The sequence below is a fragment of the Pseudonocardia benzenivorans CB1190 genome, assembly GCF_000196675.2.
GTDB lineage: Bacteria > Actinomycetota > Actinomycetes > Mycobacteriales > Pseudonocardiaceae > Pseudonocardia > Pseudonocardia benzenivorans.
Genome location: NC_015312.1, coordinates 5,387,107 through 5,501,105, shown reverse-complemented (window position 1 = coordinate 5,501,105; position 113,999 = coordinate 5,387,107). Strand labels below are relative to the sequence as shown.

The 113,999-nt window shown below is 73.2% G+C and carries 103 protein-coding genes and 3 tRNA genes (2 of these 106 only partly in view); 48 read left to right on the top strand and 58 right to left on the bottom strand.

The features are described from left to right. The 7 genes from PSED_RS25810 to PSED_RS25780 all read left to right on the top strand — a co-directional run. Window positions 1-65 carry the 3' portion of an NAD(P)-dependent malic enzyme gene (locus PSED_RS25810; RefSeq protein WP_013677178.1) on the top strand. It extends 1,099 nt beyond the left edge of the window, so 65 of the gene's 1,164 nt are visible here — the last part of the coding sequence; the start codon falls outside the window, past its left edge; the stop codon is at window positions 63-65. Window positions 66-284: 219 nt separating this feature from the next. After that, on the top strand, window positions 285-3,062 hold the full coding sequence (locus PSED_RS25805; RefSeq protein WP_013677177.1) for an EAL domain-containing protein: 2,778 nt from the start codon (window positions 285-287) through the stop codon (window positions 3,060-3,062). 144 nt (window positions 3,063-3,206) lie between these two features. After that, on the top strand, window positions 3,207-4,289 hold the full coding sequence (locus PSED_RS25800; protein ID WP_013677176.1) for an ABC transporter ATP-binding protein: 1,083 nt from the start codon (window positions 3,207-3,209) through the stop codon (window positions 4,287-4,289). An 11-nt stretch (window positions 4,290-4,300) separates the two neighbouring features. Beyond that, window positions 4,301-4,963, top strand: a complete 663-nt coding sequence (locus PSED_RS25795; protein ID WP_013677175.1) for an ABC transporter permease — start codon at window positions 4,301-4,303, stop codon at window positions 4,961-4,963. Further along, on the top strand, window positions 4,960-5,676 hold the full coding sequence (locus tag PSED_RS25790; RefSeq protein WP_013677174.1) for an ABC transporter permease: 717 nt from the start codon (window positions 4,960-4,962) through the stop codon (window positions 5,674-5,676). The genes PSED_RS25795 and PSED_RS25790 overlap by 4 nt, the downstream gene beginning before the upstream one ends. Window positions 5,677-5,709: 33 nt before the next feature. Beyond that, window positions 5,710-6,630 carry an ABC transporter substrate-binding protein gene (locus tag PSED_RS25785; RefSeq protein WP_013677173.1) on the top strand — a complete coding sequence of 307 codons (921 nt, stop codon included), beginning with the start codon at window positions 5,710-5,712 and terminating at the stop codon, window positions 6,628-6,630. 146 nt (window positions 6,631-6,776) lie between these two features. Further along, a complete protein-coding gene (locus PSED_RS25780; RefSeq protein WP_013677172.1) occupies window positions 6,777-7,199 on the top strand; it encodes a PadR family transcriptional regulator in 423 nt (140 codons plus the stop codon). Here PSED_RS25780 and PSED_RS25775 read toward each other — a convergent pair. After that, entirely contained in the window at window positions 7,190-8,113 is a 924-nt protein-coding gene (locus PSED_RS25775) for an SDR family oxidoreductase (protein WP_013677171.1), read from the bottom strand. The two genes, PSED_RS25780 and PSED_RS25775, sit on opposite strands and share 10 nt — an antisense overlap. Before the next feature lie 175 nt (window positions 8,114-8,288). On the opposite strand from PSED_RS25775, the gene PSED_RS25770 reads away from it, so the two are divergent. Both PSED_RS25770 and PSED_RS25765 read left to right on the top strand, forming a co-directional pair. Then, complete coding sequence (locus tag PSED_RS25770) at window positions 8,289-9,359, top strand: helix-turn-helix domain-containing protein (RefSeq protein WP_013677170.1); 1,071 nt, start codon at window positions 8,289-8,291, stop codon at window positions 9,357-9,359. A gap of 29 nt (window positions 9,360-9,388) precedes the next feature. Continuing rightward, complete coding sequence (locus tag PSED_RS25765) at window positions 9,389-10,588, top strand: LLM class flavin-dependent oxidoreductase (protein ID WP_013677169.1); 1,200 nt, start codon at window positions 9,389-9,391, stop codon at window positions 10,586-10,588. Between the two features lie 49 nt (window positions 10,589-10,637). Here PSED_RS25765 and PSED_RS25760 read toward each other — a convergent pair whose 3' ends face one another. Together PSED_RS25760 and PSED_RS25755 are read right to left on the bottom strand one after the other, a co-directional pair. Next, on the bottom strand, window positions 10,638-11,300 hold the full coding sequence (locus PSED_RS25760; RefSeq protein WP_013677168.1) for a permease prefix domain 1-containing protein: 663 nt from the start codon (window positions 11,298-11,300) through the stop codon (window positions 10,638-10,640). Continuing rightward, window positions 11,282-11,620 carry a PadR family transcriptional regulator gene (locus tag PSED_RS25755; protein WP_013677167.1) on the bottom strand — a complete coding sequence of 113 codons (339 nt, stop codon included), beginning with the start codon at window positions 11,618-11,620 and terminating at the stop codon, window positions 11,282-11,284. The genes PSED_RS25760 and PSED_RS25755 overlap by 19 nt, the downstream gene beginning before the upstream one ends. A gap of 98 nt (window positions 11,621-11,718) precedes the next feature. Between PSED_RS25755 and PSED_RS25750 the strand changes: the two genes are divergently transcribed. The 7 genes from PSED_RS25750 (at window position 11,719) to PSED_RS25720 (ending at window position 18,608) form a co-directional block, all read left to right on the top strand. Beyond that, window positions 11,719-12,159 (top strand): hypothetical protein, encoded by a 441-nt coding sequence (locus PSED_RS25750; protein WP_049803507.1) that lies wholly within the window; start codon window positions 11,719-11,721, stop codon window positions 12,157-12,159. Further along, entirely contained in the window at window positions 12,156-13,724 is a 1,569-nt protein-coding gene (locus PSED_RS25745; RefSeq protein WP_013677165.1) for a multicopper oxidase family protein, read from the top strand. Before PSED_RS25750 ends, PSED_RS25745 begins: the two co-directional genes overlap by 4 nt. 174 nt (window positions 13,725-13,898) lie before the next feature. Further along, a complete protein-coding gene (locus PSED_RS25740; protein ID WP_013677164.1) occupies window positions 13,899-14,558 on the top strand; it encodes a DUF5134 domain-containing protein in 660 nt (219 codons plus the stop codon). Between the two features lie 210 nt (window positions 14,559-14,768). Then, window positions 14,769-15,029: a hypothetical protein gene (locus PSED_RS25735; RefSeq protein ID WP_013677163.1), complete on the top strand. Its 261-nt coding sequence runs from the start codon at window positions 14,769-14,771 to the stop codon at window positions 15,027-15,029. Between the two features lie 30 nt (window positions 15,030-15,059). After that, a complete protein-coding gene (locus tag PSED_RS25730) occupies window positions 15,060-15,308 on the top strand; it encodes a hypothetical protein (protein ID WP_013677162.1) in 249 nt (82 codons plus the stop codon). Between the two features lie 13 nt (window positions 15,309-15,321). After that, window positions 15,322-18,198, top strand: coding sequence for an FtsK/SpoIIIE domain-containing protein (locus tag PSED_RS25725; RefSeq protein ID WP_013677161.1), 2,877 nt, complete (start codon window positions 15,322-15,324; stop codon window positions 18,196-18,198). After that, a complete protein-coding gene (locus PSED_RS25720) occupies window positions 18,195-18,608 on the top strand; it encodes a hypothetical protein (RefSeq protein WP_013677160.1) in 414 nt (137 codons plus the stop codon). The genes PSED_RS25725 and PSED_RS25720 overlap by 4 nt, the downstream gene beginning before the upstream one ends. A 51-nt stretch (window positions 18,609-18,659) precedes the next feature. Here the strand turns inward: PSED_RS25720 and PSED_RS25715 are convergent, their stop codons facing one another. The 6 genes from PSED_RS25715 to PSED_RS25690 form a co-directional block, all read right to left on the bottom strand. Further along, window positions 18,660-18,830, bottom strand: coding sequence for a DUF6104 family protein (locus PSED_RS25715; RefSeq protein WP_013677159.1), 171 nt, complete (start codon window positions 18,828-18,830; stop codon window positions 18,660-18,662). Between the two features lie 101 nt (window positions 18,831-18,931). After that, window positions 18,932-22,723 (bottom strand): multifunctional oxoglutarate decarboxylase/oxoglutarate dehydrogenase thiamine pyrophosphate-binding subunit/dihydrolipoyllysine-residue succinyltransferase subunit, encoded by a 3,792-nt coding sequence (locus PSED_RS25710; protein WP_013677158.1) that lies wholly within the window; start codon window positions 22,721-22,723, stop codon window positions 18,932-18,934. 207 nt (window positions 22,724-22,930) lie between these two features. After that, on the bottom strand, window positions 22,931-23,548 hold the full coding sequence (locus tag PSED_RS25705; RefSeq protein ID WP_013677157.1) for a histidine phosphatase family protein: 618 nt from the start codon (window positions 23,546-23,548) through the stop codon (window positions 22,931-22,933). Between the two features lie 13 nt (window positions 23,549-23,561). Beyond that, window positions 23,562-24,593: an LLM class F420-dependent oxidoreductase gene (locus tag PSED_RS25700; protein ID WP_041762390.1), complete on the bottom strand. Its 1,032-nt coding sequence runs from the start codon at window positions 24,591-24,593 to the stop codon at window positions 23,562-23,564. Window positions 24,594-24,653: 60 nt separating this feature from the next. Beyond that, entirely contained in the window at window positions 24,654-25,478 is an 825-nt protein-coding gene (locus PSED_RS25695) for a DUF427 domain-containing protein (RefSeq protein WP_013677155.1), read from the bottom strand. 64 nt (window positions 25,479-25,542) lie between these two features. Further along, the gene (locus PSED_RS25690) at window positions 25,543-27,102 is read right to left on the bottom strand and encodes a long-chain-fatty-acid--CoA ligase (RefSeq protein WP_013677154.1); all 1,560 of its coding nucleotides are present in this window, start codon (window positions 27,100-27,102) and stop codon (window positions 25,543-25,545) included. Between the two features lie 243 nt (window positions 27,103-27,345). Between PSED_RS25690 and PSED_RS25685 the strand changes: the two genes are divergently transcribed. After that, entirely contained in the window at window positions 27,346-31,206 is a 3,861-nt protein-coding gene (locus PSED_RS25685) for an ABC transporter transmembrane domain-containing protein (protein ID WP_013677153.1), read from the top strand. Window positions 31,207-31,403: 197 nt separating this feature from the next. On the opposite strand, the gene PSED_RS25680 is transcribed toward PSED_RS25685, so the two are convergent. Continuing rightward, the gene (locus tag PSED_RS25680) at window positions 31,404-32,270 is read right to left on the bottom strand and encodes a DUF559 domain-containing protein (protein WP_013677152.1); all 867 of its coding nucleotides are present in this window, start codon (window positions 32,268-32,270) and stop codon (window positions 31,404-31,406) included. A 289-nt stretch (window positions 32,271-32,559) separates the two neighbouring features. Between PSED_RS25680 and PSED_RS25675 the strand changes: the two genes are divergently transcribed. Then, a complete protein-coding gene (locus PSED_RS25675; RefSeq protein WP_456107301.1) occupies window positions 32,560-32,934 on the top strand; it encodes a hypothetical protein in 375 nt (124 codons plus the stop codon). A 9-nt stretch (window positions 32,935-32,943) separates the two neighbouring features. Further along, window positions 32,944-34,779: a glutamine--fructose-6-phosphate transaminase (isomerizing) gene (gene glmS, locus PSED_RS25670; protein WP_013677150.1), complete on the top strand. Its 1,836-nt coding sequence runs from the start codon at window positions 32,944-32,946 to the stop codon at window positions 34,777-34,779. A 67-nt stretch (window positions 34,780-34,846) separates the two neighbouring features. Here the strand turns inward: glmS and PSED_RS25665 are convergent, their stop codons facing one another. Further along, the gene (locus PSED_RS25665; protein ID WP_013677149.1) at window positions 34,847-36,073 is read right to left on the bottom strand and encodes an MSMEG_0568 family radical SAM protein; all 1,227 of its coding nucleotides are present in this window, start codon (window positions 36,071-36,073) and stop codon (window positions 34,847-34,849) included. Between the two features lie 300 nt (window positions 36,074-36,373). Here PSED_RS25665 and PSED_RS25660 point away from each other — a divergent pair, with 300 nt between their 5' ends. Both PSED_RS25660 and PSED_RS25655 read left to right on the top strand, forming a co-directional pair. Beyond that, entirely contained in the window at window positions 36,374-37,486 is a 1,113-nt protein-coding gene (locus PSED_RS25660) for an LLM class flavin-dependent oxidoreductase (protein ID WP_013677148.1), read from the top strand. After that, window positions 37,464-37,931 (top strand): MarR family winged helix-turn-helix transcriptional regulator, encoded by a 468-nt coding sequence (locus tag PSED_RS25655; protein ID WP_013677147.1) that lies wholly within the window; start codon window positions 37,464-37,466, stop codon window positions 37,929-37,931. The genes PSED_RS25660 and PSED_RS25655 overlap by 23 nt, the downstream gene beginning before the upstream one ends. A gap of 252 nt (window positions 37,932-38,183) precedes the next feature. Here PSED_RS25655 and PSED_RS25650 read toward each other — a convergent pair whose 3' ends face one another. From PSED_RS25650 to PSED_RS25620, 7 genes are all read right to left on the bottom strand, one after another. After that, window positions 38,184-40,088 (bottom strand): anti-sigma-D factor RsdA, encoded by a 1,905-nt coding sequence (locus tag PSED_RS25650; protein ID WP_013677146.1) that lies wholly within the window; start codon window positions 40,086-40,088, stop codon window positions 38,184-38,186. A gap of 196 nt (window positions 40,089-40,284) precedes the next feature. Next, the gene (locus tag PSED_RS25645; protein ID WP_013677145.1) at window positions 40,285-41,697 is read right to left on the bottom strand and encodes a DUF11 domain-containing protein; all 1,413 of its coding nucleotides are present in this window, start codon (window positions 41,695-41,697) and stop codon (window positions 40,285-40,287) included. Between the two features lie 215 nt (window positions 41,698-41,912). Next, on the bottom strand, window positions 41,913-42,395 hold the full coding sequence (locus PSED_RS25640) for a SixA phosphatase family protein (protein WP_013677144.1): 483 nt from the start codon (window positions 42,393-42,395) through the stop codon (window positions 41,913-41,915). A 37-nt stretch (window positions 42,396-42,432) separates the two neighbouring features. After that, window positions 42,433-42,726 carry a hypothetical protein gene (locus PSED_RS25635; protein WP_013677143.1) on the bottom strand — a complete coding sequence of 98 codons (294 nt, stop codon included), beginning with the start codon at window positions 42,724-42,726 and terminating at the stop codon, window positions 42,433-42,435. A 52-nt stretch (window positions 42,727-42,778) separates the two neighbouring features. Then, window positions 42,779-43,030 carry a hypothetical protein gene (locus PSED_RS25630; protein WP_132975748.1) on the bottom strand — a complete coding sequence of 84 codons (252 nt, stop codon included), beginning with the start codon at window positions 43,028-43,030 and terminating at the stop codon, window positions 42,779-42,781. Window positions 43,031-43,148: 118 nt separating this feature from the next. Next, complete coding sequence (locus PSED_RS25625; RefSeq protein WP_041760009.1) at window positions 43,149-43,352, bottom strand: hypothetical protein; 204 nt, start codon at window positions 43,350-43,352, stop codon at window positions 43,149-43,151. A gap of 205 nt (window positions 43,353-43,557) precedes the next feature. Then, window positions 43,558-43,642, bottom strand: a tRNA-Leu gene (locus PSED_RS25620). An 88-nt stretch (window positions 43,643-43,730) separates the two neighbouring features. Between PSED_RS25620 and PSED_RS25615 the strand changes: the two genes are divergently transcribed. The 3 genes from PSED_RS25615 (at window position 43,731) to PSED_RS25605 (ending at window position 46,931) form a co-directional block, all read left to right on the top strand. Continuing rightward, a complete protein-coding gene (locus tag PSED_RS25615; protein WP_013677141.1) occupies window positions 43,731-45,047 on the top strand; it encodes a M20/M25/M40 family metallo-hydrolase in 1,317 nt (438 codons plus the stop codon). A gap of 16 nt (window positions 45,048-45,063) precedes the next feature. Beyond that, window positions 45,064-45,873, top strand: coding sequence for an SDR family oxidoreductase (locus tag PSED_RS25610; RefSeq protein ID WP_013677140.1), 810 nt, complete (start codon window positions 45,064-45,066; stop codon window positions 45,871-45,873). 74 nt (window positions 45,874-45,947) lie between these two features. Next, entirely contained in the window at window positions 45,948-46,931 is a 984-nt protein-coding gene (locus PSED_RS25605; protein WP_013677139.1) for an NADPH:quinone oxidoreductase family protein, read from the top strand. Between the two features lie 66 nt (window positions 46,932-46,997). On the opposite strand, the gene PSED_RS25600 is transcribed toward PSED_RS25605, so the two are convergent. From PSED_RS25600 to PSED_RS25590, 3 genes are all read right to left on the bottom strand, one after another. After that, window positions 46,998-48,440, bottom strand: coding sequence for an alkaline phosphatase family protein (locus PSED_RS25600; protein WP_013677138.1), 1,443 nt, complete (start codon window positions 48,438-48,440; stop codon window positions 46,998-47,000). A gap of 109 nt (window positions 48,441-48,549) precedes the next feature. After that, window positions 48,550-48,789 (bottom strand): DUF5703 family protein, encoded by a 240-nt coding sequence (locus tag PSED_RS25595; RefSeq protein ID WP_013677137.1) that lies wholly within the window; start codon window positions 48,787-48,789, stop codon window positions 48,550-48,552. Window positions 48,790-49,000: 211 nt separating this feature from the next. After that, window positions 49,001-49,945, bottom strand: a complete 945-nt coding sequence (locus PSED_RS25590) for an aldo/keto reductase (protein WP_013677136.1) — start codon at window positions 49,943-49,945, stop codon at window positions 49,001-49,003. An 81-nt stretch (window positions 49,946-50,026) separates the two neighbouring features. On the opposite strand from PSED_RS25590, the gene PSED_RS25585 reads away from it, so the two are divergent. The 4 genes from PSED_RS25585 to PSED_RS25570 all read left to right on the top strand — a co-directional run bounded on the left by PSED_RS25585 (window position 50,027) and on the right by PSED_RS25570 (window position 53,082). Beyond that, on the top strand, window positions 50,027-50,848 hold the full coding sequence (locus PSED_RS25585; RefSeq protein WP_013677135.1) for an undecaprenyl-diphosphate phosphatase: 822 nt from the start codon (window positions 50,027-50,029) through the stop codon (window positions 50,846-50,848). Between the two features lie 67 nt (window positions 50,849-50,915). Next, window positions 50,916-51,614: a histidine phosphatase family protein gene (locus PSED_RS25580; RefSeq protein ID WP_013677134.1), complete on the top strand. Its 699-nt coding sequence runs from the start codon at window positions 50,916-50,918 to the stop codon at window positions 51,612-51,614. Between the two features lie 90 nt (window positions 51,615-51,704). Continuing rightward, a complete protein-coding gene (locus PSED_RS25575; protein ID WP_013677133.1) occupies window positions 51,705-52,274 on the top strand; it encodes a DUF3090 domain-containing protein in 570 nt (189 codons plus the stop codon). Between the two features lie 10 nt (window positions 52,275-52,284). After that, the gene (locus PSED_RS25570; protein ID WP_013677132.1) at window positions 52,285-53,082 is read left to right on the top strand and encodes an SCO1664 family protein; all 798 of its coding nucleotides are present in this window, start codon (window positions 52,285-52,287) and stop codon (window positions 53,080-53,082) included. Between the two features lies 1 nt (window position 53,083). Here the strand turns inward: PSED_RS25570 and PSED_RS25565 are convergent, their stop codons facing one another. Continuing rightward, a complete protein-coding gene (locus tag PSED_RS25565; protein ID WP_013677131.1) occupies window positions 53,084-53,893 on the bottom strand; it encodes a histidine phosphatase family protein in 810 nt (269 codons plus the stop codon). Window positions 53,894-54,038: 145 nt separating this feature from the next. Between PSED_RS25565 and gndA the strand changes: the two genes are divergently transcribed. Next, window positions 54,039-55,475, top strand: coding sequence for an NADP-dependent phosphogluconate dehydrogenase (gene gndA / locus PSED_RS25560; protein WP_013677130.1), 1,437 nt, complete (start codon window positions 54,039-54,041; stop codon window positions 55,473-55,475). 80 nt (window positions 55,476-55,555) lie between these two features. Here the strand turns inward: gndA and PSED_RS25555 are convergent, their stop codons facing one another. Both PSED_RS25555 and PSED_RS25550 read right to left on the bottom strand, forming a co-directional pair. Next, window positions 55,556-56,713, bottom strand: coding sequence for an alpha/beta hydrolase (locus PSED_RS25555; protein ID WP_013677129.1), 1,158 nt, complete (start codon window positions 56,711-56,713; stop codon window positions 55,556-55,558). Window positions 56,714-56,725: 12 nt separating this feature from the next. Then, the gene (locus PSED_RS25550) at window positions 56,726-58,432 is read right to left on the bottom strand and encodes an MFS transporter (protein WP_013677128.1); all 1,707 of its coding nucleotides are present in this window, start codon (window positions 58,430-58,432) and stop codon (window positions 56,726-56,728) included. Between the two features lie 288 nt (window positions 58,433-58,720). Between PSED_RS25550 and PSED_RS25545 the strand changes: the two genes are divergently transcribed. Both PSED_RS25545 and PSED_RS25540 read left to right on the top strand, forming a co-directional pair. Further along, a complete protein-coding gene (locus PSED_RS25545; RefSeq protein ID WP_013677127.1) occupies window positions 58,721-59,506 on the top strand; it encodes a polysaccharide deacetylase family protein in 786 nt (261 codons plus the stop codon). A gap of 10 nt (window positions 59,507-59,516) precedes the next feature. Beyond that, window positions 59,517-60,728 carry a YncE family protein gene (locus tag PSED_RS25540; protein WP_013677126.1) on the top strand — a complete coding sequence of 404 codons (1,212 nt, stop codon included), beginning with the start codon at window positions 59,517-59,519 and terminating at the stop codon, window positions 60,726-60,728. A 153-nt stretch (window positions 60,729-60,881) separates the two neighbouring features. On the opposite strand, the gene PSED_RS25535 is transcribed toward PSED_RS25540, so the two are convergent. Further along, window positions 60,882-61,310, bottom strand: a complete 429-nt coding sequence (locus PSED_RS25535; RefSeq protein ID WP_013677125.1) for a DoxX family membrane protein — start codon at window positions 61,308-61,310, stop codon at window positions 60,882-60,884. Between the two features lie 97 nt (window positions 61,311-61,407). Between PSED_RS25535 and PSED_RS25530 the strand changes: the two genes are divergently transcribed. From PSED_RS25530 to kynU, 3 genes are all read left to right on the top strand, one after another. Continuing rightward, complete coding sequence (locus PSED_RS25530; RefSeq protein WP_013677124.1) at window positions 61,408-62,133, top strand: helix-turn-helix transcriptional regulator; 726 nt, start codon at window positions 61,408-61,410, stop codon at window positions 62,131-62,133. A 74-nt stretch (window positions 62,134-62,207) separates the two neighbouring features. Further along, on the top strand, window positions 62,208-63,053 hold the full coding sequence (locus PSED_RS25525) for a tryptophan 2,3-dioxygenase (protein WP_013677123.1): 846 nt from the start codon (window positions 62,208-62,210) through the stop codon (window positions 63,051-63,053). Window positions 63,054-63,055: 2 nt separating this feature from the next. Next, window positions 63,056-64,273, top strand: coding sequence for a kynureninase (gene kynU / locus PSED_RS25520; RefSeq protein ID WP_013677122.1), 1,218 nt, complete (start codon window positions 63,056-63,058; stop codon window positions 64,271-64,273). Window positions 64,274-64,328: 55 nt separating this feature from the next. On the opposite strand, the gene PSED_RS25515 is transcribed toward kynU, so the two are convergent. The 3 genes from PSED_RS25515 to PSED_RS25505 are packed head-to-tail and all read right to left on the bottom strand — an operon-like array spanning window position 64,329 to window position 68,427. After that, a complete protein-coding gene (locus PSED_RS25515) occupies window positions 64,329-66,038 on the bottom strand; it encodes a glycerol-3-phosphate dehydrogenase/oxidase (RefSeq protein ID WP_013677121.1) in 1,710 nt (569 codons plus the stop codon). Between the two features lie 34 nt (window positions 66,039-66,072). Beyond that, window positions 66,073-67,590, bottom strand: a complete 1,518-nt coding sequence (gene glpK, locus PSED_RS25510; protein ID WP_013677120.1) for a glycerol kinase GlpK — start codon at window positions 67,588-67,590, stop codon at window positions 66,073-66,075. An 18-nt stretch (window positions 67,591-67,608) separates the two neighbouring features. Continuing rightward, entirely contained in the window at window positions 67,609-68,427 is an 819-nt protein-coding gene (locus tag PSED_RS25505) for an MIP/aquaporin family protein (RefSeq protein WP_013677119.1), read from the bottom strand. A 180-nt stretch (window positions 68,428-68,607) separates the two neighbouring features. On the opposite strand from PSED_RS25505, the gene PSED_RS25500 reads away from it, so the two are divergent. Both PSED_RS25500 and glpK (PSED_RS25495) read left to right on the top strand, forming a co-directional pair. Continuing rightward, window positions 68,608-69,369, top strand: coding sequence for an IclR family transcriptional regulator (locus PSED_RS25500; protein ID WP_013677118.1), 762 nt, complete (start codon window positions 68,608-68,610; stop codon window positions 69,367-69,369). Between the two features lie 97 nt (window positions 69,370-69,466). Then, window positions 69,467-70,972 carry a glycerol kinase GlpK gene (gene glpK / locus PSED_RS25495; protein WP_013677117.1) on the top strand — a complete coding sequence of 502 codons (1,506 nt, stop codon included), beginning with the start codon at window positions 69,467-69,469 and terminating at the stop codon, window positions 70,970-70,972. Window positions 70,973-70,987: 15 nt separating this feature from the next. Here glpK (PSED_RS25495) and PSED_RS25490 read toward each other — a convergent pair whose 3' ends face one another. Next, the gene (locus PSED_RS25490) at window positions 70,988-71,302 is read right to left on the bottom strand and encodes a putative quinol monooxygenase (protein ID WP_013677116.1); all 315 of its coding nucleotides are present in this window, start codon (window positions 71,300-71,302) and stop codon (window positions 70,988-70,990) included. A 67-nt stretch (window positions 71,303-71,369) separates the two neighbouring features. Further along, window positions 71,370-72,518 (bottom strand): PQQ-dependent sugar dehydrogenase, encoded by a 1,149-nt coding sequence (locus PSED_RS25485; protein ID WP_143770621.1) that lies wholly within the window; start codon window positions 72,516-72,518, stop codon window positions 71,370-71,372. 147 nt (window positions 72,519-72,665) lie between these two features. On the opposite strand from PSED_RS25485, the gene PSED_RS25480 reads away from it, so the two are divergent. The 8 genes from PSED_RS25480 (at window position 72,666) to PSED_RS25445 (ending at window position 82,527) form a co-directional block, all read left to right on the top strand. Continuing rightward, a complete protein-coding gene (locus PSED_RS25480) occupies window positions 72,666-73,301 on the top strand; it encodes a DedA family protein (protein ID WP_013677114.1) in 636 nt (211 codons plus the stop codon). Between the two features lie 36 nt (window positions 73,302-73,337). After that, complete coding sequence (locus PSED_RS25475) at window positions 73,338-74,303, top strand: PaaX family transcriptional regulator (RefSeq protein WP_233899153.1); 966 nt, start codon at window positions 73,338-73,340, stop codon at window positions 74,301-74,303. 361 nt (window positions 74,304-74,664) lie between these two features. After that, complete coding sequence (locus PSED_RS25470) at window positions 74,665-75,750, top strand: cupin domain-containing protein (RefSeq protein WP_013677112.1); 1,086 nt, start codon at window positions 74,665-74,667, stop codon at window positions 75,748-75,750. Further along, entirely contained in the window at window positions 75,747-76,559 is an 813-nt protein-coding gene (locus tag PSED_RS25465) for a fumarylacetoacetate hydrolase family protein (protein WP_013677111.1), read from the top strand. Before PSED_RS25470 ends, PSED_RS25465 begins: the two co-directional genes overlap by 4 nt. After that, window positions 76,559-78,124: an FAD-dependent monooxygenase gene (locus PSED_RS25460; protein ID WP_013677110.1), complete on the top strand. Its 1,566-nt coding sequence runs from the start codon at window positions 76,559-76,561 to the stop codon at window positions 78,122-78,124. The genes PSED_RS25465 and PSED_RS25460 overlap by 1 nt, the downstream gene beginning before the upstream one ends. Further along, entirely contained in the window at window positions 78,121-80,163 is a 2,043-nt protein-coding gene (locus tag PSED_RS25455; protein WP_013677109.1) for an acetate--CoA ligase family protein, read from the top strand. The genes PSED_RS25460 and PSED_RS25455 overlap by 4 nt, the downstream gene beginning before the upstream one ends. Further along, window positions 80,144-81,829, top strand: a complete 1,686-nt coding sequence (locus PSED_RS25450) for a (2,3-dihydroxybenzoyl)adenylate synthase (protein WP_013677108.1) — start codon at window positions 80,144-80,146, stop codon at window positions 81,827-81,829. The genes PSED_RS25455 and PSED_RS25450 overlap by 20 nt, the downstream gene beginning before the upstream one ends. Next, a complete protein-coding gene (locus tag PSED_RS25445) occupies window positions 81,826-82,527 on the top strand; it encodes a maleylpyruvate isomerase family mycothiol-dependent enzyme (protein WP_013677107.1) in 702 nt (233 codons plus the stop codon). The genes PSED_RS25450 and PSED_RS25445 overlap by 4 nt, the downstream gene beginning before the upstream one ends. Before the next feature lie 22 nt (window positions 82,528-82,549). Here PSED_RS25445 and PSED_RS25440 read toward each other — a convergent pair whose 3' ends face one another. The 18 genes from PSED_RS25440 to PSED_RS25355 all read right to left on the bottom strand — a co-directional run bounded on the left by PSED_RS25440 (window position 82,550) and on the right by PSED_RS25355 (window position 101,074). Beyond that, the gene (locus PSED_RS25440; RefSeq protein WP_158511341.1) at window positions 82,550-83,263 is read right to left on the bottom strand and encodes a Crp/Fnr family transcriptional regulator; all 714 of its coding nucleotides are present in this window, start codon (window positions 83,261-83,263) and stop codon (window positions 82,550-82,552) included. 177 nt (window positions 83,264-83,440) lie between these two features. Continuing rightward, entirely contained in the window at window positions 83,441-84,295 is an 855-nt protein-coding gene (locus PSED_RS25435; RefSeq protein WP_013677105.1) for an alpha/beta fold hydrolase, read from the bottom strand. Between the two features lie 33 nt (window positions 84,296-84,328). Next, a complete protein-coding gene (locus PSED_RS25430; RefSeq protein ID WP_013677104.1) occupies window positions 84,329-85,483 on the bottom strand; it encodes an LLM class flavin-dependent oxidoreductase in 1,155 nt (384 codons plus the stop codon). 30 nt (window positions 85,484-85,513) lie between these two features. Then, the gene (locus tag PSED_RS25425; protein ID WP_013677103.1) at window positions 85,514-86,314 is read right to left on the bottom strand and encodes an alpha/beta fold hydrolase; all 801 of its coding nucleotides are present in this window, start codon (window positions 86,312-86,314) and stop codon (window positions 85,514-85,516) included. Between the two features lie 103 nt (window positions 86,315-86,417). Next, window positions 86,418-87,419, bottom strand: a complete 1,002-nt coding sequence (locus PSED_RS25420) for an NAD-dependent epimerase/dehydratase family protein (protein WP_013677102.1) — start codon at window positions 87,417-87,419, stop codon at window positions 86,418-86,420. 447 nt (window positions 87,420-87,866) lie between these two features. Further along, a complete protein-coding gene (locus tag PSED_RS25415) occupies window positions 87,867-88,436 on the bottom strand; it encodes an SRPBCC family protein (protein ID WP_013677101.1) in 570 nt (189 codons plus the stop codon). Further along, entirely contained in the window at window positions 88,424-90,790 is a 2,367-nt protein-coding gene (locus tag PSED_RS25410; RefSeq protein WP_013677100.1) for a xanthine dehydrogenase family protein molybdopterin-binding subunit, read from the bottom strand. Before PSED_RS25410 ends, PSED_RS25415 begins: the two co-directional genes overlap by 13 nt. Beyond that, a complete protein-coding gene (locus tag PSED_RS25405) occupies window positions 90,777-91,268 on the bottom strand; it encodes a (2Fe-2S)-binding protein (protein ID WP_013677099.1) in 492 nt (163 codons plus the stop codon). Before PSED_RS25405 ends, PSED_RS25410 begins: the two co-directional genes overlap by 14 nt. Then, entirely contained in the window at window positions 91,261-92,148 is an 888-nt protein-coding gene (locus tag PSED_RS25400; protein WP_013677098.1) for an FAD binding domain-containing protein, read from the bottom strand. The genes PSED_RS25405 and PSED_RS25400 overlap by 8 nt, the downstream gene beginning before the upstream one ends. Further along, window positions 92,145-92,975 carry an alpha/beta fold hydrolase gene (locus tag PSED_RS25395; protein WP_013677097.1) on the bottom strand — a complete coding sequence of 277 codons (831 nt, stop codon included), beginning with the start codon at window positions 92,973-92,975 and terminating at the stop codon, window positions 92,145-92,147. The genes PSED_RS25400 and PSED_RS25395 overlap by 4 nt, the downstream gene beginning before the upstream one ends. Continuing rightward, window positions 92,972-93,988: an amidohydrolase family protein gene (locus PSED_RS25390; RefSeq protein WP_083845288.1), complete on the bottom strand. Its 1,017-nt coding sequence runs from the start codon at window positions 93,986-93,988 to the stop codon at window positions 92,972-92,974. Before PSED_RS25390 ends, PSED_RS25395 begins: the two co-directional genes overlap by 4 nt. Window positions 93,989-94,046: 58 nt before the next feature. Continuing rightward, the gene (locus tag PSED_RS25385) at window positions 94,047-94,949 is read right to left on the bottom strand and encodes a LysR family transcriptional regulator (protein WP_013677095.1); all 903 of its coding nucleotides are present in this window, start codon (window positions 94,947-94,949) and stop codon (window positions 94,047-94,049) included. 16 nt (window positions 94,950-94,965) lie between these two features. Continuing rightward, window positions 94,966-96,117 carry an MFS transporter gene (locus PSED_RS25380; RefSeq protein WP_013677094.1) on the bottom strand — a complete coding sequence of 384 codons (1,152 nt, stop codon included), beginning with the start codon at window positions 96,115-96,117 and terminating at the stop codon, window positions 94,966-94,968. A 7-nt stretch (window positions 96,118-96,124) separates the two neighbouring features. Then, window positions 96,125-96,856 carry a GntR family transcriptional regulator gene (locus PSED_RS25375; protein ID WP_013677093.1) on the bottom strand — a complete coding sequence of 244 codons (732 nt, stop codon included), beginning with the start codon at window positions 96,854-96,856 and terminating at the stop codon, window positions 96,125-96,127. A 25-nt stretch (window positions 96,857-96,881) separates the two neighbouring features. Beyond that, window positions 96,882-98,330 carry a UbiD family decarboxylase gene (locus tag PSED_RS25370; RefSeq protein WP_013677092.1) on the bottom strand — a complete coding sequence of 483 codons (1,449 nt, stop codon included), beginning with the start codon at window positions 98,328-98,330 and terminating at the stop codon, window positions 96,882-96,884. Between the two features lie 13 nt (window positions 98,331-98,343). Further along, window positions 98,344-99,366, bottom strand: a complete 1,023-nt coding sequence (locus PSED_RS25365; RefSeq protein WP_013677091.1) for an ABC transporter substrate-binding protein — start codon at window positions 99,364-99,366, stop codon at window positions 98,344-98,346. A gap of 48 nt (window positions 99,367-99,414) precedes the next feature. Next, window positions 99,415-100,245 (bottom strand): ABC transporter permease, encoded by an 831-nt coding sequence (locus PSED_RS25360; protein WP_013677090.1) that lies wholly within the window; start codon window positions 100,243-100,245, stop codon window positions 99,415-99,417. Further along, window positions 100,217-101,074, bottom strand: coding sequence for an ABC transporter ATP-binding protein (locus PSED_RS25355; RefSeq protein ID WP_013677089.1), 858 nt, complete (start codon window positions 101,072-101,074; stop codon window positions 100,217-100,219). Before PSED_RS25355 ends, PSED_RS25360 begins: the two co-directional genes overlap by 29 nt. A 270-nt stretch (window positions 101,075-101,344) precedes the next feature. Between PSED_RS25355 and PSED_RS25350 the strand changes: the two genes are divergently transcribed. Next, window positions 101,345-102,046, top strand: coding sequence for an isochorismatase family protein (locus PSED_RS25350; protein ID WP_013677088.1), 702 nt, complete (start codon window positions 101,345-101,347; stop codon window positions 102,044-102,046). Further along, on the top strand, window positions 102,043-102,612 hold the full coding sequence (locus PSED_RS25345; RefSeq protein WP_013677087.1) for a UbiX family flavin prenyltransferase: 570 nt from the start codon (window positions 102,043-102,045) through the stop codon (window positions 102,610-102,612). Before PSED_RS25350 ends, PSED_RS25345 begins: the two co-directional genes overlap by 4 nt. A gap of 212 nt (window positions 102,613-102,824) precedes the next feature. On the opposite strand, the gene PSED_RS25340 is transcribed toward PSED_RS25345, so the two are convergent. The 3 genes from PSED_RS25340 to orn form a co-directional block, all read right to left on the bottom strand. Next, window positions 102,825-102,900: transfer RNA gene (locus tag PSED_RS25340), tRNA-Lys, on the bottom strand. A 108-nt stretch (window positions 102,901-103,008) separates the two neighbouring features. Next, window positions 103,009-103,081: transfer RNA gene (locus PSED_RS25335), tRNA-His, on the bottom strand. Between the two features lie 48 nt (window positions 103,082-103,129). Next, window positions 103,130-103,744, bottom strand: coding sequence for an oligoribonuclease (gene orn / locus PSED_RS25330; RefSeq protein WP_013677086.1), 615 nt, complete (start codon window positions 103,742-103,744; stop codon window positions 103,130-103,132). Window positions 103,745-103,775: 31 nt separating this feature from the next. Here orn and PSED_RS25325 point away from each other — a divergent pair, with 31 nt between their 5' ends. Continuing rightward, complete coding sequence (locus PSED_RS25325; RefSeq protein WP_013677085.1) at window positions 103,776-105,338, top strand: helicase HerA-like domain-containing protein; 1,563 nt, start codon at window positions 103,776-103,778, stop codon at window positions 105,336-105,338. Here PSED_RS25325 and PSED_RS25320 read toward each other — a convergent pair. From PSED_RS25320 to PSED_RS25300, 5 genes are all read right to left on the bottom strand, one after another. Further along, on the bottom strand, window positions 105,249-106,904 hold the full coding sequence (locus tag PSED_RS25320) for a PH domain-containing protein (RefSeq protein WP_013677084.1): 1,656 nt from the start codon (window positions 106,902-106,904) through the stop codon (window positions 105,249-105,251). The genes PSED_RS25325 and PSED_RS25320 overlap by 90 nt on opposite strands. After that, window positions 106,901-107,410 carry a PH domain-containing protein gene (locus PSED_RS25315; RefSeq protein ID WP_013677083.1) on the bottom strand — a complete coding sequence of 170 codons (510 nt, stop codon included), beginning with the start codon at window positions 107,408-107,410 and terminating at the stop codon, window positions 106,901-106,903. The genes PSED_RS25320 and PSED_RS25315 overlap by 4 nt, the downstream gene beginning before the upstream one ends. A 68-nt stretch (window positions 107,411-107,478) precedes the next feature. Beyond that, window positions 107,479-108,642 (bottom strand): acyl-CoA dehydrogenase family protein, encoded by a 1,164-nt coding sequence (locus PSED_RS25310; RefSeq protein ID WP_013677082.1) that lies wholly within the window; start codon window positions 108,640-108,642, stop codon window positions 107,479-107,481. Between the two features lie 220 nt (window positions 108,643-108,862). Continuing rightward, window positions 108,863-110,482 carry an AMP-binding protein gene (locus PSED_RS25305; protein ID WP_143770618.1) on the bottom strand — a complete coding sequence of 540 codons (1,620 nt, stop codon included), beginning with the start codon at window positions 110,480-110,482 and terminating at the stop codon, window positions 108,863-108,865. Between the two features lie 73 nt (window positions 110,483-110,555). After that, window positions 110,556-111,002, bottom strand: a complete 447-nt coding sequence (locus tag PSED_RS25300; protein WP_013677080.1) for an SRPBCC family protein — start codon at window positions 111,000-111,002, stop codon at window positions 110,556-110,558. Window positions 111,003-111,041: 39 nt separating this feature from the next. Between PSED_RS25300 and PSED_RS25295 the strand changes: the two genes are divergently transcribed. Further along, on the top strand, window positions 111,042-111,620 hold the full coding sequence (locus PSED_RS25295; protein ID WP_013677079.1) for a TetR/AcrR family transcriptional regulator: 579 nt from the start codon (window positions 111,042-111,044) through the stop codon (window positions 111,618-111,620). A 57-nt stretch (window positions 111,621-111,677) separates the two neighbouring features. On the opposite strand, the gene PSED_RS25290 is transcribed toward PSED_RS25295, so the two are convergent. Further along, the gene (locus PSED_RS25290) at window positions 111,678-113,801 is read right to left on the bottom strand and encodes an ArnT family glycosyltransferase (protein ID WP_013677078.1); all 2,124 of its coding nucleotides are present in this window, start codon (window positions 113,799-113,801) and stop codon (window positions 111,678-111,680) included. Then, on the bottom strand, window positions 113,798-113,999 hold the 3' end of the coding sequence (locus PSED_RS25285) for a bifunctional glycosyltransferase family 2/GtrA family protein (protein WP_013677077.1). Its footprint extends 1,061 nt past the window's final position; 202 of the gene's 1,263 nt are visible here — the last part of the coding sequence; its start codon lies off the right edge, out of view; its stop codon occupies window positions 113,798-113,800. Before PSED_RS25285 ends, PSED_RS25290 begins: the two co-directional genes overlap by 4 nt.

The window sequence follows — 113,999 nt, the reverse complement described above, 5'->3', positions numbered from 1 at the left end:
CGTTCGACCCGCGGGTGGCGACGGCGGTCGCCACGGCCGTCGCGGCGGCGGCGGAGCGGGGCTGACGGTCCGGGCTCACTTCCGGTTGTCGACGGACAGTGAACCAGCTCACGTCCCTCACCAGGGGGTTTTCCACCGGTCGGCCCTGGCGATCACCGTCAGTGCGTGTTCTCCCGGTACCTCACTCGGGGCGGCGTAGTCCGTCCGAGTGAGATTCGCGCATCGAGTGGAGCAGTCACTCGTTGTTCCCGGTGCAGAGTCGACGCACTTCGGTGGGGGAAGCCGTGAGCGAGTTCGGACGTGGTCCCCGCGGCGAGCGGGACGGCGCGGGGGTCGACGCCCCCGCGACCGAGGCCGTCGCGCGGGCCGATCTGCGCCGCTCGAGGCAGGCCGCGGGCGGGCCCGTCGACCCGGAGGCCGCGCGTTTCGCCGGTCAGCTCGCCCGGGCCATCGACCGGACCCCCGGTACGCCGGACGACGGCGCGGACGGAACGGACGACGCCGTCGTCGCGGTCGCCGCGCCGGCCCCGGCCGCCGCCGACCCGGCGACCGACCCGCGCCGGGGCAGCCTGCTGGCGCCGCCGGGGACCGGGCCGGAGACCGTCCACACCGGTCACCCCGCGCCGCACCGGCCGGGTCCGGCACGGCCGGGCGCCGGTCCCGAGCTGCCGGTTCGCCCGGTGGGCCCGGGGGTCCGGGAGACCGCGTTCGGCCGCCCGCTGCCGGGCGGCGCCGACGCCCTCCCGCTGCCGGGCGCGCCGACGCTGGTGTGCGACCGGACCGGCCGGGTGCTGCGGGCCAACCCGGCGTTCACCCAGCTCGCCGGGCGGTCACCGGGCGACGCCGACAGCGGGCCGCTGGGGCTGCACCTGCGCCGGCTGGTCGTCGGGCCCGACGGCGACGCCCGGCTGATCCGCGCCGACGGGACGCTCGTCCGCGTGCGGGTCGTCCGCTGGGACGTGGGCGCCGACCTCCAGGTCGTGATGCTCGTCGAGCTGGGCTCGGGGTCCGACGCGCGACGCATCGCCGAGCTCGAGCGGATGGCCCGGGTCGGCACGTGGACCTACGAGCTGGCGTCGGCGACGTTGCGCCGCAGCGCGTCGCTGCAGGACCTCTACCGCGGCGCCGGCATCGACCCCGACGGACCGGACGGCCCGATCGAGGGCGAGCAGGTGGCGCTGCTGTGCCAGGGCCTGCGCAACGGGGTGCGCGGCGGCGACCACCACGTCGACCTCAAGCTGCCGGGCGACCGGCTGCTCGGCTGCCGCGCGAGCGTCGAGCGCGCCGACGACGGGACGCCGGTGCGGCTCGTCGGCACGGTGCGGGACCTGTCCGCGCAGCGGCTCGCCGAGAACCGGCACCGGGCCGCGGGTGCCCGGTTCGCCGACCTGGTCGCGCTGCTGCCCACCGGCGTGCTGCTGTTCGACGCCACCGGCCGGGTGATCGACGCCAACCCTGCGGTGTGCGAGATCCTCGACACCGTCCCGGAGGACCTGCGCGGCACCACCGCGGCGGCCCTGTCGGCCGAGCCGGAGCCGCTGAGCCCCGACGGCCTGCCCGACTGGCTGCGCCGCGTCCCGCCCGGCGTCGACAACGGCTACCGGCTCGACGCGCTGCCGTTGCTGCGCAGCGACGGCACCCGCGTCTGGTGCGGCGTCGGGGTCACCGTCACCCGCGCCGACGACGGCGCCCCGCTGTTCCTCGTCGTCTGCGAGGACGTGACCGACCGCCGCCGCGCGGCCGAGGTGCTGCGCAGCGCGGGCACCGTCGACGCGCTGACCCGGCTGCCCAACCGGGCCGCGGCGCTGCACCTCGTCGACGGGCTGCTCGCCGGCCCCGGCCGCGACGGCGTGGTGCTCGTCTGCGGCGACCTCGACGACTTCTCCCGCGTCAACTCCTCGCTCGGCCACGACGCCGGCGACGACCTGCTGGTCACGCTCGCGGGCAGGCTGCAGCGCGAGCTGCCCTTCGGCTGCACCGCGGCCCGGCTCTCCGGCGACGAGTTCGTCGTGATCTGCTCCGACCACACCGAGGCCGGTGGGCCGGAGGCGTTGGCGCACACCGTCGCCGCCCTGCTGCGGACGTCGATCACCGTCGGCGGCCGCCCGGTGGAGGTCACGGCGTCGGTCGGGTTGGCGACGCCCGCGCCCGACCCGGACCTGCGTGCCGCGGACCTGCTGCGGTTCGCCGAGGTCGCCATGTACGAGGCGAAGAAGCGCTCGCGCGGCGGGGTCGGTGTCGCCACCGACGTCGTCGTGCGCACCGCGACGAGCCAGCTGGGCCTCGAGGCCGAGCTGCGCGCCGCGATCGCCGACGACCGGCTCGTGCTGGAGTACCAGCCCGTGGTCACCGCCGACGGCCGGGTGCGCAGCGCCGAGGCGCTGATCCGGTGGCCGCACCCCGACCGTGGGCTGGTCCCGCCCGGTGAGTTCCTCCCGGTCGCCCAGCGCGGCGGGCTGATGCGCGAGCTCGATCTCTGGGTGCTGCGCACGGCCGCCCGCGAGGCCGCGGGCTGGCAGTCGGAGGGCGAGATCGCAGTCGCGGTCAACCTCGCGGGGCTGCTCCCCGGCGACCCCGAGTTCGCCGAGCTCGTGACCGGGACGCTGCAGGCGACCGGGCTCGACCACTCCCGGCTGATCCTCGAGCTCGTCGAGACGAGCCTCGTCGCGCTGCCGCCGCACGCGCTCGCGGCCATGGCCGATCTCGTCGGGCGCGGCGTCCGGTTCGCCGTCGACGACTTCGGCACCGGCTACTCCTCGCTCGCGCGGCTCAAGGAGCTCCCTGCCCAGACGGTCAAGGTCGACCGCGCGTTCGTCACCGGCATCGCGGAGGACCCCGTCGACCACGCGGTCGCGCGCGCGGTGGTGGACATGGCGCGGGCCATGGGGCGGAGCACGGTCGCCGAGGGGGTGGAGACCGCCGCGCAGTTCGAGGCCTTGCGCGGCATCGGTGTCGACGCCTTCCAGGGCTGGCTGTTCGCCCGCCCGCTGCCCGTCGAGCAGATGCGTGAGGTGCTGCGGTCGGGCCGGCTGCGGGTGCCGCCGTCGACCGACGTCGCCTGATCGGTCCGGCCCACCGGCCCGCCTGCCGAAGGGAGGCGCCGGGTCGCGGTCCGATCACATCGGTCGCGACCGTCGGTGCCGCGGGCTAGATTCGCGGAGCTGCGACGGCCCGCCCGAGACCGTCGGCGACGAGGGGGGACCCGGATGATCGAGTTCCGGGGCGTGACCAAACGCTTCCCGGACGGCACCGTCGCGGTCGACGCGCTCGACCTCGTCGTCGACTCCGGCCGCATCACCGTGTTCGTCGGGCCGTCGGGCTGCGGCAAGACCACGTCGCTGCGCATGATCAACCGCATGATCGAGCCGAGCTCGGGTTCGATCTCCGTCGAGGGCACCGACATCATGTCCCGCGACGCGGCCGAGCTGCGCCGGGGCATCGGCTACGTCATCCAGCAGGCCGGGTTGTTCCCGCACCGGACGATCCTCGACAACGTGGCGACGGTGCCGCTGCTGCTGGGGTGGAACAAGAAGCAGGCACGCGAGCGCGCCGCGGAGCTGATGGACACCGTCGGGCTCGCCCCCGAGATGGCCAAGCGGTACCCGGCGCAGCTCTCCGGCGGCCAGCAGCAACGGGTCGGCGTCGCCAGGGCGCTCGCCGCCGATCCGCCCGTGCTGCTGATGGACGAGCCGTTCAGCGCCGTCGACCCGATCGTCCGCGAGACGCTGCAGGACGAGCTGCTGCGGCTGCAGTCCGAGCTGGGCAAGACCATCGTGTTCGTCACCCACGACATCGACGAGGCGATCAAGCTGGGCGACAAGGTCGCGGTGTTCCGCACCGGCGGCAGGCTCGCCCAGTACGACGAGCCGGGCGTGCTGCTGTCCCGCCCGGCCGACGACTTCGTCGACTCCTTCGTCGGGCGCGACCGCGGCTACCGCGGACTGGGCTTCCTGTCCTCTGCCGGGCTGCCCATCGGCGACCTGCCGACGGTCGCGCTCGGCGACCGGCTGCCGTCGGAGGGCTGGGCGCTGGTGGTCGACGGGGAGCATCGCCCGCTCGGCTGGGTCGACCGCGGCAGCGGTCCGGTCGACGAGGCCGCGCTCGTCCCCGGTGGCTCGTTGTACGACGCGGGCTCCGGCTCCCTGCGCGCCGCGCTCGACGCGGCGCTCTCGTCGCCCGCGGGCCGCGGCGTGGCCGTCGACGGCGACGGTCGGGTCCTCGGCTCGATCGGCGCCGACGACGTGCTGCGTGCGCTGGCCGACGCCCGCAGCGACGAGAACGTGGCCTGAGGCGGGCCGTCGTGAACTGGGTCTCCCAGAACCTCGGGTTCATCGCGGGGCTGCTGTCCGACCACATCGTGTTCTCGCTCGTGCCCGTCGTGATCGGGCTGGTGCTGGCGATCCCGCTCGGCTGGCTCGCCAACCGCGCGGGCGTCGGGCGCACGGTCGTCGTCAACCTCGCGGGCCTGCTCTACACGATCCCGTCGCTCGCGTTGTTCGTGTTCCTGCCCGTGGTGCTGGGCACGGGCATCCTCGACCCGGTCAACGTGATCGTGGCGCTGACCGTGTACAGCCTCGCGCTGCTGGTGCGGACGGTCGCCGACGCGCTGGAGGCGGTGCCGCCCGTGCTGGTCGACGCGGCCACGGCGATGGGGTACGCGCCGGTCCGCCGGTTCCTCGCCGTCGAGCTGCCCGTCTCGGTCCCGGTGATCCTCGCGGGGGTGCGGGTGGCGGCGGTGTCGTCGATCAGCCTGGTGACGGTCGGCTCGGTCATCGGCTTCGGCGGGCTCGGCCAGATGTTCACCGACGGTTTCCAGCGCGACATCACCGCCGAGGTCGTCGCCGGGATCGTGCTGGTCGTGGCGTTGGCGCTGGTGGTCGACGGGCTGCTGCTGCTCGTCGGCCGGCTGCTCACACCCTGGGACCGCGCGGCGCGGGCCACCCGTCAGGGAGCGACGGCGTGAACTTCCTCGGCTGGCTCGTCGATCCCGCGCACTGGTCGGGACCGGGCTCGATCCCGCAGCGGCTCGTCGAGCACCTGGGCTACACCGCGCTGGTCATGATCATCGCGATCGCGATCGCCGTCCCCCTCGGCGCGTGGATCGGGCACACCGGCAAGGGCGGCTTCCTCGTCGTCGGGTCGGCCAACGGGCTGCGGGCCCTCCCGACGCTGGGCGTGCTCGTCCTGCTCGTGCAGTGGACCGGGCTGGGCATCATCGGCCCGCTCGTCGCGCTGGTGCTGCTCGCGATCCCGCCCGTGCTCGCGGGCACCTACGCCGGGGTGCGCAATGTCGACGCCGCGGTGGTCGACGCGGCCCGCGGGATGGGCATGCGCGGGCGCGGCGTGCTGTTCGGCGTCGAGCTGCCCAACGCACTGCCGCTGATCATCGGCGGGGTCCGCAGCTCGGTGCTGCAGGTCATCTCGACCGCGACGATCGCCGCGTACGTGGGTCTCGACGGACTGGGCCGCTACATCATCGACGGCCTGTCCACCCGCGACTTCCCGCAGATGATCGCCGGCTCCATCCTCGTCGCGCTGCTGGCTGTCGTCGCCGACCTGGCGCTCGCGGGCCTGCAGAAGCTGCTCGTCTCGCCCGGCCTGCAGACCGCCGGCACGGGCCGCCGGGTGCGCGCACTCGCCACCCGGCCCACCGACAACGCCGCCCGGGCGGCGTGAGCCCCGCACAGAAACCCGCACGGAGGACCGACAATGAGACGCTCGCTGATCGCACGGTTCGCGCTGGTCGCGACCGCAGCACTGGCGCTCGCCGCGTGCGGCGGGGGCAGTGACCCGCTGCAGAACGGCGGCTCGGGGAGCTCCGGCTCCGCCGACACCGTCGTCATCGGGTCGGCGAACTTCGTCGAGAGCCAGATCATCGCCAACATCTACGCCCAGGCCCTGCAGGCCAAGGGTGTGAAGGTCGACCTGCGGCCGCCGATCGGCAGCCGCGAGACCTACTTCCCGGCGATCAAGGAAGGCTCGATCGACCTCATCCCCGAGTACACGGGGACGCTGCTGCAGTACCTCAACAAGAACGCCACCGAGACCGAGCCCGACGCCGTGTACACGGCGCTGAAGGCCGCCCTGCCCGACAACCTGACCGTCCTCGACAAGGCCGCGGCCGAGGACAAGGACGCGGTCGTCGTCACCAAGGACACGGCCACGAAGTACAACGCGACGTCGATCGCCGACCTCGCACCGAACTGCGGCCAGCTGACCTTCGGCGGCCCGCCGGAGTTCCAGACCCGTCCCGACGGCATCCCGGGCATCCAGAAGACCTACAACTGCACGTTCAAGGAGTACAAGGCGCTCGACGCCGGCGGCCCGCTCACGGTCGCGGCCCTGAAGAACGGCGACATCCAGGCCGCCGACATCTTCACCACCGACGCGTCGATCCCGACGAACGGCTTCGTCGTGCTGACCGACCCGAAGGACAACTTCGCCGCGCAGAACGTCGTCCCGCTGATCAACAAGGCCAAGGGCACCGGCACCACCGCCGACGTCCTCAACCAGATCTCGGCCAAGCTGACCACCGAGGGCCTCACCCAGCTCAACGCCGAGGCCTCGTCGGACGCCAAGCCGTCGCTGGCGACCGTCGCGAAGAACTGGCTGTCGCAGAACGGCTTCTGATCACGGGACGGCGCGGGGCGGACGCCCGTCCGCCCCGCGCCGCGGCTCCGCCGGGACGCCTCATCACCTGCGGTTGTGAGGCGTCTCACCTGATGCAATCATCGGCCCCGGCAGGCGTCCACCACCGCCGATCCAGGGGGCCACCGTTGGCCGAGCTCGAACCGCGCAACTTCCTTCAGCCGTGTCTGCTGCTCCTGCTGCGCGAGCAGGCCGACCACGGCTACGAGCTGGCCGCGCGGCTTCGACCGATGCACGACGGCGACGGCGACGCGGGCGGGGTCTACCGCGCGTTGCGGGGGCTGGAGCGGCAGGGGCTCGTCCGGTCGGAGTGGGAGTCCTCCGGTGCCGGTCCCGCACGCCGCACCTACCACGTCACCCCCGAGGGCGAGGCGTGCCTCGACGCGCAGGCCCGCGGGCTGCGCCGGGTCGACGCGGCGCTGCACGTCTTCCTGCAGCGCTACGCCCGGATCTGCGGTGCCCCCGACTCGCCGGAGCGGGCCGACCGTCCTGCCGACGGCCGGCCGCGCAACGGCGCCGGGCTCAGTGCGGGCGGTCCGGTTCAGCGATAGCCGGTCACGTCGGCGGGACGGCCGGCGTCCTGCACCTCGACGACGTAGCGCCACGCGTCGGGCGCCGATCCGTCCAGGTCGGTGAACCCGTACTCCTTCGCCAGCCCACCCGAGGACAGCGACCGGCCGTTCCACCGCCGCCGGTCGGGGTCGGCCGCCAGCGCGGCGACGGCCCTGCCCACGAACCTCGGCGTCTCCGAGATCGCGAAGTGCGGCTCGGTCTCGCACGCCGCGCGCCAGTCGTCCTCGGTGACGCCGAAGTGGTCGAGCATGGTCTCCGACCGCAGCCAGCCCGGCGTGATCGCGACGGCGGTGCCGCCGTGGTCGCGCAGCTCGTGCGCCCAGCTGCGGGCCAGCCGGATCGGCGCGACCTTGGCGAGGTCGTAGTAGACCGTCAGCCGGTAGTTCTCGGCGTTGTACTCGTCCGTGCCGTCGGTGACCTCCACGACGAGCCCGCCCGGATGGCGCACCATCAGCGCGAGCGCGAAGTGCGCGGTGATGATGTGCGTGTCGACCGCGAGGTGCAGCAGGTGCAGGCCGTCGTCGAGCGAGTGCGTCCACACCGGTGCGTGCCACGCGGTGAGCGGGTCGCCGCCGAAGATGTCGTTGACCAGCACGTCGAGCCGGCCCTGTTCGGCGTCGATGCGCTCGACCAGCGCCCTGACCTGCTCCGGCTCGAGATGGTCGGTGGGGACGGCGATGCCGGTGCCGCCCGCGGCCGTCACGAGGTCGGCGGTGTCCTCGATCGTCTCGGCCCGTCCGTACTCCGACGGCGCGCCGCGGCGGCTGCGCCCCGTGACGTAGACGGTCGCCCCGGCGGCGCCGAGCTCGACGGCGATCCCGCGGCCCGCGCCCCGGGTCGCCCCGGCGACGAGGGCGATGCGGCCGGCGAGTGGTCGATCAGCTGTCGTCATCCGGACATCCTGCGTGCAATCACCTGACAGTTCCCGTCAGCCGACCCGTGAACCGGCCCCGGCGTGCAGGAATTGAACAGGTCGCCGCGCGTGTGACCTTGCATACTCGACGAGGAGGCGGGACGGGAGTCCCCGGTCACCGACGACCGGTACCGGACCGCCGGGCGGGGGTGCGATGGATCGGCGGCACGCGTGGGAGGCGTTCCAGTCCGGCGACGATCCCGGTGACGTCGAATCGGGGCTGCTCGACTCCTGGCGGCGCTCGCGGTGGAGCGGGGTCGATCCCGCCCACACCGACATCCCGCAGGTCACCGTCGACGCCGACACGCCGTTCGTGCGCGTCGCCGCCCCGGTGATGCTGAGCCTCGCCGACCAGTTCGCGGGCGCGTCGAGCTGCCTCGCGCTGGCCGACCCGCGCGGCACCGTCGTCTGGCGCTGGGTGTCGGACCGGGGGATCGCCGGCGAGCTCGACGACGTCGGCGTCGTCCGCGGCGGGATGTTCGCCGAGGAGGCCATCGGCACGAACGGCATCGGCACCGCGCTCGAGAGCGGCGGCGCCGCCGTCGTGCTCGGCGCCGACCACTGGGTCGAGGCGTTCCACCGCTGGGCGTGCGTCGCCGCGCCCGTCGTCCACCCGGTGACGCGCAAGGTCCTCGGCGCCGTGAACATCACCTGCCGCGCCGCCGACGCCAGCCGGTTCCTCACCCTCGCCGCCTCGGCGATGGTGCAGGGGGTCTCGGACGCGCTGAAGTCCGACGCCGGGGCATCCGAACGCCGGCTGCTCGAGGCGTTCCTCACCGCCAGGTCCCGCACGACGGCGCCGGTCGTCGCCGTGGACGGGGCGATGCTGCTGGCGACGGACAGCGCCGGGGGAGTGGGCCTGGACCACGCCGAGCTGTGGCCCGTCGTCGTCGAGGCCGGGCCCGGGGGCGAGATCGACGTGGCCGACGGGCTGCGTGCCCAGATCTGGCCGGTCACCGCGGGGACGACGGCCGACGGCGTCGTCCTGACGCTGCGCCCCGACCCGGCGGCCGTCGCGCCCGCCGGCGGGCGCGACCCGCGCGCCGGTCTCGGACCGCTCGAGCACGCGGAGGCCGAGGTCGTCGCGGGTGTGCTCGCCGAGTGCGGCGGCAACAAGGCCGCGGCCGCGGCCCGGCTCGGCATCTCCCGAGGAACCCTCTACGCCAAGATCCGCCGCTACCACCTGACGGCCGCGCCGACCCGCGGCGCGCACCGTCCCGTCTGATCCCCCTGACCCCGCGAGACAGGAGAGCCATGCCCGCGACGCCCGTCGTCAACAAGCTGCGGTTCGGGATCTTCATGCCCCCGTTCAACAGCCCGCCGACGCAGAACGCGACGACGTCGCTGCAGCGCGACGTCGAGACCATCCAGCTGCTCGACCGGCTCGGCTACGACGAGGCGTGGATCGGCGAGCACCACAGCGCGGGCACGGAGATCATCGCCGACCCGCTGACGTTCATCGCCCACGTCGGCGCCCTGACCCGGCACATCAAGCTCGGGACGGGCGTCGTCTCGCTGCCCTACCACCATCCACTGTGGATCGCCGACCGCGCGATCCTGGTCGACCACCTGCTGCGTGGCCGCCTGATGCTCGGGGTCGGCCCGGGGTCCCTGCCGACCGACGCGGCCATGGTCGGGCTCGAGCCCGCGCAGCTGCGCCCCGCGCTGGGGGAGGACCTCGACGTCCTGCTCCGGCTGCTGCGCACCGACGAGCGCGTCACCCACCGCACCGACCGGTACCAGGTCGTCGAGGCACGCACGCAGCTCGCCCCGTACTCCGACCCGTGCTTCGAGATCGCGGTGGCCGCGACGGCCTCGCCCGCCGGCCCGATCCTCGCCGGGACGCACGGCCTGAGCCTGCTCTCGATCGGGGCGACGACGCGCGAGGGCTTCGACGTCCTCGCCCACCACTGGAACGTCGTCGAGGCGGAGGCGGCCAAGCACGGCCGCACGACCGACCGGTCCCGGTGGCGACTCGTCGGGCCGATGCACATCGCGGAGACCAAGGAACAGGCGATCGAGGACGTCCGCTACGGCTTCGACAAGTTCTGCGAGTACACCCAGCGCACGCTCGCGCTGCCGACATTCCGCGCCGAGGGCGACACCTTCGAGGAGCGGGTGGCCTGGATCAACGAGACCGGGCTGGGCGTGATCGGCACCCCCGACGAGGCGATCACCCAGATCCAGCGCTTGATGGACCAGTCCGACGGCGGGTTCGGCTGCTACATGATGATGCAGCACGACTGGGCGAACTGGGAGGCGACGCAGCGGCACTACGAGCTGTTCGCCCGCCACGTCATGCCGGCGTTCCAGCCGTCGCAGCGCCGGCTGCTCGCGGCCGAGGAGTGGGCGCGCAGCCGCCACGGCGAGCTCGACGCCAAGAACGGCGCCGCGATCCAGGCGTGGGCCGACAAGTACGCGGCCGAGAAGACGGAGGCCGCCGGGCAGGCCTGACCCGTGCGCGGCAATGGTCGCCATGGCGACCATCGCCACGCACGAGGGGTCAGCCGACCCGCCGGGTCCGCACCAGGACGCGGTGGGCCCGGGTGAGCGAGGAGACCAGCGCCACCAGCACGACCGACGTCGCGAGGTAGCCGGGCAGGTGACTGCCGGAGTGCGCCGGGTTCAGCACTGCCATGCCCAGCCCGGCGGCGACACAGACCAGCGGCGTGATCGTCCCGACCAGCGTGATGAGGCCCAGCGCCCGGATCGGCCGCGCCCGCCGCAGCGCGGCGAGGGTGCCGATCGCGAGTGCGGCCGCGACCAGGCTCGCGCCGGTCTCGACGTGGAACAGCAGCGTCGACGCCCACGTCTGCTCCGGCGGCGACGGCGTACCGGTCCAGAACAGCGCCCAGCCGAGCACCAGGGCCGGGAACGTGACGGCGATCAGGGTCGCGGTCCGCCTGCCCTGCGCGGCGGCGAGCTCATGCTGGTACCCCGGCGCGAGCTCGGCGACCTCCCCGAACTCCGCGACCGCCCGGCGCCGGGCCTCGGCGCGCGGGACACCGTTGTCCGACAGCGACTCGGCTGCGTCCTCCAACCCGTCACGAGCCTCCGCCAGCAGGCTCGCGCGGAGCCGACCGGGCCCGTGCAGCGCGGCACCCAGCGCGCCGAGGTGCGCGTCGATCGGGTCCACGACCGGCGCGGTCATCCGGTGGCCGGCCACGGCTCACCTCCGAGCACGCGGTTCACGACGTCGCGGAACTCCTTCCACTCGCCCCGCTGCGCGGCCAGGGCGTGCCGGCCGGCGCGGGTGAGCTTGTAGGTCCGGCGCTCCCGGCCGCCCACGGTGCTCCACGACCCGGCGAGGCTCCCGGCCCGCTCCAGCCGGCGCAGAGCCGGGTAGACGGTGCCGGTCGGCAGGTCGAGCGCGCCGCCGCTGCGGGCCTGCAGGGCCTCGATGATCGCGTAGCCGTGCAGCGGTCCCGTCTCGAGCACGGCGAGGATCAGGCCGTCGAGATGGCCGCGTACGCTGTCGGGTCGCACGAGTAGCGATTCTACGTACGAGCCCGGGGTTCTGCATAGGGATTCATCAGGGACATCCCTGATGAATATGTAGACAGCCAACCTATAACGTGGGCTGCGTGGACATCGCCGTAACCGCACCGGAGGCCGTGCCCGAGGCGTCGGCCCGCCGTCCCCGAGTCACGCTCTGGCTGCTGCGGGGCACCGTCACCGCACACCTCATCGCGGTGGTCTGCCAGCCCGTCCTCGCCGGCCTCTTCCTCACCGGAGACGTGGCCGCGATCGAGATGCACGCGACCGTCGCCGACGTCGTCGGCTTCCTGACGCTCGGGACGATCGCCGTCGCGATCGGGTACGTGACCGGCGGCCGTGGCCGGATCTGGGTGCTGCCGGTCGCCGTCGTGCTCTTCCTCGCCGAGGGCCTGCAGATCTTCCTCGGCTACGCCCGGATGCTGCAGTTCCACATCCCGCTCGGGGTGACGATCGTCGTCGCCGCGGTGCTGCTCGCGATCTGGGCCTGGCTGCCGTCGGCCACGCGGGCGCGCGGCGGCCGGGCATGACGCCCCGGCTGTCCCGGCGCGGGTTCCTCGGCGTGCTCGGCGGAGCGGTGGCCGTCGCCGGTCTCGCGGGATGCGGCGCGGTCGGTCTCGACACCCCCGCCGGGCAGACGGGCGAGATGCTGACCAGCGCCGTCCCGCTGCCGGCGCCCTACCGGGTGCCGTTGCCGATCCCGGCCGTCGCGCGGCCGACCGGGACCCTCGGGGGCGCCGACCTCTACGAGATCACCCAGCGCACCGCCGACGTCGAGATCATCCCCGGGCTGCGCACCACGATCTGGGGGTACGACGGGACCTTCCCGGGACCGACGTTCGAGACCTGGTCCGGGCGTCCGGTCGTCGTACGGCACACCAACCGGCTCCCGGTCCCGACGGTGGTGCACCTGCACGGCGGGCACACCCCGTCGGACTCCGACGGCTGGCCGCTCGACCTCGTCCTCCCGGTCGGCGACACGTCGAACTGGGCGCACGTGCACAACGGGGTCCCGATGGTCGGCAACACCATCGCCGGTACCCGGGAGCACCACTACCCGATGAGCCAGCGCGCGGCGACCCTCTGGTACCACGACCACCGGATGGACTTCACCGCTCCGAACGTCTACCGCGGGCTCGCCGGGATGCACCTCGTCCGCGACGACGTCGAGGACGCGCTGGGGCTGCCCGCGGGCGACCACGAGCTCCCGCTGTTCGTCTGCGACCGCGCGTTCGCCGCCGACGGGTCGTTCGACTACCCGTCGCTCGACCGGACGCTGCGCACCGTCCCCGGCGTCGAGGACCGCTACATGTCCGGCGTGCTGGGCGACGTCGTACTGGTCAACGGCGCGCCGTGGCCGGTCCACGAGGTCGACGGCACCCGGTACCGGCTGCGGATCGTCAACGGGTCCAACGCCCGCCGCTACTCGTTCGCGCTGCGCGTCCCCGGTGGTCCGGACCTGCCGTTCACCCAGGTCGGGTCCGACGGCGGCCTGCTCGCCGCCCCGGTCCGGCAGACCGCGCTCGACGCCGCGCCCGGCGAGCGGTTCGACGTCGTCGTCGACTTCGCCGCGGTCCCCGTCGGCACCGAGGTCACGATGGTCAACACGCTCGGCACCGGGTCGACCGCCGACGTCGTGCGCTTCCACGTCGTGCGCGCGGCCCGCGACGACAGCCGGGTCCCCGCCCGGCTCGCCGACGACGTCGCCCCGCTGGTGCCGGGCCCGGTCGTGCGCGAGTTCGCGTTCGGCCGGGGCGCGGTCGGCGACACCCGGGGCTGGACGATCAACGGCCACGCGTTCGACCCGAACTCCTCGCTCGCCGACATCCCGCTCGGCCAGGTCGAGACGTGGCGGTTCCGCAGCGACGTCCACCATCCGGTGCACGTGCACCTCGACCCGTTCCAGGTGCTCGCGCGCGACGGCAAACCCCCGCGCCCCACCGACGTCGGGTGGAAGGACACCGTCGACGTGCTGCCGGCGGAGATCGTCGACGTCGCCGTCCGCTTCACCGACCTCGCGGGCCGCTATGTCTTCCACTGCCACAACCTCGAGCACGAGGACATGGCGATGATGGCCACGATCCGCACCGTCTGACGGCCGCGACCTGGACGGTTGCGGAGCGTGAGGGTAGCCGGGACCGTCACCGTTGTGGGTGATCTGCACGTCAGGGCCACGAAGTCACTACCCCCGCACCGTATGGATTCGCCGCGGCCCGCTCCCTACCGTTCTCGGTAACGCAGGCCTGGACGGGTGAGGGGGTTCCCGCCGATGCAGTGGGTCAACGTCATCCTCGCCGTCTGCTGTCTGGGGCTCGGTGCCCTGCACCTGACGCGGCTCGCCCTGATGCGGGGCGACCGGGTCGGGGAGGCCTCGCACGCCGCGATGGGGCTCGGCATGGCGGCGATGTACTCGCCGCTCGGGGATCCCGTCCCGGGACCGGTGTGGATCGTGGTGTTCGCCGGCACCGGGCTGTGGTTCGCCGCGCTTGCCGTCCGGGCCGGCATCGGCACCCGCGACGCGGGCTATCACGTCGCCTGCGCGGTCGCGATGCTGTTCGTGCTGACCGCGGGCGGGCACGGGACGCCGGGCGGCCACGGCGGGCACCCCGACGTCGCGCTGCTGTCCGTCGCGGCCCTGCTGTTCGCGGGGTTCTTCGCGTGGCACGCCCTGCGCTGCGGCGACCGGCTCGTCGCCGCCGCGCGTGGAGGCGCCTCGTGCGAGTGCGCGCCGGAGGCGCCGCCGCCGGTGCACGCGGCGGGGACCGTCGTGCGCGCCACGGCGGGGCCGACGGCCGCCACGCGGGCGCTCACCGCGGGCGAGGCGGTCGCGCCCGGCCGGCTGGCCCGGGTGCGGTCGGTGCGCACCGCCACCGGGGCCCACATCGCGATGGCCGGGGCCATGACGGTGATGTGCCTGGGCATGCTCTGACGTCCTGCTCCGCGTGGGTGACGGGCAGGCCGCCGCGGCGTCGGCGACGTAGCATCGCAACGGGTTCGGGGCCGTCGGGGGACCCGCGACCCGAGCCCGCGCGACCGGGCCACCCGGACGGATCGGGCGGCGGGCGACCGCTAGATTTCACGCCTGCGCCGGCGAGCCCCCGATCGTCCGGCCGACGAGCGGAAGCGAGGCACACTCCTCATGGCGAGCATCGAAGAGGTCCGGGCCGGTATCGCACTGGCCAACGACAAGGCCTCGGAGAGTCTCGGGGCGCTGCAGCAGGCGCAGTCCTGCATCGAGCAGGCGCAGTCGGCGTTGCAGCAGGTCACCGCGGGCAGCAGCCAGTCCGACGTCGACCAGGCCAACGCCGCCTACGCCGAGGCGGCCCGCAGCATCTCCGCGGTGCAGCAGGCCGTCGCGTCGGCCATCCAGGAGTCCGAGGGCGTCGCGGCCCGGCTGTGAGGGCGGCGACCTGCGGAGCGGGAGCAGACGGTGTCCGTCGCTGAGGTGAGGGCCGCGCTGGCCGAGGTGGCCGAGCTGACGCGCACGGCAGGCGAGCTGGCCGCGCTGGCCCGCGAGCGGATCGACGCTGCGGTACGGGTCCTGGCCGAGCTGAGCAGGCAGCACCCGGAGTCGTTGGTGCCCAAGGGTCTGGCCGGTGCCGTCGACGAGCTCGACCGTGGCCACGGGCACCTGGCCACCGCGCTGACCGCCGTCGGCGACCTCGACGCGCGGCTCTGATGGCCGGGTCGTGATGGCGCGCAGGCCGGGTCGCCGGGAGCGGATCGTCTCGGCGTTCGCAGACTTCGCCGACGCCGTCGAGGCCGCACTGCGCGGTGCGGGGGCTGCCCGCGACGAGGCCGTGCGCGCCCATGCCCGCGCCATGCTGGAGCTCTGGCTGCGCACCGACGGGCTCGACGCCGCACGGGCCGACGAGGGCCTCGCCGCCGCGTTCGCGTCGGCCGAGCTGGCGCCCGTCGTCGCGCGTGTCGAGGCCGACCACGCCGCCGCGTTCGACACCTGGCAGGCCGGTGGCCCCGCGGCGCTGCGTGCGGTGTTCGACGAGGCGGCCCCCGGCGCCGCGGGCGACGACCCGGACCGCTGGATCGGCGACGCGGGCAAGGACGACGGGACCGACGGCGTCCCGCGGCTGTGGCGGATCGGCCACGCGTCGGTCGCCGGGGGCGAGTCGTTCCCGGTCGGGGTGCCGCTGCTCGACGACTCGCACCTGCAGGTCGTCTCCGCCCCCGACTGCCGCGCCACCGCCGAGGCGCTCGTCGAGGCGCTGCTGGTCCGGGTGCTGTCGTACTTCCGGCCGGGTCTGGTGGCCGTGCACGTCTGGGACGTCGGCCAGTTCACCGGCTCGCTGCCCGGGCTCTACCCGCTGACCAGCACCGGCCTGCTCACCGTGCACGATCCCGGCCGGCTGCCGGCCCTGCTGGAGGAGCTCTCCGACCGGATCCGGCGGGTGCACACCCGGGTCCTGGTCGACGGGCACCCGTCGTTGCGCGCGCTCGCCGCGGAGACCGACGGCAGGCGCACCGAACCGTGGCTCGTCGCGGTGCTCGTCGGCAACCGGACCGCCCTGTCCGAGGACGACCACCGCCAGCTCCAGCGCGTGGCCCGAGGCGGCCTGGCCTGCGGCATCTCGCTGGTCCTGCTCGACGTGCCGGTGACGCTCAACGCCGCGGTCGAGACCGTCGACATGCGACCGCCGCGACAGGTGCGGACGTCGATGACCGGCCCGCACGTCGACGTCCGGCTCGACCGGCCGTTGCCCCGGGACAAGGTCGTCGCCGCGGGGATCGCGATCAGCCGGGCGCACGAGGAGTGGCGCAGCCGGGTCGGCACCTTCGCGGACCTGCTGCCGCCCCCCGCGGAGTGGGGGACCGGCCGCGGGGAGCGCGGCGGCACCGCGGCCGGGGTGCACGCGCCCGTCGGGTTCGCCGAGGGCCTGCGCAAGGACCTCGTACTGGCCGACGGCTCCCCGCACGCGCTGATCGGCGGCCCGAGCGGCACCGGCAAGACCAACCTGCTGCTGACCATGATCGGTTCGATGGCGGCCCGCTACAGCCCCCACGAGCTGGAGTTCTACCTGCTCGACTTCAAGGAGGGCGTGTCGTTCGCGCAGTTCGCGCCGGGGCGCCGCGACACGACCTGGCTGCCGCACGCGCGTCTGGTGGGGGTCAACGTCAACACCGACCGCGAGTTCGGGTTGGCGCTGCTGCGGTTCCTGTCCGACGAGATGCGCAGGCGGGCCGACGCCGCGAAGGAGCACGAGGTCACCAAGCTCGAGGAGCTGCGCCACCGCGACCCACACGGGCACTGGCCGCGCATCGTCGCCGTGATCGACGAGTTCCAGTACCTGTTCGCCGAGCGCGACGACGTGACCCGGGCCGCCACCCAGCTGCTGGAGGACGTGGCCCGGCGCGGTCGCTCGCAGGGGATCCACCTCGTCCTCGCCAGCCAGGACGTGTCGGGCATCGAGGCGTTCTGGGGCCGCCCCGCGATCTTCGAGCAGTTCGTCCTGCGGGTCGCGCTGCCGCGGGCGCGCCGCGTGCTCGCCGACCTCAACGACGCCGCGCTCGACCTCCCGCGCTGGCACGCCGTGCTCAACCACGAGTCGGGCATCAAGCACGGCAACGAGATCGTCCGCATCCCCGACGCGGCGCAGTCGACCCTCGCCCTGCTGCAGCAGCGCCTGCACGACGACCACGCCGCCGCCTTCGCCCCGCCCGTGCTGTTCGACGGGGCCCGCGCCCCGCGCTACGCCGACCTCGCCGACCGGCTCCCGGCCGCGGGCGGCGGCGCGACGCCGCGGGCGCTCGTCGGCCAGGTGATCGACGTCGCCGCGAGCCCCGCGACCGTCGCACTGCCCGACGCGCCCGCCCGCAACATCGCCGTCCTCGGGGCCGGGGCGTCCGACGCGCTCGCGGTGCTGGCCGCGGCCACGGCGTCGCTGCGCGACCAGTACGCGCCGGGGGAGGTCGACGTCGTGCTGGTGCCGCTCGTCGTCGAGGCCGTGGAGCCCGCGCGGCGGATGGCCGCCCGGTTGGCGGGGCACGCCGTCACGACCGTCGGGCTCGACGGGGTCCGTGAGCGGGTCGAGACGCTCGCGGCCGACGTGACGGCCCGGCTCTCCGGCGGCCCACGCCGCCCGGTCCACCTCGTCCTCCTCGGTGGAGACGCTGCCGACCACATCCTCGACCGGCCGGGGACCGAGGCGCTGCGGCGCATCCTGCACTTCGGCCCGGAGACGGGCGTGCACGTGCTGGGGTGGTGGCGCAGCGTCGGGCGGCTTCGGACACTGCTCACCCTCGGCGCCGCTCCCGACGACATCGGCGCCTGGGTGGCGCTCGACGTGCAGGGCAGCGAGCTCGGGCCGCTCGGGCCGGGGCTGCTGCAGTGGGCGCCGCGGCCCGGCCGCGGCCTGTTCTTCGACCGCGCGCAGCACGCCCGGCCGCAGGTCGTCCTGGTGCCGGAGCCGGAGCAGGACCAGGCATCACGGTCCGGTGCGGCGGGCGAGGTGCCGCTGTCGGGTGCGGCGGGCGAGGTGCCGCTGTCGAGTGCGCCCGGTGACGTGCCGCTGTCCGGTGCGGCCGGTGACGTGTCACGGGAGGACCGGGGATGACGTTCGACGAGCCCTCGGAGCAGCAGCAACCCGCGCACGCGGCGAGCCCCGCGGACCGCTACAAGGCCATCACGGCCGAGATCACCGGCGCCGTCGAGGCCGTTCGGGAACGCGACCGGGCGCGCGCAGCCGAGCTCACCCGCGTCCTCGCCGAGCTCGACGACGCCATGACGCGCGTCGGTGACCGGGTCGCGCTGTCGCGGCTGGCCGTCGAGCTGCACTGGGAGGCCGCGCTCGAGGCGCTGTGGTCGGAGTCCTGGATGACGTTGCGCCCCATGCCGTCCCCCGAGCCGACGCCGCCCGGCTCCGGCCAGCGGGCGAGCCTCGACGAGCTCGACGAGGCGGTCGCCGCCCGGTTCGCCGAGCTGTCCGACGCCGTGCACCGCCGCCGGCTGGGCCTGCGCCGCTGACCGGGCGTCCGCCCGTCGTGGACGGGGCCGCCCGCCGGGCGCGGGTGCGGATCAGTCCTCGTCGTCGCGGGCCAGGAAGCTCGCCAGCCGCTCCACGGCGTCCTCGAACGCCGGGTTCTGGTCGACGAAGGCGCGCAGCCGGTCGGCGACCCACTCGATGCTGACCTGCTCCTCGCCCCGGCGGTCGACGAGCTCCTCGATGCCCCGGTCGGTGAAGTACACGCCCGCATAGTAGGCGTGGGCCTACCGCCCGCCGGTCGGACCTCGTGAGTGGCGATGGTCGCCATGGCGACCATCGCCACTCACGGTCAGCCCGGATCAGCTCAGCTCAGCGCCTCGTCGAGGATCGCGGCCTGCTCGACCTCGTGGACCTTCGACGAGCCGGCCGCGGGCGCGGCCATCCGGCGCCGCGACACGCGGGTCAGGCCCGAGAGCCGCTCCGGGAGCTTCTCCCGCAGGTCGAGGCCGAAGAACGGCCACGCGCCCTGGTTGGCCGGCTCCTCCTGGACCCAGCGGATGTCGTCGGCGTTGGGGTAGCGCTCGAGGACCGCGGCGAGCTGGCGGTCGGGCACCGGGTAGAGCTGCTCGATGCGGACGATCGCGATGTCGTCGCGCCCGCCGCGCTTCTCCATCGCCGCCGCCAGCTCCCAGTAGATCTTGCCCGAGCACAGCAGCACCCGGCGCACCCCGGGGGCGGGGCTGTCGGAGTTGCGGAAGCGCGGGTCGTCGATCACGGTGCGGAAGCGGCCACCGGTGAAGTCCGACAGCGGGCTGACGACCTGCTTGGCGCGCAGCATCCACTTCGGCGTGAACACCACCAGCGGGCGGCGCACCCCGTCGAGGGCGTGCCGGCGCAGCAGGTGGAAGTGGTTCGCGGGCTCCGACGGCATCGCGACCGTCATCGACCCCTCGGCACACAGCTGCAGGAACCGCTCGATGCGTCCGGAGCTGTGGTCGGGGCCCTGGCCCTCGAGGCCGTGCGGCAGCAGCAGCACGACGTCGGCCATCTGCCCCCACTTGGCCTCACCGGAGGAGATGAACTCGTCGATGATCGACTGGGCGCCGTTGACGAAGTCGCCGAACTGCGCCTCCCACATGACGAGCGCGTCCGGGTTGGCCACGGAGTAGCCGTACTCGAAGCCGAGCGCCGCGTACTCCGACAGCGCCGAGTCGTAGGGCAGGAAGCGGCCCTGGTCCTCGGCGAGGTTGCGCAGCGGGAAGTACTCCTCGCCGGTCTTGCGGTCGATGACGACCGAGTGCCGCTGCACGAACGTGCCGCGCCGCGAGTCCTGCCCGGAGAGCCGGACCAGCTTGCCGTTGAGCGCCAGCGAGCCCATGGCGAGCAGCTCGCCGAAGGCCCAGTCGACGTCGCCCTCGCGCGACATCTTCTCCCGCTTGGCCAGCACCGGCTTGACCCGCTGGTGCACGGTGAAGCCTTCCGGCAGCTGCACGTGGGCGTCGCCGATGCGGTGGATGACCTCCAGCGGCACCGAGGTGTCGAGGTCGGTGGGCACCGACTGCTCGTTCTCGACCGAGGGCGAGAGCGTCGGCGGCGTGCGCTCCAGCTCGCGGACCTCGTTGAACACGTGCTCGAGCTGGTTGGAGAAGTCCTTCAGCGCGGCCTCGGCCTCGTCGACGGTGATGTCGCCGCGGCCGATCAGGGACTCGGTGTAGATCTTGCGGACGCTGCGCTTGGCGTCGATGACGTCGTACATCGCCGGCTGCGTCATCGAGGGGTCGTCGCCCTCGTTGTGGCCGCGGCGCCGGTAGCAGATCATGTCGATCACGACGTCGTTGTTCCAGCGCTCGCGGTACTCGACCGCCAGCTTGGCGACCCACACGCACGCCTCGGGGTCGTCGCCGTTCACGTGGAAGACCGGCGCGCCGATCATCTTCGCGACGTCGGTGCAGTACTGCGACGAGCGCGACTGCTCGGGCGCGGTGGTGAACCCGACCTGGTTGTTGACGACGACGTGCACGGTGCCGCCGGTGCGGTAGCCGCGCAGCAGGGCGAGGTTCAGCGTCTCGGCCACGACGCCCTGCCCGGCGAACGCGGCGTCGCCGTGCAGCATCAGGGGCAGCACCGGGAAGGCGCCGTCGCCCTGGTCGAGCAGGTCCTGCTTGGCCCGGACGATCCCCTCGAGCACGGGGTCGACGGCCTCGAGGTGGCTCGGGTTGGACGCCAGCGACACGACCGTCTCGCCGTCGCCGAACATGCGGAAGTACTTGCCCTCGGCGCCGAGGTGGTACTTGACGTCGCCGGAGCCGTGGGCCTGGCCCGGGTCGAGGTTGCCCTCGAACTCGCGGAAGATCTGGCTGATCGGCTTGCCGACGATGTTGGCCAGCACGTTGAGCCGGCCGCGGTGCGGCATGCCGATGACGACCTCGGCGAGCTCGTGCTCGGCAGCCTTGTCCAGCACGGCGTCGAGCAGCGGGATGACGGTCTCGCCGCCCTCCAGGGAGAACCGCTTCTGCCCGACGTACTTCGTCTGCAGGAAGGTCTCGAACGCCTCGGCGGCGTTGAGCTTCGACAGGATGTACTTCTGCTCGACGACCGGCGGCTTCTGGTGCGGGACCTCGATGCGCTCCTGCAGCCAGGCCCGCTGCTCCGGGTCGGCGATGTGCATGTACTCGGTGCCGATGGTGCGGCAGTACGCGTCGCGCAGCACACCGAGCACGTCGCGCAGCTTCATCCGCAGCTGGCCCGCGAAGCCGCCGACCGCGAACTCGCGGTCGAGGTCCCACAGCGTCAGCCCGTGGCTGAGCACGTCGAGGTCGGGGTGACGGCGCTGGCGGTAGTTGAGCGGGTCGGTGTCGGCCATCAGGTGGCCGCGCGTGCGGTAGGACTCGATCAGCTCGAGGACGCGCGCGGTCTTGTCGACCTCGCCCTCGGCGAAGTCCTGCACCCAGCGGATCGGCTCGTACGGGACGCGCAGGGAGCGGAAGATGTCGTCGAAGAACCCGTCGCCGCCCAGCAGCAGGTGGTGGACCCGGCGCAGGAAGTCGCCCGACTCCGCGCCCTGGATGATCCGGTGGTCGTAGGTCGACGTCAGCGTGATGATCTTGCTGATGCCGAGCTCGGCGAGCCGCTCCTCGCTGGCGCCCTGGAACTCGGCGGGGTACTCCATCGCGCCGACACCGACGATCGTGCCCTGGCCCTGCATCAACCGCGGCACCGAGTGGTTGGTGCCGAGGGTGCCCGGGTTGGTGAGGCTGATCGTGGTGCCCGCGAAGTCCTCGGCGGCGAGCGTGCCGTTGCGCGCCTTGTGGACCATGCTCTCGTAGGCGGACCAGAACTGCGCGAAGGTCATCTCCTCGCAGCCCTTGATCGACACGACGACGAGGGAACGCTGCCCGTTCTTGCCCTGCAGGTCGATCGCGAGGCCGAGGTTGACGTGCTCCGGCTGGACGGCGGTGGGCTTCCCGTCGACCTCGACGAAGTGCCGGTTCATCACCGGGAAGTCGGCCAGCGCCTTGACCACCGCGTAGCCGATGAGGTGGGTGAACGACAGCTTGCCGCCACGCGTGCGCTTGAGCTGGTTGTTGATGACGATGCGGTTGTCGGCGATGAGCTTCGCCGGCACGGCGCGCACGCTCGTCGCGGTCGGCACGGCGAGCGAGGCGTTCATGTTCTTGACGACGGCGTTCGCCGCCCCGCGCAGGGGCAGCACCTCGCCCTCGGCGGCGGCGGGCGCGGGCTTGGCGGCACGCGACGTGGTGCCCGCGACGGGCTTGCCGGGGGCGGCGCCGTTCGCCGACCGGTCGGCCTGCTGGGCCGGCTTCTGCGTGGCGGGCTGCTGCACGGTCTTCTCGGTGGTCTTCTCCGCCTTGTCCTCGGGGGCCGGCGCCGAGCCGTTCGCCGCGGCCGTCCCGGAGGCGGCGGCGGAACGGGGAGCGGCGGCGGACGCGGAGGCGGTCGGGGTCGTCGTGGTGGAGGTGGTTCCGTTCGACTCCGTCTCGTCGTCACCGGACGGCGGCCGGTAGTCGGCGAAGAAGTCGTGCCAGGCGGCGTCGACGGCATCCGGGTCGTCGAGGAAACGCTGGTACATCTCCTCGACGAGCCATTCGTTGGGGCCGAACTGGCTCGTCTGGCCGGAGGTACTGCTGGTGGACACGCTGAATCGCCTCGGTTCGCTCGATTTGTCGTCTCTTCGCCGGGACCCTTCGAGAGTAGTCCTCCCCCGAACGGGGAGGTACCGCACGGAGCCTCACTGACCCTGTCGCGTTCGTCGCTCCGGACGTTTCGCTCCGTGGCGGCCGGTCGGCGCCCGGCACCGACCGTTCGGCCTCCCCCGTCCGGGGGTGCGGGCGGGGGAGGCGGGTCACCCCCTCGGCGGCGGGACCAGCGGGGTCGCCGTGGCACGGACCGTCCAGCGGCCGGGGACACCGCGCAGCACCGTCGCGGTGAGGGGAGCGGCGTCGAGCCGCCAGAAGCCCGTCGCGGGCGCACCCAGCACGGCCAGCACCACCGCCCGGACGACGGCCGCGTGGGTGACGACGACGAGGTGCGCCGCGCGCCCCTCCGCAGGGACGAGCCCGGGGTCGGCGAGCGTGGCGGCGACACGCGCGGCAAGTGCGGTGAGCGACTCGCCGTCGTGCGGGGCGGCGTCGGGATCGGCGAGCCACGTCCCGACGGCGGCCGGCTCGGCGGCGGCGACCTCGTCGAGGGTGGAGCCGCGCCAGCGGCCGAGGTCCCAGTCGCGCCACACGTCGGCGGGGCGGGCCGCGAGGCCCAGCGCGGCCGCCGTCGCGACGCAGGCCTGCGCGGGGGAGCACACCGCGGCCGTGACGCGGGACAGCGCGCCCCGCGCGGCCCCGGCGGCCGCCGCCCCCCGGGGTTCGAGCGGCTCGTCGGCGGCGAAGGCGGCCGCCGCGGTCGCGGCCGTCGACGCGTGCGTGACGAGGGTGAGGCGGGCGCTCGCGGGCGCTGCGGCGCTCACTGGGGTGCGCCGGTCAGCCGAGCCACTCCCGGACCTGGCCCAGCAGCCCGACCGGGTCCTTCGAGACGGGCGAGACGTGCAGGTGCGTCACCCCGGCCTCGGCCAGGGAGGCGATCCGCTCGCGGAGCTTCCCGGGCGGCCCGGTGAGCGTCATGCCGTCGACGAACTCCTCCGGCAGGGCCGCCGCGGCCTCCTCCTTGCGCCCGTCGAGGTAGAGGTCCTGGACGGTCCTCGCCGCGTCCGGATAGCCCTGCCGGGCGAAGACCGTGTTGTAGAAGTTCCGACCGCGCGCGCCCATCCCGCCGATGTAGAGCGCGAACATCGCACGGGCGGCGTTGCGGGCGTGCACGATCATGTCGTCGTCGACGGCGAGGAAGCCGCCGCCGGTCATCTGCAGCGGACCCAGCGCCGGGTCGCGCTTGGCGAAGCCCTCCTCGAGCGCGGGACCGAACACCTCGCGCACCTTCTCGGGCACGACGACGTGCGGCAGCCAGCCAGTCGCGATCTCCGCGGTCATCGCCACGTTGCGCTCGCCGAGGGCGGCGATCCACACCGGGATGTCGGCGCGGACCGGGTGGTTGATCAGCTTGAGCGGCTTGCCCAGCCCGGTGCCGCGGTCCTCCGGCAGCGGGATCTCGTAGAGGCCGTGGTGGGTGACGCGCTCGCGCGCCCAGACCTTGCGGCAGATCTCGACGACCTCGCGGGTCCGTGCGACCGGCTTGTCGTAGGGCACGCCGTGGAAGCCCTCGATGACCTGCGGTCCGGACGCGCCGAGGCCGAGCACGAAGCGGCCGCCCGACAGCGCGTCGAGCGACGCGGCCGTCATCGCCGTCAGCGTGGGCGTGCGGCTGTAGATCGGGAGGATGCCCGAGCCGATCTCCACCCGCTCGGTGCGCGCGGCGAGGTAGCCCATCGTCGAGACGGCGTCGAAGCTGTAGGCCTCCGCGACCCACACGATGTCGAGTCCCGCCTTCTCCATCTCGACGACGGACTCCGCCGTCGCGCGCGGGTCGTCCCCGTAGGAGATCTGGGTGGACAGTTTCATCGACGCCATGCCCGTTGAGTAGCCCACAAGTTACTCACGAGTCAAGCGACCCGGCTGCGGCTACGACCACGGTGTGCGCGGCCGGGCGAGCGCGACGCCGTCGATCTCGACGTCGACGCGCTCGTCGAAGAACGCGACGAGCCCGGCGAGCGGGGTGGCGTCGGGCAGCGGCTGCGGGTAGGTCCACGCGACGTCGGGCAGGCCGCCGGCGGACAGGTAGCTCGCCACGCCCTTGTACGCGCAGGTGGTGACGGTGTCGCTCGGCGCGAGGTCGGCGACGAGGTCGGCCCGCGGGAGGTAGTGCCGTACCGGCAGGTTGGTCTCGAACACCGCCGTCGGCGTCCGGCTCTCGGCGAGCAGCACCCCGTCCGCCGAGATCCGCACGTGCCGGGAGCTGCGCCGCGCGTCGACGCGGTGGTACGGGTCGCGCGGATGGCCGACGACCGGCTCGTCCTCCTCCCACCACGTGTCCGGGCCGGCGAAGTCGACGACGACGTGCCCGGCGAGGTCGGGGTCCTCGGGGCGGAACGCGGCCCCGCGCAACGGCGCCGCCCCGGTGCTCATCGTCAGCACCGCGCCCGGTGTGCTGTGCACGCCGAACCCGGTCTCGGGCGTCAGCACCTGGGCGCCGGCGGGCCCGACGGGGACGGCGCCGGGCCCGTCGCGACGGCCGGCGTAACCCGGGTCGGGCGTGAGCGTGGCGACGACGTCGTCGACCGGGACGGCGTACTGCGGCACGACCCGGCCCGGCTCCCACACCAGCGCCGCGCGCGAGGAGTCGAGCAGCAGCGTCCCGCCCGACCACGCCCGTACCCGGCGGGCGATCGGCTCGTGGCGCAGCGCGGGCAGGCTCGCGGCGAGATGGTCTCCGACGCGCAGGGCCATGACGGCCTCCGTCCGCTGGGTCGGGTCGGGTGATGACGGGTGACGTGGGTGCCGACGCCCGGGGTCAGACGGTCTGGCGCTCGCGGCCCTCCCAGTACGGCGCCCGGAGGTCCTTCTTCAGCACCTTGCCCGTCGGGTTGCGCGGCAGCTCCGCGACGACGTCGACCGACTTGGGGCACTTGAACGACGCCAGGTGCTCGCGGCAGTAGGCGAGCAGCGACTCCTCGTCGACGGTCGCGCCCGGCGCGGCGACGACGACCGCCTTGCCGACCTCGCCCCACCGGTCGTCGGGCACCCCGATGACCGCGACGTCGCCCACGTCGGGGTGCTCGGCGAGGACGCGTTCGATCTCGGCGGGGTAGATGTTCTCGCCCCCGGAGATGATCATGTCCTTGATCCGGTCGGTGACGTAGACGTACCCGTCGGCGTCGACGTGACCGCCGTCGCCGGAGCGCAGCCAGCCGTCGTCGGTGATGGCGGCCGCGGTCGCGTCGGGCTTGCGCCAGTAGCCGGCCATGAGCTGCTCGGTGCGCACCCACACCTCGCCGGGCTCGCCCGTCGGCACCCGGTCGCCGGTGGCGGGATCGCGGATCTCGATCTCCACGCCCGGGATCGGCGTGCCCGCGGAGACGAGCCGGTGCGCGACGTCGGGGTTCTCGTGATCGGCCGGCCCGAGCGTGGTGACGACGCCGCACGCCTCGGTCATCCCGTACACCTGCTGCAACGTGCCCGGGAACAGCGCGACGCAGGCCCGCAGCACGGGCAGCGGGATCGGCGAGGCGCCGTAGGAGAGGATCTTCAGCGACGAGTAGTCGCGGTCGGCGGCGTCCGGAACGGCGGCGAGCGCGGCCATGAGCGCCGGCACCAGGAAGGTGTGGGTGATGCGCTCGGCGACGAACATGTCGAGGACGCCCGCCGGGTCGGGGATGCGCATGATCACCATCCGCGCCCCGGCGGTCATCGCGACGAAGGAGTAGCTCGTCCCGCCGACATGGAACAGCGGCATCGCGACCTGCACGACGGCGCCGGCCTCCATCGGCACCTCGGCCAGGACGTTCGCCGCGTGCGCGAGCATCCCGCGGTGGGTGAGCATGGCGCCCTTGGGGAAGCCCGTCGTCCCGGAGGTGTACAGCTGGACGAAGCAGTCGTCCGGCGCGACCGGGTGGACCTCCGGGTCGGGGTCGTGCGCGGCGAGCAGCGCCTCGTACTCGTCGTCGGCGCCCCCGATGCGGACCAGCCGCTCGACCGTCGGCACCTTCTCGCGCAGCGACTCCGCGGCCGCCGCGAACTCGGGGCCGACGAACAGCAGCTTCGCCTCGGCGTCGTTGATCACGTAGACGATCTCGGGCGGCGCCAGCCGGAAGTTGACGACGGCGTTCGCCGCGCCGATCTGCGCGCACGCCAGCGTGAGCTCCAGGCAGGACGGGTGGTTGAGGTCGAGCACCGCGATCCGGTCGCCGGGGCCGACACCCGCCGCGCGCAGCGCACCCGCGAGCCGGTGCACACGCTCCTGCAGCTCCCGCCACGTCCAGGTGCGACCGTCGAACCGGACGACCTCGTCGTCGGCCCGCTCGGTGGCCCAGTGCGCGAGCAGCGAGGGGATGTCGGGGAAGTGCGGCGTCATCGAGCGCTCCCGGGTCCGGCGATGGTGTGTCCCACGCCACGCTAGTACTCCCCGACGATCACCGGAACGGGACGATCGGCACGGATCGTGCACCGCGGGACGGCTGTGGATGCACGTCGGCGGGATGTCGGGGAGCGGGCATAGCCTGATCGTGTGGCACCGGCAGCGCGCACCGCGGAGGCACCCGCGGACGGAACGACGGACGGGCGCACCGGCTGGATCCGCAAGCTCGGTGGCGCCTGCATGCGTCACCGCGGGGTGACGATCGGGGCGCTCGTCGCGTCCGTGCTGGGCGTGAGCCTCGATGCGGCGGGGCCGCTGCTCGCGCGCGTCGCGATCGACGACGCGGTCCGCGGCATCACCGACGTGCTGGTCCCCGTCGTCGTCGCGGTCCTCTCGCTGGCCACGGTCCGGTTCGGCGCGTCGTTCGCGCGGCGCTACCTGGCCGGCCGCATGGCACTCGACGTGCAGCACGACCTGCGCCGCCAGGTGTTCGCGGCCGTCCAGCGGCTCGACGGGCAGCGGCAGGACCAGCTGCGCACCGGGCAGGTCGTCTCGCGGGCGATCACCGACCTGCAGCTCGTGCAGAGCCTGCTGCAGATCGTCCCGCTCAGCGCCGGGACGGTCGTGCTCGTGGTCGTCTCCATCGGCGCGATGCTGTGGCTGTCCCCGCTGCTCACCGTGGTCGCGCTGATCATGCTGCCGCTCGCGGCGCTGGTCACCAACCGCACGCGGCGGGTGCTGTTCCCGGCCACGTGGTCGGCCCAGCAGCGCGCCGCCGACGTGGCGCAGCAGGTCGAGGAGACCGTCACGGGCGTGCGCGTCGTCAAGGGGTTCGGGCAGGAGGAGCGCGAGGTCCGCACGCTGGAACGGATCTCGCGGCGGCTGTTCGCCGAGCGGATGCGCTCGGCGCGGATGACCGCGCGGCTCAACCCGACACTGCTCGCCCTGCCCACCCTCGGCCAGGTCGCGGTCGTCGGGCTCGGCGGGGCGCTCGCGCTGGGCGGGTCGATCACCATCGGCACGTTCCTGGCGTTCACCACCTACGTCGCGCAGCTGGTCGGGCCGGCCCGGCTGGTGGGCTCGCTGATCGTGTCCGCGCAGCTCGCGCGGGCCGGCGTCGAGCGGGTGTACGACCTCGTCGACGCCACCTCCGAGGTCACCGACCCCGACGAGCCGGCGTCGCTGCCCGCGGGGCCGCTGGACATCGAGCTCGACGAGGTCGTGTTCGGCTACACCCGCCGCGACCCGGTGCTCGACGGCGTGTCCCTGCACGTGCAGCCCGGCGAGACCATGGCGCTCGTCGGTGGGGCGGGGTCCGGGAAGTCCACCGTCGCACTGCTCCTGCCGCGGTTCTACGACCCCCAGGTGGGCGCGTTGCGCCTCGGCGGGGTCGACCTGCGCCGGCTGCGGCTGGCCGACCTGCGCTCCGAGCTCGGGGTGGTGTTCGAGGAGGCGTTCCTGTTCTCCGACACCATCCGGGCCAACATCGGCTACGGCCGCCCCGACGCCACCGAGGCCGAGATCCGGGCCGCGGCCGAGGCCGCGCAGGTCGCCGGGTTCGTCGAGGCGCTCCCCGAGGGGTACGACACCCTCGTCGGCGAGCGTGGGCTGACGCTGTCGGGCGGGCAGCGGCAGCGGATCGCGCTGGCCCGCGCGATGCTCACCGACCCCCGGGTGCTGGTGCTCGACGACGCGACGTCGGCCGTCGACACCGCCACCGAGGCCGCGATCCACTCGACGCTGCGCTCGCTGACCGCGGACCGCACGACGCTGCTCGTCGCCCACCGCCGGTCGACGCTGGCGCTGGCCGACCGGATCGCGGTGCTCGACGAGGGGCGCGTCGTCGACGTCGGCACCGAGGCCGAGCTCATGGCGCGCTGCCCGCTGTTCCGGACGCTGCTCGCCGCCGACGGCCCAAACCTCGACGGTGCTGATCTCGACGGTGCTGATCTCGACGGTGCTGATCTCGACGGTGCTGATCTCGACGGTGCTGATCTCGACGGTGCAGATCTCGACGGTCCCGCTGTTCCCGACGCGCCGGCCCCGGAGGCGGTCCGAGGGGCCCTGCCCGCGGCGACCGCCGACGGCGTCACCCCGGAGCTCTGGCCGGACGTCGTCGAGGACCGGGCCGGGTCGGCCCGTGCGGTGCGGGCGGCCGCGGCGTCGAGCGGCGGGGTGCGCGGCAGCGCGGGCGCAAGCGCGCTCGTCGGGGGAATCCCGGCGACGCCCGAGCTCCTGGAGCGGGTGGAGGCCCTGCCGCCCGCCACCGACGAGCCCCGGCTCGGCGACACCGACCCCACCTCGCCGCTCGACGGTGCCCGCCTCGGCCGCATCCTGCGTCCCGTCCGGGGCCTGCTCGCGCTGGGCCTGGTCCTGGTGGCGCTCGACGCGCTGAGCTCGCTGGCGTTCCCGAGCATCGCCCGCTACGCCGTCGACTCCGGGATCACCGGCGGGTCCGGGCGCGCCATCGTCGTCGCGACGCTGCTCGGGATCGGGTTGGTCGCGGTCAGCTGGCTCGTCGTCGCGGCCGAGACGGTCGTGACCTCGCGGACCGGCGAGAGCCTGCTGTACTCGCTGCGCGTCCGCAGCTACGCGCACCTGCAGCGGCTCGGGCTCGACTACTACGAGCGCGAGCTGTCCGGCCGGATCATGACCCGGATGACCACCGACGTCGACGCCTTGTCGACGTTCCTGCAGACCGGGCTCGTGCAGGCCGTCGTCAGCCTGCTGACGGTGGTGGGCGTGGCCGTCGCGCTGCTCGTCACCGACGCCCAGCTGGCCCTGGTCGCGCTCTCGGTCGTGCCGCTGCTGGCCGCCGCCACCGTCGTGTTCCGACGCCTCTCGTCCCGCGCCTACGCCGAGGCCCGGGAGAAGGTCAGCGCCGTCAACGCCGACATGCAGGAGAACGTGTCCGGGGTGCGGGTCGCGCAGGCGTTCGTGCGCGAGGAGCACAGCGCCCGGGCCTTCGGTGCCCGCAGCGACGCCTACCGCCGCACCCGGATGCGCGCCCAGCGCTACATCGCGACCTACTTCCCGGGCGTCGCCTACCTGTCCGACATCGCGCAGGCCCTCGTCCTGGGCGTCGGCGCGGCCCGGGTCGCCGCGGGCGACCTCACCCCCGGCGTCCTCACCGCCTTCCTGCTGTACCTGGGCATGTTCTTCACCCCGGTCCAGCAGCTCTCGCAGGTGTTCGACGGGTACCAGCAGGCACGCGTCGGGCTCACCCGCATCTCGGAGCTGCTGCGCACCCCGACCTCCGTCCCCGCCCGACCCGACGAGCGCGTCGGACCCGCGGTGGCGGTCCCGGCCCGGCTGCGCGGCCGGGTCGAGCTGCGCGACGTCTGCTTCCGCTACGACGCGGCCGCCGACCCCGCCGTCGTCGGAATCTCCCTCACCGTCGAGCCGGGGGAGACCGTCGCACTGGTCGGGGCCACAGGTGCCGGGAAGTCGACGCTGGTGAAGCTGATCAGCCGGTTCTACGACGTCGGCGCCGGCGCCGTGCTCGTCGACGGCGTCGACGTGCGCCGCTTCCCGCTGACGGACTACCGGCAGCACCTGGGCGTCGTACCCCAGGAGCCGCACCTGTTCACCGGCGACATCGCCGCCAACATCGCCTACGGCCGGCCCGACGCCTCGCCGGCCCGGATCGAACGCGCCGCCCGGGCCGTCGGAGCGTTGCCGCTGGTCAGATCGTTGCCCGGCGGGTTCCGGCACCCAGTCGGGGAACGCGGGCAGGGGCTCTCGGCGGGGCAGCGCCAGCTCGTCGCGCTGGCCCGGGCCGAGCTGGTCGACCCCGACATCCTCGTGTTCGACGAGGCCACCGCCGCCCTCGACCCCGCCACCGAGGCCGCGGTCCTCGCCGCGGGCGACCACCTGACCTCGCGGCGCACCGCCTTCGTCGTCGCCCACCGGCTGGCCACCGCCGCCCGCGCCGACCGGATCGTCGTCCTCGACGGTGGCCGCGTCGTCGAGCAGGGCACACACGCCGAGCTGCTCGCTGCGGGTGGGCGCTACGCCGCCCTCTGGGCCGCGGGCGAGCTGGAGCCCGCGGCGCCCGACGAGCCCACCCCCGACGACCGCCCCGCCGCCCGCTCCGCCTGACCCGGGCCGCCCTCCTCGCCCTGCCGGACGTCCTGCGGGCGCAAAGTCGGGAGCGCACCCTGCCCCGCCGGCGCCTCGGCGTCACGACCTTGGGTGCCCCGGCGGTGCCGGCGGGGCCGTTCGGCGCCGGGGTGATCACCATCTGCGGGACTCGAGCGCATCCTGGTGCGCCGATGTCCCGTGCACCTCGATCAACGTCACGCGGCACGGGCGAGCGCGGCGTGGATGGTGGCGAGCACGGCCTGGGGGTCCGTCGTGAGGTCGTGCCAGGTGAAGCGCAGGAGCGTCCAGCCCTGCGTGACCAATGCGTTGCCCTTGCGGCGGTCGGCCCGGAAGCGAGCCGGGTCGACGTGCCAGGCCCAGCCGTCGACCTCGATCGCCAGCCGGTGGGCCGGGAACGCGATGTCGATCCGGAACTCCTGGAACGGATGGTCGACCCGCCAGCCGCGCATCCCCGCCTCCCGCAGCAACCTGACCAGCAAGCGCTCTGCGACCGAGCCTGCCCGGTCGGCAGCCGCGGTGAGCAGCTTCCCGGCTCTCGGTGATCCCCGTCGTCCGATCGCTCGGCAATGAGCGTGGTGCAGAGCCGCGAAGCTGATGTGTCGCTGCAGCGCCCGGTCGAGGAACGCCGCACCGTCGGGAAGCGTGACCGCTGTGTCGAGGACGGTCAGCGCGGCGCCGGTGAGCCAGATGTCGCGCTGGCCGATGCGGTCCAGGTGGCTGAGGTCGCGTCGCCGGATCCGCACGCCGGGCTGTGCTCGCGGCTTCGTCCGGGCGGGCACGGTCAGCTCCACGGGGTCCGGAGCCGACGGCAGCATCCCGAGCCAGTACGCGGCCGCGGGCCCAGAGACAGCGGCTTCGGGACCCGCCCAGAGCCAGGCCGCTCGAACGCGCACCTCGTCGGTGAGCCGATGACCCGCCGCGAGGTACACACCCGGGTGCAGCCTCGCCCATCCCGCGGATCGGGCCCGTTGCTGCAACGTCCGCGGCGCGACACCGTTCTCCCGCGCTTGCGCGACGGAGACGAGCCCGCCTTGGCGCCGCAGCAGATCGTCGATCGGCATCGGTGCATCGTGACGAACGGTGGCAGATGGGAAGCCCGTCTCGGGCAGACGTTCGCGCTTGCGCATCGTCGGACGAGCCGGAATTCGCGGGACGCCGGCGCACTCGGGGGCGCTCATGTCCCTGGTTCGCCGATCACCTGAGAGGGGCACGGCGCCCGGCGGGCTCGTCTCGGAGCGCGCGGTGCGGAGCGGTGATCGTCGGTCAGGGGACAGCCGGGGCGTCGTCGGAGAACGCAGGGGGCCCGGCCACCCCGCGGCCCTGGGGAGCGCGCGTGAGACCCTCGACCCGGTGAACGGCCGGTTCGACGCGCGCAGCGGCGCGATCCTGCCCGATTTCGGGCAGGATTCTGGCGTGTCGGACGTCGGACGGGCACGATCGGGCTCCGTGCCCGCCGGAGAACTCGATGCCCACCGTGAGCTCGTCGAGCATCTGGTGCGGAGCACGCCGCTGTCGGAAGGGGAGGCGGGGCGCGTGGTGGCCGAGGTGCTCGGCTACTTCGGCGAGTCGACGGAGCACTTCGTGCGGCGTCGGCACGGCGAGCTGCAACGTCGGGGGATGACCAACGATCGCATCTTCGAGCGGGTGGGCGCCGAGCTGGCCGTCCGCCGGGTGGTGCCGCCGGCGCTGTCCGCCCGCCAGTTGCGACGCATCGTCTACGGATAGGAGCCGCCTGTGTGCGGGATCGTCGGATACGTCGGGGCGCAGGACGCGGCCCCGATCCTGCTGGAGGGCCTGGGCCGGCTGGAGTACCGCGGGTACGACTCGGCCGGGCTCGCGGTGCTGCACCGCGGCGCGCTGAAGGTGCGCAAGGTGAGCGGCAGGGTTGCCGACCTCGCGAACGACCTGCCCGCCCGCTTCAAGGGCGCGCCGGGAATCGGGCACACCCGCTGGGCCACCCACGGTGAGCCGAACGCCGAGAACGCGCACCCGCACACCGACGCGACGGGCCGGATCGCGGTCGTGCACAACGGCATCATCGAGAACGCCGAGGAGCTGCGCGCGAAGCTGGCGGCCGACGGCGTGGAGTTCACGTCCCAGACCGACACCGAGGCCGTCGCGCACCTGATCGCCGCGGCGTTCACCGCGGGCGCGCAGACCCTGGAGCAGGCGGTCCGGCTGGCGCTGCTGCAGGTCGTCGGGGCCTACGGGCTCGCGGTGCTCGACACCGAGCACCCGGACCGGATCGTCGTGGCGCGCAACGGCTCGCCGGTGCTGCTGGGGGTCGGGGAGAAGGAGATGTTCGTCGCGTCCGACGCGGCGGCGCTCGTCGGCTACACCCGTCAGGTCGTCTACCTCGACGACGGCGAGCTCGCGACGATCACCGCGACCGGCTACCGCACCTTCACCATCGACGACCGCTCGACGGCCAAGAGCCCGTCGACGATCGACTGGGACATCATCGGCGCCGAGATCGGCGACCACGCGCACTTCCTGATCAAGGAGATCGAGGAGCAGCCGCGGTCGATCGAGCGGACGCTGTCGGGCAGGCTGGACGAGCGTTTCTCCACCGCCCACCTCGGCGGTCTCAACCTGACGGTCCGCGAGGCCCGTGAGTTCAAGCGGGTGAAGATCCTCGGCTGCGGGTCGGCCTGCTACGCCGGCGACCTCGGCGCCCAGCTCATCGAGGACCTGGCGCGGGTGCCGGCATCGTCGGAGTCGGCGTCGGAGTTCCGCTACCGCAATCCGGTCGTCGAGCCCGACAGCCTCTACGTCGCGGTCAGCCAGTCCGGCGAGACCAGCGACACCCTGGCCGCGGTGCAGGAGATCCAGCGCAAGGGCGGCAAGGTCATCGGCGTGATCAACGTCGTCGGCTCGACGATCGCGCGCCAGGTCGACGGGGGCATCTACCTGCACGCGGGTGCGGAGATGTCGGTCGCGGCGACGAAGTCGTTCACCTCGACGGTCGCCGCGTTCGCACTGCTGGCCCTGCACCTCGGCCGCATCCGTGACCTCTCGCCGACCGAGGGTGCGCGCATCCTCGCCGGGTTGGCGAAGCTGCCGGCGCAGATCACCGAGATCCTCGACGCGGAGCGGGACACGGGCGCGATCGAGGCGGTCGCCAAGGAGATCGCGACGCGCGACAGCGTGCTGTTCATCGGCCGCCGCCGGGGCTTCCCGGTGGCCCGCGAGGGCGCGCAGAAGCTCAAGGAGATCTCCTACGTCCACGCCGAGGGGTACGCCTCGGCCGAGCTCAAGCACGGCCCGCTGGCGCTGGTGAGCCCCGAGCTGCCGACGGTCGCCGTCGTGCCGGACGACGACCTGCTCGACAAGAACACCTCGACGCTCGCCGAGATCCGGGCCCGGCGCGGCCCGATCTACGCGGTCGCGCACCGGGAGCTCGCGGCGGAGCTCGCCGACAGGACGATCGTCATCCCCGCCAACGAGCCGGAGCTGGACCCGATCCTGATGTCGGTCCCGCTGCAGCTGCTGGCCTATCACGCGGCCGTGGCGCTCGACCGCGACGTCGACCGGCCGCGCAACCTGGCGAAGAGCGTCACCGTCGAGTAGCGGTCCGGAATGGAACGGGGCGGGCCCGCGGTCGCGGACCCGCCCCTCGTTCGTGGTGCGGCGTGGCTCAGGCGCCGGGCCGCTTGCCGATCTGCAGCAGCGGGGCCGACGCCGCGCCTCCCGCGGGAGCGCCGAACGAGCCACACGCGGGCGCGTTGCCGGCCTGCTGGACGAGGTTGAGGCTCGAACACGCCTGACAACGCGCACAGCCCGCGACGGCGGTGTCCGCCCCGAGGCCCTTCTCCTCGAGGAAGCCGGCGACCTTGCGGTAGATCGGCTCGGTGTACTCGCGCGACGGCGCGGGCAGGTCCTCGAGCAGTGAGCCCGCGACGGGCCGCAGCGGTACGACGAACGGGTACACGCCGATGTCGACGGCCCGACGGCACATCTCGACGGTCAGCTCCGGGTCCTCGCCGAGGCCCAGGATGACGTAGGTGGACACGCGGCCCTCGCCGAACAGGTCGACCGCGTACTCCCACGTGCGGAAGTACGTGTCCATGCCGGTGCGGAACTTGCCGGGTGCCACCTTGGCCAGCACCTTCGGGTCGAACGACTCGATGTGGATGCCGAGCGCGTCGAGGCCCATGTCGTGGACCTGGTCGATGTACTTGAGGTCGCGCGGGGGCTCGAACTGCACCTCGACGGGCAGCCCCGCCGCCTCCTTGACGGCCTGGCCGCACCTGGCGACGTAGAGCGCCCCGCGGTCGGGGGCCACGGAGGAGCCGGTGGTGAGCGTCGCGTCGACCGCGCCGTCGAGCTCCTTGGCCGCGACGGCGACCTCGGCGAGCATCTCGGGGGTCTTCTTCGCGATGGTGCGGCCTGCCTTGAGCGACAGGCCGATGCCGCAGAAGCCGCACTGGTCGGAGTTGCCCCAGTAGTTGCAGGCCTGCACCACCGTCGACGCCAGCGAGTCGAGGTGCAGCAGCGCGATCTGCTCGTAGGGGATGCCGTCGGCGGTCGTCAGGTCGTAGTAGCGCGGCCGCCGGGTGCCCGAGACGTTGGCGATCTTGACGCCGTCGCGGTAGATGCCCTGGCCCTCGTCCTCGGCCAGCAGCGCGTAGGGGGACGAAGTGCTCGGCGGGACGGTCACCGGGACGCCCTCGATCCAGAGCATGCCCGAGTCGGAGGGACCTGCGCCGCCGGTGCGCTTGGTCTCCAGCTCCGTCTCGATCCGCAGCCCCACCGACTGCAGCTCCATGATCAGTTCCGCCACGGCTGCGGAGTCGGTCGAGTCGACCGGGGTCGGGCCCTCGGAACTCGGCCGCGCGGGAGCGGAGTCCAGCACGTCGGTCATACGACAACCACCTCGGGATCGCGAGCAGTTCCGTCCACTATAGGAGGTGAGGTGTCGGATGCGATACGAGTCGGTGAACCGAGTTCTCTGATGTTCGCCTCCGGTGCCCGCTCCGGCCTGCGCCGTGGACCCGCCGCGTTGTCATCGTAGGTGATGAGGACCCCCGAAACCGTCGGGCGGACGTCGCCGAGCGGCGAGCGGACGTGCCGTGGCTCACGGCGGGAATCCTGTGGATGAACGCGGGGTTGACGCCTGTGTCCATGCAAACGCATGGACCTTGGCTCAAGGAAGGGGCCCGCCGTGCAGTTCGGAATCTTCACCGTCGGGGACGTCACCCGCGACCCGACGACCGGTCGTGTGCCCACCGAGCACGAGCGGATCAAGGCGATGGTCGCCCTCGCCGAGCACGCCGAGGCCGTGGGCCTCGACGTCTTCGCCACCGGCGAGCACCACAACCCGCCGTTCGTGCCCTCCTCCCCGACGACGCTGCTCGGCCACATCGCCGCCCGCACCGAGCGCCTCGTGCTCTCGACGTCGACCACGTTGATCACGACGAACGACCCCGTCAAGATCGCCGAGGACTACGCGATGCTCCAGCACCTGGCCGACGGGCGCGTCGACCTGATGCTCGGCCGCGGCAACACGGCCCCCGTCTACCCCTGGTTCGGTCAGGACATCAACCAGAGCGTGCCGCTGACCGTCGAGCACTACCAGCTGCTGCGGACGTTGTGGGACAACGAGGTCGTCGACTGGGAGGGCCGCTTCCGCACCCCGCTGCACGGCTTCACGTCGACGCCGCGCCCCCTCGACGGCGTCGCACCGTTCGTGTGGCACGGCTCGATCCGCACCCCCGAGGTCGCCGAGATCGCCGCGTACTTCGGCGACGGCTTCTTCGCGAACAACATCTTCTGGCCGCCGTCGCACTACACGAAGCTCATCAATCTCTACCGGCAGCGCTTCGAGCACTACGGGCACGGCCGTGCCGACCAGGCGATCGTCGGCCTCGGCGGGCAGTTCTTCATGCGCAGGCGCTCGCAGGACGCGTGGAACGAGTTCCGGCCCTACTTCGACGAGGCGCCGGTCTACGGGCACGGTCCCTCGATGGAGGACTTCACCGCGCAGACGCCGCTGACCGTCGGCAGCCCGCAGGAGGTCGTCGAGAAGACGCTGACCTTCCGCGAGCACTTCGGTGACTACCAGCGGCAGCTGTTCCTGGTCGATCACGCCGGGCTGCCGCAGAAGACCGTCCTCGAGCAGCTCGACCTGCTCGGGGAGATCCTGCCCGACCTGCGCAAGGGGTTCGACGAGCTGCGCCCGGCGGACGTCCCGTCGGACCCGCCGTCGCACGCGTCGCGGGTCGCGGCGAAGCTCGCGACGGAGGCGGGCGAGGATGTCGCCGTCACCGCGGGCTGAGACGACCGTCGGGGCCGGTCCGGCCGTCGAGGCATGGGAGGCGTTGCTGCGCAGCCAGGTCGCGCTGTGGCGGCTCCTGGAGGCCGACGACGTCTGGGAACCGATCACCCCGCGCGAGTACGACGTCCTGCACACCCTCGGTCGGTGTCCCGACGGTCGCGCCCGCATCCGCGACCTGCACCGCGAGGTGCTGCTGAGCCAGCCCTCGCTGTCGCGGCTGGTGGAGCGGATGGCCGAGGCCGGGCTCGTGGCGCGCGAGCCCGACCCGGCCGACGGGCGCGGCACCGTCGTCGTGCTGACCGAGACCGGTGACCGGCTGCGCCGTCGGGTCGGGGCCCGGCACGCCGAGAGCATCCGGCGGACCGTCGGGGTCGCACTCGACGAACGCGAGCAGCAGGCCTTGCGGCTGCTGTGCGACAAGCTGCGGGCCGGCACGCGAACCTGAGCTCCGCAAGGCGGGCGTAGTCGGGCCACGTCACAGCCACGGCACAACACCACGACCGCCGGCGCGCACGCCGCGAGCGTGCGGGCGAGGCGGCTGGCGCCGGCGCCGCGGCTTTCCCGCCCTCGGCGGACCCTGGAGCGCCGGAGCGGTTACCCGCGCGAGCGCGGGCTCACCCGTACGCCCGGCCTGCCGCTGCCGCTCCGCGAGCGGCACGACGACGTCGGCGACCGTGGCCTCGGCGCGCGGTCGGGCTCAGCCGAGCCCGAGGGAGAGCGAGCCCGACACCGTCGAGCTGCCCGAGCCGAGCGAGGCGTCGGCGCCGACCGCGATCGATCCCCCGGAGTCCGCCGAGCCGTCCTGCGGGTCCTGGCCGTCCCCGGCGTCCTGCGAGTTGCTGCCCTGGGAACCCTGGTCGTCCCCGTCGGACTGGTCGTCCTGCGAGCCGCCCGGGTCCTGGGACCCGGCTGGGTCGTCCTGTGATCCGGCCTGGTCGTCCTGGGACCCGCTCTGGTCCTGCGATCCGGCCTGGTCGTCCTGCGAACCCGTCGCCTGCGTCGGCGAGCCGGACCTCTGTTCACCCGACGCTGCGTCATCCGAACCGGAGCCTTGCGCCTCCGGGCCGGTGGTCTGGGAGCCCGAGCTCGAAACCGAGGTCGAGCCCGAGCCGGAGGTCGAGCCCGCGGCCTGGTCGTCCTGCGCCGCGGCGGGTTCGTCGGCCGTCACGGCGGCGACCTGCGCAAGACCGACGGTCCCGCCGGCCTGCTGCCCGTCGCCGGACGGCGCCGTACCGGCCGGCTGTGCCGTGTCGGCGGCCTGTGCGGTGTCGATCGTCTCGGCCGGGGGAGCCGGCTGGACGTCCACCGGGGGCGGGGCGTCGGCCTGGGGCTGGGCGTCGGCCTGGGGCTGGGTGTCGGCCTGGGGCTGGGTGTCGGCCTGGGGCTGGGTGTCGGCCTGGGGCTGGGAGTCGGCCTGGGGCTGGGTGTCGGCCTGGGGCTGGGTGTCGGCCTGCGGCTGCGCGGTGGCGTCGGTACCCGGAGCCGTACCGCCGTCGCCGGTCGCGCCCGTCTGGTCGGCAGGCGGCTCGGCCTGCCCGGAACCTGTCGCGGGCGCAGGCTCGGACGTGGCGGGCGGCTCGGTCGTCCCGGTGGCGGGCGGCGGTTCCTCCTCGTTCGGGGCCGCGTCCACGGGCGGGACGGCCGGGGCCGTGTCGACCGGTGGCGGCGGAGCCACGACCGGCGGCGGGACGGCCGTCGTCACGGGCGGGGTCACCGTGGCGGTCGGGTCGACCGGGGCCGGGACGGCGGAGGCGTCCGGCGGTGGCGGGGTCGTCGTCGGGAGCGCCGGCGGGGTCGGCGACGTCGGTAGGCCGAGGGCCTCGGCACCCGCCACGTCGGGCACGACGGGGGCGCGCAGCGCGGGATCGAGCAGCACGGCCGCCGGGGTCGCGGCGATGACGGCGACGATGGACGTGTGCTCGGCGTCGAGCGTGGCGCGGCCGTCGGCGGGCAGCACCGCACCGATGACGGACTGGATCTCGTTGACCTCGTGCGCCGCGTCGGCGGTCCGGCCCTCGCGCAGCGCGGTGCGCGCACGGTCGAGATGGACCACGATGGTGTCGGCCGCCTCGACCGAGCGCGCGTGCTCGGGGAAGACGACCCTCGCGATCGGCCACGTCACGTCGCCGGGGCGGGCCGTTCCGGCGTTGCCGACGGCGACCCCGCCGAGGACGACGAGCGCGACCACCGCTGCCGCGGACAGCCGGACCACGTAGGGCGAATGACCGCGGCGTGGCGGTCCGCCGCTGGGCGTGGCGGACGTGACGCCGTCCGCGCCGTCGACGCCCTCGTCGGCGGCGCGCGCTGCCGCGATGACGGCGTCGGGGTTGAACGCCGCAGGTGGCCGGGCCGGCTCCTGCACCGTCGCGACCCACGTCGCGAGCATGGCGGCAAGCCGGTCGTCGACGTCGGAGCTGGTGGCCATCTCGTCGGTGACCTGCAGCGATCCGGAACCGAGGGCGTCGATCAGCGCATCGTCGGCCTGGATGTCGCCGAGGTGTAGCGGAGCCCCGTCGCCGCCGGTGGGATCGCCGGAGGAGTCGACGGGCACGTCGATGGGTGAGCGACGGGGCCAGGTGCCGTCGCTCTCGCGCTCGTGCACCTCGTGCTCACCTCCTCGTCGGCGCGGCTTCCTGCTCGGCGGGCTCATGGTGATTCGCTCCGACGGCGCCGGTCGTTACACGGTGTCAGACAACGGGCACCGCCCGCGAGTCAGCGTCTGCTCATCCTGTTGCCGGACGGGCCGCGCCACCGAGCGGCGGCGCGACCCGTCGTTGACGTGCGGTAACGCGCCGATCCTACTTCACGGTGACGATGGTCACAGCGGCGTTGTTCAGCAGGTCGGGGTCGGCCACCGATGTGGCGAGCGTCGCTGCGCGGACCTGCTGGGGTCCCCTGACCTTGGTGTCCGCCGCGAGCGTGACGGTGTGCGCGACCTGGCTCGAGGAGCCGATCTGCGGCGTCAGCCACGCGACGCTGTGCCCGTTGCGCGGCGCGATGCCGCCGGGCGCGGCGACGACGACGAGTCCGTTCGGCATCGTGAGCGCGGTGGCGACGTTCGTCGCCGGATACGGGCCGTTGTTGCGGACAGTGACGATCGCCTGGAACGTCCCGCCCGGCAGGACCGTGGCGGGCACGGCCAGCGTGACGGCGAGATCGGCCCGCTTCGCCCCGGTCCCGGGCGGGGCCGCCACGGTCTCGGTGAACGTCGCGGTGAGGGGCCCGGTCGTCGCCGTGACGGTGACGGGCCCGGCGTCGCGGCCCGCGGTGAGCGTCGGCGCCGTGGCGACACCGTCGTCGCCGGTGGTGACGGTGGCCGAGGTGGCGCCGCCCGGGAACGACGCGGCGCCCTTCGTGACGGTGAACGTGACCTGCCTGCCGGCGGCCGCCAGGCCCCCCGCTCCGGTGATCTTGACGGTCGGCGGTGTCGGGAACGCGGCGCCGGTGAGCGCGGTCTGCCGGTCACCGGCGGTCGCGGTGATCCTCGTCGGCACGACCGGGTTGTCGAAGTCGTACACCGTGTCGCCGACGGTCAACCCGTCGGCGCGCGCCTGCAGGCCGGGCGAGCCGCTGCCCTGGCTGATGCCGACGTCGATGATCGTGTATCCGGTCATCGCCCGCACGACGTCGGCGAAGGTGGCGGTGTACGTCGCGAAGCCGAACCTGTTGGGCGTCCCGGTGGCCGTGACGTCCCTCGACGCCCACCAGCCGGGCATCGCGCCGGGGTTCCAGGTCTGCCATGTGCCGACGGCGACGGCGGTCCCGCTGTAGACGGGCTCCCAGACCAGCGACGTGAAGCCCTGGGGGCCGGTCGCCTCGATGGTGTAGGACGGCGCCTGCCGCGGGTCGCCGCTCCCCGGGGTCTCGATGTAGGTCTCGTAACCGAGCGCGGTGAGCGCCGAGAGCGGCTTGCCGTACAACGCCCTGGAGAAGACGTCCGCCTTGTCGGTCGCGCCGGGCGTGCTCAGCCGGAGGAACCCGCTGCCCAGGTCCGCTCCGGCCCCGTCGACGACGGTGGCGACGCCGTCGTGGCACAGCGTCGCGCTCGTCGTGCACGCGGCGGTGATGTCGTCGTTCGAGACGCGGGTCGTGGTGGCGGCGGAGGCGGTGCCGGTCAGGGCGACGAGACCGGCGACGACGGCGGTGGCGGTCAGGCCCGCGAGTGCCGCGGCCCGGCGGCGTCGGCGGTGTGTGGGGGGACGATGGCGCACGGCGGAACACCTCGATGTGGCGCGGAGATCCCGGTTGTCCGGGCTGTCGCGGACCCAGGCGCCGGCCCCCGAACCGGGCCCGTCTCTCCTGCGTCCGGAGGGCCGTTCGGTCCCGACAGTTGCTGCTCCGTTATGGCGCGTCCGTACCTGTCATTCGGACGAGTGAGGGCAGGGCGTCCCCAGCGGTCGGGGACCGCGCAGGCGCGGCCGTGCCGTCAGCCGCGTGGCGCCGCGTGTGCCTGCAGGGTGGCCGGGATGATCCCGACGTCGCTCCAGGTCCCGTGCCAGGTCAGGACCGCGAACGCCGATGTCGTCATCGGGAGGTACTCGCCGGCCAGCAGCGTCGTCAGGTCCTCGACGGCGGGGTTGTGGCCGATCAGCAGCGCGCACGCCGACTCGTCCGGCAGCCCGCGGACGATCTCGAGCAGGCCGATGGCCGACGCGTCGTAGACCGCGTCGGCGAACCGGGCCTGCGGCGGGTCGGGCAGCTTCGACGAGACGAGGTCCCACGTCTCGCGTGTGCGCGCCGACGACGAGCACACCACCGTGTCCGGTGTTCCGACGTTCATCCGCAGCCACCGGCCCGCCTCGGGCCCGTCGCGACGACCGCGGACGTTGAGCGGACGCGCGTGGTCGGGCCCTCCGACGTGCTGGTCGGACTTCGCGTGCCGCAGCAGCACGAGGCGGCGGTCGGTCATCGGCACGATTCTGCCAGCCCCCGCCGGCACCCGCAGGTCACGACGCCGCCGTCGTCGCCGGGTCGTCGAGGATGTACCAGGGGACCATGTTGACCGCGCCGTTCAGGCCGGGCATCGGCACGCCCTGGGCGGTGAGCCCGCGGGCCGCGTCGGTGGCCACGACCACGTAGCGTCCGGCGCCGTCCGCGCTGATCTCGATCTCGACGGTCTGGTCCCCGCCGTCGGGATGCTCCCGGAACGCACGGCAGCACCGGACGATCTCCCAGACCTGCGCGTCGCGCAGGGCGGGGACGTTGGTGAGGGCGTCGAGAACGTCGATGTCGGCCGCCATGGGCGGGACCGTAGCGCGTCGGTGCGGAGCGGGGTGTCTCGATTGGAGACGATCAGTGCCGCGGCCGGGACAGCAGCCACGCCGTGACGACGAGCGCGACCGCGGTGCACGTCAGCATCGTCGCCAGGTCGCCGAGATGGATCCCGTGCTTCGGGGTGAACTTCATGATCACGGGCCCGATGCGGGTCTCCGCGGCGACGCCGAGCGTGACGAACGCGGCGACCACCCAGGTCAGGACGATGGCGCCGAGCGGGCTGCTCTGCCGGCGGCTCACCGCGGGGAGGGGGACGGTCGCGTCGTTCATGTCCCTGACGGTACCGGGCAGCCTGCCGTCCACCCGCTGCGCGGCCGAGAACTGGGTGATCGTTTCCCGAAGCTTTGCCGTCGTCTTGCCTTGCCGAACGGTCGGCGGTGCCGTTCGCTCACGCGGCGCGGGCCACGTGCCCGTCGGGCCGGACCTCGACCCGGTGGACGTCGACGCCGGGCGCGAGCTCGCCGGTCGGGTCGAGGGTGACGGAACGCCCGGCGCGCAGAGCGGTCAGCACGCGCCCGCCGCCGTGCAGCGGGAGGCCGGGTGCCCGCGTGCCGACGAGGGGGTGCGCACCCTCGGGCGCCGGGTAGCGCACGGCCAGCCCGGACAGCTGTTCGGCGAGCGTCCGGGACGGCTCGGGGGTGGAGCGGATCAGGTCGGCCAGCAGGGCGTCGCGAGTGTGGGGGTGACGCCCGGCGCGCGGCAGGCGTTCTCGGTCATCGCCGTACCTGACGGACGCCTTCGCCGCCGAGGTGATCGCCGGGATCGAGGCGGCGGGCTAGAAACTCGCCGCCGAACTGTGTCCGAGGGGGGACTTGAACCCCCACGCCCGTTGAAGGGCACTAGCACCTCAAGCTAGCGCGTCTGCCATTCCGCCACTCGGACCTGCTCGCCGCGGTGACCGCGACGAGCAAAGGATAGACCACCCACATCCGGCCCCCGCCACCGGACCGGCGATGGTAGGAAGATCGCCATGACCGGCCAGAACTCCGCTGTCGACGAGGTCGTACGGATCACCTCCGACCTCATCCGCATCGACACGTCCAACACCGGCGATCCGGACACGGTGGTGGGCGAGCGGGAGGCCGCCGAGTACGTCGCGGCGGAGCTCACCGAGGTGGGCTACGACGTCGAGATGCTCGACTCCGGCGCGCCGGGGCGCAGCAACGTCTTCTGCCGGCTCCCGGGGGCCGACCCGAGCCGCGACGCGCTGCTGCTGCACGGTCACCTCGACGTCGTGCCCGCGGAGCCGTCGGAGTGGTCGGTGCACCCGTTCTCCGGCGCGGTGCAGGACGGCTACGTGTGGGGGCGCGGGGCCGTCGACATGAAGGACATGGTCGCGATGACCATCGCCGTCGCCCGCCGCTTCAAGCGCGAGGGCGTCGTCCCGCCGCGCGACATCGTCTTCGCCTTCGTCGCCGACGAGGAGGCCGGCGGCAAGTACGGGGCGCAGTGGCTGGTGGAGAACCGGCCCGACCTGTTCGCGGGCTGCACCGAGGCCGTCGGCGAGGTCGGCGGGTTCTCCCTGACGCTGGGGGAGGACCGGCGTGTCTACCTCATCGAGGCGGCCGAGAAGGGCATCGCCTGGATGCGCCTGCACGCCAGGGGGAGGCCGGGGCACGGCTCGTTCCTCCACGACGACAACGCCGTCACCCGCGTCGCCGAGGCCGTCGCCCGGCTGGGCAACCACACGTTCCCCCTCGTGCTCACCGACACGGTCCGCGCGTTCCTCGCCGAGATGCGCGAGATCACCGGGCTGGAGTTCCCCGAGGACGACCTCGAGGGCTCGCTGGCCAAGCTCGGGCCGTTGGCGCGCATCGTCGGTGCGACGGTCCGCGACACCGCGAACCCGACGATGTTGCGCGCCGGCTACAAGGCCAACGTCATCCCGTCGACGGCGGAGGCGGTCGTGGACTGCCGGGTGCTGCCGGGTCGCCAGGAGGCGTTCCTGCGCGAGGTCGACGAGCTGCTCGGCCCGGACGTCACGCGCGAGTGGGTGACCGAGCTGCCGCCGGTGGAGACGCCGTTCGAGGGCCCGCTCGTCGAGGCGATGGCCGCGGCGCTGCAGACGGAGGACCCGGGTTCGCGGGCCATCCCCTACATGCTCTCCGGCGGCACCGACGCGAAGTCGTTCCAGCGGCTCGGCATGCGCTGCTACGGGTTCGCCCCGCTGCGGCTGCCCCCGGACCTCGACTTCGCGTCCCTGTTCCACGGCATCGACGAGCGGGTCCCGATCGACGCGCTGGAGTTCGGCACCCGCGTGCTGGACACGTTCCTGCAGAACAGCTGAGCAGGAGGAGATCGACGTGGATCTCGACGGGGAACGCGTGGACCTCGAAGGGGCTCTGGAGCTCGAGGGGAAGGTCGCGCTCGTCACCGGTGGCGCGTCGGGCATCGGCGAGGCCGCGGCCCGGTTGCTCGCCGCCTCGGGTGCGCGGGTCGCCGTCGTCGACCGCGACGAGGTGGGCGCGCGCCGCGTCGCCGACGAGGTCGGCGGGTCGGCGCACGCGACCGACGTGTCCGCGCCCACGGCGATGGCCGAAGCGGTCGCCGCGGCCGAGGAGCGGTTCGGCCGGCTCGACGTCGTGCTGCTCAACGCCGGCATGACGTCGGGGCAGAACGGGGTCACCGACCTCGACGTCGAGGGCTACCGCCGGATCGTCGGGGTCAACGTCGACCACGTCGTGTTCGGGGTCGCCGCGGCCGTCCCCGCGCTGCGCCGGGCGGGCGGCGGGGTCGTCGTCGCGACGGCGTCGCTGGCCGGGCTGATGCCGCACCCGGGCGACCCGCTCTACACGCTGACCAAGCACGCCGTCGTCGGGTACGTGCGCGCCGCGGCACCCGCGCTCGCCGACGAGGGCATCCGGCTGGCGGCGGTCTGCCCCGGCTACACCGACACGGCGCTGATCGCGAACGCCCGCGCCGAGTTCGGCGACTTCCCGCTGCTCGGTGCCGAAGACGTCGCCGCCGCGATCATGGCGGTCGTCGGCAACGGCGGTCCGGGCGAGTGCTGGTTCGTCCAGCCCGGCCGCGAGCCCGGGCCCTACGGGTTCCGCGGCGTCCCCGGCCCGGCCGGTGGGAGACGGGCCCCCGAGGTGACATGGGAACAGCACTGACCGGGCCCGGCCCCGCCGGTGCAGCCCGGCGGGAAGGTCCCGAGAGGAGCAGCAGTGACGAGGGAGCAAGACTGATGCGCGGTTGGCAGGTCCACGAGAACGGCGACCCGGACGACGTCCTCACCTGGCACGAGGACATCCCGGAGCCGGATCCCGGACCCGGCCAGGTGGCGGTGCGCGTGCACGCCGCTGCCTGCAACTTCCCGGACATCCTGGCCTGTCAGGGCAAGTACCAGGAGAAGCCCCCGCTGCCGTTCGTCCCCGGGATGGAGGTCGCGGGCGAGGTCGTCGCCGTCGGGGAGGGCGCCCGCTTCGCGGTGGGCGACCGCGTCGTCGGGCTGCCGGTGCTCGGGCACGGCGGCTACGCCGAGGTCACCCTGCTCCCCGACGACGCCACGTTCCGCTGGCCCGAGGGCATGACCCCCGCGCAGGCCGCCGGGCTGCTGATCACCTACCAGACGGGGTGGTGCGCGCTCACCCACCGCGGGCAGCTCAAGGAGGGCGAGACGCTGCTCGTGCACGCCGCGGCGGGCGGTGTCGGCACGGCCGCGGTGCAGCTGGGCAAGGCGCTGGGCGCGCACGTCATCGGGACCGCGGGCGGCGCGGAGAAGTGTGCCGTCGCCAAGTCGGTGGGCTGCGACGAGGTCGTCGACTACCGCGACGCGGACCTGGTCGCCGCGGTCAAGGACCTCACCGGCGGGCGGGGCGCCGACGTCATCTACGACCCCGTCGGCGGCGACGTCTTCGACGCGTCCCGGCGGATCGCTGCGTTCGAGGGCCGCATTCTGGTGATCGGCTTCGCCGGCGGCCGCATCGCCGACGCGCCGACCAACCACGTCCTGATCAAGAACTACTCGGTGGTCGGCGTGCACTGGGGCTACTACCGGACGATGAACCCCGCGTTGATCCAGCCGTGGCAGGACGCGCTCGAGGACCTGTGGGGCAAGGGCCTGATCGAGCCCCTCGTCGGCGCCGAGCTGCCGCTGAGCGAGGTCAAGGAGGCGCTGCGCAGGCTCGGGTCGCGCGGGACCGTCGGCAAGGTCGTGCTGGTTCCCTGAGCCGAGCCGGGCCCGCCTGAGGTCGCGAGTGGCGTCGCCGGCGATGGCCGGCAACGCCACTCGGGGTCAGCGCGGCTGCGGGATCCCCGCCGGCGCCAGGGAACGGGTGCGCTGGGCCGGGACCTCGGGAGCCTGGTGCAGCGGCAGGATCGAGCCCTTCATCTGCGGCGGCGCGGCCACCCCGAAGTGGTCGAGGATCGTCGGGGCGACGTCGGTGAGCGGCACCGTGCCCTCGACGACGTGGTGCCGGCCGGTGCGGAACCACAGCGCACCGGCCCGGCTGTGCCGCCCGCTGCGCGTGGTGTGGATCGGGTAGAAGACGTCGTCGAAGGCGACGGTGCCGCCGCCGGCCAGGGTGATCGTCGCACCCTCGCGGCCGACGTCGCTGCGGCAGCCCACCTGCAGCCTGCGGCCGTCGCGGTCGGCGTTGAGCAGCCGGTCGCCGTCGACGGTCAGCGCCCGCAGCGCCCGGCCGGCGCGCTCGGCAGCCGCCGCGTCGGGCAGTTCGACGACGACCTGCTCGGCCATCATCGGCTTCGCGACGGCGTCGGACACACCGGCGAGCGCGAACAGCGTGCCGAAGTCACGGGGCCGGAACGTGCGCTTGGCCGACTCCGTCCACGGCTCCTGCGACAGTGCCGTCGCGAGGATCAGCAGCGAGTCCGGTTCGTCGGCCATGATCCGGCCGAGCAGGGCGTCCATCGACCGGTAGCCGTGCAGCACCGCGTCGGCGTGGCGGCCGTCCCCGGCGTCGGCGAACAGCTCCGGCTCCATGTCGCGCCAGTAGTAGTGCTGGTAGTGCGCGGTGCTGTTGGAGAAGAACGTCGCGAACCGCACGCCGTGGCGCGCGTTGAGGTGGCGGAACACGTCGTAGCTCAGCTCGTCGAGCACCGAGGCGCGCCGCCAGCCGACCCCCCCGACGCGGCGCTCGTCGACGAGCTGGCGCACCACCGCCGCGACCGTCGCCGGCCGCAGCCCGCTGCGCACCAGGAACGCCGCGAACCGGGCCAGGCGGGCCGCGCCGGGCAGCCCGTCGCGCGAGGACTCCTGGACCGCCCACGACACCGTCTCGTAGAACGGCTGCAGCGACGCCGGGTACGCGCGGCCCTCGACGTCCCACGGGTCGGGGACGACGTAGCCAGGCTCGCCCGCGCGCCGGGTGTAGCCCAGGTTCATCGACCCGAAGATCCCGACGGGCACACCCGCCGCCGACAGCACGTCGCCGAGCAGGGGCCCGGTCAGCCGGCGACGGCCGTCACCGAGCGCGAAGACGCCGTGCTCGGCGAACGGCAGTCCGCTGTGCAGGGTGGGCCACTGGATCCACGGCTCGAGGTTCGGCGCGTCCTCGCCCGCGTCGGTCGTGAAGACCACCGACGCGTCGCGGAAGGCCTTGAACGACGGCAGCCTGCCCTCGGCGATGAACCGGTCGAGCAGGACCGGGCTGAGCTCGTTGAACTCCACGAGCAGGGCTCGCCTGCCCGGCGGTCGACGGGTGGTGATGAGTGCCAACGTCGGTTCCCCCTGAACACGAATACGTGTCAAGGCTCATCGACGACGGACACGCCGCCATTACACGCCCGGGGACGGCCGGGCGTGTCGCGGGTCGACCCTCGGACCCTCAGAATCTCGGTTCGGGGAGCGCGGACAGCGACCGTCGCCGCCGCAGCCACACCTTCCGCACGCCACCCGGGTAGAGCCGGACCCGGGAGAGCTCCCAGCCTCCGAACTCGGCCTGGATCGCGAGCCGCACCGCCGCCGTCAGCCTCGGGACGTCCCCGGGCAGCTGGACGGGGCGGTACTCCCAGTCCCCGTCGGCGAGGTCCTCCGCGTCCTGTGCAGTCGTGCCGGTCGACACCACCGGCCCACCTCCTTGCACCCCGGTCCTGCCCGGTCCATCCCCGGGCGGAGCCCGGCGTCCACGCCACCGCCGTGTGAACGTCAGGTGACGTGCCGCTCACCATATGTCCCCGCGGCACCCGGCGGCCAGGGCCGATCCCGTGCATCCCGCGGTCACCCGCAGCGACGGCGGCGCTCCCGACCTCGGCCCGGGCCCGGGCTCAGACCGGGGCTCAGACCGGGGCGCTGACGTCGTCGAGCGCGGCGCGGATCTCCAGGGGGAGATCGATCTTCTCGGTGGCCAGCGACGCCGCGAGCTGGGCGGAGTCGCGCGCACCGACGACGGCGGCGGCGACCCCGGGCCGGTCGCGCACCCAGGCCAGCGCGACGGCCAGCGGCGAGGTGCCCAACCCGTCGGCCGCGGTGAGCACCGACTGCACGATGCGCGCCGAGCGCTCGTTGCGCCGCGCCTCGACGTAGGGCGCCAGCACGGGCGAGGCGGCACGCGAGTCGGCGGGGGTGCCGCCCGCGTACTTGCCCGTCAGCACCCCGCGGCCCAGCGGCGCCCACGCGACGAGGCCCAGGCCGTGGTGCTGTGCGGCCGGCACGAGCTCGGCCTCGGCGTCGCGGGTGAGCAGGGAGTACTCGACCTGCGCCGACACGGGGACCGCGACGGCCGTGCCCGCCCGCGCCCGCTCGGTGACCGTCGCGAGCTGCCAGCCCGACGGCGCGACGAGCCCCGCGTAGCGGGCCTTGCCGCCCATGACCGCGACCTGCACGGCCGAGAGCGTCTCCTCCAGCGGCACGGTGGCGTCCCAGCCGGGCAGCTGCCAGAGGTCGACGTGGTCGACCCGCAGCCGGCGCAGCGTCGCGTCCAGGGAGTCGAGCAGCGCGCCGCGGGCCCCGTACTCGCCCGCCGCGCCGCCCGGCAGGCCGCCGCGCGCGGCGATCACGACGTCCTCGCGCGGCACCGAGTCGGCCATCACCGCGCCGAGCATCTCCTGGGCGGCGCCCTCGGCGTAGGCGTCGGAGGTCTCGACCAGGCTGCCGCCCGCGTCGACGAACGTCACGAGCTGGTCGGTGGCGCTCTCCAGGTCGGTGTCGTCGCCCCAGGTCATGGTGCCGAGGCCGATCCGGGACACCTGGAGACCGCTGGTCCCGACCTGTCTGCGCCGCACCGGGTCAGCCTATTGCCAGGCCCGCCCGGAGCCCCCGGTACGGTGCCTGGCCGTGTCGCATTTGAGCTGCGGGCTCCACTCGTGAGCTGGTTCGAGGTCATCGTCCTGAGCGTCGTCCAGGGACTCACGGAGTTCCTCCCGATCTCCTCGTCGGCGCACCTGCGCATCGTCTCGGGGGCGTTCTTCGGCAACGACCCGGGCGCGGCCTTCACGGCGGTCTCGCAGCTGGGGACGGAGGCGGCCGTCCTGATCTACTTCGCCAAGGACATCTGGAACCTCGTCAGGACCTGGTTCCGCGGCTTCGTCGACGCCGACGTGCGGACGACCGCCGAGTACCGGCTGGCCTGGCTCGTGATCATCGGCACGATCCCGATCAGCGTCCTGGGCTTCCTGTTCAAGGACTCCATCGAGACGGTCGCCCGCAACCTGTGGATCGTCGCGACGACGATGATCGTCTTCGGGGTGCTGCTGGGGCTGGCCGAGCGCTACGGCACGCAGCGCAGGCCGCTGACCGACCTCACCGTGCGCGACGGCGTGCTGCTCGGCTTCGCCCAGGCGCTCGCGCTGATCCCGGGCGTCTCCCGCTCCGGCGGCACGATCACCGCGGGCCTCGCGCTGGGGCTCGACCGGCCCGCCGCCGTGCGCTACTCGTTCCTGCTCGCGATCCCGGCCGTCGTCGCGGCCGGGCTGTTCCAGCTCGGCGACGTCACGACCTCGGGGCTGACCAGCGGACCGCAGATGGTCGTCGGCACCGTCATCGCGTTCGTCGTCGGGTACGTGATCATCGCCTGGCTGCTCAAGTACGTGCAGAACAACACCGTCTACGTCTTCGTGGCGTACCGCATCGCGCTCGGCGCGGCGCTGTTCGCGGCACTCGCCATCGGTGCGGTCTCCGCGACGTGACGCTGCGACGTCGCGGCCGCCGGGCCGTGGCCGGGCCGATCGCGCCGGTCCACGTAGGCTCGATCGCGTGACCACGCTGATCCTGCTGCGCCACGGGCGCTCGACGGCCAACACCGCGGGCGTCCTCGCCGGCCGCAGCCCCGGGGTCGAGCTCGACGAGACCGGCCGGGGGCAGGCCGAGAAGGTCGTCGAGCGGCTGGCCGGGCTCCCCATCGTCGAGATCGTCACCTCGCCGATGACGCGCTGCCGGCAGACCGTCGAGCCGCTGGCCATCGACCGCAAGATCACCCCCGTCGTCGAGGACGAGCTGTCCGAGGTCGACTACGGCGACTGGACCGGCGGCACGCTCAAGACGCTGGCCAAGGAACCGCTGTGGAAGGTCGTGCAGGCCCACCCGTCGGCCGCGGTCTTCCCCGGCGGCGAGGGCCTGGCCGGGATGCAGGCCCGCGCGGTCGCGGCCGTCCGCCGGCACGGCGCGCGGATCGCCGAGCAGCACGGGCCGACCGCGGTCTGGGTGGCGTGCAGCCACGGCGACGTCATCAAATCCGTGCTGGCCGACGCGTTGGCCACGCACCTGGACAACTTCCAGCGGATCATGGTCGACACCTGCTCGGTGAGCGTGGTGCACTACACCGACACCCGGCCGTTCGTCGCCAGGGTCAACGACCTCGGGGGCGACCTGAAGGGCATCGTCGCCCCGAAGCCGCGCCGTCGCCGCGCCGCCAAGCGCAGCTCCGACGCCGTCGTCGGCGGCGCCACCAGCTGAGCCCGGGGCCGCCGCCCGGGCCGGGTGCGAGCCGTGCGACAGGTCGCAGACGTGCCCGGGGCGCGGCGGTGGCCTACTCTCGGAGGTGCCATGTCACGCGTCATCCATGTCTTCCGCCAGCCCGAGCGCTTCGTCGCGGGCACCGTCGGCGAGCCCGGCGACCGGTCGTTCTACCTCCAGGCGGCCGAGCAGGCCCGCACGATCAGCGTGCTGCTGGAGAAGCAGCAGGTCTCGGTGCTCGCCGAGCGCATCGGTGCGCTGCTGCAGGAGGTCAACCGCCGGTTCGGCCAGGAGCTGCCCGAGTCGCAGGACGGCAACCCCGACACCGACCCGCTCGCCGTCCCGCTGGAGGAGGAGTTCCGGGTCGGGACGATGGGCCTGGGCTGGGACGCCGAGACCCGCTCGATCGTCGTCGAGCTGCTGGCGGTGACCGAGGAGGAGATCGACGAGTCGGTGGTGCTCGACGACACCGACGAGGGCCCCGACGCGCTGCGCGTGTTCCTCTCGCCGCCGCAGGCGAAGGCGTTCGCCGAGCGCGCCGAGCTGGTCGTCTCCGCGGGCCGCGCGCCGTGCCCGCTGTGCGCGGAGCCGCTCGATCCCGCGGGCCACATCTGCGTGCGGCTCAACGGGTACCACCAGCGCTCCCCGATGACCGACTGACGCGCCGCACGTGGACCTTCGCGACCCGGCGGTGCACGAGGTGCTCACCGCCGGCCGGATCGAGATCACCGGCAGACTCGTCGACGCCTCCAACGCGACGCTCTTCGGCACCGTCACCCTCGACGGCACCGAGCTGGAGTGCGTCTACAAACCCGTCCGCGGCGAGCGCCCGCTGTGGGACTTCCCCGACGGCACCCTGGCCGGCCGCGAGGTGGCCAGCTTCCTGGTGTCCGAGGCGTCGGGGCTGCACGTCGTGCCGCCGACGATCCTGCGCGAGAACGGCCCGTTCGGGCCCGGCATGCTGCAGGTCTGGGTCGACACCGACGACGAGCGCGAGCTCATCGACGTCTGCTCGCCGCGGAAGGTCCCGGCCGGCTGGAAGCGGGTGCTGCGCGCGCGTGACGGCGCGGGCGACCCGGCGGTCCTCGTGCACGCCGACGACCCGCAGCTGGCCGCGATGGCGGCGTTCGACGTCGTCGCCAACAACGCCGACCGCAAGGGCGGGCACGTCCTCGCGGGCGTCGACGGCCGTGTCTACGGCGTCGACCACGGGTTGACGATGCACGTCGAGGACAAGCTGCGCACCGTGCTGTGGGGCTGGGTGGGCGAGGAGGTCCCCGAACCCGTCGTGGCCGGGCTGGAGAAGCTGCGCAGCGCGCTCGACGGCGGCCTCGCCGACACGCTGGGCGAGCACCTGACGATCGCCGAGGTCGCGGCGCTGACGTCGCGGCTCGACGCGCTCCTCGCGGCGCCCTGCTACCCGGAGCCGTCCGGGTACGGCCCGGCGATCCCGTGGCCGGCGTTCTGACCTACCGCCCGTAGCCGTCGAGCCACGCGCGGTCGAACCACGCGGGCGGCTGCGGGATGCGGGTCGTGACGGTGCGGTCGCGGTAGTCGACCCGCGCGGTCCCGTCCTCGACCCGGACGCGGATCGGCTCCAGGTTCTCCGGCTCGCCGAGATCCTCGCCCAGCGTCGTCGCCGCGAAGGCGCGCATCGGCGCCGAGTGCGTGCAGACCAGCGCCAGCTCCGCGCCGGCGGCGGCGAGCGCCGGGCCGAGCGCCGAGATGCCCAGCCAGGTCCGCAGCGACGCGAGCTGCGGCGGCTCGAAGTACAGCATCGGGTTGTGCGTCCAGTACTCGATCGGCCCGCCCGCCGCGGCGACGGCGGCGTAGTCGCTGTCGAACCGGTCGTACTCGCGGACCCAGTCGGGTTCGGGCGTGCCCGTCCCCAGTGCCAGCCGGGCCCCGACCGCGACCGAGGTGTCGACGACCTCCCCCTCCAGGCAGAACCGCAGGTTGTCGAAGTGCGGCTCGGGGTACAGCTCACCGAGCTGCGACTCGTCGACGCCCTCGGCGAGCAGCGCGGCGCGCAACGTCAACGCGGTCGCGGTCGCGCGCGAGGTCCGGGCGTGCGGCATCAGCACCCGCGCGCTCGGCGCGATCCCGGCGGCCAGGACCTTGCCGCGGGCGCGGGCCTGCTCCTCGCCGCGCGGGGTCAGGCCGTGGTCGCCGTCGTAGCCGAGCGTCTCGCCGTGGCGGAGCAGGACGACCTCGTAGGCCGTCGCGCTCCGCGCACCGTTCCCCGGATCCGGACCCCCGCCGATCGTTCCGTCCGCCATGGACGCCGACGCTACCCGGCGTCGCGACCGCCACACGGCGGTTCGTACCGCAGTCCGGAACGGGCAGGATGGCGGCCGGACCGAGCGGCAGCCCGGCGACGACGCGCGCGACGTCGCCGAAGCACGAGAACACGAGGAGTCGACGATGACGGGACAGAGCCGGATCGGTGTCACCGGGCTGGCGGTGATGGGGGCGAACCTGGCCCGCAACATCGCCCGGCACGGCGTCCCCGTCGCGGTGCACAACCGGACGGGCGCGCGCACCACGGAGTTCATCGAGGCCTACGGCGACGAGGGCGAGTTCACCGGCACCCAGTCGCTGCAGGAGTTCGTCGACGCGCTCGAGCGGCCCCGCCGGATCATCGTCATGGTGAAGGCGGGCAAGCCCGTCGACGGCGTCATCACCGAGCTCACGCCGCTGCTCGACGAGGGCGACATCATCATCGACGCCGGCAACTCACACTTCCCCGACACCGTGCGGCGCACCGCCGAGTGCGCGGCCAACGGGATCCGGTTCATGGGCGTCGGCGTCTCCGGTGGCGAGGAGGGCGCGCTGCTCGGGCCGAGCATCATGCCCGGTGGCGACCCCGAGGCCTACGCCGAGGTGAAGGACGTCTTCGAGGCGATCGCCGCGCAGGTCGACGGCACCCCCTGCGTCGTCCACGTCGGGCCCGGCGGTGCGGGGCACTACGTCAAGATGGTGCACAACGGCATCGAGTACGCCGACATGCAGCTCATCGTCGAGGCGTACGACCTGCTCACCCACGTCGCCGGGCTCGACGCCCCGGCCATCGGGAAGATCTTCGAGGAGTGGAACAGCGGCGACCTCGAGTCGTTCCTCATCGAGATCACCGGCAAGGTCCTCGCCAAGGTCGACGAGAAGACCGGCGGCCCGCTCGTCGACGTCATCGTCGACCGGGCCGGGCAGAAGGGCACCGGTACCTGGACCGCGATCGACGCCCTCGGCCTGGGCATCCCGCTGACGGGTATCACCGAGGCCGTCTTCGCCCGCGGGCTCTCGGCGTTGCGCGACGAGCGGAAGAAGGCGTCGACGACCCTGGCCGGGCCGAACCCGTCGGCCGCGGAGGACCGCACCGACCTGGTCGACGACATCCGGCAGGCGCTCTACGCGTCGAAGGTCGTCGCCTACGCGCAGGGCTTCGCACAGATGCGGGCGGCCTCGCTGCAGAACGACTGGAACCTCGACCTCGGCGCCATGGCCACCATCTGGCGTGGCGGCTGCATCATCCGGGCGCAGTTCCTCAACCGGATCCGCGACGCCTACGCCGAGCATCCCGACCTCGACAACCTGCTGATGGTCCCGTACTTCACCGAGGCCGTCGCGAACGCGCAGGACGCCTGGCGGCGGGTGGTCGTGACGGCGACGGAGCAGGGCGTCGCGATCCCGGCGTTCTCCTCCAGCCTGAGCTACTACGACGGCTACCGCCGCGAGCGCGGGCCCGCCAACCTCATCCAGGGCCTGCGCGACTTCTTCGGCGCGCACACCTACGAGCGCATCGACGCGGAGGGTTCCTTCCACACCCGCTGGGCCCAGGACGGTACGGAGGTCCGCACGGACTGACCCCTGCTCGCGAGGGGGCGGCGCGTCTACCGCACGAACGGCACAGTGGCGCAATTCAGTTGCGCGACTGTGCCGTTCGTTCACGAGGGTGGGTCGGGGATGGGGAGGGTCGGGGCGACGGGGGCGGGGAGCCGGCGGCCCAGCCAGTCGACCAGCGGCGGCAGCTGTGCGCGGACGGCGACCTGGTTGTGCCCGCCCCCGGGGAAGGTGTGCGTCACCAGCGTGACGGGCGGGACCGCGGCCGCGCGGAGCCGGGCGAGGGCGGCCTGCTCGTCGTCCTCGTCGGCGCCCGCGGTCGCGAGGATGGCGGTCGGGGCCGGCCGGTCACGCAGGTGGGCGACGACGTCGTTCGCGGCGGCGAGGTCGGGCCGGCCGGCGAAGAGGTCGCCGGTGACGATGTCGTCGGGCGTGCGGTCGTAGCCGGACTGGCTGACCGCGATCGAGTACAGGTCCGGGTGCCGCAGGGCGAGGTTCATGGCGCAGTACCCGCCCGAGGACCAGCCCGAGAGCGCCCACGCCTCGCGTTCCGGGCGCACCCGCAGTGTGTGCAGGGCCCAGTCGTGCAGGTCCGTCGTCAGATAGGTGTCGTCGAGTGCGCCGTGCGAGGCGTCGACGCACTCCTCGTCGTGGCCGAACCGGGGCTCGCCGTTGGTGTCGGGGACGAGCACGACGGCGGGCGGCATCCGGTGCTCGGCGATCGCGGCGTCGACCAGGTCGGTGACGCCGAAGAGCGCGACGACCTCGCGCGGCTCCCCGGGGAAGCCCGGCAGCCATTCGACGACGGGGTAGCGGACCGCGGCCTGCGCCGGGTCGGTGTAGCCCGCGGGCAGGTAGACGTCGGCGTCGCGGGTGATGCCCGACCGCGGGCCGTGGAACACCATGTGCAGCACCGAGCCGTGGCCCTGCGCGCTGCGGGCGTCGAGCAGCGGGAGCGCGGCGGGGAGGTCGGCACCGTCGGGCCCGATGTCGGCGACGGTGCCCTCCCCGGGGTTGCCCGACGAGCCGAGCAGCGACCCCAGCGTCGGGTAGAACGAACCGAGGTAGTTCACCCCCGCGCCGGCCGCGACCAGCACGCCCAGCACGGCGACGACCGTCGTGACGCTGCGCCAGGTCCGGCGGTGCCGCCACGCGTCCCAGCGCCACGGCACGAGCGCGACGAGGGCCAGCGCGACGACGGCCACGGCCGCGACGACCCAGCCGTCGTCGAGCCGGATTGTCGAGGCGTGGAGGCCGAGCACCGTTGAAGCGTGTCAGACCCCCACGCGCCGGGCGGGCAGCGGGGCGGGCTCGCTCCAGTGGTACTTGCCGCCGCGCAGGGCCGACGCGATCGCCGCGACCAGGCACGCGGCGGCGGCGAACCCGAGCGCGAGGGTGAGGCCGTGGGCGAACGGGCCGGAGATGAGCTGCGGGAAGAACTCCCGTCCGGTCAGCGTCGAGGCCTGCGCGGGCGTGACGCCCGCCAGCACCTGCGGGCCGAGGAGCGTCTGGATCGGGTTGAAACCCAGCAGCGCGGCGAACAGGGTGCCGACGGGCGGCAGTGCCGCGACCTGCGCCGCCGTCGCCGCGGGAACGCCCTGGGCGGTGAGCCCGGCGGCGAGCGTCGTCGGCAACGAGGACGCCAGGCCCAGGATCAGCATCGAGAAGAAGATGCCGATCGACAGGACGGTGGCGGCGTTCTGGAACGTCGACGTCATGCCGGCGCCGGCGCCGCGCTGGTCGGGCGGCAGGCTGTTCATGATCCCGGCCCGGTTGGGGGAGGAGAACAGCCCCATCGCGAGCCCGTTGAGCAGCAGCAGCCCGGCGAACGCGACGTAGCCGAAGTCGACGGGGAGGAAGTCGAGCAGCAGGAAGCTCGCGGCGGCGACGACCATGCCGCCGGTGGCGAACGGCCGCGCGCCGAAGCGGTCGGACAGGTAGCCCGAGACGGGGCCGGCGACGAGGAACCCGATCGTCAGCGGCAGCATGTAGATGCCCGCCCACAGCGGCGTCCGCTCGAACGAGTAGCCGTGCTCGGGCAGCCAGATCCCCTGCAGCCAGATGATCAGGATGAACTGCAGGCCGCCCCGGCCGAGCGCCGCGAGCAGGCTCGCGAGGTTGCCGGCGGTGAAGGCGCGGATGCGGAACAGCGAGAGCCGGAACATGGGATCGGGCACCCGGGTCTCGATCCGCGCGAACAGCGCGAGGACCACGAGCCCGCCGACGATGAGCGTCAGTACCAGCGGACTCGTCCACCCCATGGTGTGACCCGCGTAGGGCTGGATGCCGTAGGTGATTCCGATCAGGACCGCGACCAGGCCGATGGCGAAGGTGACGTTGCCCCACCAGTCGAGGCGCGCGCGGGTACGGGTGCCGGTGTCGCGGAGCTTGCGGTAGGCCCAGATCGTCCCGAAGACGCCGACGGGCACCGACACGAGGAACACCCAGTGCCAGTTCACCGGCCCGAGCACCCCGCCGACGACCAGGCCGACGAACGAGCCGCCGATGCCGGCGACCTGGTTGACGCCCAGCGCCAGGCCGCGCTGGTGGGCGGGGAAGGCGTCGGTGAGGATCGCGGTGGAGTTGGCCAGCAGCAGCGCGCCTCCGACGCCCTGCAGCACCCGCATGGCGATCAGCCAGACGGCCGCGGCATCGCCGTGCATCCAGGTGGCCGCGAGCAGGATCGAGAACACGGTGAACACCGCGAACCCGAGGTTGTACATCCTCGTGCGGCCGAACATGTCGCCCAGCCGTCCGAAGCTGACGACGAGCACGGCCGTGACGACGAGATAGCCCATGATCAGCCACAGCAGGTAGCTGATGTTCCCGGGCGCCAGCGGGTCGATGCCGATGCCGCGGAAGATGTCGGGCAGCGCGATGAGCAGGATCGACATGTTGATCGTGACGATCAGCACGCCCAGCGTGGTGTTGGAGAGGGCGACCCACTTGTACCGGTCGTCGTCCGGAGTAGTCATTAGCATCAGCAACTAATCTACGCCGCGAGGTCCTGAGCGGCGATGTTCGCCATGGCGACCATCGCCACTCACAGGCGTCAGGCGCTGCCGGGGCCGCGCCACCGCGACCGCCCCTCGAGATCACCGTCGACGCGGCCTGGGGCGACGTCCACTGCCGCGGCACGGCGTCGTGCGCGCCGAGCTGACCCGGCGGCCCGCAGGTGCGGCTCTCTCACCTGCGGCGACGAGGGATGCGTCCGCGGTCCGGTCGGGTAAAGGAATTCCCAGGTCAGAGGCCCGCTACGCTCCCCGCTCGTGACGACCCACGACGGTGTGCGGATGCCGCGGCGACGGCTGCTGCGCCTGGGCGCAGGGCTGGCCGGCCTGGCGGGCGTCGCGGCCGCGTGCGGGACGGCCCCGTCGGAACCGGCTCCCGCGCCGCCCCCGTCGGGCATCCCGCCGTCCGCACCTCCCACGACGCGGCCCTCGGCGGTCCCCGGCGCCCCGGCGGCCGAGGTGGAGCGGCGGACCGGTGGCCGGCCGGAGGTCGCCCTGACCTTCCACGGTGCAGGCGATCCCGGGCTCGCGAAGAAGGTGCTCACCGCCCTGCACGATCGGGGCGCGGCCGTCACCGTCCTGGCCGTCGGGACGTGGTTGCAGCAGTCGCCCGACTCGGCCCGCACGGTCACCGATCTTGGTCACGAGCTGGGCAACCACACGTGGTCGCACCTCGACGTCGACGCGCTCCCGGAGGCCGCGGCCCGCACCGAGATCGAGAAGTGCCGCGACCGGATCGCCGCGCTCACCGGCGGGCCCGGCGCGTTCTTCCGGCCGTCGCAGGCCCAGCACGCGACGGCGCGGGTCAGGGTTCTCGCCGCCGCGGCGGGGTACCCCACGGTCCTGTCCTACGACGTCGACTCCCGCGACTTCACCGACCCCGGCGTCGACGCGATCCGGCGCAACGTCCGGTCCGCGACCGCGGGGTCGGTCGTCAGCATGCACCTGGGCCACCCCGAGACCCTGCAGGCGATCCCAGGCCTCCTCGACGACCTCGCGGCCCGCGGGCTGCGGCCCGTCACCGCGACACAACTGTTCGCCTGAGAGGACCCTCGTGCCGCTTCCCGTCCCCTCCTTCCGGGCAGCCCCTCGGCGGCGACCGGCCCGCGCCGCTGCCGTCGTCGCGCTGGCCGTGGCCGTCGTCGTCGGGCTCGCGGGCTGCACCTCGGGCGGCGCCCCGCAGTCGGCCACGGGTCCCGCGCCGACGGCGACACCGGGCGCGCAGCCTGCGTCGTTCCCGGGGATGCCGCCCGTGAGCGACCCGCACAACGTCTACTCCGACGCCGGCGCGAACATGCTCTCCGACGCCGTCAGGACGGCGAAGCCGCTCGTCTACGTGCCGCACACCAAGTCGGGCGACGTCTGGACGATCGACCCGGCGACGTTCCAGGTCGTCGGCAGGTACCGGCTCGGCGGGGAGCTGCAGCACGTCGTGCCGTCCTGGGACATGAAGACGCTCTACGCGACCGACGACACCAGCGACAAGATCACCCCGTTCGACCCCGTGACCGGCCTGCCGGGAAAGAACATCCCGGTCGTCGACCCCTACAACATGTACTTCACCCCTGACGGGAAGTCGGCGATCTCGGTCGCCGAGGCCCGTCGCAAGCTGGTCTTCTACGACCCGCACACCTGGCAGGTGCAGGGTGAGCTGCCGACGCCGCAGTGTGCGGGCATCGACCATGCCGACTACACCCCGGACGGCCGGACGGCCCTGTTCACCTGCGAGTTCGACGGCCGCGTCGCCATCGTCGACCTGGTGAACCGGACGGTCCTGCGCACGATCGACATGCCGGTCCGGCACATGCGGATGGGTCCGCAGGACATCAAGATGGCTCCCGACGGCTCGGTCTTCTACGTCGCGGACAGCCAGGAGGGCGGCGTCTGGGTGATCGACGGCGCGGGCACCAAGGTGCTGCGCGAGATCCCGACGGGGGCCGGCGCGCACGGCCTCTACCTCTCGCGCGATGCCGAGCGGTTGTTCGTCACCAACCGGATCGACGGCAGCGTGAGCGTGCTCGACGCGTACACCGGCGCCGTCGAGGCGAAGTGGACGATCCCCGGCGGCAGCCCCGACATGGGCAACGTGACCGCCGACGGCAGTCAGCTGTGGCTCTCGGGCCGCTACACCCACGAGGTGTACGTGCTCTCGACGACCGACGGGAAGCTCCTGGCCCGAATCCCGGTCGGCGACGGCCCGCACGGCCTGTGCGTGTGGCCGCAGCCCGGCCGGTACTCGATCGGGCACACCGGCATCACCCGCTGAGACTCCCGCGACGCCGTTCCGGCGAGCCGGGTTGTGGACGGGCGGCGGGTCGCACCCGCCCGACCACGTCATCCGCCACATCCTGACCGACCGGCCGCTCGTCCGGGTGACAGCTCTGCCACGGCGACGTCGCCGGAGCGGCTCGAGTGCCGGTCAGGCCCTTCCGGTCGTGCCTCGGACGGCCTCGGCGCGGGCCAGCAGCCCGAGTGCGAGGGCGCCCACCAGCAGGCCGAAGTCGCGGAGCGCGACGTCGTAATAGCCCGGCAGGGTGAGCAGGTCGACGATGATCCCGAGGAGCCACGCGGCGACGACCCAGGCGCCGATCCGCGGCGCGGCCGCGACGAGCAGGCCGGCCACGATCTCGATCACCCCGACCGCGTACATCACCTGCTGGGCGTCGCCGGGCAGGATGCCGTCGATCCAGGGTGCCAGGTAGCGCGGCCAGTCGGTGAGCAGGTTCGTGAACTTGTCGAGGCCGAAGAGGATGGGTGCCACCGTGAAGACCGTCCGCAGGAGCAGGAAGGCGAGATGGGCCGGGTCGGCAAGGACGCCGCGGCGACCCGTGGTGGTCTCGGTGGACATGGGTCCTCCTCTAAAAACAAGGATGATTGTTGATAGAAGGAGAAGGTAGCCCTCCTCGTTCTCTATCGTCAACGTGTCATGGCGATAGATTGGGGTCATGCGGAACCGGCTGCTCGCAGGCATCACGTCCGCGGCGTCGCTCGACGAGCCCACCCGGCGACGGCTCTACGCCTTCGTCGTCCGGCAGCCCGAGCCCGTCGGCCGGGACGACGCGGCCGCCGCCCTCGGACTGCCTCGGACCACGGCGGCGTTCCACCTCGACCGGCTGGCCGACGCCGGACTGCTCGACGTCATCCACGAACGCCGCTCGGGCCGGCGCGGCCCGGGCGCCGGCCGGCCCGCGAAGCTCTACCGGCGTGCGGCCCGCGAGATAGAGGTCTCGCTGCCCGAACGTCGCTACGACCTCGTCGGCAGGTTGCTCGCCGGTGCGGTCGACGAGGCCACCTCCTCGGGGCGCCCGGTCGGCGTGGTGCTGGAACAGCGGGCCTACGCGTTCGGCCGCACGCTCGCCGAGGGCGGCGACACCGCGGACGCGGACTGCCGTCCCAGCGGCCTCGCGGACGACGGGCCGGCCATGTCGGTGGTCCGGGTGCTCGAGGCCCACGGGTACGAGCCGCGCTCGTCGGACACGGGCATCACGCTGGGCAACTGTCCGTTCGACGTCCTGGCCCGGGAGTACACGGAGCTCGTCTGCGGCGCCAACCTCTGTCTGATCTCGGGGGTCCTCGACACGCACCCGGACGCCCGCCTCGAGGCCGAGCTGCGGCCCGGGGAGGCGGGCTGCTGTGTGCATCTGGTCCCGGCGCTGCCGCCGACCGGATGACCGGCACCTCGCGCGGCGGACCGCGGGCGTCGGACGGACGGGCGAAACGGCTGGCGCGACGAGCAGGAGGACCGGTGACGGCGAACGAGCGGGAGATCGAGGAGGGCCTGCACCGCGGGCTCGCCGTCGACAAGACCTACGCAGGCTATCTGCGGCTCGACGAGCTGCTCGGCGCCCAACGCCCGCAGAGCCGTCCGGAGCATCACGACGAGCTGCTGTTCATCGTCCAGCACCAGACCTCGGAGCTGTGGCTCAAGCTGGTGATCCACGAGCTGCGCCACGCCGCGGCCATGATGGACGCCGACGACCTCGGCCCGGCGTTGAAGGCGCTGGCCCGGGTCAAGGCGGTGCAGCGGCAGCTGTTCGAGCAGTGGGCGGTCCTGGAGACGTTGACGCCGACGGAGTACCTGCAGTTCCGGTCCGCGCTGGGGACGGCGTCGGGTTTCCAGTCCGAGCAGTACCGGACGGTGGAGTTCCTGCTGGGCAACAAGAACGCGGCCGCGATCGAGGTGTTCGCCGACGACTCCGACACGGCCCGGCGGTTGCGCGAGGTCCTCGCCGCGCCGAGCCTGTACGACCACTTCCTGCGCCACCTCGCCCGCGCGGGCTATCCGGTGCCCCGCGAGGTGCTCGACCGCGACCTGTCGAGGGCCCACGTGTTCGCACCCGAGCTGGTGGACGTGTTCCGCCTGGTCTACACCGACCCGGGCCGGGACTGGGGCGCCTACGAGACGTGCGAGGCGCTCGTCGACGTCGAGGAGAGCTTCCAGCTCTGGCGGTTCCGTCACCTCAAGACGGTCGAGCGGATCATCGGGTCCAAGCGCGGCACCGGCGGGTCGAGCGGGGTGGGTTTCCTGCGCGCGGCGCTGGACCTGACGTTCTTCCCCGAGATCCTGGCCGTGCGCACGGAACTGGAGTGATCATGACCCCCACGCTCGCCGACGCCGAGAGGCTCGACGCCGCCGATCCGCTCGCCTCCTTCCGTGACCGCTTCCTCGTCCCCGACGACCCGGGTCTCGTCGCCTACCTCGACGGCAACTCGCTCGGCCGTCCTCCGAAGGCGACGGCCGAGCGGCTCGCCGCGCTCGTCACGCACGACTGGGGGACCCGCCTCATCCGGTCCTGGTCGGAGGGCTGGATGGAGCTGCCGTTCGAGATCGGCGACCGGCTCGCGGCCGCGGTGCTCGGCGCGGAACCGGGGCAGACGGTCGTCGCCGACTCGACGACGGTGTGCCTCTACAAGCTGATGCGCGCCGCCGCGGCGATGCGGCCCGGCCGCGACGAGGTCGTCGCCGACCGCGGCAACTTCCCGACCGACCGCTACGTCGTCGAGGCCGTCGCCGCGGAGTGCGGGCTGACGGTGCGCTGGATCTCGCCCGACCCGGCGGGCGGGGTCACCCTCGCCGATGTCGTCGACCACGTCGGCGAGCGGACCGCGTTCGTCACGCTCTCCCACGTCGCGTACAGGTCCGCCTGGATCGCCGACCTGCACGGCATCACCGCCGCGGCCCACGACGCCGGCGCACTCGTGGTCTGGGACCTGTGCCACAGCGTCGGCTCGGTGCCGCTCGACCTCGACGCCGCGGGTGTCGACCTCGCCGCCGGCTGCACCTACAAGTTCCTCAACGCGGGTCCCGGCGCACCCGCGTTCCTCTACGTCGCCGCCGCGCTGCAGGACGGGTTCGCCCAGCCGATCACCGGCTGGATGGGCCACGCCGAGCCGTTCGCGATGGGTCGGGACTACGCGCCGGCGACGGGGATGCGCCGCGCGCTGTCGGGGACGCCGCCGATCACCGGCCTGATCGGTGTCGACGAGGGCGTGAAGCTCGTCGCCGAGGCGGGGATGGACCGCATCCGCGCGAAGGCGGTCGCGCTCACGGAGCTGGCGGTGACCCTGGCCGACGACCTCCTGGACGGCGTCGGCATCGGCTCCCCGCGCGATCCCGCCCGCCGCGGCGGCCACGTCACGGTCACGCACCCGGACGCGAAGACGCTGTCCGACAGGCTGATCGCGGCCGGTGTCGTCGTCGACCACCGGCCGCCCGACGGCATCCGGATCGGCCTGTCGCCGCTCACGACGTCGTTCGCCGAGCTGCATCGCGCGATGACCGTGTTCGCGGACGTCCTGCAGATGTCGTGAGTGGCGATAGTCGCGGCCGCGACTATCGCCACTCACAGTCCCCCGGGGCAGGTCCTCAGGCCAGCGGGACGACCTCCGGTGCGCCCATCCGGGCGGCGTCGGCGGTCTCGTCGTCGGGCATCTTCTGGCTCTCCCGTTCGGCGTCGACCCGCTTGCGGTAGTGCTCCTTCTCGCGCTCGACCTGCTCGTCGCTCCAGCCGAGCACCGGCGCCAGCAGCCGCGCCGCCTCCTCGACGGACCCGACGCCGCGGTCGAAGGTCTCGATCGAGATACGGGTACGGCGGGCCAGCACGTCCTCCAGGTGCCGGGCACCCTCGTGCGAGGCCGCATAGACGATCTCGGCGCGCAGGTAGTCGGGCGCCCCGGCCAGCGGCTCGCCCAGCGTCGGGTCCTCGTCGACCAGCGCGAGCACCTCGTCGATCATCGAGCCGTACCGGCTGAGCAGGTGCTCGATCCGGGCGACGTGCAGGCCGTGCTCGGCCGCGAGCCGGTGCCGGGCGTTGAGCAGGGCCTTGAACCCCTCCGCGCCCAGCAGCGGCACCTTCTCGGTGACCGACTCCGGCACCTTCGCGTCCAACCCGTGGACGGCGGCGTCGACCGCGTCCTTGGCCATGACGCGGTAGGTCGTGTACTTGCCGCCCGCGACGACGACCAGACCCGGCACCGTGTGCGCCACCGCGTGCTCGCGCGAGAGCTTCGACGTCGACTCCGACTCGCCCGACAGCAGCGGCCGCAGCCCGGCGTAGACGCCCTCGACGTCGGCGTGCGTGAGCGGTTGCTCCAGCACGGCGTTGGCGTGGTCGAGCAGGTAGTCGATGTCGGCCGCGCTCGCCGCGGGGTGGGCCTTGTCGAGCGACCAGTCGGTGTCGGTCGTGCCGATGATCCAGTGCCGGAACCACGGGATCACGAACAGCACCGACTTCTCGGTGCGCAGGATCAGCCCGGAGTCGCCCTGGATGCGGTCGCGCGGCACCACGAGGTGGATGCCCTTGCTGGCCCGCACCTTGAACTGGCCGCGCTCGCCGACGAGGCTCTGGGTGTCGTCGGTCCACACCCCCGTGGCGTTGACGACCTGCCTGGCCCTGACCTTGATCGTCTCGCCGGACTCGAGGTCGTGCACCTCGGCGCCGGTGACCCGCTCGCCCTCGCGCAGCAGCGCCACGACCCGCGCCCGGGACGCGATGTGCGCCCCGTACGCCGCCGCCGTGCGGGCGACGAACATCGTGTGGCGGGCGTCGTCGACCTGCGCGTCGTAGTACTGCAGGGCGCCGACCAGCGCCTCCTTGCGCAGCGACGGCATGATCCGCTTCGCACCCGTGCGCGTGAGGTGCCGGTGGTGGGGCACGCCGCGGGCCCGGCCCGACAGCAGGCCGAGGGTGTCGTAGAGCGCGACGCCCGCACCGGCGTACGCCCGCTCCCACACCCGGTGCTGCAGCGGGTAGATGAACGGCACCGGACGCACCAGGTGCGGCGCCAGCGTCTGGATGAGCAGCCCGCGTTCCTGCAGCGCCTCCGCGACCAGCCGGAAGTCGAGCATCTCCAGATACCGCAGACCGCCGTGGATGAGCTTGCTCGAACGGCTCGACGTCCCGGACGCGAAGTCCCGGGCCTCGACGAGCCCGACGGTCAGCCCGCGGGTGGCGGCGTCGAGGGCACTGCCCGCGCCCACGACGCCACCACCGATCACGAGCACGTCGAGCTCGGTCCCCGCCATGGCGCGCAGGGCCTCGGCCCGGGCCTGCGGGGAGAGCGCGACCGATCTCATGGGATTCCTTCCTCAGGTCACGACGCCGTCGGCGTCAGTCGACGTCCACCCAGTTCAACGTCCGCTCGACGGCCTTCTTCCACTTCGCGTACCCCTCGGCACGCTGGTCATCGCTCCACTGCGGCGACCAGTGCCGGGCCTCGTTCCAGTTCTGCCGCAGCTCGTCGGTGTTCTTCCAGAACCCGACGGCCAGGCCCGCCGCGTAGGCCGCGCCCAGCGCCGTCGTCTCCGCGACGACGGGCCTGCTGACGTCGACACCCAGCACGTCGGACTGGATCTGCATGCACAGCTCGTTCATGGTGACGCCGCCGTCGACCTTGAGCACCTCGAGGTGTACGCCGGAGTCCTTCTCCATGGCCTCGATCACGTCGCGGCTCTGGTAGCAGATCGCCTCGAGCGTCGCCCGGGCGAGGTGCGCGTTGGTGTTGTAGCGCGACAGCCCGACGATCGCGCCGCGCGCGTCGGAACGCCAGTAGGGCGCGAACAGCCCCGAGAAGGCCGGGACGAAGTAGACGCCTCCGTTGTCCTCGACCTGGCGGGCCAGCGCCTCGGACTGCGACGCACCCGAGATGATCCCGAGCTGGTCGCGCAGCCACTGGACGGCCGAGCCGGTCACCGCGATGGAGCCCTCCAGCGCGTAGACGACGTCCTCGTCGTTGAACTTGTAGCAGACCGTCGAGAGCAGGCCCGCCTTCGACCGGATCAGCTCCGTGCCGGTGTTGAGCAGCATGAAGTTGCCGGTGCCGTAGGTGTTCTTCGCCTCGCCGGGTGCGAAGCACACCTGGCCGACGGTCGCGGCCTGCTGGTCGCCGAGGTCGCCGGTGATGAGCACCTCGCCGGCCAGCGGGCCGGTCCCCCGGGTGTTCCCGTAGCCGGACGTGTACGAGCTCGGTTTGATCTCCGGCAGCATCTGCCGCGGGATGCCGAAGAAGCCGAGCAGCTCGTCGTCCCAGTCGAGCGTCTCGAGGTTCATCAGCATCGTGCGGCTGGCGTTGGTGACGTCGGTGCAGTGCACGCCGCCGTCGCGACCGCCGGTGAGGTTCCAGATCAGCCACGTGTCGGTGTTGCCGAAGATCGCGTCGCCGCGCTCGGCGGCGGCCCGGACCCCGTCGACGTTCTCGAGGATCCACTGGATCTTGCCGCCGGAGAAGTACGTCGCGGGCGGCAGGCCCGCCTTCTGCCGGATGGTGTCGCCCTTGCCCTCGCGCTCGAGCGCGGAGGCGATCCGGTCGGTGCGCGTGTCCTGCCAGACGATCGCGTTGTAGTAGGGACGGCCGGTGTTGCGGTCCCACACGACGGCCGTCTCGCGCTGGTTGGTGATGCCCAGCGCGCAGAGGTCGCCCGCGGACAGCCCGGTCTTGTTCAGCGTGCTCTGCAGCACCGCCGAGGTGCGTTCCCAGATCTCGACGGGGTTGTGCTCCACCCAGCCCGCCTGGGGGAGGATCTGCTCGTGCTCCAGCTGGTGGCGGCCCACCTCGTTGCCGGAGTGGTCGAAGATCATGAACCGCGTGCTGGTCGTGCCCTGGTCGATCGCGCCGACGTAGTCAGCCATGTCGGTCCTCTCCTCCTGTCAGGTGTTGGCTCGCGGCTCGGACACGGGCGGGGTCGGGAGCATCTCCTCGTCCTTGGGCAGGTAGCGCTCGATGAGGAGGATGAACAGGCCACCGCCGATGAGGCCGCCGACGATCGGCGCGACGATGGGTAGCCAGAAGTAGAGGTTGCCGTGCTGGTCGTACATGGCCGTCGAGTAGCCGGTGATCAACGACGCGACCCGGGGGCCGAAGTCACGCGCCGGGTTGATGGCGTACCCGGCGTTCGTGCCCCACGCCATGCCGATCGCGACGACCAGCAGGCCGACGACGACCGGGCCCAGGTTGGCCAGCGGCGGGTTGTTGACGGCCGTCGTCAGGGCGAAGATCACGAAGATGAGGATCGCGGTGCCGACGATCTGGTCGAGGAACGCCGTCGGGATGCCGATGCCGTCGAGGCCGTTGCCGGGCAGCGTGGAGAAGATGCCCTGGGTCTTGATGGTGTGGCCGGGGTCGACCTTCGCGATCGCGTCGGCGTAGACCACGCGGACGATCAGCGCCGCGACGAACGCCCCCAGGAACTGCGCGAGGCAGTACGGCAGCACCTTCCGCCACTCGAAGCCCTTGAACGCGGCGAGTGCGATCGTCACGGCGGGGTTGAGGTGGGCCCCGGACAGCCGTGCCGCGACGTACACACCGAGGGTGACGCCCAGACCCCACGCCCAGGCGATGGAGTCGTGGTCGCCGAGGCTGCCGTCGGGCGACGTGACGACCTGCGCCACGACGCCGACACCGAACAGGATGAGGATCATCGTCCCGGCGAACTCGGCGCTCAGCTCGCCGAGCAATGTCTTCCGCATAGCAGTGCCCTCCTTTGGGGTGCCGTGTCGCCCGGGACCGTCGTGTCGCCCTCCTGCTCGGGTCGGCTCCCGCGCGCGCGAAGGGACGCTAGGAACCTCCTGTGACGGAGGCAATATCGCATGTTCGTCAATGTCGAATCGACATCGCCGAACCGGTCACATCCGCCCTAGGCTTCGGGGGTGCCCGGCGCGATCCAGTCGATCGAGCGGGCGGCCGCCGCGCTGCGGTTGCTCGCCAGCACCGGCCGCCCGCTCGCGCTCGCCGAGCTGGCCGCGGCTCTCGACCTGCCCCGGCCGACGGCCCACGGCATCCTCCGCACGCTGCGTGAGGTCGGCTTCGTCCAGCAGGACCCCGGCAGCGCGCTCTACACCGTCGGCGACGGGCTGAGCAGCCTCTCGACGCCCGGCTGGGACCGCCACGACCTGCGCTCACGGTCGATGAACTGGGCCGACGCGCTGGCCGGCGGCACGGGCTGCGCGGTGTTCGTGGGCGTGCCCGAGGGACGCGTCGTCAGCCTGGTCCACCACGTCTTCCGGCCGGACGGCTCCCCGCAGCGCCTGCGGACGAACGAGACCGTCCCCATGCACGCGACGGCGCTGGGCAAGTGCCTGCTCGCCTTCGCCCCGCTCGTGACGCCCGCCGCGCGGGAGCTCGACCTGCACCGCTACACCGGCCGGACCTGCACGACGCCCGCGGCGCTGGAGAGCCATCTCGCCGTCGCGCGGCGCCGCGGGGTGGCGACGAGCTTCGCCGAGCACGAACCCGGGATCGGCGGGGCCGCGGTGCCGCTGCGCGGGGCCGGCGGGCTCGCCGTCGGCGCGCTGGCGATCAGCGGGCCGGTCGAGCACCTCTTCGGGTCCGGGGGCACGGTGCGCACGCGGCTGCTCGACCAGCTCACCGCGGCCGCGGGCGAGATCTCGGTGACGTTGGGGCACTCGTGAGGGCGCCCCGGTCGTGCAGGAACGGCACTTTCCCGCAACCGGGCTGCGGGAAAGTGCCGTTCCTGCAGCCGGACGGCGGCGCACAGGGAAGCACCCGATGAGTGAGCGAGTGGTAGCGGCGATCGACCAGGGCACGACGTCGACACGCTGCCTGCTGTTCAACCGCGCCGGCCGGATGATCGCGGTCGCCCAGCGCGAGCACCGCCAGCACTACCCGCGCCCCGGCCGGGTCGAGCACGACGTCGAGGAGATCTGGCGCAACCTCGTGTCGATCGTCCCGGCGGCACTGCGCCGCGCGGGGCTGGGCCCGGAGAACATCGCCGCGCTCGGGATCGCCAACCAGCGCGAGACCACCGTCATCTGGAACCGGCACACCGGGCTCCCGCTGGCCCGCGCGATCACCTGGCAGGACACGCGCACCGACGGCATCGTCGCCAGGCTGACGGCCGAGGGGCACGGGCCGCTGTTCTCGTCCGTGTGCGGGCTCGCCCCGGCGACCTATTTCGCCGGTCCGCGGCTGCGCTGGCTGCTCGACAACGTTCCCGGTGCGCGGGAGGGCGCCGAGCGCGGCGACGTCCTGTTCGGCACGATGGAGACCTGGCTGATCTGGCGGCTCACCGGCGGGCCCGCCGGCGGCGTGCACGTCACCGACGTCACCAACGCCAGCCGCACGATGCTGATGGACATCCGCACGCTGCAGTGGTCACCGAAGCTGCTGGCGGCACTCGACGTCCCGGAGCGGATGCTGCCGCGCATCCGGTCGAACTCCGAGGTCTACGGCGTCTGCTCGACCGTGCTGCCCGGCGTCCCGGTCGCCGGCGCGCTGGGCGACCAGCACGCCGCGCTCGTGGGCCAGACCTGCTTCGCGCCCGGCGAGGCGAAGTGCACCTACGGCACGGGCGCGTTCATGCTGATGAACACCGGGCCGCGGATGGCGGAGTCGACCCACGGACTGATCCCGACGGTCGGCTACGTGCTCGGCGAGAACGTGCCCGTGTACGCGCTCGAGGGCTCGATCGCGATGACGGGCTCGCTGGTGCAGTGGTTCCGCGACTCGCTCGGGCTGATCGAGACCGCGCCCCAGATCGAGACTCTCGCGATGACGGTGCCCGACAACGGCGGCTGCTACATCGTCCCGGCGTTCTCCGGGCTCTACGCGCCGCGCTGGCACCCGGACGCGCGCGGCGTCATGGTCGGCCTGACGTCCTACATCGACAAGGGGCACCTGGCCCGGGCGGTGCTGGAGGCGACGGCGTGGCAGACCCGCGAGGTCGTCGACGCGATGAACGCCGACTCCGGGCTGCCCGTCACCCGCCTCAAGGTCGACGGCGGCATGACGGCCAACCACCTGCTCATGCAGTTCCTCGCCGACGTGCTCGACGTGCCGGTCGAGCGGCCGCTCGGGTCGGAGGCGGTGTCGCTGGGTGCGGCGTACGCGGCGGGGCTGGCCGTCGGCCACTGGTCGAACCTGGAGACGTTGCGCGCCAACTGGCACCGGGCCGCCGCGTGGGAACCGGCGATGGACCCGGAGCTGCGGCGCCGCGAGCACGCGAACTGGGAGCGCGCGGTCGACCGCAGCTACGACTGGGTCATCCCGTCCTGAGCGCCGGCGGGACGGTCAGGAGAGGCCGGGACCGCCCATCGGCGAGAGCTCGATGAACTCGGGCGGCCCCGCGAGCAGTCCCAGCACCGAGCCGAGCCCGGCCTCGCCGAGGTCGCGGTTGAGCGCCGCGTCCGACGCCGCCTCGTCGCTCCAGACCTCGGTGATCCACACCGCGTCGTCCTCGTCGGGCGTCCGGTTGACGACGTAGAGCTCGCAGCCGGGGGCGTCGCGCATCCCTTCGGCGACGCGCAGCAGCCCCTCGGCCAGCGCACGGCCCTGCCCCTCGACGGCGACCATCCGCACGTACCGACCCACCCTGCCGCCGCTCATGGGTCCCGACGGTACGGCCCTGTCGACGACCCGGCCGAAGCACCCTGTGAGTGGCGACCATCGCCACTCACAGGGGGACCACCAGGATGCGGTCGTCGTCGGCGGCGGGGGAGCCGCGGCCGTCGCGGTTGCTCGTGGTCACCCAGAGCGAGGACCGGTCGGGGCTGGCGACGACGGTGCGCAACCTGCCGAACTGTCCGGTGTAGAGCGCCTCGGGGGTCCCGACGCGGCCGTCGGGGGTCAGCGGCACCCGCCACAGCCGTTCCCCGCGCAGCGCACCGACCCACAGCGAGCCGCCCGCGTAGGCCATCCCGCTCGGGGAGGCGTCGGCGGTCGACCACGTGAGGAGGGGATCGGCCAGGCCCGGCCGCCCGGCGATCCCCTCGACGGTCGGCCAGCCGTAGTTCGCGCCCGCCGTCAGGAGGTTGATCTCGTCGTAGGTGTTCTGGCCGAACTCGGTCGCGTAGAGCCGGTCGCCGGGGCCGAAGGCCAGGCCCTGCACGTTGCGGTGGCCATAGGTGAAGACGCCGGTGCCGAAGGGGTTGCCGGGGGCGGGGGCCCCATCGGGGGTGAGGCGCAGGACCTTGCCCCCGAGGTCGTTCAGGTCCTGGGCGGGGCCGCGGCGGCCGGCCTCGCCCGTCGCCACGTAGAGGAACCCGTCGGGACCGAACGTGAGGCCGCCGCCGTTGTGGATCGACCCGGCCGGGATGCCGGACACGACCACCGTCTGCGCAGCGCCGTCGACCGTCCCGTCCGGCGCGACCTGCAGCCGCACGACCCGGTTGTCCTCGGCCGACGTGTAGTACACGAAGACCGTGCGGTCCGCCGCGAACCGCGGCGACACCGCGATCCCGAGCAGGCCGCCCTCACCGCGGGCCACGACCCCCGCGACCGTTCCGACCGGCGTCGCCGCCCCCTGCGGGGTCACCCGCATGATCGCCCCGGACATCCGCTCGGTGACCAGCGCGTCGCCGTCCGGGAGGAACGCGACGCCCCAGGGCACCTCGAGCCCGGTCAGCAGGACACGCGGACCGGCGGGCGTGCGCTGCGGCTCGAGGTCCGACGGAGGAGCCGGCACCGGGACCCGGGCGGTGGCGTCGGGGTCGGGTGCGGCGCCGGCGCACGCGGCGAGGGTGAGCAAGGCGACGACCACGACGCCGACGACCCTGACGACCCCGCCGACGACGCCGCTAGTGCCGCGGGCTGCGATGCGCACGGAAACCACGCTAACCACCCGTGAGGGACGAGGCCGTCGGGACCCACCGATCGGGTGCGCCGCACGGGGTCGCGCGGCGGCCGGCCGGGTGGCGGCGGCAGACTCGGGGCGCACCCCGCGGTCGCGGGTGCCGATGATGGGGGACTGATGTCGGTCGATCACCTGCTGCAGACGATCCCGCCGCTGACGGTGTACCTGCTCGTCGGGTTCGTCGTGGGGATCGAGAGCCTCGGCATCCCCTTGCCCGGCGAGATCGTGCTGGTCAGCGCGGCGTTGCTGTCGTCGCGCCACGAGCTCGCGGTGTCCCCGGCGTGGATCGCGGTGGCCGGCAGCGCGGGCGCGATCATCGGCGACTCGATCGGCTACCTCGTCGGACGCCGCTACGGCATGGCGTTGTTCGGCCGGCTCGGCAGGCGCTTCCCGCGGCACTTCGGTCCCGACCACGTCCGGGTCGCCGAACGGGTCTTCACCCGCTGGGGCATGTGGGCGGTGTTCTTCGGCCGGTTCATCGCGCTGCTGCGGATCTTCGCGGGGCCGCTCGCCGGCGCGCTCGGCATGCACTACCCGCGGTTCCTCGTGGCCAACGCGCTCGGCGGGATCGCGTGGGCGACCGGGACGACGCTCCTCGTCTACTCGCTGGGCGTCGTGGCCGAGAGATGGCTCTCGCGGTTCTCGTGGATCGGCCTGGTCGTGGCGGTGCTGGTGGGACTCGGGGTGAGCCTCGTGATCCGCGCCCGGACGCGCAGGCTCGCCGAGAGCTACGCCGCCGAGTCCGACGACTGACACGTTCCGGCGATCCTCGCGGAGCGAGTGTCTACCGTGAGCGACGTCCTCTTGGTGTTTCAATTGGCTGCCGGTCGGGACGATTTCGGCGCTCCAGACGGTCGGCGGATCGTCGCGGACGACGTGAATGGGCCGCTGCAGGCGGCGTGCGGTGTCCGCGCGTGGGGAGGTGTGTTCGTGAAGGCGCGCTCGCTGATCTTCGACCTGTTCGGCGACTACCTTCGCTACCGGGGGGGCGAGGCCCGGTTGCGGAGCCTCGTGTCGCTGATGCACTGCTTCGACGTCCCTGAGCCCACGGTCCGCGTCGTGGTGACGAGACTGCGTAAAGAGGGCTGGTTGGCGAGCCGCCGCGACGGCCGCGAGACGGTCTACCTCCTCACCGACGCAGCCTGGGGGCTGCTCGACGAGGGTCGTGAGCGCATCTTCCACCGCGCGCAGGGCCCGTGGGACGGGCTGTGGCACATGGTCATCTACTCCGTCCCGGAGGCCGAGCGCGGCCTACGCGAGCAACTGCGCAAGAAGCTTGCCTGGTTCGGTTTCGGCCCGCTCTCGTCGGCGGTCTGGGTGAGCCCGCACGACCGCACCGGGCTGGTTCGCGCCGCTTTTGCCGATGAGCCCGCCGTGCAGCTCGACGTCTTCCGGTCGCGGTCGGCCGGCGTTGCCTCGGATCGGGACATCGCCGGCCGGTCCTGGGACCTCGAGGGCCTCGACCGCGCCTACGCCGAGCTCCTGGAGACCTATCGGCCCCGGCTCGCGGCCTATCGGTCGGGCGCGCTGCAGGGCACGGACGCGCTGGTCGAGCGGATGAACCTGGTCCACGACTACCGACGCTTCCCGTTCCGCGACCCTGATCTGCCGCCCGAGCTCCTGCCGGAGGGGTGGAGCGGCCGGCTCGCCCACGAGGTGTTCCTCGAAGCCCACGGGTTGCTGCGGGGCCCGGCCGAGGCCTGCGTCGACGCGCTGACGGGCGCCGTCGCACTGCCTGCGGAGGAGGCGGGGTAGGTCCACCCCCGCCAACGTTACACACGATGGACGATCGTCCTGCATATGTTGTAGGTTCGGGTCGTGCTCGCCACGGGGGCGGTGCACGCACACGACGAGGAGCGTGGCGGTCGTGCCGGCGGTGACAAGCCCGACGCGTTTCCGATCCGGGCCCCCGGTGGTCGTCTCGTGCCTCGTGCGGCCGGCGCCCGAGTCATCGCCTTCGGCATCGGCTCCGGGTGCAGCCTCGACGGACTGCCGGGGCGACCGGCGCGCAGGCGGCCGACCCGACCTCGTCTCTGCGTGCCGCCCCCGCTCGTGTGGCCCGCCCTGACGACACCCTGGGGGCGACGGTCGCCGGAACGACGAAGGAGACGTTCGCATGGCCTCCAGCCAGCTGCCGGAGATCACCTGCACGGAACAGGCGCAGCTCGAGGAGCTGTACGCGGCCTTCGACGCCGCGCACATGAAGCCGCTCTGGACCGAGATCGGCGGCCTGATGCCGACCACTCCGCAGCCCGACTCCGTACCGATGCTGTGGCGCTGGTCCAGTCTGCTGCCGCTGGCCGAACGTGCGGGGGAGCTCGTCCCGGTCGGCCGGGGCGGGGAGCGGCGCGCGATCGCGCTCGTGAACCCGGGGCTGTCCGGCGCGCCCTACGCCACGCCGACGCTGTGGGCGGCGATCCAGTACCTGGGCCCGCGCGAGGAGGCACCGGCACACCGCCACACCCAGAGCGCATTCCGGTTCGTGGTCGAAGGGGAGGGCGTCTGGACGAACGTGGAGGGCGACCCGGTGGCTATGCAACGCGGAGATCTGCTGCTCACCCCCGGAATGCACTTCCATGAGCACCACAACACCACCGATCACGCGATGGCCTGGATCGATGGCCTGGACATCCCGCTCGTCCGCACGATCGACGCCGGGTTCTTCGAGTTCGGCCCGGACGAGCTGGCCACGAAGGAGACGCCGGAGGTGTCCCGCAACGAGCGGCTGTGGGGGCACCCCGGACTGACCCCGGTCGGCGCGCCCACTCCGAAGGCGTCTCCGCTGATGGCGTACCGCTGGGAGCACACCGACGCCGCGCTCGGCGCGCAGTTGGAGCTCGAGCGCGAGGGCAGGCCCGGTGTCGTCGAGCCAGGGCATGCGGTGGTCCGGTTCACCAACCCGGCCACCGCAGGTGACTGTCTGACGACCATGCGTTGCGAGATGCACCGGCTGCGTGCAGGCACGTCCACCGCGCTGACCCGGACCGCCGGCTCGTCGGTGTGGCAGATCTTCGAGGGTGCCGGAGTCGTCACCGTGGGCGACGCGCGGTACGAGGTCGGCACGGGCGACCTCTTCTGCGTGCCCTCGTGGGCGGGTCTGGCCTTCGACACCGACGCCGGGCTCGACGCCTTCCGCTTCTCCGACGACCCCGTCGTCGAGGCCCTCGGTCTCGCCCGCACCGCGCACGAGGACCGTTCGTGAAGCTCGCGACCGTCCGCACCGCCACGGGCACCGCGGCTGTCCGGATCGATGACGATGCAGCGGTCGAGCTCGACGCCGAGGACCTCGGCGTGCTGCTGGCCCGGCCGGACTGGCGCAGCGCCGCCGAGACCGCGACCGGCGCGCGCCACGAACTCGCAGGACTGGACTACGCGCCGCTGGTACCGAAGCCGGAGAAGGTGCTGTGCGTCGGTCTGAACTACCGCACACACATCCTGGAGATGGGCCGGGAGCTGCCGGAGTACCCGGCGTTGTTCGCGAAGTTCAGTCGGGCGCTGGTCGGTGCCCACGACCCGGTCGAGCTGCCGGCGGGGTCGGAGCAGGTGGACTGGGAGGCCGAGCTGGGTGTGGTCATCGGCGCGGAGGTCCGCCGCGCAACTCCGGTGCAGGCCGCCGCGGCGATCGCCGGCTACACCGTGGTCAATGACGTGACCGCCCGAGACTTCCAGTACCGGTCCGTGGAGTGGTTGCAGGGCAAGACGTTCGAGCGCAGTACCCCGGTCGGGCCGTGGCTGGTCACAGATGTGGAGCCAGGCGACATCTCCTGCGAGGTCGACGGCGACGTGGTGCAGAAGGCCGACACCTCCGACCTGGTCTTCGGTCCGGCCGAGCTGGTCGCCTACATCTCGCGGATCATCACCCTGGTGCCCGGCGACCTCATCGCCACCGGTACGCCGGGTGGGGTCGGGCACGCCCGCAGGCCTCCGCGCTACCTCAGGGAGGGCTCCGTCGTCGTCACTCGCGTCGAGGGAGTGGGCGAGCTGAGGAACGTCATGGTGACGGCGAACTGATGCGCATCGCCGTCGCCGGAGGCGGTCCAGGCGGGCTGTTCTTCGCCACACTGATCAAGCGGGCCGACCCGTCGGTCGAGGTGACGGTGTTCGAGCGGAACCGGGCCGACGACACGTTCGGCTTCGGCGTGGTGTTCTCCGACCGCACGCTGGCCGGGATCCACGACGCCGATCCGGTGCTGCGCGAGGCGCTGACCGAGCACGGTCGGCACTGGGACGACATCGAGGTCCGGCTGAAGGGCGAGCGGATCCGCTGCGGCGGGAACGGCATGGCGGCGATCGTGCGCCGCACACTGCTGGCGCTCATGCAGGCCCGGGCCCGCGACGTCGGGGCCGGGCTGCGTTTCGCCACGGAGGTCACCCTCGACGACCTCGCCGACTACGACCTCGTCGTGGCCGCCGACGGCGCCGGCTCGAGGATCCGCGAGCAGCTCGACGCGGACCTCGGCGTGGAGGTCGAGACCGCGACGGCGAAGTTCATCTGGTTCGGCACGGACTACCTGTTCGACGGCCTGACCTTCGTGCACGAGCGCAGCCCGGATGGCGTCTTCGCCGTGCACGGATACCCGATCTCGGACGAGGTTTCCACCTTCATCGTGGAGACCGACGAGGAGTCCTGGCGTCGCGCGGGGTTGGACGAGTTCGACCTGACACGCCCGCCCGGGGAGAGCGACCTGATCTCCAAGGAGTACCTGGAGAAGCTGTTCGCCGACCAGATCGACGGGAAACGGCTGCTGGTCAACAACTCGCGGTGGGGCAACTTTCGCACCCGGCGCACCAGACGGTGGCACACCCTCGCGCCGCGTCCCGTCGCGTTCCTCGGCGACGCCGTGCACACCGCCCACTTCTCGGTCGGTTCGGGGACGAAGATGGCGATGGAGGACGCGGTCGCGCTGTCCGCCGCGCTCACCGCGCAGCCCGGACGTCTCGAGGCGGCCCTGGTCGCCTACGAGGAGGCTGCGCAGCCGTCCGTGCGCCGGATCCAGGACTCGGCTCGGCCGAGCCTGGCCTGGTGGGAGCATTTCGGCCGCTACCACGAGGCGTTCGAGCCCTGGCAGTTCGCCTACCACTTCCTGTCCCGCAGCATCACCCACTCTCGGCTCGCCCGCCGGGCGCCGGACTTCGTCGACGCCTGTCACCGGAGTTGGGTGGCCTCGCACGGTGCCGAGCCTCTGGAGACCCCGTTCGAGAACGGGGGGTGGTCGGCGCCCGGTCGGGCCGTCGAGGTCGAGCTGTCCCACGGAATCCCGGTGAGTGCTGCCGGGCTGCCGCTCGGTGAGCCCGTCGAAGGCCCCTGGGGTGGGGTGTTGGCGGCTCCGGACGCCGAATCCGGGCTGCCGGAGACCCTGACCACCCTCGCGTCACTGGTCCGGCGTGGGCCCGCGATCGTCGCGGTCCACGGTGGCACTCCACTGACCCGCACGCTCCTCACGGAGCAGACCCGGCTCGCCGAGGGCATGCCCACGCTGCTCGTCGACCCGGACCTGGACCGGGACAAGGCTCTGACCGCGGTCCTCTCCGGGCGGACCGATCTCGTGGGGATGTCGCCGGGGTGGGACCGGTGAGCGCTCTCACACCGTTGTTCGCGCCGCGCTCGGTCGCCGTCGTCGGGGCCTCCCGGACGCCCGGCAAGCTCGGTGCCGCGCTGGCCCGGTCACTCGACGGCTTCGCGGCGGCCGGCGGCCGGCTCGCTCTGGTCAACGGCCGGGACGGCACCATGTACCCGTCACTCGCTGCGGCGGCCGCGGACGGTCCGGTCGATCTCGCGATGATCTGTGTCCCCGCGCCCGCGTGCCCTGGCGTGCTGGCCGAGGCCGTCGCCGTGGGTGTCGGCGCCGCGGTGATCTGCGCCGGCGGATTCGCCGAGGCCGGTGGACCGGGCGTCGGGTACCAGGACGAGCTCGCGGCGGTGGTGCGGGACAGCGGGATCCGCCTGCTCGGACCCAACACCAGCGGCTTCCTCGTCCCGCCCCGGGCGCTGACGGCGAGCTTCGTCCCCGGGGCCGCGTCGGTGCAGGCCGGGCGGGTGGCCGTGGTCGCCGCCAGCGGCGGAGTCAACCACGCGCTGGCGTTCCTCCTGGCGGAGGCCGGACACGGGATCAGCCTCGCCGTCGGCCTGGGCAACGGCGTGGACGTCACCGCGCCGGACGTCCTGGCCCACCTCGCCACCGACGCCTCGACCGGGGCAGTGGCCCTGCACGTCGAATCGGTCGCCGACGGCCCGGCACTGGTGGAGGCCGTCGCGACGCTCGTGCCGCACAAGGCTGTTGTCGCGCTGGTCGTGGGACGCAACGACGTCGCGGAGTTCGCCGCGTCCCACACCGGGGCGCTCGCCACCTCCTGGCGCATCACCCGCGCCGCGCTCGCGCAGGCCGGCGCGGTGCTCGTCGACGACGAGCGCGAGCTGGTCGACGCGGTTGGTGCCTTGTCGGTGACCCGCGCTGCTCCGGCGGTCGATCCAGGCGTGGGCGTCGTGACCGCGCAGGCGGGCCCCGGTCTGCTGCTGCTCGACGAGCTGCGGGGCCGGTGCGCCCGCGTCCCCGCACTCACCGAGGCCACCCAGGCCACCCTCGCGACGCTGCTGCCGCCCCTGACCTTCCAGCGCAACCCGGTCGACACCGGGCGCCCCGGCCCGGAGTTCGGCGCAGTGTTGTCGGCGGTGTCCGAAGACCCGAGGGTGGACGTCATCGCCGGGTTCGCCCTGTACGAGCCCGACGCCGTCGATCTTGCCGCAGTCGTCGAGGAAGGTCGCCGGACCAACGTGCCGGTGGTGCTCGGCGTCGGTGGTACCGGGACGGACGTGCTGAGGTGCCGTGCCGACCTGATCTCCGTCGGCGTCGCCGTGGCCACGAGCCCCCACGGGGTCGCCGTTGCCAGCGGGGCGGTCCTCGCCGACGCCCGTCACCGCGCCCGGATCGGCGGCACACCCGATCCCGTCGAGGTCAGCGTGGCGGGTCCGCTCGACGAGAGCCAGGCGAAGGATCTGCTGGACACCCTCGGCATCGCCACCATGCCCCGGCGCGCCTGCGCGGACCGGGCCGAGGCCCGGGCTGCGCTCGCCGAGCTGGGGGGACCGGTCGCGGTCAAGCTGCTCGACGCGACGGTCCTGCACAAGACCGAGATCGGAGGGGTCGCGCTCGGCATCCGGGACTCCGCGGAACTCGAGTCCGCCCTGGACGCCCTGGAGACCGCGGGCGCCTGCCGGTTCCTCGTGGAGCGAATGGCGCCGGGCGGGGTCGACCTGGTCGTCGGCGCCCGGCGCGACGCCGTGTTCGGTCCGATCGTGCTGGTGGGCCTGGGTGGGACCACGGCGGAGGCAGTCGCCGACGTGTCCGTACGACTCGCCCCGCTGACCGCCGGCGAGGCGGCTCTCATGCCGGCCGAGCTGGCCGGCCGTGCGCTGCTCGAGGGCTGGCGGAATGGTCCGAGTCTCGATCCCGCTGCGCTCGGTGAGGTCGTCGCCCGGCTGGGCGGTGTCCTCGCCGCCGCGCCCGACCTTGCCGAGATCGAGGTCAATCCGCTCCGACTCACCGACGACGGCCTGGTCGCCCTCGATGCCGTCGTCCTGCACCGGAAGGCTGCTGATGCCCGGCCCCGTCAGTGAGCACACCGTCCCCTGGCCTGCCACGGAGGTCGAGCGGTATGTCGCCGCGGGCTACTGGCAGGGGGTCCCGCTCGGGCACCTGCTCCGTGGGGTCGCCGACCGCACGCCCGATGCGCCCGCGCTCGTCGACGCGGCGACGGGGCTGCGGCTGACCCATCGCGAGCTCGCGGACCGGGCGGACGCCACCGCGGCCCGCCTCCTGGACCTGGGCCTCGCACGCGGCGATCGGATTCTGGTACAGCTCGGGAACGGCGGAGAGTTCGTGATCCTCACCCTGGCCTGCCTCCGCGCCGGGGTCGTACCGGTGATGGCGCTGCCCGCGCACCGACGGACGGAGCTGAGCCACCTCGCCGCGCACGCCGAGGCCGTGGCGATCGCGGTCCCCGACCGGATGCGGGACTTCGACCACCAGGCGCTCGCCCACGATCTGGGCCCGGGCGTGCAGGAGATCACGGGTGCGGACTGGCTCGTGCTGGTCGACGGCGACCACGTCGACGACGCGAGTGTCGATCTGCGCGCGCTCTGCGGGCCCGGGACGGGGGAGGAGCGCGCCCGGTTGGAGGCGGCCTGTCCCGAGAGCCGGGACGTGGCCGTGTTCCTGCTCTCCGGCGGGACCACCGGTCTTCCCAAACTGATTGCCCGCACCCACGACGACTACGCCTACAACGCTCGGGCCAGCGCGGACATGGCTGGGGTCGACGCGGACTCGGTGTACCTGGTCAGCCTGCCGGCGGGGCACAACTTTCCGCTCGCCTGCCCGGGCATGCTCGGGGTACTGCTCGCCGGTGGGACCGTCGTCATGCTGCCGTCGCCGGAGCCGACGCGGGCGTTCGCCACGATCGCGGCGGAGGGGGTCACGCACACCGCTGTCGTCCCGGCGGTTGCCGGCCGCTGGCTGGAGCACGCGGGCGAGCACGGTGCCCCGCCGTCGCTGCGGGTGCTGCAGGTCGGTGGGGCACGCCTGGCCGACGAGCTCGCTCATCGCGTCGAGCCGGTGCTCGGGGCGCGACTGCAGCAGGTGTTCGGGATGGCCGAGGGCCTCCTGAACTTCACCCGCCTGGACGACCCGATCGACGTCATCTGCACCACGCAGGGCCGTCCGATGTGCCCGGACGACGAGGTGCGCCTCGTCGACGAGCTGGACGTCGACGTCGCCGAGGGCACGCCCGGCTCGCTGCTCACGCGCGGCCCCTACACGCCGCGCGGGTACTACCGCGCCCCCGAGCAGAACGCGCGGGCATTCACAGCGGACGGTTGGTTCCGCTCCGGTGACATCTGCCGCCGTACGCCCGAGGGCAACCTGATCGTGGAGGGCAGGGACAAGGACATGATCAACCGTGGTGGAGAGAAGATCTCCGCCGAGGAGATCGAGAACCTCGTCTACCAGATGCCCGCGGTGGGCCAGGTCGCCGCGGTCGCGATGCCGGACCGGGAGCTCGGCGAGCGCGTGTGCCTGTACGTCGTGCCCCGGCCGGGCGCGACGCTCACCCTCGACGAGGTGCGCGCAGCCATGGCCGCGCTCGGGGTGGCGAAGTTCAAGTGGCCGGAGCGCTTGGAGATCGTCGATGCGCTGATGTCGACGAAGGTCGGCAAGATCGACAAGAAAGCGCTGCGGGCCGACGTCGCCGAGCGCCTCGCGCACGAGTCCACCGGAGCGACTCCATGACGGACCGCCACGACACGGCGACCACGCTGCTCTGGCTGCGGCAGGGCACCGACCTGTTGTCGACCACGGTGGACGCGCTCGACGACGGCTCCTTCGTCCGCCCGAGCTGCCTGCCCGGCTGGACGCGGGCGCATGTCGTGGGACATCTCGCACGCAACGCCGAGGCGCTCGTTCGGCTGGCGACCTGGGCACGGACCGGTGTCGAGAACCCGATGTACGCCAACCGCGCGCAGCGCGCTGCGGAGATCGAGGAGGCGGCGGGGTATCCCCCGGACCGGCTGCGGCGCGAACTGCGGGCGACCGCTGCGGCGCTGGATGACGCTCTCACTCACCTCACCCCGGAGGCCTGGCGGTCGGAGGTCCGCAGTGCCCAGGGCCGAGCGATCCCCGCCGCCGAGGTGCCGTGGATGCGTAGCCGCGAGGTGTGGCTGCACGCCGTCGATCTCGGCACCGGCGTCACCACAGCCGATCTGCCCGCCGAACTCCTCGACCTCCTGCTCGACGACGTGACGGCGGTGCTCTCGGCCAAGGAGGGGTGCCCGGCGTGCAGCCTGCGTCCCACCGACCGCACCCGGCAGTGGCGGCTGGCCGGGGAAGCGGTCGAGGCGGAGATCGTGGCCCCCGCCGCCGACATCGCAGGATGGCTCACCGGTCGCACTGCGCTCGCCGGAGCCCCGGCCTTGCCCCGCTGGCTCTGACCGTTACCGCTGTCGAGCTCGCTCAGGGCGAGGCGCCTCCCGGGGAGTCCTTGCGTGCTTCCTGGCCGGCCGCCAGGCGGTGCAGCCCACTCGGGTCCGCGATCCGGATCCCTTTCGCGTGGCGTTCGACGACGCCCGCTCCGCGGAGCTTCCGAAGCGCACGTGCCACCACCTCGCGCACCGAGCCGATCGCGTCGGCGAGCTCCTGCTGCTCGACCTCGACGATCAAGCCCTCGGGGGAGTTCGAGGCCAGGTCGAGCAGGTGTCTGCTGAGCCGTTGCTGAACCGTTCCGAACAGGTTGTCCCCGAGGAACTCCACCGTCTCGAACACGATTTGGCACGCCTGCTGAGCGAGGAGCCAGGACAGCGTCGCGTCGCTCCCGGCGAGGCGGCGGAGCGTGTTGACGTTGAGCATCGACAGCTCGCAGTCGGTGATCGAGTCGGCCCCGACCGGGGAGCTCTGTGCGATCGCCGATGGGAGGCCGATGACCTGACCAGGGCCTGCGTACCGCACTGTCGCGACGCGGCCCTCCTTCGACACGACCTTGACCCGTGCTTGGCCGTGGTGGAGGAGCGCCAGTCTGGGCGGCCCGAATGCCTCGTAGATGGCGTGTCCCGCGGGCACCGTCACGACAAAGGCATCGCGGAGCATCGCATTGCGGATCTCGGGGGAGAGCTGCGCGAAGTAGCTGCTTTCCCACGCCGTCAACGTGCCCGCATGCAGCCCGCTGCGCACCGATGCCATGGCCGGCCGTCTCCTTCCATGCAGACCTCCTGCCAGGCTATCGGCCAGGCGCCGACACCTGTGGGTCGTCGTCGACGGCCGTCGACCGGTGACCGCTCCGGTCGCCACGGCGACGCCCGTCGCCCGCCGACCGGATGCGGCACGGTAGGTGAACGCCGGTCACTGCCGTCATGACGACACCTCCTCCCGGAAACGGCGGTCGAGGAACGACAGCAGGTCGTCGCGGAACCGCTCGGGATGTTCGATGTGCGGGAGGTGCCCGCAGTCCGGATAGACCACCAACTCGACGTCAGGTATTCGGGCCGCGACCTCGTCGGCGTATCCGGGCAGCCGGAGTGGGTCGTCGGCCCCCGCGACCAGCAACGTCGGCACGGTGATGTTCTCGTACGGGGTGGTGTCGACCTTCCCGAACTCACCGCCGCCCTCGCTGCCCGGGGGACGTAGGCGGGCCGATGCCGCGCACTGCCAGGCACCGGGCTCGAGACTGAGCCGGTGGCGCCAGCGCACGTACTCGGGGTCCTCGGCCAGGGCCGGCGAGAACATCAGGGTGCGCAGGATGCGCGCCATCCCGTCCACGGTCAGGTCGTAGTCGAGGATCGCGCGGCGGGCCTCGTTGTCGGGCACGAAGCCGCCACCGCTGACGAGGACCGCCGCGGCGGCCCGGAACCCGGGCTCGTCGCGCGCGAGATCCTCGGCCAGGTACGTGCCGCCCATGGAGTTGCCGACGACGGCAGCAGGTCCGAGGTCCAGCGCCTCGATCGTGGCAGCCATGTGGCGCATCCGCCGCCCTGTCGGGTCCGCGAAGTCGACCATCTTGTCGGTACGCCCGAATCCGAGCCAGTCCGGGGCGACGGCGTGGTAGCCCGCTTCGGCCAGCGCCGGCATCAGGGAGGACCATGAGCTCTCCGCGCAGGCGCCGTACTCTCCCGAGTGGAGGAGGATGACCGGCGGCCCGAAGCCTTCCTCCAGGACGTGGGTGCGGATGCCGTCCACGACGAGGAAGCGGCTGCCGGATGCGGTCATCGTCGGCCTTTCCCCGGAGCGCACGTCGCCCGCTCAGACGGCCACGGGATGGGCGGTGAAGAGGTCGTCGAGCCTGGGCCTGACGTGCTCGGCGAACGTGCGGATGCCCCTGACCGTCTCGTCGTGCTCCAGGAAGCCGGCCTGGCCCATCAGCAAGAGGTGCCCGAAGCCACCGACCTTCTCGTAGAACTTCTCGATCTGACCGCGCACCGTCGACGGGCTCCCCGCGAAGACGATGCCCTCCTCGATGAGGTCCTCGAGGGTCAGGGACTTGAAGTCGTAGGCAGACCGCTCACCACGAAGTCCGGCGGCACGGGCGAAGTACGGGGTGTAGCCCGGCGGCTGCACGAACTCGAAGGGCACTTTGTTGGCCTTGACGTACCACATCAGCTTCCGGGCGCCTTCAAGGCCTTCCTCGTCGGTATCACCGGTGTACGTGAGGGCGGCGTAGGCGAAGCGGTCGTCGGCGGGGGTGGGGCGACCGGTCTCGGCCACCCGGTCCCGGTAGGCCTCGAATACTTTCCGGGTGCCCTCGTAGCCGGTGAGGAAAGAGGCGATGACGTAGTTGTCGTCCGCGATCCGGGCGGCACTGCCGGGGGTCATCGCGGTAACCCAGACCGGCGGGGCGGGCTGCTGCAAGGGCCGGGGCCAGATGTTGACGTGACGCTGCTGGAAGAACCTGCCCTCCCAGCTGAAGGGGCCGTCGTGCGTCGTCCAGGCCTTCTGGATCAGCTCGATCGCCTCCCACATGCGCTCGCTCATCATGACCGGCTTGCTGTTCACCGCGGACACCTCGTACGGGACGCCCCTTACGAAGCCCACCTCGAGCCGCCCGTGGCTGAGCAGGTCGACCAGTGCCATCTCCTCGGCGACCCGGACCGGGTCCTTCCGGTTCGCCACCGGGTTGCCGAGGATGAGGATTCGCGCATCCTTCGTGATCCGACCGAGGATCCCCGCGATGACCGGTGCCGCCGGGTCCATGCACGTGGCCGTCGCATGGTGCTCGTTGATCATCACGTTGAGACCGCACTCGTCGGCGACCTGCCACTCGGCCAGGTATCGGTCCCAGAGGTCCGCCGCCCGAGCCGGGTCGATCACGCCGTTCGGCAGGGTGACCCGGACGGAGTTGATCGTCTCCTCCGGAGGCAGGTACGGGTAGGCGGTCTCGCTGAAGTGCCAGTACTGCATCAGGTTCTCCTCGGGGTGCGCCTGAGCCCGTCAGGCTGCGTGCTCGACGACGAGCTCGGCGAGGGTGTCGGGCTGCTCGATCTGAGCGCGGTGGCCGGCGCCCTCGACGAGCTCGAAGCGGGCGCCGGGGATCGAGTCCGCGTAGGCGCGCCCGTACTCCGGGCTCACGATGCCGTCCTGGGCACCCCAGATCACGAGGGCCGGGACATGCACGCGGCCGAGCCAGCGCCGTAGGCGGGGGTTGTGCAGGTATGGCTCCCACCCGTAGAGCGCCAGCGCCTCCTCGTTCCGGGCGATGTGCAGGACGTCCTCGTGCGGGGCCAGTGCCAGGTCGCCCGGGCCCGCCGCCGGATCGGCGTAGTTGCGGGAGTCGAGCTCGGCACGAGAGATGGCGAACACGTCGGTGATGTCGCGGTCTTCGCGGCCTCCGACCTTGATCCCGACCGGGTCGACGAGGACGAGCCTCCCGATCCGGGAGCACTCGCGTACGGCCATCTCCGCGGCGACCCAGCCGCCGAACTGGAGTCCGACGACGACGACGTCGTGCAGGTCCTGCTGTTCCAGCCATTCGAGATACAGGTAGGCGAGGTCGTCGACCGAATCGCACCAGTCGGGGCGTGGGGACAGCCCGAACCCGGGATGGCTGGGGGCGACGACCGTGAACCGCTCGGCGAGCGCGTCCGTGAAGGCCTCGTCGGCTTCGCGGCCCTCGGCACCGTGCAGGAGCAAGAGGGTGGGTCCGGACCCTGTGCGGTACACGTCGAGGAGGACATTCTCGCCCCGGACGGTCCCGACGACGGTTCCGCTCCCGGAGTCGACGAGGCTCAGCATCGGGTTCCTTCCATGTAACGGGTGTGGTCGCCGGTATGTGGAGGAGGGCGTATCCCCAGAAGCTGCGGTGCTCCACGGCGGCGGCGTCGGCCGACGACGAAGCTCATCGGGACTCCTGGCTGATCGAGGAAGAAGATCGGGAGAGCAGCAGGTCCAGCCGATCGAGGGTGCTGAGGTAGTGCTCGACGGCGGCACCGATGGTGAACCGTGGCGTCCAGCCGAGTTCGATGCGCGCACGTGTGCTGTCCAGCGCGCCGTAGTAGCTCACGCCCATGCCCATCGGATCCAGTCCCGGACCGATCTCGATGACAGCGCCTGGAACGGCGTCACGGACGGCCTCGGCGAGATCGTGCAACGAGGTCGTGCGACCGGTGCCGATGTTGTAGGCGTCGTGCGGCAGTGGCCCCGGGGCGAGGACCGCAGCCACCACCGCCTCGGCGATGTCGACGACGTAGATCGCGTCATCTCGTTGGTCACCGCCCTGGGCGAGGTGGACCGACTCACCCACCGCGGGTAGCTCGATCATGGAGCTGTAGGTGGAGAAGCCACCGTGGCGCTGCAGCTTGCCCGGACCGAAGATCGTCGCGAACCGGAGCGAGACGAACTCGATGCCGCGGTTGCGGGCGTACCACCGGCCCAGCTCCTCGCACGACACCTTCGTGACGTCGTAGAGTGCCACGGGGTCACGGGGATGTTCCTCGGTGACCGGCACGTATTCCGGATGTCCGTGCCTGCCGGACAGTGCCCCGTAGACCGCGCGGGAGCTCGTGTACACGATGCGGCCGACTCCGGTCGCCGCGGCGGCCTCGCAGACTGCCGCCGTGCCCCCGATGTTGACCCGCACCGCGGCGACCGGGTCCTGGTCGGCGCGGATGACCGCGGCCATGTGGACGACCACGTCCGGCCGGTGCTGCTCGAAGACGGGGTGGACCTGGCCGACATCGGCGACGTCGGCAACGGCAACCTGGATCTCGTCGGCCACGTCGGGGATCAACGACGTGTCCTCGCGATTCTCGAGGACCACGACCTCGTGCTCCTGCTCGACGAGCGCGCGAACGACCCATGAGCCGTTCACGCCCAGCCCGCCCGTCACGAGTACTCGCAACCGAATGACCTCCTCGTCATGCCCGGCGATGCTCACCGCGCCGGGTTGCGTCGTGAGCGATGAGACCGGCAGGCACCACTTCGGTCAACGGTGCTCGCGACTCAAGTCACACCAGGTGGACGACTGCGGAACGTCAGTCACAGCGGCTGGTCACCGTCGGGCGAAGGGGCCGGGGCCGACATCGGCCCGACAGCCGGCGACCACGACGAACGGGAGGAACCGGGGAGAGAACGGGACTGAGCCGTGGCCGTCGACATGACGATCGAGAGCACTCCGGCCGTCGACACCGGCCACGGTGCCCACTACGACGGGACGTCGCGGAGCTGTGACTACGTGACCGAGTCGGCAAGGAACAGCGGACGCCGGCGTGGCACCGCAGACGGCGATCCGGTGCGCAGGGCGACGGATTCGTCGCCGTGCGCACCGGATCGGCTCATCGCGGCCGGCTCATCGCGGCCGGGTTGCCACCGCTGCGGCGGCCGCTGCTGCCAGTGCGACTGCGGCCGCGACGAGGAGCGCCGGGCGGCGTCGGGTCCGCGGCGCGGCTGCGGGCGCGGTGGGGGCCTGCAAAGCCGGGATGGCTGCGGCGGACGGGGCTGCAGTGGACGGGGTTGCGGTGGACGGGGTTGCGGCGGGCGGGGGCGGGGTCGCTGCGGAGGACGTCAGGTCGGAGAGGACCCGGCGCGCCAAGGAGGGCAGCAGCGCCCGGGCGACGTCCGCGCCCTCGCCGGTGACGACGAGGTCGGTGACGACGTCGATCGTCGTCCCCGCGGTGCCCGGGCGAAGCGCCGCGGCGATCGTCGCGCTCACCCGGCCGTCGCCGTCCCCGGCACGCAGGACGACACGACGGCGCGCGGGGTCGCTGCTCACGACCCGCAGCGTCGCGTCCCGGTACTCGACTCGCTGTCCGCCCAGCCCCAGCACGAGCGGGCGGGGCGGGGCGGGTGGCGCGGTGAGCCGCGCGAAGCAGGTGTCGACGGGTGCCTCGACCTCGAGGGTGTCGATCAGCCGTGCCACGGGCCGGTCCCGTCGAGGTCGTCGGTGCTCAGCGCGTCGACGATCTTGGGTGGGGTGATCGGCAGCGAGGTGATGCGGGCGCCGAAGGGGCGCAGGGCGTCCTCGACGGCATTGGCGATCGCGGCCGGCACCGGGATGGTGCCGCCCTCGCCGGCACCCTTGGCACCCAACGGGTTGAGAGGGCTGGGGGTGTGGATGTGCACCAGCTCGACGGGCGGTACCTCCATCGACGACGGCAGGCTGTAGTCGAGGTAGCTCGTGCTCTGCGGCTGGCCGGTCTCGTCGTAGAACGGCTCCTCGTACATGGCGTTGCCGACACCGTGGGCGAACCCGCCGAGCACCTGCCCGTCGACGAGCATCGGGTTCATGACGTTGCCGCAGTCGTGCCCGATGACGTAGCGCAGGACGTCGATGGCGCCGGTCTCCGGGTCGATCTCGACGGCGACGGCGTGGGTGCCGCTGGCGTAGGCGGCGCGTTCGGGTGCGAAGTAGACGGTCGTCTCCAGCCCCGGGAGGATTCCGGGGGCGAGGGTGATGCCGTGCTTGCCGACGTTGGCCGCCCCGGCGATGTCGCGCAGGCTGACGCTGCGGGTGGGGTCGTCGGTGACCTCGACGCGGTTGCCGCGGATGGTCAGCGACGCGGCGCTCGTCTTGAGCATGGCCTCGGCGACCTGCAGCAGCTTGCCGCGCATCTCCTGCCCGGCCTGCAACGTCGCGGGCCCGGCGGTGGCGGTGTTGCGTGAGGCGAAGGTGCCCTGCCCGAACGGGATCCGGCTGGTGTCACCCGTCGTGACGCGGATGAGGTCCATGTCCATGCCGAGCGCGTCGGCGGCGATCTGGGCGTAGACCGTCTCGTAGCCCTGGCCCTGCGGCGCGGCGGCGAGCGTCACGAGGACGGTGCCGTCGTTGAGCAGTCGGTAGCGGGAGCCCTCGTAGGGGCCGAGCCCGCAGCCCTCGACGTAGGCGGCGATCCCGATGCCGACGAGTCGTCCCTCGGCACGGGCGGCGGCCTGGAGCGAGCGCTGCTCCTCGTAGCGGAAGGCGGAGAGCGTCTTCTCCAGCAGCAGCGGGAAGTTGCCGCTGTCGTAGGTGAGCGGGCTGCCGTCGCGGAACGTCAGGCCCACGCGGTAGGGGAACTCGTCGGCCTGCACCAGGTTGCGACGCCGGAACTCCACCGGGTCCATGCCCAGGTGCTCGGCCGCGCGGTCGACCATCCGTTCCATCGCGACGACCGCCTGCGGCCGGCCCGCCCCGCGCACGGAGCTGGTGGGGACCATGTTGGTGTAGCAGGCGATCAGCTCGGTGTGGATGTTCGGGATGCGGTACTGGCCGGGCAGCGTCGACAGGGTGATCATCGGGACCTGCAGGCCCGCGCAGTAGGCGCCCTGGTCGTGCTCGAAGACGTTGCGGATCGCGAGGATGTGGCCGTCGTCGTCGAACCCGATCTCGACGTCGTGGACCTGCGTCCGCTCCATCATGGTCGCGACGAAGTTCTCGCGACGGTCCTCGACCCACTTGACCGGGTTGCGCAGCAGCCGCGCGACCCACGGGATGACCGCCTCCTCGCCGTAGAACTGCGCCTTCGGCCCGAAGCCGCCGCCCACGTCGGGCGGGGCGACGACGCGGATGCCGTCCTCGGGCATGTCGTAGAGGTATGCGAGGGTGTTGCGGACGTAGTGCGGCGACTGGGTGGTGTCCCAGACGACGAGCTGCTCGGTGGTGGGGTCGAAGCGGGCGGCGACGCCGCGCGTCTCCATGGAGTGGCCGCCGCCGCGGGCGACGGTGAACCGCTCGCGCAGCCGGTGCGGCGCCGCGTCCATGGCGGCAGCGGGATCGCCCGCGGTCTGGACGACGTGGATCGCGATGTTGTTCTCTGCGCCTTCGTGCACGAGCGGCGCGGAGGCGGCGAGCGCCGCGCCCGTCGACGAGACCGCCGGCAGCACGTCGTACTCGACCTCGACGAGGTCGAGGGCGTCCTCGGCGACGTAGCGCGAGGTGGCGACGACGACCGCCACGGGTTCCCCGACGAACTTGACGAAGTCGGCGGGCAGCGGCACCCGGGGGACGTCGCGCAGCTGGGGGTGCACGACCTTGGGCGGGATGCCCTTGGCGATCTCGGGCAGGTCGGCGCCGGTCCACACCCCGAGGACGCCGGGCATCGCGGCGGCGGCGGAGGTGTCGATGGAGACGATCCGGGCGGCGGCGTGCGGGCTGCGCACGAACGCGGCCTCGTAGCAGCCCGGCAGCTCCAGGTCGTCGAGGTAGGTGGCGGCGCCGGTGAGCAGCCGCCGGTCCTCGCGGCGCAGGACGGACGCGCCGATCATCTTCTGCGTGCGGGGTTCAGTGGTCGTCACGAGTGCCTCCGACCTCGAGCAGCGCCGCGACCATGCCGGTGTAGCCGGTGCAGCGGCAGATGTTGCCGGACAACACGTCCCGGGCCTGTGCCTCGTCGGTGACGGGGCCTTCGCGCAGCGCCGCGGTGGTGCTCATCAGGAACCCGCTCGTGCAGAATCCACATTGGACGGCGTGGTGGCGGGAGAAGGCGTCCTGCAGCGGGGTGAGGTCACCCGGGTCGTCGGTGAGGCCCTCGACGGTCTCGACGACGGCGCCGTCGGCCTGGACGGCGAGCATGAGGCAGGAGCGGACGGCGGCGCCGTCGACGATGACGGTGCAGGCACCGCAGACGCCGTGCTCGCAGCCGACGTGGGTGCCGGTGAGCCGCAGCCGGCCGCGCAGGAAGTCGGCGAGCGTGGTGCGCGCGTCGACGACCTCCTCGTGCCGGACACCGTTGACGGTGGTGTCGACCCAGACGGGTTCGTCCTGGTCAGGCATGGGTCAGCTCCTCGGTGGGGACGGCGGCGGCGATGTCGGCGAGGACCCGGCGGGTGAGTGTCCCGACCAGGTCGCGGCGGTAGCCGGCGGAGGCGTGGACGTCGCCGGTGGGCCGGGCCTCGCGGGCGGCGGCGCGGGTGGCGGCGGCGAGCGCGGAGTCGTCGAGGCGGGCGCCGAGCAGCACGTCCTCGGCGGCCCGCAGCCGCAGCGGCGTGCCGGCGACCCCGGCGGCGACCAGCCGGCACCGGGTGACGACGCCGCGGGTGTCGCGGGTGGCCTGTCCGGCGACCGCGGCGAGCGCGAAGTCGCCGCGGCGACCCGCGAACTCGTGGAACGACGTGGTGGTGCCGGCGGGCAGGTCGTCGAGGTCGACGCCGAGCAGCAACTCGTCGTCCTCCAGCGCGGTGGTGAGGTGGAAGACGAAGAAGTCCGCGGCGGCGACGGTCCGCTCGCCGCGGGGCGACGCGATGCGCAGCCGCCCGTCGAGCGCGGTGACGACGGCGGGCAGCTCGGCGGCGGCGTCGGCGTGGGCGAGGCTGCCGCAGAGGGTGCCGCGGTTGCGGATCTGGGGGTGCGCGACCTCGTGCAGGGCCCTGCCGAGCAGCGGGAACGCGCCGGTCAGCGCCGCCGAGCGTTCGACGGCGCGCTGCCGCACGAGGGCGGGGACGTGCCAGCCGGTCGCGGTGCGCACGGGCTCGGACAGGCCGGGGAGCCGGTTGACGTCGACGAGGTGCCCGGGTTCGGCGACCCGGAAGTTCAGCAGCGGCACGAGGCTCTGCCCGCCGGCGAGGACCTTCGCGTCACCGGCGTGCTGCCCGAGTACCGCGAGGGCCTCGTCGACGCTGCGGGGGGCGTGGTAGGTGAACCGGCCGGGTTTCACACGACCACCTCCTCGGCGTGCGCGGCGCAGCCGCAGTCCACATCGGACAGGTCCGGCGCCGCGGCCCCGCGCAGGTGCGCGGCGACGACGGCGGCGAGCGCGGGGCGTTCGACGAGCGACATGTGCCGCAGGGCCGGGAGCAGCTCGAACCGGCTGCCGGGGATGCCGTCGGCGAGCGCACGGCCCATCGACGGCGGCGTCGCGAGGTCCTCCTCGCCGGTGAGCACGAGCGTCGGCGCGGTGATCGAGGCGAGCCGCTCCCGGGCGTCGAGGGCACCGAGGGCGCGGCAGGCGGCGGCATGGGCGAGCGAGTCGGTCGCGGTGAACACGGCGGCGACTCGGCGCACCTCGTCGTGGGCGGTGCGGACGAACTCGTCGGTGAACCAGCGGTCGGTCTGGAACGGGATCTGCCGACGACGGGGCACCCCGACCGCGCGGGCGGCGCGTTCGGTCCAGGCGGCGGGGGCGTTGGGGCCGTACCAGGCGGTGGTGTCGGCGAGGACCAGCCGGTCGACGCGCCCGGGATGACGTGCGGCCAGCTCGACGGCGATGCTGCCGCCCATCGACATGCCGACGACGTGCGCGCGGTCGACGCCGAGGTCGTCGAGCAGGGTGGCGACGTCGTCGGCGAGGTCGGCGATGCTGAACGGGGCGCCGTCCCAGGGGGCGGGTTCGGCGCCGTGGCCGCGGGCGTCGGGGGCGACGACGTCGAACCCGGCGGCGACGAGCCGGGTGGCGAACTCGCCCCACACGGCGCCGGACAAGGCCAAGGGGTGCAACAGGACCACGGGTTCGCCGCGGCCCGCGCGGCGGACGGTGGAGGTCATGAGGGACTCCCGGTGAGCAGGCCGCCGAGGTTGCCGCCGAGGACGGCGTCGGTGGCGACGGGGCCGAGGCCGGCCGCGCGCACCGTCGTCGCCGGCTGCGGGTCGCCGAGCGGGAAGGGACTGTCGGAACCGAGCAGGACGCGGTCGTGGCCGACGGCGTCGGTGAGGAAGCGGATCGCCTCGGGGGTGAGCGCGACGGTGTCGTAGTACAGGTCGCGCAGGTAGTCCGAGGGGCGGTCGCGGCCGATGGGGTGGGCGGAGAGGGCGTCGGCGCGGTGGGCGCCGTCGAGGCGGGCGGCCTGGTAGGGCAGGAACCCTCCACCGTGGACGGTGATCAGCCGTAGCCCGGGGAAGCGGTCGAGTACCCCGGCCAGCAGCAGCCGGGCGACGCCGAACGTGGTGTCGACGAGGCGGCAGTACGCGTTGCCGAACTCGGCACTGTCGGGCAGCGCCCGCGCCGGGCCGGTCGAGGCGGGGTGCAGCTGCACGGGCACGCCGAGCCCGGCCGCGACCGTCCACAGGGGATCGAGCCGTCGGTCGGCCAGCGACGTGCAGTGCACGGGATCGGTCGAGAGCACGAGTCCCGCGCAGCCGTCGCGGACGGCGGCCTCCAGGTCCTTGGCCGCGGCCTCGACGTCGTCGAGCGCGACGGTGGCGAGGACGCCCGGTCCACCGGTGGCGGCGTTGTCGGTGAGCAGCGCGTCGTTGACCCGCGCCGCCCAGCTGCGGGCGGCGTCGGCGGGCATCGCGGCGGTGGGCTGCAGATCGAGCCAGGGGGAGAGGAGCTGCCCGTCGATGCCTGTCGCGGAGCGGTACTCGGCGCGCCGGTCGGCGCGGTACATCGGCGGCCGGACGGGCTTCGGGCCGGCGCCGGGCAGCTCGACGCTCCATCCGCTCCCGGTGTCGTGGGCGGTGACGCCGTCGATCCCGCCGCGGGCGGCCAGTGCCGTCAGCAGGGGTTCGGGGACGGCGTGCGCGTGCGCGTCGAGCACGGGTTGCGTCGTCGGATCCACATCTCGACGCTAGGTCGGCAATTCAGCCCTGACCAGCGCGAATGCCTTACCCCAGGGATTAGGAGACCTGGGGTCGGGCCACCTCGCGCAACAGGTCGACGAGCGCGGTGACGAGCGGGTCGCGCGCCGACTCCAGCAGCGTCACGGCGTCGATCCGGCGGGTGAACGCCGGGTCCTCGAACGGCACCGCGACGATGTCGGGCCGCTGCGCGACGAGCGCCAGCCGCGGCGCGACCGCCACCCCCACCCCGGCGGCGACGAGCCCCTGCAGCGCGGAGTAGTCCTCGGTGCGGAACACGACATCGGGCTCGAAGCCTGCGATGCGGCACATCACCTCGAGCGCGTCGGCGTAGGGCGCGCGATGGTCGCGGGCGATCCACGGCTCGTCGGACAGGTCGCGCAGCCGCACCGAGGCACTGCCTGCGACCGGGTGGTTCTCCGGGAGCAGCACACACATCGGGTCGTCGCGCAGGTGGTGGTGCAGCAGTCCCTCGTCGGGGCGCGGCGCGAAGTCGTAGTCCCAGCTCAGGCCGACGGTGATCAGGCCGTCGGCGAGCTGGGCGGGCAGCTCCCCGGGCTGTGAGGGATGCAGGACGAGCTGGGTGTCGGGGTGGCGCCGGCGGTACTCGCGCACGACGAGCGGGACGAGGTGCGCACCGGCCGTCGTGAAGACGCCGAGGTGCACGGCCGTGGGACGGCTGCCGATGCGGCACACCTCCTGTTCGAGGCCGGCGAGCTCGTTGAGCAGCGACCGTGCCCGTTCGGCGAGCAACGTGCCGGCAGCGGTGAGCTGGATACCGCGCGGGCGGCGGTCGACGAGCGGGGTGCCGATCTCGCGTTCGAGGATCGCCATCTGCTGCGACACCGCGGACTGCGTGAAGTGCAGCCGTGCGGCCGCCGCGGTGAACGAGCCCTCCTCGGCGACGGTGCAGAAGATGCGCAGCCTGCGCGTGTCGAGCACGGAACCTCCCAGACGATCAGGCTCTGCCGCCGCGCGCTGCCGCGGCGAGGACCCCTGTCGTACCGAGCGAGGCGGCCAGAGTCCAGAACACGCCGGCGGTGCCGAGCCCGGCGGCGCACAGTCCGGCGACGGCGGGCAGCACGGTCTGTCCGAGCCGGTTGCCCGACAGTCGCAGCGACAACGCGGTGCCGCGCAACGGTGCCGGGGCGACCTCGGCGACCCACGCCATCGTCAGCGGCTGGCCGACGCCGAGCGCGAACCCGGCGAACACCACGAGGACGACGAGCACCCAGATCGCGTGCCCGGCGGGCAGCAGCGCGACGGCGGCGGTCGAGCCGGCGAGGCTCGCGAGCAGCAACCCGCGACGGCCGAGCCTGCGGGTGCCGCCGGGCAGCAGGAGCCGCGACACCACCGAGGCGAGCGCGCGGATCGTCAGCAGCATCCCGACCGTCGACGCCGCGAGCCCACGCTCGGCACCCAGTACCGGCAGGTAGACGACGAGCAGGTCGATCGTCGCGATCACGGTCAGGCTCGACAACACGGCGACCGGCAGGTCGGGCACGCGCAGCAGCGTCCGCAGGGCACCCGGCCCCGCCTTCGCCGCCTCGGTGGACGGGGTGCGCGCGGGCGGGCGCAAGAGGACCGTCACACCACCCATCGCGCAGGCGGCCACGAGCCCGGCGACGAACAGCCGCGTCGTGTCGGGGTGGGTGCCCGACCCGCCCAGCGCGGCGACGACCAGCGGTCCCGCCGCCTGCCCCGCCGACTGGGCCAGCGCGAACCGGCCGAAGGCGCGCACCATGTCGCCGCGCGCCGCGACGAGGCTCTGCTCGCCGAGCATCGTGTAGAGGTGCCCGCAGCCGAGCAGCACGCTCGCCACGACCAGCCCGACGACGCCCTGCCCGATCAGCAGCATCAGTCCGCAGCCCGCGATCGCGAACACCGACCCGGCCACCAGCACCGGGCGCTCGCCGCGGCGGTCGGCCAGCCGTCCGGCGGGCAGCGCCAGCGCCAGCGGCGCGATGGTGAAGCACGCCGCGAGCGCGCCCAGCCACGGCGCCGAGACGCCGATGTCCAACGCGCGGTAGGAGATCGTCGGCCGGACCAGGAAGATCGTCGCCTGCAGCAGGACGGCGTGCGTGAGCAGCAGCGCCCCACGGCCCTTCATCGGCGCGTCAGCCCCCCGAGCCCGTCCAGCCGGAACGCTCGATCGCCGAGAGCCCCCGGATCACCAACGACGACGTCAGCGCCGCCGCCAGGTCGGGGTCCCGGTCGCGGTAGGCGCGCAGCAGCCGGTCGTGGTCGGCGAGCGACGCCGTCAGCCGCCCGGGCAGCGACAGGCTGACGTGGCGCAGCTGCAGCATCCGCAGGCCCAGGTTGTCGAGCACCCGGCACAGCGTGCGGTTGCCGGTGATCTGGGCCTCGGTGTTGCGGAAGTCCACATTGGTCCAGAAGTAGCGGTCGACGTCGTCGAGGGCGACCGCCAGGGCGAGCTCGTCCTGCAGCGCCTGCAGCCGGTCGAGGTCGTCGTCGGAGGCGACCTCGACCAGCTCCCGGCTGACCAGCGCGTACAGGTGGGCGCGCACTCGGTACAGCTCGCGCACCTCCTCGATCCGCAGCGGCGCCACCCGCGGCCGCCGGTGCGCGGAGATCTCGACGAACCCCTCCCGCTCCAGCGTCAGCAGCGCCTCGCGCACCGGGGTGCGGCTGCTGCCGAAGTTGCGCGCCAGCTCGACCGAGTTGAGGTCGTCGCCGGGCAACAGCCTGCCCTCGATGATGTCGGTGCCGACGCGGACGATGATCTCGTCGACGATCGTGTTGCCGAGCCCCCGGTCCAGGACCCGCAGCAGCTCGCGGCGGCCCAGGCTGTGCACCGGGCCCGTGGGCTCGGCCGCTCCGATCGACATGTCCGTTCCCCCCCTCGGACCAGCCTCAGGCCAGGCCCGGCCACTTCGCGATCACGCGGTCGCACAATGCCCGGCTCGCCTCGGCGACCACCGGGAAGCCCTCCAGCCGCTCGAACGGTCGACACGCGTCGATCACCGCGCGGGTGTTGTAGGCCGGGGCGCCGCGCTCGCGCAGCGGGTCGACCCGGCTGCCCCATGTGCGGCGCACGACCTCGATGTCGTGGCCCGGCTCGGTGCGCGAGCACATCGCCCACACGACCTCGTCGAGGCTGCGGGGGTCGACGTCGTCGTCGACGACGATCACGAGCTTGTTCATGTACGCCGCGGCGGGCAGCGACGACGTGAGCATTCCGGCCTGCTTCGAGTGTCCGGCATAGCGCTGCGTGATGGAGACCGCCAGCAGCTGCCTGCCCCCGCCCGCCTCGTGCGCCCAGACGCCCTCCAGGCCGGGCAGACCCGTCGCCACCAGGGCGTCGTGGATCATCGCCGACTTCATGACGCTGCGCATGTACGAGTAGTCGTGCGGCGGCTTGCCGGGCGGCGCGCCGAGCAGGATCGCGTCGTCGCGGTGGTAGACGCGCTCGATGTCCATCGTCAGGACGGGGTCGATGCCGCCGCTGTAGTAGCCGGTCCACTCGCCGAACGGGCCTTCGGGGCGCGTCCGGTCCGGGTACAGCCAGCCCTCGACGACGATCTCCGCCGTCGCCGGGATCGGCAGGCCGGTGACCTCGCCGCGCACCACGTCGACGGGCCGCCCGATCACCGCACCCGCGTAGTCGAGCTCGGACACCCCGCCCGGCGCCTCGGTCCCGGCGACGACGAGCAGCAGCGGGTCGTGGCCGAGCGAGGCGACGACGGGCGCACGGCCCTCCTTCGCGAACCAGTCGCGCACGTGCATCGCGCCGTGCTTACCCGACTCGATGTTGACGCTCGCGGACCGGCCCTCGTCCTGGACCTGCATCCGGTAGGCGCCGGCGTTGATCTCGCCGGTCGCCGGGTCGCAGGTGATGACGGCGCAGCCCGTGCCGATGTAGCGGCCGCCGTCGCCCTCGTGCCAGCGCGGCACCGGGAACCTCAGCAGGTCGATGTCGTCGCCGGTCTCGATGTTCTCGCACACCGGCCCGGTGTCGACGGTCCGCGCCGCGAACCTCGGGGCCGCGGCGACCCACTCGTTGGGCTTGCTGCGCAACGCCTGCACGAGCTTCCGGTCGTCGAGGTCGGTGCCCAGCCGCAGCGTGACGCCGAGGCGCCGGGCGTTGGACATGCTGCCCGAGAGCACTCGGGCACCCGCCGGGTAGCCGGTGACCCGGTCGAACAGCAGCGCCGCGGGGCGGCTGCGCCGGTAGTTGACCTCGGAGGCGGCGCCGATCTCGAGGTCCCAGTCGGCACCCTCGAGGACGGTCAGCTCGCCCAGCTCGTCGACGAGCGCGAGCCAGCCGCGCAGGTCGTCGACGTCCTCCAGCGACGTTCCCATTGCCGCGCCCCCGTCAGGACTTGTAGAGCGAGTCGATGTAGCCGTTGTCCTGCAACGACTGCAGCGCCCCGTTGTCGATGTACTTCGAGACGTCGTCCGGCGCTGCGGTCCCCTTCTCCGTGGCCGCCTGCGCGAACGCCGCCTTCAGCAGCGTGGGGTCGACCTTCGGGTCCTTCGCCCACAGCGGCTCGAAGAACGTGTAGGCGACGTCGGCGAGCGCGGGGTCGTCGGTACCGCTGTGCTTGCGGATGCTGTCGACCGCCGTGGCCTTGTCCTTGTGCAGCATCGACAGGCACTCCACCTCCGACTTGACGAACGCGTCGACGGCCGGGCCGTTGGCCTGCGTCCACGACGCCGTCGCCGTGTAGGCGTTGGCGGCGGCGGGGTACTTGGTGAAGTCCATGACCTTGTGGGCGCCGAAGTTGCGGGTCGTGGTGCCCGTCGGCGGCTGGGTGACGATCACGTCGACCGCACCGGACTGCAGCGCCGTCACCTCGGCCGGGGTGGACTTCAGGTACGTCTTCTGGACGTCCTTGTCGGTCCAGCCCTGGTCCTTGAGCCACGCGTCGACGGCGGTGTCGCCCAGCGACCCGGGTGAGCTCAGCCCGATCTTCTTGCCCTTGACCTGCTCGGGCGAGGTGATGTCGCTCTTGCCCCACATCTCGACGTAGAAGCTCGAGATCGGCAGCGCTATGTAGCGCAGGTCGACGCCGCCGAGCGCACCGGCCGCGGTGGTGGCCGCGACGCCGGCGCCGATCTGCACGCTGTTCGACGCGAGCGCGGCGAGCAGCTGGGAGCTGCTGTTGAGCAGCGTCAGCTTGACGTCCAGCCCGTTCTTCTTGAAGACGCCCTGGTCCTCGCACACGTACAGGTCGGAGTATGCGGCACCGATCGCGGTGTAGCCGACGGTGAGGGACATGCTGCCGGCCGCGGGGGCGTCGCCGCCACCACCGGCGGCCGCGGGCTTGCCGCAGGCGACGGCGGCGGCGCACGCCAGGGCCAGCACTGCGGCGGGCAGGACCTTGCGGAGTCGCATCGGAGAGCCTTTCGTGGGACGGCGCCGGGGGAGCGGCGCCGGGGTGGGTCAGACCGAGCTGGACCAGAAGGTGAAACGGCGCTCGATCCACGCGACGCTGCGGGTGAGCACGATGGCGAGCACGGCGATCACGACGATCGCAGCCATGGCGTCGTCCATCTTGAAACCGGACGTCTCGGTCTGGACGACGTAGCCCAGGCCCGCGTTGCCCATGAACAGCTCGGCGACGATCGCGCCGACCAGGGCGCGGCCGACGGCCTGCCGGACGCCCGCGAGCACGAACGGCAGCGTCGCCGGGAACGTGACCGAGCGCAGCGTGAGCAGGCGGGGCGCGCAGAAGACCGTTGCGACCTGCAGGTAGTGCCGGTCGACGTTGCGGGCGCCCGCGATCACGTTGATCAGCAGCGGGAAGATCGCGCTCCACACGACGATGACGAGCCGGGCCTCGGCGCCGATGCCGAACCAGAAGATGATGATCGGCAGGAACACCACGAAGGGCACCGAGTACATGATGCTGACCAGCGGTTCGGTCAACCCGTAGAGGGTGTTGGAGCGACCGATCAGCAGACCGAGCGGGATGCCGACGACGACCGTGATGATCATGCCGCAGGCGACGGACTCGAGCGTCGACAGCAGCGGCGGCCACAGCTCGCCGGTCCCGATCATGTGGACCAGGGCCCTGACCGCGCCGACGGGGGAGCTGGCGAAGGACGCGTCGACCCAGCCCGCGGAGGCGGCGATCTGCCACGCGCCCAGCACGACGACGAGCCCGATCAGGCCGAGCGTCCCCGTCGTGAGCTTCTTGTCCTTGCGCGCGTTGATCGCCCGTTCGATCGGACCGGCGATCGGACTAGCCGGCTGCGACACCTGCGTGGTCATCCGAGGTCACCCTCCTTCCGGGCTGGGCCTGCTTGCCGATCTGGGACTGCGCCATCACGAGGTCGACGATCCGGTCGGACATCGCGAGGAACTCCGGCGTGCGCTTCATCGCCGGGGTTCGCGGCCGCGGCAGGTCCACGTGGATGTCGGCGACCAGGTGCGCCGGGCCGCGGGAGAGCACGAGGACCCGGTCGGCGAGGAACACCGCCTCGGGCACGTCGTGGGTGATGAACATGGCGGTCTTGCCGGCCTTGACGCCGTCGGCCTGCCAGATCCGGGTGAGCTCCTCCTGCATGACCTCGCGGGTCTGCGCGTCGAGCGCGGCGAAGGGCTCGTCGAGCAGGATCAGCTCGGGGTCGGTGGCGAGCGCCCGTGCGAGGTTGACGCGCTGGCTCATGCCGCCCGACAGCTCGCGCGGGTACTTGTCGCCCTTGCCGCCCAGCCCGACGAGCTCGACCAGCTCGGCGACGCGGGCGCGGCCGGCCGCGTCGAGGCGGCCGTGGGCCTTGAGTCCGAACTCGATGTTCTGCACGACGTTGCGCCACGGGAACAGCGACGCCTGCTGGAACACCAGCGACCGGTCGCGGCCGGGGCCGTCGATGCGGTGGTCATCGAGCTCGAGGGTGCCGCCGGAGATGGGGATCAGGCCGGCGACGGCCGTGAGGAAGGTGGTCTTGCCGCAGCCGCTGGGGCCGACGACGGCGATGAACTCGTTCGGTGCGACGTCGAAGGACAGGCCGTCGACGGCGAGGGCGTAGGTGCCCTTGCGTCCGGACCTGTGGCCGATCTCGACGTCGCGCACCCGCAGCTTCGGGCGTGGTGGCGCCATGTGCTCGTCCTCCTTGATCGAGCCGGACCGGATACCGACATCCGCCCCGAAACGGTCGGCGAAGTGTCGACACTTGGAGTAGATCAGCGGCGCAGGGCACTGTCCAGAGCCCGGCCGCCAGAATATGAGAACCCTCGCATCAGTTCTCCTTATCGACGGAAATCGCACGTGAGACGTGGTCTGGGGCGATGTATGGTCGGCCGCGCGGAAGGCCTCGTCGGCCTCCGGGAAGAACTTCTTGTGTCGACACACGCTGTGCGGAGGAAACGGATGACCGACGCGAAGGGCTGGACGCGGTTCCTGACCGAGCAGGACACCGCCCTGCTCGACCGCACGTCGTGGGCCAAGCGCGAGCCGTTCGGGCTCGGCGAGCGGCCCGCGGTGGTCGTCGTCGACGCCTACTACGGTGCCCTCGGTGAACGCCGCCCGCTGGAGGAGATCCTCGAGGCCTGGCCCTCGGCCTGCGGGCCCGCCGGCTGGGACGCCGTCGACCGCACCGTCGGGCTCCTCGACGCCGCCCGCGCCGCCGGGGCGCCGGTCTTCTACCTCACCGGTCTGGCGGCGAACCCGAACCCGTGGAACCGCAAGGCGCGACGGAGTTCTCGTCGGCGTGATCCGAACTTCCTGAGGATCGTCGACGAGCTCGCCCCGCAGCCCGGCGACACCGTCCTGGAGAAGGTCACGCCCAGCGGATTCACCTCCAGCGCGCTCGCCCCGCTGCTGACCGCGGCGGGTGTCGACACCGTCCTCGTGTGCGGCGAGGCGACGTCGGGCTGTGTGCGTGCCACCGCCGTCGACGCCTGCGTGATCGGACACCGTGTCGGTGTCGTCGAGGACTGCTGCTTCGACCGCATCGAGGCCAGCCACTGGATGAGCCTGTTCGACCTCGACCAGAAGTACGCCGACGTCATCGACCGCGACGCCGCGATCACCTACCTGGAGGGGACCGGCCGGAAGGGGACCGCGTCGTGAGGGTGGTCGTCGCCATGACCGGCGCGAGCGGCGCCGTCTACGGCGTCCGCACCCTGCAGCTGCTGCACGACACCGGCGGCGTCGAGACCCACCTCGTCGTCTCCCACGCCGCCGCGCTCACGCTGCGCCACGAGTGCGACCTCGACGTCCGTGGCCTGGAGAAGCTCGCCGACGTCGTGCACCGGCCGTCGGCGATCGGGGCGCCCATCGCGTCCGGCTCGTTCGGCGTGCACGCCATGCTCGTCGTGCCGTGCTCGATCAAGACACTCTCGGCCGTGGCCCACTGTCACGCCGACGACCTGATCGCCCGCTCCGCCGACGTCTGCCTCAAGGAGGGCAGACCGCTGCTGCTCATGGTCCGCGAGACGCCTCTCCACCTCGGGCACCTACGCACCATGACCGCCGCCGCCGAGGCCGGGGCGATCGTCATGCCACCGGTGCCCGCCTTCTACGCACGGCCGCAGACCCTCGACGACGTCGTCGACCACACCGTCCGCCGGGCGCTGGCCCGCGTCGGAGTCCCCGACGTGGCCCCGCCGGAGTGGGACGGCAGGATCGATCCGTGAGCGCGCCCTTGGCCCGGCCCTGGTCGTCACGCGCCCGGGGCACGGTTTCGTGCCGAATACCGCAGACCCCCGTCCGCACCTGTTGGAAGGCATCGGACGGGATGCGGCCGACCGTTCTCGCCGTATAGGCACCCGAAGAACAGTGGTGACCGATCGGCCCGAGCGAGACAGAAAAATGACCTGGAAGGATATGAATCCTTCCAGGTCAGAGATGGTGCGCCGCCAGGGACTCGAACCCCGAACCCGCTGGTTAAGAGCCAGCTGCTCTGCCAATTGAGCTAGCGGCGCAGAGTATTGAATTGTCGCTTCCCGGAACTGCTGCGCCCCACCGCCCGGCGCCTTCGGAACGCTATCACAGCGCTTTCCGGCCCCTGCGCGGTGGGGCACCGCGCTCCGGGTGAGTGACGGGACTTGAACCCGCGACTTCCTGGACCACAACCAGGTGCTCTACCAGCTGAGCTACACCCACCATCGGCACGGGCGTCAGCCCGTGACGTGAACGATCGTAGCGCCCCCCTCAGCGGGCTTCGACACCGGACCCCGACACCGCCGCGGCCGCCGCCTGGGCCTGCTCGGACGTCGGTCCGGGGGGTGCGACGAACAGCGTCGCGCGGTAGTACGCGAGCTCCCGGATCGACTCGCGGATGTCGGCGAGCGCGCGGTGCGCCAGGCCCTTCTCGGGCTTGGCGTAGAACACCCGCGGGAACCAGCGCCGGCACAGCTCCTTGATCGAGCTGACGTCGACCATCCGGTAGTGCAGGTGCGCGTCGAGCTCCGGCATGTCGCGGGCGAGGAAGCCGCGGTCGGTGGCGATCGAGTTGCCCGCCAGTGGCGCCGACACCGGGTCGGGGACGTGCTCGCGCACGTAGGCCAGCACGGCCTGCTCGGCCTCCTGGAGCGTCACCGTCGAGCGCCGCACCTCCTCGGTGAGGCCGGAGCGGGCGTGCATGTCGCGCACGACGTCGGGCATCGCGGCGAGGGCGGACTCGTCGGCGTGGATGACGACGTCGACACCTTCGCCGAGGACGTTGAGGTCCCCGTCGGTCACGAGCACGGCGATCTCGATCAGTGCGTCGCGCTGCAGGTCGAGACCCGTCATCTCGCAGTCGATCCACACCAGACGGTCGTTCATCCCGCCACCCTAGGCGCTAGAGTCCGCCGACGTGGGGGAGAACACGAACGCCGATCCGGTGACCGCGGCCCAGCAGATCGCGTCCGGCTACGCCACCGAGGGGCTCGCGCTCGAGCTCGGCACGGTGCTCGTCGACGGGGCGGTCGACCCGTCGGCCAAGGTGCGCATCCCGTTCGCGACGCTGAACCGGCACGGTCTGGTCGCGGGCGCCACCGGCACCGGCAAGACGAAGACGTTGCAGTGCCTGGCCGGCCAGCTGTCCGACGCGGGTGTCCCGGTGCTGCTCGCCGACGTCAAGGGCGACCTGTCCGGCATGGCGAGGCCCGGCGAGGACGGGCCGAAGATCCGGTCGCGCGCCGAGGACACCGGCGACGACTGGACGCCCACCGCCTACCCCGTCGAGTTCCTCTCGCTCGGGGCGCCGTCGGCCGCCGTGCCGATCCGCGCGACCCTGACCCAGTTCGGCCCGATCCTGCTGTCGAAGGTGCTCGACCTCAACGACACCCAGGAGTCGACGCTCGGCCTGATCTTCCACTGGGCCGACCAGCAGCAGCTGCCGTTGCTCGACACCAAGGACCTCCGCGCGGTCATCCAGCACCTCACCTCCGACGAGGGCAAGGCCGACCTCAAGGGCATCGGCGGCGTCTCGCCCGCGACGGCCGGGGTCATCCTGCGCGCCCTGGTCAACCTCGAGGCGCAGGGCGGGGACCACTTCTTCGGCGAGCCCGAGTTCGACCCCGCCGACCTCATCCGTCAGGTCGACGGCAAGGGCGTCGTCTCGCTGCTCGAGCTCGCCGACCAGGCCGCCAACCCCAAGCTCTTCTCGACGTTCCTGATGTGGCTGCTCGCCGAGCTCTACGAGGAGCTCCCCGAGGCGGGCGACCTCGACAAGCCCAAGCTCGTGTTCTTCTTCGACGAGGCGCACCTGCTGTTCACCGACGCGTCGAAGGCGTTCCTGGAGCGCATCGAGCAGACCGTGAAGCTCATCCGGTCCAAGGGCGTCGGGGTGTTCTTCTGCACCCAGCTGCCCACCGACGTCCCCAACGCGGTGCTCTCGCAGCTCGGTGCCCGGATCCAGCACGCCCTGCGCGCCTTCACCCCGGAGGACCAGAAGGCGCTGGCGCGCACCGTCAAGACCTACCCGACGTCGAAGGTCTACGACCTCGAGGAGGCGCTCACCTCGCTGGGCACCGGCGAGGCGATCGTGACCGTGCTGTCGGAGCGCGGGGCGCCGACGCCCGTCGCCTGGGCCCGGATGCGGGCCCCGCGCTCGCTCATGGCGGCGATCGGCGAGCCGGCCGTCACCGAGGCCGCCAAGGCGTCCCCGTTGTACGGCAGGTACGGCGAGACCGTCGACCGTGAGTCGGCCTACGAGAAGCTCACCGCGAAGATCGCCACGCCGCCGCCCCCGGAGGCCGTGCCCGTCGACGCCCCGCCGCCGCCCCCGCAGGCCCCGCGGCGCCGGGAGAAGGAGGAGCCGGGGATGGTCGCCGAGGTGCTGGGCTCACCGGTGGTCAAGTCGTTCCTGCGGTCCGCGGCCAGCGCACTGGGCCGCGAGATCACCCGGGGCCTCTTCGGCACCCGGCGGCGCTGACCGGCGGAGGTCGGCGAGCACCGACGGGGTGACCGCCGCGGCGAGGGCGACGCCGTCGGCGGCGGTCACGTCCGTCACGCGGTAGCCGCCGTCGCCCGCGGCGGTGACCGCCTCGACCGTGACGAGCCCGACGCGGCGCTGGAAGACGCTCTGCCGCAGCCGCCAGCCGATGACGCCGCTGCGTTCCAGCACGACGGTGTGCCGGTGCAGCCCGCCCCAGCGGGTGACGAGATGGCGGTCGGTGAGCAGGTGTCCGAGGTTGCGGTAGCGGTCGAGCGCCAGCGGGACGGCGAGGGCGGCGAGTGCCGTCGTGAGCGGGCCGAGCCAGCTCCAGCCCGCGACGGTCGACGCGACCGTCCAGCCCGCTGCGCACACCACGAGCGCCGGACCGACCGCGCGGGTGAGCCTGCGCCACAACGCCCGGCGCGGGTGGCGGCGCAGCGGCGCCAGCGTCGACCGTTCGACGGGCTCGCCCGCGACGAGGGCCGCCAGTGCGTGTGTCTCGGACCTGGACGCCGGGGGCTGTAGTGCGCCGCCCTGGCTGCCGCGGCCCAGCCCGGTCGCGAGGACCCGGGTCTGGGCGCCGCGTCCGGCGCGCAGCAGCAGCGGCTCGCTGACGAGAACGCCGCGCAGCCGGTTGCCGGCCACCGACAGCGAGCGCCGGGTCAGCAGTCCGCGGTGGACGCGCAGGGTGCCCTCGTCGTCACGGGTGAGCCGGTAGCCCCACCAGCGCTCGGTGAACATCAGCAGCGCGCCCAGCACGGCGACGACGAGCAGCGCGAGCGCGAGGAACCCGACCGTCAGCCAGATCGCCGCGCCGAGGACGCGCTGCTCGAAGTCCGCGGCGAACGGCAGGTCGCGTGGCCGTACGCCCAGCTCGCTCACGACGTTCCACACCGCCGCGATCAGCACGCCCGTCCCGGCCAGCGCGGACGTGGTGAGCGGCGCGAACCGGATCCAGGGCCAGCGCAGCACCGACAGCACCCGGGAGTGGCGATGGTCGCCACGGCGACCATCGCCGCTCAGGACCTCGCCGGGAGCGCCGGGAGCGTCCGGGGCGTCGGCCGCCTGGTCCGGGCCCGGCGTCCTGCCGCCGACGCCTCCCGGTGCCGGGGACGACTGCAGCAGCTCGCGGCGCAGCCGGCCCGCCTCCGCGACGCTGACCGCGTCGAGCTTGAGGCCGTGGTGGTCGGCCGAGGCGTGCGAGGCGCCGCGCACGTGCAGGACGCCGAGCCCGAAGACGCGGTGCAGCAGCGTCGAGGTGACGTCGACGGTGCGCAGCCGGTCGCGCGGCACCGAGCGGCGCTGCCGCCGGACCCAGCCGCTGTGCAGCTCGACGCGGTCGGGCGTGATCCGGTACCGCGTCGTCTTCCAACGGACGAGGCCGAGCACGACGAGCGCCACCGTGATGCCCAGGGTGATCCACAGCCGCACGGGGTCGCCGCGGCCGGTGAACAGCAGGATCACCAGCAGCGGGAGCAGCCGCACGACGTGCTGCATCGGCGCGACGACCAGCATCCTCCCGTCCAGGCGCCGCCACGGGACCTCCGCGCCGACGTCGGTCACGTCGCGTCCCCCGGCGTGGCCTGCGTGGTCTCGGTGAGCACCCGGGCGAGCTCGGCGGCGTCGTCGGCGGCGAGGCCGTGGATGGTGACCGGGCCGCGGGCCGACGCCGTCGTCACCGTGACGCTCGCGAGCGTGAGCCACTGCTGCAGGGGCCCGTGCTCGGTGTCGACGGTCTGCACGCGCGAGATCGGCGCGATCCGCCATTCGCGCACGACCAGCCCCGACCGCGTGTAGACCGCCTCGTCGGTGATCTCCCAGCGGTGGATGCGGTACCGGATCGGCGGCACGACCAGCGTGTACACGGCGGCGGCCAGCGCGGTGAGGATCGTCGTCAGCAGCAGCCAGAACGGGGCCGACGCACCGAGCGCGAGCCAGACGACGAGCTGCGGCCCGGCCAGGACGACGAGAGCCACCAGCCCCTGCAGGCGCCACCACTGGACGGCACGGGGATCGACCCGGTGCGCGGGCGGGCGCAGGGGGAGCGCGAGGGCGGCCGTCGGCTGCATGCCTCCACTGTGCCCAAACCCGCGTCGCGACGGGTGGTCGATCCGTCGCGCGGCCGGGGTGACGGACGTCAGTGCTGACCCGGGTGGGCGAACGCCGCGAGCTGCGTGCGGCGCAGGAGCTCCGTCTGGCCCTGGACCAGGTGGAACGATGCCTCCCGGGCCCACCGCTGCTCCGGCGAGGACAGCAGCATCGCGCTGCCCGCGCGGGCGGCGACCAGCGCGTTGGCCGACCGGACCGTCAGCTCGGCGATCTCCCCGCGCAGCTGTGCCCGCTCGCGCAGCCGTTCGCCGGCCGGGACGTCGACCAGCAGCGCGTGGGCCTCGGCGCGCAGCGCCGCGCCGCGTTCACCGAGCTGCAGGGCCGCGTCGACCGCCTCCGGCCGGTCGCGCTGCACGCCGAGGCGTTCCAGCTCCACGAGCACCCGGCGCAGCAGGCCGAGCGTCGCGGGACGGGTGTCGGCGGTGCGGACCGCGTCGGCCGCGAGCCAGGCCTGGGCGTCGACGTCGAGCAGCACCTCGTCGGGCGCGACGGCCATGTCGTCGAGCTGGAGCGCAACGGTCCGGGTGCCACCCATGACCGCCAGCGGCTGCGGCGGGCCGGCCCGCAGTCCCGGCCGCTGTGCCGTCGGGACCAGGGCGAACACGAACCGGCCGGACGCCGTCGTGCCCGCCGACGTATGGGCCGCGACCATCGTCACGTCGGTGAGGCCCCAGCCGGTGCACCAGTCGGCCGTGCCGGTGAGGCGCCAGCCGCCGCCGGGTGCGGGATCGGCGCGTACCGCGGGGGTGCCGGGGCGCCGGATGTGCGCGATCGCGATGCCGGCCGCCGTCGTGCCCGCCGCGAGGCCGGGACGGTGCCGGGCCGCGGCGGGTCCGCGGCGGTAGGCGTGCTCCGGGACGCCCTTGATGGGGCCGGCGGAGTCGCCCTGCGGGTTGCGGTGCTGGGTCACGACGAACCACGTCGCCCCGCACGCCCCGGCGAGCAGCTCGACGGTCTCGATGTCGACGCGCTGCGTCGCGCCGAACCCGCCCTCGGCGACGGGCACCCGCACCGACAGCAGGCCCGCCGCGGCGAGCGCCCGCAGGTGAGCGGGGTCGACACCGCGGGCGGGATCGTCGGCGGCCGGGGCGTGCGGGCCGATCACGTCGTCGCACAGCCGGGTCATCGCCGTGACGGCCGGGTGGGCGGCGACCTCGGGCGGCGGCGCGAACAACTCCTCGACGGTCGGCACGCAGCGACGCTACGTCACCCCCGGCGACCTCCGGGCGCAACCTCACGGTCCGGCCGGCCGTGCGGGACGACGGTGGGGTTGCGCTCGGCGTAGGGGGCGCAACCTCATGGTCCGGTCGATCGCGCGGGACGACGGTGACGTTGCGCACGGGTCGGGGGCGCGGCGGCGGGGAGGTGCGCGGGGTCGTGGTCAGCGCGGCGGGACGTGCACGGGTCGAGGGTCAGCGCGGCGGCGGGAGGTCGCGCCGGACGATCTTGCCGGTCTGGCTGCGCGGCAGCGCGTCGACCACGACGACGTCGCGCGGGACCGCGAACCGCGACAGCCGGGACCGGACCGCCTCGCGCAGCGCGTCGGCGTCGACGTCCGCCCCCGGCTCCGCGACGACGTAGGCCGCGAGCCGCTGCCCGTACTCATCGTCCGGAACGCCGACGACCGCCACCTCGCGCACCTCCTCACGCGCGGCGATGACGTCCTCCACCGGCCCGGGGTGCACGTTCTCCCCGCCGGAGACGATCATGTCGTCGGCACGTCCCGTGAGGTGCAGCAGGCCGTGCTCGTCGAGCTTCCCGACGTCGCCCGTGCCGAGCAGGCCCTCCCGTCGCTCGACGTCGGACGCGCCGCCCGTGTAACCCTCGAACGGCAGGTCGTTGCCGACGAACACCCGGCCCTCGACCCCCGGCGGGACGGGACGGCCGTCGTCGTCGAGGATGCGCAGCGTGGTGCCGACGGGCGCGCGGCCCGCGGTGCCGGGTGCGGCGCGCAGGTCGGCCGGCCCGGCGATCGACACCCACGACACCTCGGTCGAGCCGTAGAGGTTGTAGAGGACCTCGCCGAAGCGGTCCATGAAGGCGGTGGCGAGCCCGGCGGGCAGCGCCGAACCGCTGACGGCGACGATCCGTGGCGCGTGCCCGGCCCGCCAGCCCGGCGCACCGGCCTCGAGCACCCGCTGGGCCATCACCGGCACCGCGAACACGGCGTCGCACCGGTGCGCCGCGACGGTGTCGAGGAGGTCCGCCGGGTCGAACCGGGCCCGCAGCACCACGGTCGAGCCGTGCAGGACGGCCAGCAGCAGCGCCGCGTTGCCCCAGGTGTGGAACAGCGGCGCGGCGATGTGCACGCCGACGCCCGCGCGTAGCGGGATCTCCGAGAGGATCGCCGCGGCCGGCGCGAGCGTCGACGGGTGCGGGCGGCGGGCGCCCTTCGGCGGGCCGCTCGTGCCGGAGGTGAGGACGACCGTCCGGCTCCGGCCGGGTCGCAGCGGCAGCGTGCCGGCGACGTCGGCGGCGATCAGGTCTTCGCAGGTCGGGTGTCCGTCGCCCGGTCCCCGCGCGACGACGACGCCGACGTCCTCGGGCAGGGCGGCGAGCCGGTCGTGCAGGTCGGCGTCCGCGACGACCGTGTGCACGCCGAGGTCGGCGAGCACGTCGGCGAGCTGTGCCGGGGCCATCCCGTTGTTGAGCAGGACGACGTCGGCGCCGATCTTCTCCGCCGCGACGGCCACCTCGACGGGATGCCGGGAGTTGCGGCACAGCAGCGCGACGGGCTCGTCCGGCCCGGTGCCGCGGGCTGCGAGCGCACGCGCGAGCCGGTCGGTGCGCCAGTGCAGCTCGGCGTAGGACACGGCGCCCGCGTCGTCGACGATCGCGGCCCGGCGCGGGTGCCGCGCTGCGCCGGCGGTGTAGCCCGCGGCCAGCCCGATCCCGTAGCGCAGCAGGCCGCAGGCCATGCCCGCCAACCGGTCGGGTCGCACGGGCCGCACGACACCGGACCGCGTCAGTGCCGCGAGCGCCCGCGCGGTCCCGCCCGCGGCCCCGATCCCGGCCCGCAGAGTGTCGATCACCCCGCCAGTGTCACCGACCGCCGCCGGGCCCGCACACCCCACCCGCGGCCCCCGGGGCCGGGTCACGCATGGGTCACGCGCTGGTGCGGTGGGAGGCCGCGGCGGCGGCCAGGCGTGCGGCCGTGTCGGCGATGAAGGCGCCGAGCCGCTTCTCGATCAGCCCCGTCGTCCCGGGGACCTTGGCCCGGAACGACGACCGCCAGGAGATCTCGGTGCCTCCGGAGGAGGTCGGGGTGAGCCGGACATCGGCGCGGTAGTCGCGGATCGGGATGCCCGAGAGCAGGACGTAGCCGAGGTGCCGGTCCTGCTCGACGGCGACGACCTCCTCGCGCGTGTTCGCGTGCCCGGTGAACGCGCGGATCGCGCCGACGCCGTTGGGGTCGGGGGCGCCCGGGCGTTCCAGCCGGGCGGTCGCGAAGTCGGCCCACTCCGGCCACGTCGTGACGTCGTGCAGCAGGGCGAACACCTCCGACGGCGGAGCGTCGCTGGTCACCTGGACGTCGATCCTCCCGGTACGCATGTACCAGATGGTACATGTACCACTTGGTACGGTCCAGGGGTGACCGATGCGCCGCCGCTGTCCCGTCGTGACGAGCTGCTCGCCGCGGTCCTCGACCATCTCGCGACGACCGGCGCGGGCGACCTGTCCCTGCGGGCGGTGGCCGAGGCCGTCGGGACCAGCCACCGGATGCTCAGCTACCACTTCGGGTCGCGCGACGGGCTGGTGCTGGCCGTCGTGCAGGCGGTCGAGGCCGCGCAGCAGCAGACCGCCGCGCTGCTCGCCGCCGACACCGGGATGTCGCCGGCCGACCAGATGCGGGCGCTGTGGGCGCAGGTCTCCCACCCCGCGCTCGCGCCCAACGTCCGCCTCTTCTTCGCCCTCTACGCCCGCGGGCTCGCCGGGGAGGAGCCGGCCGCGCGACTGCTCGACGGCGACATCGCGCGGTGGGTCGAGCCGTCGGCCCGGGCGGCGCACGAGCGTCTCGGGGCCACGCTCGACGAGGCCCGCACCGACGTCCGGCTGGGTGTGGCCGTCGTGCGGGGACTGCTGCTCGACCTGCTCGCCACCGGCGAGCGGGACGCCGTCGACCGGGCCTTCGAGCGGTTCGTGCGGCTGTGGGAGGACGGGACCCGCTGACGGGCGGGTCAGCGACGCGGCGGGCACCGGACCCCGTCGCGCCGCTGGGCACCCGCCTCAGGCGGTGGGCCTGGTCAGGTCGTAGACCGTCCGTCCGCCCACCGTCGTCGCGGTGAAGTGCTGCTCGACCCATTCCTGAATCTGTGCGCCCGTGCCGCGGCCCTCACCCGGGCCACCCGGGCCACCCGCCGGCACGCCCGCGGTGTCGCCGCCGCGGGCCGCGTGGTCACCCGCCCCGCCCGCGACGAAGTAGTGCACCTGGCCCGCCGACACCCACGCCTGGAACTGCTCCGGCGTCGGCGACGGGTCCGAGCCGGTGAAGCCGCCGATCGCCATGACGGACAGGCCCGTCGCGAGCTCCAGCGACGCCGCACCCTGCGCGCCGAGCGTCGCCGCCGCCCACCGGTATCCCGAGGCGCCCCCGATCAGGTCGGTGAGCGCGGGATCCGAGGTCTCCGCGCCGGGACCGCCGCCGAAGCCACCGAACCCGGGGAAGCCACCGAAGCCGACGGAGCCACCGGGGAGGCCTCCCGGCGCGGCCTCCCCGGCGCCGGCGCCGCCGCTCCCCAGGGCGGCGCCGGCGCCCTCCCGACCGTCCCGCCCGACGCGGCCGGAGTCGCCGACGTCCGAACCGAACCTGCCGAACCCGCCGCGGTCGCCTGCGGTGGCCGGACCGGCCGACGGGACGGAGCCGGTGTGCGGTGTCCCCGCGGTCTCGACGGCGTAGGCCCCCGGCCCCGCGACGCCCAGCAGGACCGCGGCCCCCGCCACGACGGCGAGCCGGCGCCGCCCGCCGGCCGGGACGAGCAGCACCACCGCGGCGCCGATCCCGCCGACGAGCACGACCCAGCGCAGCCACGGCACGAACTCCGGCGACCGGCCCAGCAGCACGAACGCCCACGCCGCGGTGAGGGCCGCCGTCGCGGCGAGCACGGCGCGGCCGGTCCAGGTGCCGCGTGCCCGCCACGCCTCCCGGCCGCCGAGCGCGACGAGCGCCGCGATCGCGGGCGCCAGCGCGACCGTGTAGTAGGGGTGGAACGTGCCCTCCATGAAGGAGAACACCAGGATCGTCACGACGGTCCAGCCGCCCCACAGCAGCAGTGCCGCCCGGGTGCGGTCGGTCCGCGCGGCACCGCGGGTCAGCCACAGCCCGGTGACGAGCAGGACCAGCGCCGCCGGCAGCAGCCAGCTGATCTGCCCGCCGATCTCGGTGCCGAACAGCCGCCCGAGGCCCGTCTGACCGCCGAACAGGCCGCCGGGACCGCCCCCACCACCGCGGAACGCCTCGGCCCCACCGGGCAGGGCGCGGCCCGCGAACCCGCCGCCGTTGCCCTCGCCCCCGAAGATGCGGCCGAGGCCGTTGTAGCCGAAGGCCAGCTCCAGCGGACTGTTGTTCGTCGAACCGCCGATGTAGGGCCGGTCGGCCGCCGGCCACAGCGCGACGGCGAGCAGCCACCACCCTGCGGACACGACGATCGCCAGTCCCGCGGCGAGCAGGTGCAGGACCCGCTTGCCGACGGTCGTCGGCGCCGCCCACAGGTACGCCAGCGCCATCCCCGGCACGACCAGGAAGCCCTGCAGCATCTTCGTCAGGAACGCGAAGCCGATCAGCACGCCGGCCAGCACCAGCCAGCGCAGGCCCGCCCTCTCGATCGCCCGGGTCGTCGCGTAGGCCGCCGCGACCATCAGCAGGACGAGCAGGGCGTCGGGGTTGTCGAACCTGAACATCAGCACGGCGACAGGGGTGAGCGCGAACAGCACACCCGCGACCAGGCCCGCGGTGGGACCCGCGATCCGCCGGACCGTCGCCCACAGCAACGCGACGACCCCGACGGCCATCAGGGCCTGCGGGACCAGCAGGCTCGCCGACGAGAAGCCGAAGATCCGGCCCGACAGGGCCATCACCCACAGCGACGCGGGCGGCTTGTCCACGGTGATCGCGTTGCCGGCGTCGAGCGAGCCGAAGAAGAACGCCTTCCAGCTCTGCGTGCCGGCCTGCACGGCCGCGGCGTAGAACGAGTTCGCGTAGCCGGACGCCGTGATGTCCCAGAGGTAGAGCACTGCTGTCGCGACGAGCACGGCCGCGAGCGCGGGGAGCTCCCAGCGGGGACGGCGGCGGGCCGCGGGGGCGGGCCCGGGATCGGCCTGGGCCCCGACCCCGGTGTCGAGCGTGGTGGTCATGCGGAGGTCTCCGGTACGGGGTCGGCCGCCGGGCGGCGGGCGCGGAATATCCAGGAGCGGAACAGGACGAACCGCAGCACGGTGGCCACGGCGTTGGCCAGCACGATGACGGCGAGCTCGGTGGAGCGGCCCGCCCCCGGCGCGAGGGAACCGAGGAGGGCGAGCGCGCCCGTCGTCAGGCCGAGGCCGAGACCGAAC

What these genes read in the sequence shown, in the direction of transcription:
- PSED_RS25800 (WP_013677176.1), top strand. Translation starts at nt 3,207, where the DNA reads ATGATCGAGTTCCGGGGCGTGACCAAACGCTTCCCGGACGGCACCGTC.
- PSED_RS25785 (WP_013677173.1), top strand. Translation starts at nt 5,710, where the DNA reads ATGAGACGCTCGCTGATCGCACGGTTCGCGCTGGTCGCGACCGCAGCA.
- PSED_RS25775 (WP_013677171.1), bottom strand. Translation starts at nt 8,113, where the DNA reads ATGACGACAGCTGATCGACCACTCGCCGGCCGCATCGCCCTCGTCGCC.
- PSED_RS25770 (WP_013677170.1), top strand. Translation starts at nt 8,289, where the DNA reads ATGGATCGGCGGCACGCGTGGGAGGCGTTCCAGTCCGGCGACGATCCC.
- PSED_RS25765 (WP_013677169.1), top strand. Translation starts at nt 9,389, where the DNA reads ATGCCCGCGACGCCCGTCGTCAACAAGCTGCGGTTCGGGATCTTCATG.
- PSED_RS25745 (WP_013677165.1), top strand. Translation starts at nt 12,156, where the DNA reads ATGACGCCCCGGCTGTCCCGGCGCGGGTTCCTCGGCGTGCTCGGCGGA.
- PSED_RS25740 (WP_013677164.1), top strand. Translation starts at nt 13,899, where the DNA reads ATGCAGTGGGTCAACGTCATCCTCGCCGTCTGCTGTCTGGGGCTCGGT.
- PSED_RS25735 (WP_013677163.1), top strand. Translation starts at nt 14,769, where the DNA reads ATGGCGAGCATCGAAGAGGTCCGGGCCGGTATCGCACTGGCCAACGAC.
- PSED_RS25725 (WP_013677161.1), top strand. Translation starts at nt 15,322, where the DNA reads ATGGCGCGCAGGCCGGGTCGCCGGGAGCGGATCGTCTCGGCGTTCGCA.
- PSED_RS25720 (WP_013677160.1), top strand. Translation starts at nt 18,195, where the DNA reads ATGACGTTCGACGAGCCCTCGGAGCAGCAGCAACCCGCGCACGCGGCG.
- PSED_RS25700 (WP_041762390.1), bottom strand. Translation starts at nt 24,593, where the DNA reads ATGAAACTGTCCACCCAGATCTCCTACGGGGACGACCCGCGCGCGACG.
- PSED_RS25695 (WP_013677155.1), bottom strand. Translation starts at nt 25,478, where the DNA reads ATGGCCCTGCGCGTCGGAGACCATCTCGCCGCGAGCCTGCCCGCGCTG.
- PSED_RS25690 (WP_013677154.1), bottom strand. Translation starts at nt 27,102, where the DNA reads ATGACGCCGCACTTCCCCGACATCCCCTCGCTGCTCGCGCACTGGGCC.
- PSED_RS25685 (WP_013677153.1), top strand. Translation starts at nt 27,346, where the DNA reads ATGCGTCACCGCGGGGTGACGATCGGGGCGCTCGTCGCGTCCGTGCTG.
- PSED_RS25680 (WP_013677152.1), bottom strand. Translation starts at nt 32,270, where the DNA reads ATGCCGATCGACGATCTGCTGCGGCGCCAAGGCGGGCTCGTCTCCGTC.
- PSED_RS25665 (WP_013677149.1), bottom strand. Translation starts at nt 36,073, where the DNA reads ATGACCGACGTGCTGGACTCCGCTCCCGCGCGGCCGAGTTCCGAGGGC.
- PSED_RS25655 (WP_013677147.1), top strand. Translation starts at nt 37,464, where the DNA reads ATGTCGCCGTCACCGCGGGCTGAGACGACCGTCGGGGCCGGTCCGGCC.
- PSED_RS25640 (WP_013677144.1), bottom strand. Translation starts at nt 42,395, where the DNA reads ATGACCGACCGCCGCCTCGTGCTGCTGCGGCACGCGAAGTCCGACCAG.
- PSED_RS25635 (WP_013677143.1), bottom strand. Translation starts at nt 42,726, where the DNA reads ATGGCGGCCGACATCGACGTTCTCGACGCCCTCACCAACGTCCCCGCC.
- PSED_RS25630 (WP_132975748.1), bottom strand. Translation starts at nt 43,030, where the DNA reads ATGAACGACGCGACCGTCCCCCTCCCCGCGGTGAGCCGCCGGCAGAGC.
- PSED_RS25615 (WP_013677141.1), top strand. Translation starts at nt 43,731, where the DNA reads ATGACCGGCCAGAACTCCGCTGTCGACGAGGTCGTACGGATCACCTCC.
- PSED_RS25605 (WP_013677139.1), top strand. Translation starts at nt 45,948, where the DNA reads ATGCGCGGTTGGCAGGTCCACGAGAACGGCGACCCGGACGACGTCCTC.
- PSED_RS25575 (WP_013677133.1), top strand. Translation starts at nt 51,705, where the DNA reads ATGTCACGCGTCATCCATGTCTTCCGCCAGCCCGAGCGCTTCGTCGCG.
- PSED_RS25565 (WP_013677131.1), bottom strand. Translation starts at nt 53,893, where the DNA reads ATGGCGGACGGAACGATCGGCGGGGGTCCGGATCCGGGGAACGGTGCG.
- gndA (WP_013677130.1), top strand. Translation starts at nt 54,039, where the DNA reads ATGACGGGACAGAGCCGGATCGGTGTCACCGGGCTGGCGGTGATGGGG.
- PSED_RS25550 (WP_013677128.1), bottom strand. Translation starts at nt 58,432, where the DNA reads ATGCTAATGACTACTCCGGACGACGACCGGTACAAGTGGGTCGCCCTC.
- PSED_RS25535 (WP_013677125.1), bottom strand. Translation starts at nt 61,310, where the DNA reads ATGTCCACCGAGACCACCACGGGTCGCCGCGGCGTCCTTGCCGACCCG.
- PSED_RS25530 (WP_013677124.1), top strand. Translation starts at nt 61,408, where the DNA reads ATGCGGAACCGGCTGCTCGCAGGCATCACGTCCGCGGCGTCGCTCGAC.
- kynU (WP_013677122.1), top strand. Translation starts at nt 63,056, where the DNA reads ATGACCCCCACGCTCGCCGACGCCGAGAGGCTCGACGCCGCCGATCCG.
- PSED_RS25515 (WP_013677121.1), bottom strand. Translation starts at nt 66,038, where the DNA reads ATGAGATCGGTCGCGCTCTCCCCGCAGGCCCGGGCCGAGGCCCTGCGC.
- glpK (WP_013677120.1), bottom strand. Translation starts at nt 67,590, where the DNA reads ATGGCTGACTACGTCGGCGCGATCGACCAGGGCACGACCAGCACGCGG.
- PSED_RS25505 (WP_013677119.1), bottom strand. Translation starts at nt 68,427, where the DNA reads ATGCGGAAGACATTGCTCGGCGAGCTGAGCGCCGAGTTCGCCGGGACG.
- glpK (WP_013677117.1), top strand. Translation starts at nt 69,467, where the DNA reads ATGAGTGAGCGAGTGGTAGCGGCGATCGACCAGGGCACGACGTCGACA.
- PSED_RS25490 (WP_013677116.1), bottom strand. Translation starts at nt 71,302, where the DNA reads ATGAGCGGCGGCAGGGTGGGTCGGTACGTGCGGATGGTCGCCGTCGAG.
- PSED_RS25480 (WP_013677114.1), top strand. Translation starts at nt 72,666, where the DNA reads ATGTCGGTCGATCACCTGCTGCAGACGATCCCGCCGCTGACGGTGTAC.
- PSED_RS25470 (WP_013677112.1), top strand. Translation starts at nt 74,665, where the DNA reads ATGGCCTCCAGCCAGCTGCCGGAGATCACCTGCACGGAACAGGCGCAG.
- PSED_RS25460 (WP_013677110.1), top strand. Translation starts at nt 76,559, where the DNA reads ATGCGCATCGCCGTCGCCGGAGGCGGTCCAGGCGGGCTGTTCTTCGCC.
- PSED_RS25450 (WP_013677108.1), top strand. Translation starts at nt 80,144, where the DNA reads ATGCCCGGCCCCGTCAGTGAGCACACCGTCCCCTGGCCTGCCACGGAG.
- PSED_RS25445 (WP_013677107.1), top strand. Translation starts at nt 81,826, where the DNA reads ATGACGGACCGCCACGACACGGCGACCACGCTGCTCTGGCTGCGGCAG.
- PSED_RS25435 (WP_013677105.1), bottom strand. Translation starts at nt 84,295, where the DNA reads ATGACCGCATCCGGCAGCCGCTTCCTCGTCGTGGACGGCATCCGCACC.
- PSED_RS25430 (WP_013677104.1), bottom strand. Translation starts at nt 85,483, where the DNA reads ATGCAGTACTGGCACTTCAGCGAGACCGCCTACCCGTACCTGCCTCCG.
- PSED_RS25425 (WP_013677103.1), bottom strand. Translation starts at nt 86,314, where the DNA reads ATGCTGAGCCTCGTCGACTCCGGGAGCGGAACCGTCGTCGGGACCGTC.
- PSED_RS25405 (WP_013677099.1), bottom strand. Translation starts at nt 91,268, where the DNA reads ATGCCTGACCAGGACGAACCCGTCTGGGTCGACACCACCGTCAACGGT.
- PSED_RS25395 (WP_013677097.1), bottom strand. Translation starts at nt 92,975, where the DNA reads ATGACCTCCACCGTCCGCCGCGCGGGCCGCGGCGAACCCGTGGTCCTG.
- PSED_RS25380 (WP_013677094.1), bottom strand. Translation starts at nt 96,117, where the DNA reads ATGAAGGGCCGTGGGGCGCTGCTGCTCACGCACGCCGTCCTGCTGCAG.
- PSED_RS25375 (WP_013677093.1), bottom strand. Translation starts at nt 96,856, where the DNA reads ATGTCGATCGGAGCGGCCGAGCCCACGGGCCCGGTGCACAGCCTGGGC.
- PSED_RS25370 (WP_013677092.1), bottom strand. Translation starts at nt 98,330, where the DNA reads ATGGGAACGTCGCTGGAGGACGTCGACGACCTGCGCGGCTGGCTCGCG.
- PSED_RS25365 (WP_013677091.1), bottom strand. Translation starts at nt 99,366, where the DNA reads ATGCGACTCCGCAAGGTCCTGCCCGCCGCAGTGCTGGCCCTGGCGTGC.
- PSED_RS25360 (WP_013677090.1), bottom strand. Translation starts at nt 100,245, where the DNA reads ATGACCACGCAGGTGTCGCAGCCGGCTAGTCCGATCGCCGGTCCGATC.
- PSED_RS25355 (WP_013677089.1), bottom strand. Translation starts at nt 101,074, where the DNA reads ATGGCGCCACCACGCCCGAAGCTGCGGGTGCGCGACGTCGAGATCGGC.
- PSED_RS25350 (WP_013677088.1), top strand. Translation starts at nt 101,345, where the DNA reads ATGACCGACGCGAAGGGCTGGACGCGGTTCCTGACCGAGCAGGACACC.
- orn (WP_013677086.1), bottom strand. Translation starts at nt 103,744, where the DNA reads ATGAACGACCGTCTGGTGTGGATCGACTGCGAGATGACGGGTCTCGAC.
- PSED_RS25315 (WP_013677083.1), bottom strand. Translation starts at nt 107,410, where the DNA reads ATGCAGCCGACGGCCGCCCTCGCGCTCCCCCTGCGCCCGCCCGCGCAC.
- PSED_RS25300 (WP_013677080.1), bottom strand. Translation starts at nt 111,002, where the DNA reads ATGCGTACCGGGAGGATCGACGTCCAGGTGACCAGCGACGCTCCGCCG.
- PSED_RS25290 (WP_013677078.1), bottom strand. Translation starts at nt 113,801, where the DNA reads ATGACCACCACGCTCGACACCGGGGTCGGGGCCCAGGCCGATCCCGGG.